The organism is Bacillus sp. OTU530 (assembly GCF_038440375.1).
Window position 1 is genome coordinate 115,344 of record NZ_JASATP010000005.1, and the last position, 115,343, is coordinate 230,686.

A 115,343-nucleotide genomic window follows, 5' to 3' on the forward strand; every position below is an offset into this window, starting at 1 on the left:
GACGCAAGGACGCATGGCGAGCTCATGAGCCGTTTGACGAATGATATTGATAATGTCAGCAGTACGATTTCACAATCAACGACTCAGCTCATGTCAGGTGCGATTGTAATTAGTGGTGCGTTTGTCATGATGCTTATACTAAGCCCGATTTTGACAGTTGCTAGTCTGATAACGATACCGCTCGTGCTTTTACTGACACGGACGATTGCGAAAAAAACAAGTGTATTATTTAAAAAGCAGCAAATGGAGCTTGGTAAGTTAAACGGCCATGTGGAAGAAACCATTTCTGGTCTTGAGGTGGTAAAAGCCTTTAATCATGAGGAAAAGGCTATTAAGGAATTTGAAGCTGTAAATGAACGACTACGGCAGGTTGGAACGAAGGCGCAGATTTGGTCTGGATTTTTAATGCCGATTATGAACGTCATTAATAACCTTGGCTTTGCTGTTATTGCAATTGTCGGTGGCGTGTTGGCAGTGAAAAGCATGATTACGGTCGGTGTCATCGCAAGCTTTATCAGCTATTCACGACAATTTGTTCGCCCGCTAAATGACTTGGCAAATATTTTTAATCTGCTGCAATCCGGAATGGCTGGGGCGGAGCGTGTTTTTGAGGTGCTAGATGAGCATGAGGAAACAGATGATTCTCCACAAGCCCTCTCGCTAGACCAGCCCAAGGGTCATGTTGTGTTTGAAAATGTTAGCTTCGGCTACCGATCAGATGTACAGATTGTCAAACAGCTCAGCTTTGAAGCGAAGCCGGGCAGCAGCATTGCGTTTGTCGGCCCGACCGGTGCAGGCAAAACGACAATTGTGAACTTGTTGACACGCTTTTACGATGTGACGGATGGCCGTGTTCTGATTGACGGCAGGGATATACGCGATTATACGAGAGACAGTTTACGCCAATGCTTTGGTATTGTACTGCAGGATACGTATTTATTTTCCGGGACGATTCGGGATAATATTAAATATGGAAAGCCAGCTGCAACGGATGAAGAAGTAGCATCCGCAGCAGCTTTAGCCAATGCGGATAGCTTTATTAAGAAGCTCCCGCACGGTTATGACACGGTACTTACTGAAAACGGAGGGAACCTGAGCCAAGGCCAACGTCAGCTTCTCGCGATTGCCCGTGTGATTCTTGCGAAGCCATCACTTCTTATTCTAGATGAAGCGACGAGCAGCATTGATACGCGAACGGAGCTGCAGATTCAGGACGCACTGTTGCATGTAATGAAGGGCAGAACAAGCTTCATCATTGCACATAGACTGAACACTATTCGCCATGCTGACATGATTATAGTTATTGATAAAGGTGAAATTGTGGAGATAGGCAGCCATAACGAGCTGATGAAGAAGAGGGGAACATATTATCAAATGTTCTCGAGGCAATTTCAGAATGAAAGGAAAGCAAATGTATAAAACTCATAGGTAATGTGATATTCACTATATAAAGCCCGACTCAAGCTGGTCGGGCTTTACTAATTGACTAAGCTTAGTTTGTTAACCTAGAAGCTACGAAAATCCCCACCTTCGACCAACAGAAGCCTCCTTGCACTTTAAGAAAGTATAAATTTCTAGCAGGAAGACAATTCGACGTAGTGAGAAATTTTAGGAACAAAGTATAAGGGCAACTACGCCCTGTCTTCGCCCAAGGGCAGGGCTCGCCAGTCGGCGAGTTTTCTTTATGGGAAAGAAGCGTTAGCGAGTAGGTGATGGGGAGTTCAATTAATAGGATATTTGTGATTTAGGCAGAAGGAGAATCAATTGAGCAATTTGCAATTTCCTCGCTCGTTAACGCAATATGTTTTTCTCCCCAACAGCACATGGCATCCAGGATCGGACGAAGGCTCCAACCATATTCAGTTAAGGAGTATATGACCTTCGGCGGTACCTGGTCATATACCGTTCGGTTCACAACACCGTCGGCCTCCAGCTCCCGCAACTGCTGAGTTAGCATTTTTTGCGTGATAACAGGCATAAGCTTTTTGAGTTCACTTGTTCTTTTTTCGCCTTTAATCAAATGACACATAATGACGACCTTCCACTTTCCGCCGATGACATCCAGCGTAGCCTCTACGGGAATGTTATAAGCCATTTCCGTTCCTGGTTCACAAAACTTACCAAAAGCTACAATTAAGCATTGAACTTACAAGTTTTGCATTTCCTTTTGGAAACGTGTGCCTCACAGGATTCTCACACTAGAGGACGGCTCTCGCTCAGTCAATAAGGGATATTCATGTTCCCTATTACAGGTGTTACCTGTCTCTATCAAGATGACCGTAACCTTCTTCACGATGTTCCAGTTAAACGGTAATCTTATTATAAATCCTGTTCCCGTAGTATAACAATACTTATTTGTATAATTTATCCATTTTCAGTAATGTTTCGTAACCAGGATTCACCTCCTTTTAATGAATATATTCAAAATAATATGTGGTAATTTTCAGTTGATTTTAGTATCTTTTCCGTAACTATTGTTACCTCTTTTCCTACGTCCGCTTCTTGTACGTTTCAAGTTGTATCACGAACCCAATCATAACATACACGAGCAGATCGCAAAAGCTTGAAAATGATGATAGGAACTTTAAAGTGCCTACGGTACTTTAAAGTACGTACTTCTCATGGGGGCTTATATATTTCATAATAACGTCCATAGGAACAGCTAAGAAAAGATTTGCAAGGCGCGCCAGTCATGCTGTCCATACATTATAAAGTCTAAGAGTATAAGGAGGATGTTTCTATGAGTTCTATTGCTACAAATATTCAAGAAAGAAAAGGGGGAACGCCGGCGTTAATGGCGCTTGCCATTAGCGCATTTGGAATTGGTACAACTGAATTCGTTCCTGTGGGCTTACTTTCTTCATTAGCTAACGATTTAAATATTTCAATCACTTTAGCAGGCTTATTAATTTCCGGTTATGCAATGGGTGTTGCTGTTGGAGCGCCAATTCTTACCGCTGCGACCAATAAAATGAGCAGGAAATCATTATTAATGATGCTAATGCTTATCTTTATTGTTGGTAATTCAGTTGCTGCATTATCGGCGAATTTTGCGTTATTGTTAGTGGCAAGATTTATCACTGCATTCTCTCATGGGGTATTTTTCTCGATTGGATCAACAATTGCAGCAGATGTAGTTCCTGAAAACAAGCGAGCCAGCGCGATCGCATTTATGTTTACGGGATTAACAGTCGCAACAGTAACGGGTGTTCCGCTAGGTACATTTGTTGGTCAAACATTTGGATGGAGAGCAACGTTTTGGGGTGTTGCGTTTCTAGGCATCATTGCTATTATCGCAAGTGCTATACTAATTCCTGCAACTCTTAAGCAGGCACCGCCATCTAAATTTAGCGATAACTTTAAAATCTTAACAAACGGTCCATTGCTTCTGGCATTTGCTATTACAGCATTAGGGTATGGGGGCACGTTTGTAGCATTCACTTATCTTGCACCAATGTTAGAGACTATTACCGGTTTTGAACCAAGTGCAGTAAGTATCATCCTGCTCGTATATGGCATTGCCGTCGCATTAGGGAATACGATGGGGGGGAAGTTGGCTAATAAAGCGCCTTTAAAAGCTTTATTATGGATGTTTTTTATTCAAGCCGTGGTACTTGTTGTTTTAACATTTACGGCACCATTTAAAGTGCTAGGAATTGTTACAATCTTCTTTTTAGGTTTACTGTCATTTATGAACGTGCCGGGATTACAAATTTATGTCGTTCAATTAGCTGAAAAATATGTGCCTTCAGCAGTGAATGTTGCATCAGCCTTGAATATTGCTGCATTTAATGTGGGAATTGCAATTGGAGCCTTTATTGGGGGACTAATCGTCGATTCAATTGGAATTATTCATACCCCTTGGATTGGCGGTGTAATGGTAATGGGAGCTGTTCTTCTTACGCTTTGGAGCTTTATTTTGGAAAAGAGAGGAAGAATATAAATAAGCTAAGAAAAGAACAAAACCACAAGCTTTTCTGATATTCATTGTATTGCAGTCCACTAAGTATCGTTGAGCTGCCTCAGTTTATCAAAAAACGCACTTCCTTTTGGTTATGGAGTGCGTTTTTTTATTTTAAGAAAGCATAAATTTCTAGCTGGATGCCAATGCGACGTAGCGAGACCTTTTAGGAATACAGTATCAGGGCAGCTACGCCTTTGTCTTCGCCTAAGGGCGGGGGCTTGCCAATTGGCGGATTTTATGTGTTAGAAATTTGCAATGTATGCATAACTTTGACCTATTGAAGAACTTTAATATTATCAGAGACAACCTGTTATATGCTCCTAAGCTCTCTTTCGGCAAAAAGTTATAAAAAGATTGGAGACCAATATGAAGAAGAATCTTTTTCACAGGGGAGAGTTTGATAAAGGTAAATTGTATAAATATTTCTCTCTTAATGTTCTAGTAATTCTGCTTTTGATAGTTAGTTCAATCTTTAACATGAAAGGACGCGTAGTGATTTACGTTTTGTTGGTCATTCTGATATTGCTTTTAATCCTTTGTATATACCTGTTCATTGAATTTGTTATTTTAATTCCGAACACTACAGCACGCTTAACGAATGTCTGCATTGGATCGGGCTTGCTGTTGAGCTTGATTTTAACCACCTATGCCAATTTATATCTCCAAATTTATCAACTAAGGGGGGACAAAGCTTTTGCATTTACAGGAAAACATCTTTCTGGAGACGACTTCCTTTATTACAGCATTACGACTTTTACTACGACAGGCTTTGGAGATATTACTTCGATCGGTTTAATTTCTAATGCTCTAGCAGCATCAGAAATGTTAATGGGTATGATAAGTAATACAATATTGATGGCTATTTTGACGTCAAAGCTCCTTAAAGATCTAAAGAATTAATGCAATGCACGCTGACTTCTCATAGTTCATCCAAGGAAACGCTCTTATGCAAACAGTTGTATGAACGGAAGAGGGATATTTTAGGACTCAATGGATTCTTTTTGTTTTTATACAGTATCAACACCAATGTTTTAATGGGCTTTGTATAAAGGCAAAAGAAGCAGCCCAGTGAGCGGCTTCTTTATAACACTGTAAGAAGGTATAACTTTTCGGGACGATGTCTAACTTCCAAGACCCGCCTTTTATGGAGAGGGCTGTTTTTCTACTTAATACTTGTATCGGAAAACCAACTAAAAAACGTCTCATTTTACGAAACCATATGTCCAGTGATGCTGTCCCTCCGATTGCTTTTTGTAGAAAAGCAGACTTTACGAAGCTGCAAAAATGAGCGATGGCCAAATGGAATGGGAGAAGGACATTGTTTTGTTATACAATTTGTTTGATTTTAGAAACCATGCATAGTAGGATTCGAATAAAAAATTGTCATGCTGTATTCACAGATTTCATTGCTTAGATTTTGATAAACCTGGCTGACATCTGTGGAGAATGAAGTAGCATCCCCTTTCTGTAACGTATGTGTTTCACTGCCAATTTCAATAGTCAAGCATCCGGAATAAACTGTTAAAGATTTTATCGCCCCTATTTCAGCGGGTTCAGAGATGTGTCTGCATCCCGGCAATAACCGTATGCGGTAGATTTCAACCGGCAGACCGGGAACAGCAAATGTATTATAGGCTTCAAAAAGCCCATTATGTTCCTGAAGTGTTGCTTGCTCCTCTACGCGAAGAAGTTTGATAGAGGGATTTCTGACAAAAAATGAAGCGAATGGGATTTGTAATCCTGCTGCGATTTTCCATAGAACCGCTACAGTCGGATTAGAAGTACCTCGTTCAATTTGTCCTAGCATTGGTTTACTCACACTAGTGAGTTCGGAAAGAGCATCTAAGGATAATTGACGTTGCTGCCTGTAGTACCGTAAACGTTGACCAATTTCAACTGATAAAATATTTTTCTCCATCATAACTCTCCTTGTTTCCGATAAATCTTATGGTGAAAAAGTTTGATAATTAAGAATTTGTATGCTATACAATATATTAAGAATATTATAACATACAAACAGGAGGGGTAGATGGGTTTATATTTTCCCTTGTTCTGCTTGTTTTTTATTGAAATCCTCGTTACGATGTATAGATTAATATTCCATGCTTTTATTTTTAAGTGGAAGTAGCTGCTTCATGCTTTATATTACAAACTTAAGAGAGAAGGATGTTCAGATGAATTATTCATTTGCGGAACGAACAAAAAATTTTAAATCGTCAGCTGTAAGAGATATATTAAGCGTAATCCAACAGGGAAATGTTATTTCGTTTGCAGGAGGACTTCCTTCAGAGGAACATTTTCCTTTAGAGGCAGTGCAATCAGCATATGACAAGGTATTTGCGTCTGGAAAGTCATCATTACAATACGGTTTAACAGAAGGATATAAGCCGCTGCGAGAAGCAATCCAAACCAAAATGGAACAGAAAGGCATCCGTTCGACTCCAGACCGTATTCTTTTGACGACCGGATCGCAACAAACAATTGATCTATTTTCAAGGGTTATGCTTTCGTCAGGAGATGTGGTATTAACTGAAGATCCTACTTATTTGTCAGCTTTACAGGTATTTCGCTCATATGGAGCGTCTGTTGTAGCTGTAAGCGGGGATGAGTATGGAATGGATCCTGAAGAATTAGAAGAAAAGCTGAAAACATTACAGCCGAAGTTTGTTTATATTATTCCGACATTCTCTAACCCGAACGGAAAGGTTTGGAGCGTGGAACGCCGTCAAATCCTGCTAAATCTTTGCTATAAGTACAATGTACTTGTTTTGGAAGATGATCCATATGGGGATATTCAGTTTCATGAAGGAGAAGAATATCCGCCAGTAGCGTCTTTTGACCAATCTCACAGCCATGTACTGTATACAAGCACATTTTCTAAGTCTGTTGTTCCAGCTTTAAGAACAGGATGGGTTACGGGGCCTGCTGAGGTTCTTCAGATGATGACGCAAGCAAAGCAGATGGCGGATTTGCATTCCAGTTCTATCGATCAACAAGCACTTTATTATTTAATGCGCGATTTTGATTTGAATCAGCATATTCAAGTGTTGAGAAAAGAGTATTATAAACGAATGAGCATTATGAGAGATTATTTACATAAGCTAGAGCCTGGATTGTTCACTTGGAAAGAGCCAAAAGGCGGGATGTTTATTTGGGTAGAAGGGGCAAAGGATTTAAATACAACGCTATTATTAAATAAAGCAGTCGAAAATGGTGTTGCTTTTGTTCCTGGTGCGCCTTTCTATGTTGACAAACCAGAGCTCAATACATTCCGGTTAAACTTCAGTCATTCTACGCCTGAAAATATTGAGCTAGGAATGGATCGATTAATCTCAGTTTTATTAAACCCTGTAACGGTTTGAACATCCGTTTTTTCATAATGAATAAAAGACAGCGGGCTATTGAATAAGCTCGCTGTCTTTTTGACATTTTGTGCACCCAGCTAAGCTGTGGTCTGCTAGTTGGTGAAAATCCAGCCTAAGTAAAGCCTAAAAAGTAAGAACACATCACTTCTTGTAGTGTCTAGCTCCTCCGGTTTGCTCTTTTTCGCAAAATTATCTTCCTGTGTATAAAGAAACAAATTTAGCACTCGTTTGATTTTAGCACCTCTATCATCTAAGTCCCGGCTTCTGTAGAGAAGCGTTCTATGAGTTTCCGGTTTGGATGCCGTTGAACGATTCTTTATTGTGCAATCGGCTGCTGTGTTCTTTAGTATCCTTCTCAAACACACATCAATTTGGTTATATATCATAAAAAAATAAATGAAATTATTCAATTTAAATTAAAAAAATATTTACATTTATAGCGATTTGTATGTATATTTTTCCTTGTGTTGTAAAAAATATTCCATTTTAAAGGGTGTTAATGTTGAAGTATAATTCCTCTGTGCTGCTAGAAAAAATAGAAGAAAAACGCGTTTATATGATAGAAACTGCTTTGAAATATGGATTTACAGCAGTAGAGACTGTACGAGTCAGTCAAGAGCTAGATGCACTCATAGACGTGTACCAGATGCTATTACATACAAAGGAAAAGAAAGAGAAATACTGTTTACATCAATGAATATAAAAATAAGTGTCATTACGCAGAGTATATAGCTTACGGGCTAGCTTTATAAACTTCTCTAAGCTTTTTAACCGATCTTTAGAATTAGCAATACTTTTTGATTCGTTTACGAATGTAGTGGGTATGTACAAAAGAACAACAAGCTTATGTTTCTCGCTATTGGTGTGAAAGAATTTAATTTTGGATAAATAAAGAGGGTTGATTGATTAGAATGTGGCACGATTGGGAAGTTGCACAGAAAATTGCATTACGTATGGTTTTGATTTACCTCGTCATCAGCAGTTCATGGGTCGTGTTATCTGATTGGTTATTTAAAGATTATCTACATATAGTATGGCTAGGTACTATAAAAGGTTGGCTTTTTATATGTGTAAGCGGTTTGTTATATTACAAATTAATTCGGAAAGTAATAAAAGATACTACAGAAAATGAAGTGAAATATCGATTGATTGTCGAAAACGTATTCGATTTAATAGTTGTACTAGATACAATGGGGAAAGTAACTTATGTTACGCCCTCGTGTGGGCAAATTATTGGCTATTTGCCTCACGAATGCGAAGGAGAGTCAAGTTTTGAATTTATTGCGAAGGACGATATTTCTAAAGCCCAAGAAAAATTACATACGATCCTAAACGCCAAAAAATCAGAACAGGTTGAAATTCATTTGAAGCATAAAGAGGGTCATGTGGTTTTGGTTGATGGAAAAGGTGTACCGGTTATTGGAGGAGATGGAGAGGTTGAACAAGTCGTAGTCCTTGCTCGTGATATTACGGAACGGAAACAAACTGAAAGACAGTTAATTGAAAGTGAGGAACGTTATCGGAAACTTGTAGAATTTTCTCCTGAGGCAATATTGATTCATATTGATGGAGAAATTCTTTATGTGAATCAGGCAGGGGTAAAGTTAGCAGGAGCACATCATCTTGATGAAGTAATTAGCAGCAATATTTTTGAATTTATTATCTCAGATGAATTTGAGCATACCAAAGGTCGTATGAGAAAAGTCGAAGAAGAAGGGGAAATTGGGATAGAAGAAAGAACAATCGTTCGCCCTGATGGCACGCGCATCTTTGTTGAAGTTTTGTCATTTCAAACCACGTATCAAGGAGAAAAGGCAGTACAGTCCATTATAAGGGATATTACAGAACGTAAAAAATCAGAGGAGAAAATACATTACTTAGCATACTATGATGCCTTAACCGGCTTACCCAATCGCAATTTTCTAGGTGAGTATCTTAGAGAAGCGTTGGTGTGCAGCCAAGGCAGCAAACATATCTTAACTGTGATGTTTTTAGATTTAGACCGATTTAAACTAATCAATGACACGTTTGGACACAGCTTTGGTGATATCTTATTGCAGCAGGTATCTGTTAGGTTGAGGGAATGCTTGCGTGAAGATGATATGGTTTCTCGTTACGGTGGTGATGAGTATATTATTGTGCTGAAGCAACAAGATATTCAAGAAATATACGGATTGGCAGATCAAATCATTGATACGGTAGCTGCTCCTTTTATGATTTACGGCCGCGAGCTATTTATTTCACCTAGTATTGGAATTAGCATGTACCCAACAGATGGGGATGATGTAGAAGCTTTAATCAAAAATGCAGATGCTGCGATGTATCTTGCTAAAGAGAGTGGCAGAAATAATTATCAATTTTATACATCATCTTTACATGTGATGAACAACTGGAAATTTGAGTTAGAAAAAGGCATTAGGAATGCGCTGCAAAATAATGAATTTACACTGCATTATCAACCTCAAGTTGACTTGAAAACAAATACAATTATCGGTTTAGAAGCTTTAATTCGCTGGAAGCATCCCGAATATGGATTCATTTCTCCAGCGGAATTTATTCCCTTAGCAGAAGAGATAGGATTGATTGGTTCTATTGGTAGATGGGTTCTTGAAACAGCCTGTAAACAAAGGAAACAGTGGCAGGAAAATGGCTTACCTCCAGTGGATGTGTCCATTAATGTTTCAGCTGTGCAGTTTCGGGATAAACATTTTGTAGCAACTGTACAGCAAGTGTTGCAAGATACAAAGTTTGAACCATGCTGCCTAGAACTAGAAATTACTGAAGGCGCTATGCAATATGTAACGGAAGCCACGAGCATTATGGGGGCTTTAAAAGAACTTGGTGTTCGTCTTTCCATCGACGATTTTGGTACAGGTTATTCTTCATTAAGTTACTTAAGACATTTCCCTATCGATAAATTAAAAATTGATAAGTCCTTTGTTGATGAAATTAACCATCATTCCAGTGGTGAAATTATTGTAAAAACAATAATTGCCTTAGGAAATAGCTTAGGTTTTGAGGTAATTGCTGAAGGGATAGAAAATGAGGAGCAAGTCTCTTTTTTAGTACAAAACAATTGTCGTTTAGGACAAGGTTATTTCTTCTACAAGCCTTTGCCTGCAGAGGAAATAGAGGGGTTAATTCATTTACACTGTAAGTATTAATATGTGGTTCTTTTACGATTTGGAACTAGTACATCTTTTGTTCAGAAATAGAAGACAGGGAGCAGGGGTAGCATCTAATCTCCCTGTTTCATTGTTTTTATTACACTGTAGGAAAATATAAGCTTCCAGCTAGAAGCTCCTTCGACGTAGTCGGAAATTTTAGGAATACAGTGTAAGTGCAACTACGCTTCTGTCTGCGCCTAACGGCTCGCCAATCAGCGAGTTTTCTTTAAAAACCGTCTTCGACAGGAGAAAATGGAACACCTAATCTGTTTTCGACGGCACGCAGACGTTGATTTAAACGGTTTAAACGACGGCTATGACGTTCGACTGTTTCTTGAAGCTGATTCACTTCTCTATTTAGGCGGTTTACTGTTCGGGTCAATTCGTTGTTTCGCTGCTCCAATTCAGTTACTCGACGCTCCAAAGCACGCAGCTGCTGTGGCGGCTGTCTGTGATCAAATTGCTGTGTATAATCAAATTGCTGTGTATAATCAAATTGCTGCTGTGTATACGGCTGGTGGTAGGGTTGCACAAATGGATAAAAGTTAACATATGAATTCATGGTGTTTCACTCTCCTACATAGGGTATTTACCATACAGACTATGTAGGAGAAGAACAAGGCGACACAATTAAAAATAAAGAGGCACCGGGCATCTGAGGGTTTACAGAATGCTCATGCATGCTATGGTTTCCTGAATGATAAAAATTCAACTATGTTAATTGGTCGGATTTTTGCTTAATTCATATCAATTATCACTTGAGCTCACTTATGTTTACATTAAATACAGTTAAAAAGAAAATAATAACAATAATGGATAAGCCCCATGCTACTAATGGCCGTTTATGATGAATAGGCAACATCGTGAACAAAATGATGTCAAACAAAGCTGACCACCACATGTTCCAGCCATTAAAGTGATTTATAAGTCCGAAAACATGAAGGCCTAGAAGTTCACCGAAAATATATATTATTGTCCATAATAAAATATAGGGAAGCTGCTTGACTTTCTCTTTTGGAAAACGGGATAAGTATGTAAGGGTAGTAGCAGGATATATCGTTATCATAATCCAGATATTAATTAAGGTATGATTGGGAAAGAGGCGGTCTTTATTATAGCTCCATGTTGGATTGTTATACGTTAACACGTTATACAATAAATCTCCAATGATAAAAAAGAGGATAGTTGGATAATATTTTTTCCAATTTTTCCAATCTCCAAATCTCCAGCCAATGAATAAAAATGTTGCTCCAGCAATAATATGCATCATATGAAAAGCTCCCCCTAAACCTTTATATACATTGTTATCTAAATGCATTTTCTTTTCTGAAAATTATAACAGAAGGAAAACGGTTTCAATAAATTTACTGAATTGTAAAATATTTCAGGGTGCTTTATAATGATTTTCTATGTAAAAAACCTCTTCATATAGTTGATGAGGTTTTTTTATTAGGTTTTATTGCTTTAAATAATTATGCTTTTGTTATAATTAGGTAATATATAATAAAATTACAAATGGCTTAGCCTATAAGGTTGACTATAGTTGAACAGTGCGACCTGCGCACTTAAGCCTAAAGGAATATCTATAAAAATGAATTAAATGAAGCTGCTTGTTTAGAGTGTATACCGTTTCTTTTTGAGAGTTCCTTTGCAAATTTCCCATGTTAAAGTTGGTTCGTTCTTTCTGTAGAAAATGCTTTTTGTCAAATCCTTACCGTCTATATAGGGCTCTATACAAATTAAGAAAAGTTATTTTTGAGATAGTGAATCTAGAGATAAAGTGGAGGGGTGTTAAAATGATTGAAGCAAAAATATTAACTTCGGGTAATAGGGAATTGATAAATTTTATTACGAGAGAATATTCCGCTGAGAAAATGAAGAGTAAGGAAGGACTATTACTAAAAATTGAACGGTTAGAGGAAATGGATGAGCAGACTTTAAAGTTATGTATAAACAGAATAAGAAGCTTGGAGGAATTTTATGATCCTGTCAAATCCTTATCTGCCGTTATAGGAGTATTTACAGCGTTTTTTATAGTCTTAGGAGTGTTTTTTGAGGAGATTGGGCTCCCCTGGTATCTAGATCGTATATTAGCTTTGGGTTCGCTTGCATTGGCATTCATCGTGTCGGCAAGGGATGTTATTGAAATGAGATTGAAAAAAAGTAATGCTGTGTATTTTAAAGGTTTATTGGAGTATGTGTTGGAGAGGAAAAAGGAAAACAAATAAATCTGAAGCATCCCTCATGAGGGGATAAAAACAGTTTGAATACATCTAACCAAATCTACTCATTTTACCTTTTGGTGAGTAGATTTTTTGCTGGTTGAAAATTTGATGAATTTATCATAAAACCGATACAGGAACAATAGTTCGATTTTGAAGAGATGGGAAATGAGTTTCACGTATAACAAGAAGGTTCCCATGTTGTTTACAAATGAAAGATTTGGGCAAGTACTTTTCGACAACTTGTCTCCAAAATAGCAGGTTGTACATAAAATATTGCGTATATGACTTTAAAGGAGATGTTTTCTTGAACGAAAGAAATTATGATAGTAACCATCATTCATTTGCTCCCTTTATCAGCCCCAACCCGATTACCTCATTTAATCCGATTCAACGTTATCCAAAAATTGATGAAACAGCCTTCATAAGTCCGTTTTCTAGTGTGATAGGCGATGTGAGAATTACGGATAATGTATATGTAGCTCCTAATGTGAGCATTCGTGCGGATGAAGGAACCCCGTTTTACATCGGCTCAAACACAAATCTGCAAGACGGGGTTATTTTACATGGTTTATTGAACAAATTCGTTTCTGTTGGCGGTAAGAGTTATTCAATCTATATCGGGAACGAAGTAAGTATTGCTCATGGCGCTCTCATTCATGGTCCTTGTTATATAGGAAAGAATACTTTTGTCGGTTTTAAGTCAATTGTATACAATGCAATTATTGAAGAAGGGACATTTATTGCATATAATGCAGTAGTAACAAATGGCGTGCGTATTCCGGCAAATAGATTCGTGCCGCCAGGGGCCCACATAGACACGCAGGAAAAAGCAAACTCGCTTCCTCGAGTGTCAGGAGATGAAGAAGAATTTGCCCGGGAAGTACAACGTGTAAATCAAGAATTTCCTGCTGCTTATAACAACTTATTATTTGGCTCACATTGCTGTTCTTGCGGAATGCCCTATAGTCATTGAAAATTAGGAGTTTTTTGAGAGGAAGAAGCTGTATAAAGAGAATGTACAGCTTCTTTAATATATTACTTACGAATTTCTTTTTTAGCTTGCTGGCTCAACAAACACCACAATTAATTAGTCAAACCAATGTTTTCTTGGGAAATTCAATCGGTTCATTCACTGCCCTTGCGTTAGCAAGTGGAAGATCCCCTAAGGAGATACTCCAGTTTTTTAAGGATAAAATCTTACCGGCATACAGCAGTTCCCGACCAGGTGGACCTGTTTTTAATCAACAATTACCATACTCTGGCTTTATCGAAGCGGTACGAACATTTTTTCCATTGAATCTTCGTCTTAAAAATTTAAAAAAACGAATTGTTGTTCCTTCATTTCAATTATTCTCACCGAAGCTGAATCGTTGGAATCCTGTGCTATTCCACAACTTTCCTGACTCTCCCTATTTAGATGAGAAAGCGAGTGATGTCATACTACGGAGCAGTGCTGCTCCCGCGACGCAACGGGCCTATCAAAACTACGTGGATGGGTTTGTAATAACAACTAATCCTAGTACAGCTAGTATTACGTTTGCAGTGGATAAAGCCAAACAGCTGTTGGATCAAATTGCGGTCTTATCCATTGGGACAGGTGAAGCCCCCATTCAGTTAAGAAGGGATACAAGAGGATGGGGGATGGTGAGTGCAAATAACATATGTCCCGAAAATCTGGAGAACCTTCCTCCAAATTGGGGAGTCCTTTTCGACCGATCGCCCAATGAACCCTTACTACCATTTCTTCAGCTTGTCAGTAATGGAACCAGTTACTATGAATCCATGGTCAGTTCTCATCTTCTAGGAGATCGTTTTTTTCGCTTGAATCCACGGATCCCTAACTTCTCCAAAACGGATCCTTCCGTGTTTCCCGCTCTCATTAAAATTGCTAACAAAACCAATTTACAACCTACAGTTAAATTTATAGAGAAAAACTGGAACTAATTTTAGGAATACAATATGGGCAACTACGCCTCAGTCTTCGCCCAAAAGCAAGGCTCGCCAATTGGCGAGTTTTCTTTATTATGCAGTAAATGCTTTATTTGAATAGTTGGTCAATCTGTTCTCGGGTATAACCTAATATTTCCTCCTGATAAATTATGGTTAATATTTTTAGCTCGTGAAGATGAGGAGATGTTTAAAGTGCCAAATCCTAGATTATTTACAGCTATACATATTCCGGAGAAATCTTTTGTCTTTAAAATACAAAAAATACGTCTCTATAATACAAATACACTTATTCTATACTGTCCTATAATTATAACCATAAACGACAAGTTCATTGTTGGGTTTCAGTTTTAATGACAACGGTTACATCGTGGAAAAATAATGAAATTCAGCCTGAAAGGGGTACTGCCGATGAAGATTGTGAATCAATTGAGTTTAATTATAAGTATGCAAAAGGTGAAAAATGTCTGCATGATATAAATGCGTCTATTATATATTGTCCTATAATTACAATTTTAAATGACAAATTTTAATTAACTTTGTTGGAAAATTTAATATCGGATATATAGATACCAGATAATCTAGGAAGGATGGGTGTTTTGTGATGGAAAGAAATGTTGTTGTCCAACTTCAACATGGTCTTCAGGCTCGACATGCTAATCAATTTGTACAAAAATCATCTTCCTTTAACAGTGAGATCAGCATTATTAAAAATGGGAGGATGGCAGCTGGGAAAGGGATTATTGGGGTGATGGCTTTAGTTATTAGGAAGGGAGAGGAAATTACTTTGCTTGCAAATGGCAGCGATGAAGAGGCTGCTATTGTAGCCCTAGAGAGTTTTCTTTCTGATAGGGAGCTGGATGTATTAGATTTACATTAGTAATATAATCTGGTTATTTTTAGTTTAATCAATAATGCAGTTGTGAAAGGACTTATAGGAAAGGAAGATAGAGCCCTATACATTATTATATTGTTCAATAGCCTGATAACGGTACTCAACCAGAGTCAGAGTCAGGTGATTTATTTTAGATGGAATCGCTTTCCTTATAAAAGAAAATAATCCTTCTAGTTCTAGGTGAATGTATGTTATAGAGGCTTTAATTCTGCATCTATCTAGAAGAAATGATATTAAAATTAAAGTGTAAAATGTTTTTTAACAGCCATTATTACAAATCACCGTTTGAAATATGTCCTTAAAAGACAAAAAATATGTCCTGAAAATTTAAATACTATCGCTGCAGATTTTTATACAATCATTTATGTAAGGGCGATCAATTAGCAAATATTAAGAAGGTGATTTTGTTTACAGTTAATAACTAATGCGGGTTTGGACGAGAGGCTTCAAAGATAAGTGTTAGTTTAAAAATATATCCTTAGAATGTACATTTGAAAATTCAAAGGAGTCTTTATACTGTAAAATCAATGTTTCAATAGTATAAAACCAGCCATCATATTGTCATTCATTTAATAAGGGGATGGAATAATTGTTTTTACCCTGGAAGGAAAGCGGTTACATGAAGGTAGTCTTCCCTTGTTGAATTGCATCATAAGGAAAAACCAGCGAAGTGCTGCGTATTCTCAAGAACTTAGAGAAATTCACATAGGTATTACTGAAGTTCCTGAATTGAAAAAAACAACCTTCCGTACACATAAATATCAAATCAGTCATAAACGGGAAATAAACCTGTTTCATGAAAGTAAGACAGTTGGCTTTTTAGAGTCAATATCTAACATCATTAAAACTTTATATTAGGTTGAATAGTTTAGGAGGAGTTTTTATGAAACTATCATATGTAACAGATAGCTTAGGTCATTTGCTATTTGAAGAGATAAAACAAACGCTTAGCTTTTAAATAAAGGAAATGAGCTGTTTGAGACACGATAGTAAAAAAACTATACAAATTCCAAATGAACAGAATTGAGGAGAGAGGGGTTTTATTATGTTAAACGGTGAAAAGAAAATTGCAAGACCATTACGCTGGGGTATGGTTGGCGGAGGTAGACTTGGACAGGTTGGCTATAAACACCGAATCGGGGCACTTCGAGACAATACAGCTTTCCAATTGGTAGCTGGGGCATTTGATATTGATGCTGCTCGAGGAAAAGACTTTGGTGTGAACCTTGGTGTTGCTGAAGATCGCTGCTATCCAGATTATAAAACGATGTTTGCAGAGGAAGCAAAGCGTGAAGATGGTCTTGAGGTTGTATCGATTGCGACTCCGAACGGTACGCATTACGAAATTTGTAAGGCTGCATTAAACGCTGGTTTACATGTTATTTGTGAAAAACCATTGTTTTTTACGAGTGAAGAGGTGCTAGAAATTAAAGCACTAGCTGAGGAAAAAGGCAAAATTCTAGGTGTAACATATGGCTTCTCTGGTAACCAGCTGCTGCTGCAAATGCGCGCAATGGTTGAAAAGGGAGAGATCGGTGATGTGCGATTAGTTGAATTACAGTATACGCATGGCTTTAATGCCACTGATGCTGGAGACAAATTTAATGATGCGCAAAAATGGCGCGTGGATCCTAAAATTGCAGGACCAAGCTATGTGTTAGGTGATCTATCTACACACACGTACTATATGTCAGAGCTAATTTTGCCGCATATGAAAATCAAAAAGCTATTATGTGATCGTCAGAGCTTTATCAGCAGCCGTGCGCCGCTAGAGGACAATGCTTACGTTCTAATGCACTATGATAATGGTGCTGTAGGAAGGCTTTGGACATCTTCTGTTGACGCAGGCTGCATGGATGGACATCGCATTCGCATCGTTGGTTCAAAGGCAAGCTTAGAGTGGTGGGACAGCAAGCCAAATGAATTACGATATGAAGTGCAAGGGCAGCCGATTCAAACGTTGATTCGCTCCATGCCTTACTTAGATGAAAGCTGTAACGAATATGAGCGTTTAGGTGCGTTACACCAAGAAGGGCTTTCAGAGTCATGGGCAAACATCTATTTGAAATTTGCGATTGCGATTGATGCGAAAATGCGTGGAGATCAAGAAACATTAGATAATCTTGTTTACCCAGATATTAATGCGGGACTAGAAGGCGTTCGCTGGATTGAAAATTGTGTACGCTCTGCAGATCAGGGAGCAGTTTGGGTGGATTTTGAGAATAACAAAGAAACTTTGTTAGTGTGAAAAAATTCTTGAATTGAGTTAGTATCAAAAATTTAGTTAGCATCAAAATGGATTGAAAAGGTACTCTTTTACAAAGAATAGTTTAAACTACACTTTAAGCTAGACTCTAAAAGGATCAAGAGGACCAATTATAAAACGAATGCTCTTTCAGAAACCTGTCAAATGGCTTTTGCTCTATATGGGTAAAAGCCATCTCCTTAATTATTTCTGAATATACAACTATTTTTGGTTTAAAAGGAAAAATCACAGAAGCATTGCATGTCCTCTAAATCCATGTAGCTTATTAGGAGGCTTCATTTAAAAGGGAAAACAATGTAAACGCTTTAAAGGACATGCTACTAAATAATAAGGAGGAAATTTAATATGGGGAATGCTAGAGTTTCTGATCATTACCCAGTTCAGCCAGAACCTGCTGGGAAAAAGGATCCGAAAAAGTTCTTGAAATTAGTTACTATTGTATCAACTTTTGGCGGGTTATTATTCGGGTATGATACAGGAGTTATTAATGGTGCACTTCCATTTATGGCCAGACCTGACCAATTAAATTTAAACCCCTTCACGGAAGGCTTAGTAGCAAGTTCTTTAGTATTAGGTGCTGCTTTTGGTTCCATATTTGGCGGGCGCTTATCGGATAGTCAAGGACGCAGGAAGGTTATTTTGTATCTTGCAATCTTGTTTTTCTTTTCTGCAGCAGGCTGCGTGATAGCACCAAATATGACAGTAATGGTTATGTTCCGTTTTCTGTTGGGACTTGCTGTCGGTGGTGCTTCTGTAGTGGTTCCATCCTATCTTGCTGAAATGTCTCCTGCAGACAGGCGTGGTGTTTTGGTTACGCAAAACGAATTGATGATTGTTACTGGACAGTTTCTTGCTTACGTATGTAATGCAGTGCTTGGAAATGTTTTTGGTGAGGCAGGACATGTATGGCGTTACATGTTAGTCATTGCAACATTACCGGCTGTGGCGCTTTGGATTGGCGTACTGATTCTGCCTGAAAGTCCTCGATGGTTAGCATCAAAAGGAAGAATGGCTGAAGCATTGAAAATCCTTCAAAAAATTCGCAGTGAAAGTATTGCTGAGCAGGAACTAAAAGAAATGAAAGAACATATTTCAGAGGATCAAAACATAGAAAAAATCAGTTTCAAAGATCTAGGAACACCTTGGATTCGTCGTATTGTGATTCTTGGAATTACGATTGGATCTATATCACAATTAGTCGGGATCAATTCGATTATGTACTATGGAACACAAATTCTTGAAAATTCCGGTTTTGGAACAAAAACAGCCTTAATTGCAAACGTAGCAAATGGATTAATTGCCGTTGTTGCCGTTATTGTTGGTATATCTCTACTGTATAAAGTGAATAGACGACCAATGCTACTTACAGGGTTAATAGGTGTAACCGTGGCGCTTATCACTATTGGTATTTCCGCTTCAGTACTTGAGGGATCCCCAATGCTGCCATATGTAGTATTAGCCATGACAGTAATCTATTTAGCCTTTTTCCAAGGAGCGATTGGTCCTATGGTATGGCTCATACTTGCTGAAATCTTCCCTGTTCGTTTACGTGGGATCGGTATGGGAATGGCTGTTTTGTTCTTATGGCTCTGCAACTTTTTAGTTGGATTATTCTTCCCAGTTCTTTTAGATGGAATCGGACTTTCAGCAACATTCTTCTTATTTGCTATATTCGGTATTGCGGGAATCATCTATGTAGCGAAAGCTTTACCAGAAACTAGAGGCCTATCATTAGAACAAATAGAGGCTAACTTTAGAAAGTAAGATAGCAGGACTGGCTGGAGTTGGCTAGGGAAAGTCCATACAAACGCATTTATAAGCGTGTGTATGGACTTTTAATTTGAATTAGATGACTTCATTAAAAGCAAAGGATTTAAAAATGAGAAAGTTGTATTGTCTGTTAATCAGAATTGAAGAGATGATAACCCACAGGAGGATGTATTAACGATTACTGAACGAATATATATGTTCAACCCAAGAAAAAGCTAAAACGATCAATGAAAAGATGGATCGAATATCCCTAATACACTTATCTAGATTGGTTAGGGGAAAGGGGGACCTAATACATGAAACCTACAATTTATAATGTTGCAGAAAAAGCAGGGGTTTCCATATCTACTGTGTCAAAGGTTATGAATAATCAGCCGGTTAGAAAGGAAACAAAACAAAAGGTTTTAGAAGCAGCCAAGGAACTGAACTATAAGCCGAGTATCCTTGCATCGGCATTAACAGGTAAGCGGACATCTACAATAGGTTTTTTAGCACCAGATATCTCTAATCCTTCAATTGCAGAAATGGCACGAGCAGTAGAGGACTTTGCACTTGAGCACGGCTTTAACCTTGTTATTTGTAGTACTGATTTTAAATCAGAGAAAGAAGACAGTTACGTATCATTATTAAGGCAGAAACGTGTGGATGGATTTATCTTGGCAGGAGGGTTCAGAAATAGAGGGATCATTTCTGAGTTAATAAAAGAAGCGGTTCCAGTCATACTCCTTTCTGAATATTATCCAGCTGCGAAGCTGAAATTAGACTTTCTGAGAGAATTGTTGAACTAAAATGTTATTATCAGAAGTTGTTAATAAAATAATTTATTATATATTATGGAAACGAAGTGTGTTGGATGAGAAAGAAGACAAACGCACCACATGTCCATCAAATTAAAGAAGGAAGATGCCTCCAGAACGAGAAATTGTATGTAAGTTGCTAATTTTTTCGTTTTGAGGGGTATTTTTTTACTATCAGCAGATAACATCATATCTTTTAGTTTAACACAATGGATCAATAACCCAGATAAAGATTTGTTCTCCGGTAATGGTTGCAAGAGTTGAACAATAAACCTCAAAGGACTTGATACTCTCCAAGTTCTTTTTGGTGTAGAAAAAAACCATCAGTGTTCTGACTATTAAACTAAAGCTGAACTATTGGTTCGTAACACGTTAAAAATCATTTAGAGTGAGTGAAGATGGACTCTCTATAGAAATAGGACGATACAAACCTTTTTCCTTTCAACTATTAAAATTGAAAAAATATCAAGTATTCCTATTTTATTATGTGAACAGTATAATCGAAAATGGGAGATGAGATAAATGAATAAAAAAGACCTTGCTAATATCCGAAAGCAATTTAAATTAGACAATCATCTTATGAAAATTCGAGAAATCCTAAATGTTTATGTAAAGAAAGAATCCGGTGAGATTTACCATCAAGTCAGTCAACCGTTTCAAATGCTAGAACAGGAAGCACAAGAATTATTTTTAGCAAACTTTAAAAAAGTTTTGACAGGTCATCTTGATGCCAAACTTTTTGAATTGAAATTTCAACGCGATGTGGAAGACAGCACACAAACTATTCTCTTCGAAGGATTACGAGCAGAATCAACAGAAGATTGGAAAGAAAATATGCTGAAAATCGTCGGGAAAATGTTTACGCATACTGTTTATGAATTTGATACAGTGGTGACGTTTATCCGCGGGGAGTATCAAAAGGCGACTAGGAAACGGGATTCAGAATCCGAAGAGGGAGGGGATGATGAGGTTTATTCCAGCGAGTTTGTCCTTTGCAGTCTCAATAAAACCGATCAGCCGAAAAAAGCATTGCTGTTTGATTATATTGAGAAAGAATTCAAATCGAATAACGCAGTTGATCCCATTATTAATTTGACTTCTCCGTTAACTGGTTTTCTGTTTCCTGCTTTTAATGATAATTCGGCAGATGTGAATCATATTATCTATTGTGGGGGGAAAGTGAATCAACCAGAGGGTTCATTTATAGCAGAAGTTCTCAACTGTGAAGATATTATTACCGCCGTGGAAGAGAAGGATAGCTTCGAACAAATCTTAAAAATAGTAATGGGAGACGAAGTGGATTCCAAGGTCATTTCTAATGTCTATGAGGAAATCGATAAGATGGTACAGGAGAATGAAGAAAATGAAGAAAGTGAATCTCCTATGTTGGATTATCGGGACATCGAACGCATCTTAGAGGTAAGCGGCGTCGAAAATGTGGATACCGCCAAAGTGGAACAAGCCTTCAAAAGTGTGGTAGATGACGAAAAACGTGAAATCAAAGCAAGCAGTTTAATACCTAAATCGATTAAGATTGAGACGAAGGTGGCAGATGTATCTGTCAGCCCGAAGGACCTGAAAAATGTCCAATATATTACTTACAATGGAAAACGGTGCCTATTAATAGAGATTGATGAAGATGTGGTCGTCGAAGGATTTCGACTGGAAACGAAGACACTTTAGTGGATTTTGGGGGACAGTTTTCTTGATCCCCTACAATATATAATATATTAATGAATTTTAGTTGGTTCTCTACAAGTGGTAGGTGCCAACTATTTTTGTTTTAGGACTGGTTCAGTACAATCCTGATCTTTTGATACAGATGGACTTCGATAAAATGGTACAAGTTTTTGTTAATTTAATAAACAATGCCATTCAAGCTATGGATAAAAATGGTGATATTACGATTCGATTGTTAAAAGTTGAGAATAAAGCGGTTGTTGAGGTTAGTGATATGGGTGTAGGTATAGAAGAGGCAGAGCTGAAAAAAATCTTTAGTCCATTCTATACGACGAAATCTGATGGAACGGGGCTAGGGCTTTCCCTTTGTCAGAAAATCATTCAGGATCATGGGGCAACCATTGAGGCGACTAGTATTCTGAATCAAGGAACTTCATTTACCATTTGTTTTACTTTGGATAGTGTATATCACCATAATATGTAAAAATAAGTTTGTGAAGAAATCTATTTAAAGCAATAGTACACAGGTTTTTCGCAGTGAATGACAAGTGCCTGCAAGCTGTCTGAGCAATTGCTTTTTTCATTAAAATCGAATTGACAGCATTGCAGGAAAATGGGATTCATTAGCATGGCAGTCAGCTCCTTTATAAGCATATTGTAACCGCATTTTGTACACCTATACATTTCCTTCCTTATGTACCGCTTCATCAAAAATGGGGAGCATGGGCAAACTTCATACATAAACATCTTTTTCGGAGCAGCAGTATGAAGGAGGAATTTGGTATGTCCTGTACACCTGGTAGTAATCAGGAGCAAAGTGGGAGAGATTTAAAGTGGTGGCAGCTGTCACTTATTGGGGTAGGCTGTACGATTGGGACCGGTTTTTTCCTAGGTTCGAGCGTAGGGATTAAAATTGGTGGTCCATCCATTATTATTGCATTTATTTTAGCTGGTCTCGGTACGTATATCGTATTTGAGGCGCTTGCAAAAATGACTGTTCAAGATCCGCAAAAAGGTTCTTTCCGGACATATGCAAGAAAAGCCTTTGGTCATTGGGCTGGCTTTAGCAATGGTTGGGTATATTGGTCCTCTGAGCTGTTGATTATGGGGAGTCAGCTTACAGCCCTTGGCATTTTTTCACGGTATTGGTTTCCGAAGATACCTCTTTGGATGTTTGCGGCTGGGTATGGTGTGTTAGGGCTGCTGGTGATTTTTATTGGCATGAAGGCGTTTGAGCGTTTGGAGAATATTTTTGCAGTCTTGAAGGTAATTGCGATACTTGGCTTTATCGTTATTGCGGTATTAGCTATTTTCGGTATTATTCATGGTGGAGAAGAGTATAAACCAAATGTTCCAAATAATATGACGGAGCTTTTTCCACTCGGGATGAAAGGGCTGTGGTCTTCCTTTATTTATGCGTTCTATGCTTTTGGCGGCATTGAAGTGATGGGTTTAATGTCCATGCAGCTAAAGGAGCAAAAGGATGCGCCGAAGTCTGGGAAAGTAATGCTTCTAATTTTGACGGTTATTTATGTGATATCGATGGGATTGGCATTAACAATGGTGTCGTGGAAGGAATTTAATACAAAAGAAAGTCCATTTGTTATCGCGCTGCATGATTACCATTTGCCGTATATTCCGTTTATTTTCAACTCGGTTTTAATTGCGGCCGGTTTTTCAACAATGGTTGCATCGCTTTTTGCGGTTACTAATGTGATGATGAACCTCGCGGAGGACGGGGATGCACCTGCTGTATTTGCGAAGAAAGGGAAGCGCGGGATTTCTTTTCCATCATTGGCACTCACAACTGGAGGGCTTGTCGCTTCCATTGTTGTTGCGCTGTTATTGCCGAAAGAGATTTATGAATATTTGACAACAGCAGCAGGTTTAATGCTTTTGTATACGTGGTTTTTGATTCTCCTTTCCTGCAGGCGGTTAGTGGATCAGAGCGGATTGGATAAGGTGAAAAATTTGATTGGCTTGCTGCTCATTTTAATTGCGATTAGCGGCACGCTTTGGAAACCAGAGACGAGACCAGGTTTTTTGGTGAGCCTTTTATTTCTTGTGATCATTGCGTTAGCTACTTTAAAAATGCGTTCGATTTGGAAGAAAAAAGGGGAGAAAGCTTCTCCCGAGTCAAAGCGTATGTAATTTTTTATTGGAAAAGCAGTATATATGCTTGAACTCCAAAGTATACTCCAAAGCCGATGAGGGAAAGACCTGATACAATCGAGATAAAGGAAAGAAGAGCAGTTGTTAAAAATCTTCGAAAGCTGCTGGCGATGGCGGCCATCGTTAAATCCCATAGTAAGATACCAATGATCATGGCGCAGCTATACAGCATAAGTTCATTGGTGCTATAGGAGGCAGCGGTTTTAGCAAGGATAGAGCCGTATATACCGAGCCAAAAGAGAATGGTTAACGGGTTAGACACTGACATAAAAAAGCCGGATATAAATGACTTAAAAACAGATTCATTAGCTTTTTTTTGGCTTGTTGTAAGTTTGCCAGCATTGAGAACACTTTCTATACCCGTATAGGTTAGAACAAAGCAACCGAATAGCCATAGGAACGTTTTCATAAAGGATGTATTTAAAAAATGAGCGACTCCTAGATAAACTAGCATCATATATAAAACATCTGCAAGCAAGGCTCCTACACCAAGAAGCCAGGCATGCAAAAAGCCGCTTTTAATTCCTTTATCTAATTGTGCTGCATTAATGGGACCGATTGGTGCCGACAGCGATAATCCTAAGAGGACATAACTAATTAATACACTCATATACGCAACACTCCCTATGTTCTCATTCGTTCTTGCTTATTTCTATGCTCGTACACATTGTATTCAGCAAGCTGCATTTGTACAACCTATAAAAGCATTTTTCGTTCTATGCTATACAATCGATAACTCATAAAAAAAGAAAGCCGCTATTTGGAGGCTTTCTTTTTTACACTTTAAGAAAATATAAATTTCCAGCTAGAAGCAAACTCGGCGTAGTAGGGAATTTTAGAAAAAAAGTGTAAGTGCAACTACGCCTCTATCTTTGCCCGAAAGCAGGACTCGCCAATCGACGGGTTTTCTTTACACTGTAGGAAAGCATAAATTTCCAGCTAGAAGTAAATTCGACGTAGTCGGAAATTTTAGGAATACAGTGTAAGTGCAACTACGCCTCTGTCTTCGCCCAAGGGCAAGGCTCGCCAGTCGGCGAGTTTTCTTTATAATCATGAATAAGATTTTCGATGAAGTGTTCTACTTTCACTGGTTTTTGCAGATCTACCTTGTTTTCATAGGAACGATAAGAGAACAGACTTTGACTAAGCGAGCGGATTTCTATTGCTAAAATTCGTTCTCCATTTACTGCTTTCTTCTCCGCTTGAGATGTAACCTTCGTTTCCATGTAGAGGCTCATATTTTCTACATTCAGGCGATAGGTGCGATATGTAATATATAGGAGAGTTTGTTCTAACATAACGGAATTAGGATGTGTCTGGATCATCTCAGCCATATCAGCTACTTTGACTGTATGCATTTTTAATATGTTTTCTAACTTTTCCTTGATTATTTGTGTCGTTTGTCCGACTGTAGCTCTCAGTTTTGTGTAGAACGAGTGCATGGTGCGTTCCATATAACTCCTCCCTGCTGTAAGCTTAAGCTCCTCGTTAGTATGCTACGGGAAAGAGAGGACTATCTCAGCGATGACTTTTTGTTTAAAAACTATATATAAAAATAAAAGGATTCATATAAATGCAGCGTTTAATTTTTCATTGTTTAGGAAAATTAATAAAGAACCGTTATATTAAGAAGAAGGGTGAGATAATTATGAGCAAGAACAGAGCAAGCGATAGCAATGACAGCATCCAGCAGCAAATCAATAAAAAACAGAATGAAAAAGATATGGAGAAAGCGCCTGGCTTTGGAGATAAGAAGTTAGAAGGACCAAATAAACCGTCTGTGTAAAAGATAGTGGAGAGCAATGAGTGTTCGTAAGCACTTATTACTCTCCTTGAAGTTGACGAAATTGTCTACGCCAAAAACTCCTTTCAGTGAGAAAGGAGTTTTGTTTCAATATAAGTATGTAGCATCCCGCTCTGCCGTAGCTCTAGTGTTTCAAAACCTGCTCTCGCAGGTGGGTGTCCGCATTTTTGCTTTCAAAGTCCCGGATCGAGCGGGCATGTTGTTGGCAAAAAGTTATTGAACTCCCGTAAAATCATTATAGGTTTGAAACATCAGGGAGCATACGCACATCGCAGGTATGTAAGCCTGTGTATACGGCAATTTATTTTGTTCGTCTTGATATAGATAATATACCGCTTTATTTATGAGGTATCAATAGTTAATTATTTCCAAATTATCCATTATCCCTAACTGATATGGAAGCCGTGCTGTTGAAGTGTAATAGCGATTCGTTCTTCTGATACCTTTGTTTCGTCGAATTGGATTTTAACTTCTCCATCTTCTACATCAATTAAGGCACGTTCAATACCGTCCATTTCTGTTAGCATTGCTTCTAGTGTTTGAACGGGACCAGCAGAGATTGCTTCTTTCACAAAAAACGTTGTTTCCGCCATTTCTCTCATCCTTTCCGATTTTTTCACACAGGGAATAGTATACCCAGCCATTTCTTGTTTCATTTCGCTATGTACGAGAAGAGCTGAAATGGGATTATAGAGAGTTTTATGATTGTAACGGAATAGATGTAAATATCACGGTTAGGATCGAAAAAGAGCATGGGAAGAGGATGCTCTTACTTTTTTGAGTGAGACAGAAAGTATGATCCGGTGTTGTGTAAGAGTTGCTGTATGTATACCAGTTAGCGCGCACAGACATATAAGGAACCATTTGCTACTAAATCGAGATGCCACCACCATTGTTCGAGCGGCTTTTGTACGTCCCGCCCTTGTATACACGGAGAGGAGGCTTGATGAAGCAGCAGTGAATCATACACGAACACCTCTTCTTTTTCTGCCTCTGTCAATTTATTATAGGCATGGAAAATACGTGTACGCAGCTGCTGCATAAGCGGGAGAATGTCAGGGCGTACAGACAGAACAAATACAAAATAGCCATACTGCTTCGTCAAAGCACTCATATTCAATACCTCTTTCTTAATACTTGGATAGGAACACTGTAGCAAAGAAAAGGGGATGACACAAAAGTAGAAAAGGGGGGAATATAGGAAGAAAAACGAAGGAGTCAGAAGGTGAATGGCTGAAATGTAGCAGGGGATATTTATGTTTATAGAAGTTAATATTCTTTTTTTCTGTTCCACTACATCTGAATTCATCTTCTATAATCGTCTTTCTCCTATTCTGTCTCCAGAGTGAAATCCGGTGTTACTTGAACATCTGTTTCAAGATGCTGTGTGCTTCCAAAGAATGTCCAGCTTTTTGAGGATAAAAACTCATTAAATGCTTGAAGAAACACAGCGTGATCAACAGCACCAGATTCATCATTTGCTATGATCATTCCTCGAAGCTCCACACTAGCTTGGCTTGATTTCATCATAATCCCGCTCCTTTTGGTTGTAGTATGGCTCGTGTAGGAGCTTTTATGTATGAATCTATAATTATTTTTAAAACTTCAATCACCAAAACTAAATTAAGACAATTAAAACAACATGTACATCTATTTATGATATTTTAATTTCATTTACCGTATTAATATAGAAAAAAGGTATATATCACCTTCAAAAAAGTGAATAGATAACTACGTTTTATCCGATTTATGCAAGTACTGCTCTGGCATACCGTAGTATACAACACGACTGAAGTCGGGATAGACAGATTCGAAATAAATATAAATAGGAGCAGTAAGCAAGGAAGGGAAATACGTATACAATTGCTTGTCTCCATTGACGATTGCCTTTAAAGCCGTAGTCATTTCCTTTTGAAATATATAAAAACGCTTGCCTGCAGTTTTTTCATCAAATTCTCCACCGCTGATATATACTTTTCCAAATAAAACAAGCTTTTCATGTTTGTTTGTCCATTGGGCGACGAGCTCATCTCTGAGATGTTGATCAATGGCATAGGTATCATAGATATATCCGATACTCAAAAATAGCTTTTCAGTCACATCTGAATGGGTTAATGTATATTTGCGATCTATAACAGGCTCATACAGATTTGCGGGAGGAAGGAATGTCACAAACAATTTTGTTGGATCAAAATTTGACAAGTTAAACAATCCTTTCTTTTCACATTCATTACAATAGTATATGTAAACAGAGGATGTATGTGATGAGATGTAAGAGTTCAATGAACTACAACATTTATGATGAGTATGGGATGATTTTCAAAAAGTACCAATATTAAATACTTGAATAGTCAGAATATTTTGAGTAAACTATAAAAAAGACAAGGAGTTGATTTCATATGAAACAGTTTTATCTCAATGCACCACAGCAGCTTGAACCATACGCTATCGATTCTTTACTTGCTGAATTGCTGTTAGAACAAGCAATTCGTAATTTTAGAAAAGAGCAGATTCATAAAGAAATCGACCAGTCATTACGAAATAGAGATAAAGCAGCATTTATGCGCTTAACTGAGGAATTGAAACATATATATTAATATAGAAGAAACAACTTGGCATGAAACAAGCTGGCAACGTGAGGGGATAAGAGGAATAGGTGTTGTTTACGGTTTTAGCGGCGTTGGTCTAATATTTGAGCATAAAGATGACGTGTATAGCTGTTCTATCTTTGAAGGCTCCAGCTATTCCTTTGCCAATCGATTAATTGAAGTAAACCCTTTTCCCTCGTGTAGGGGAGAGGGTTTTTTGGTACATAAAATTTTCGAACTTAAGCAAGCTATTACATGTAGGAGGTGTTTAGAATGGAGCCGAATCAGCCTGGAAATAAGGAAATGCCGGACTTTAAAGAATTAGAGGACCGCGTGATTGCGGAGCCTGCACATTCTCCATCTCTTGTCATCCAGACAAAGCTAGATCCGAAAAATGTGAAGGAAGATAACCCTTATTATCGGAATGAAGAGAAAACGGATGATAGGAAGTTTCAGGAGTATTTTGAAGGAAAATGACGGTGTGAATCCGTCGTTTTTTTTCTGTCTGTTTGTCGTCCGTTTTAGAAAAGGGTTTGTTTTATTTTTGAAAAAAATCGGACAAAATATGAATGCTATAAAGACAATAGTTATTTACAGAGAAAGAGGAAGCATATGCCCCATTGGATAGAAACGATTTTACGTACAATTGCTATTTTTATATTACTAATGGTGATAACCAATTTACAAGGAAAACAACTAAGCGCTCATACATTATACTACAACCTTGCGCTATGGATAACACTTGGCTCGATTGCGGGAAATGCTGCGTTTAATACAAATTTAGCTTTTTTCCCGATGGTTATCTCTGTGATGACAATTTGTTTGCTGGCTTATGTATTTTCTGTTGTTTCGCTTAAGAATAGAAGGCTTAGAAAATGGATATCTGGTTATCCGACTATGATTATTGAAAAGGGATTGCTTTTAGATGAGAATATGAAAAAAATGAAATATTCTTTAGATGATTTAAATGAGGGATTGCGACAAAAGGATATATTTAATATTGAAGAGGTGGAATATGCTTTATTGGAAAGCAATGGTGCGCTCTCTGTCTTAAAAAAAGAGCAGTATCGCCCCCTAACAAAGCAGGATGTATCTCTTCATACCTCTCAAGGGGCAGATATGCCTATTGAATTCATAATGGATGGAGAAATTGTACACAAAAATTTAAATTATCCATATACAATGGATTGGCTATTAGCAGAACTTAAAAAAAGAAACACAACTGTTGAAGATACTTACTATGTTGTAAAGGGCACGAACGGCAAGCTGTACATAGATTTATACAAGGACGGTACGGCTTCATTCGGCAATAGTGAGTAAGAGTACATATCATTGGAGGAGAAGCTATGGATTTTCCTATTGTTCATACAAATTTTTGGGATGCTGTACTTGCCGTGCCTGTTGTACTTGTACTGACGCAGATTGCAAAAGTAGTCTGTCCGATTCCGCGTCATTATGTTCCGATGCTCGCAGTTTTATTAGGATTGATAATTTCTATCTTTTATAGCCATCGCGGAAATCTTTGGGCAGGCGTTTTCATGGGGTATTTTTATGGTTATGCCGCAATCGGGAATTATTCATCTTTACGAACTGCTGTTAGACATTTGCGGAATGATAAAGAAAACTAGTCGTTAGGCGAAGACAGAGGTGTTGTTACATTTACACTTTTGTTCCTAAAACTTCCTGCTATATCAAATTCGTTTCTAGCTGAAAATTTCTATCTTCTTAAAGTGTGAAAAAACAAGACATCTCTTTTAGGACAACAATTATTCAACCGCGCAGCGGCTATTTGCACGGTTGAATAAGATGACAATGTTTTAAATTGTATATACAGACTTAAAGACCTACACATGCACATATCGATGAAATGACTTTAGGATATCCATGGTGATACGTTGGGAACTATCTTTTTTATATAAATTAGCTAAAGCAGTCCGCATCTGTTTCAACCGATTTGTTTGTTGTAGCAAGAGTAATGTTTCTTTTACAACGGCTCCTTTATCACGCAGAACAATAGAAGCCCCTCTTCCATTGAAGAAAGATGAATTTTCCTGTTCCTGTCCGGGCACTGGCTTGTACAATACGGTTGGCAACTTTTTGGCGATCGCTTCAGATAATGTAATGCCGCCTGGTTTCGTAATCATTACGTCAGCTAATTCGTATAGCTCGTGAATATGTTCTACATATTGGAAAAGCTTTAGCCTATCCCCATATATCGGTACTAGACTGGTTAGCTGCTGATAGAGACGCTTGTTTCGTCCGCAAACAACGAGTAATTGAACCGTAGAATCTTGAAGCAGCCGCTCTGTAATCCACCTTATATGCTTGACTACCCCTTGTGCACCTGCTACAACAAGTACCTTTTTGTATGCTGCTTGTAATCCATATTTATCAAGCATATAGTTAAGGTTGCGGGCAGTCTCAAATTCCTTGCGAATTGGAATGCCGCTGACATATACTTTCTCTGGTGAAATGCCGTTTACAACAAGTTTCTCTTTCACTTCGTCTGTAGCAACATAATAGCGGTCGATTTCTTCGTGAATCCATGTGCGATGGAGACAATAATCGGTCACAATTGTATAAAGCTGAAATGGGTATTTTTTTTTCTTACGTAGCTCAGGAACTGTACCAACAGGAAAAGTTGTAATGACAATATCGGGCTGCTTTGCGTTTAAAATGTCCTCTAGCTGTTTCTCTCCGAGCCGTACATACCATTTCGTGGCTTTTGTTCCATACCTTTGGTCCATGAAATAAAAAAATTGCTTATAAAGCGAAGGGGCTATTGTGAATGCTTGTTTATATAAAAATTTAGCTACTTCGTTCCAATATGGATACGCATGTGCATATAAGTCGTAAATCTGAACAGTGCCAATACCGAATTTCTCAAATGTATGCTTGATTACATTTGAGACCTGGTTATGGCCGTTCCCAAAACTTGCGGTAATAACTAATATTTTAGGTTCCTTCATCCCAAATTTGTATCCTTTCTGAAATTCATATTTCAAATGTTTAGGCTCAGTCGAAGCAATGTTCTTCAATGTGATTCGAAGTATATAATAAAAACCTTTATGAATGATGAAAATAATATGAGAATTTTTTCATATATCGGGGGATAGGAGCTGTTTCAACGATTAGAAGATGAGAAACTTTTCATGGGTTTTTCATTTCGATTCAACTTGCTGCACGTACAATAAAGCTAAAAGGAATTTGTGTAAAAAGATGTTTCGTCTCTTATTTTGGACAAGATGTCTTTTTTGAGAGCTGTACCTTTTTGTTATAATAAAGAATGCTATTACTTTTGTTAGATAGGGAGCAAAAATGGAACATATTTTGATTATTGAAGATGAAGAAAGATTAGCTGAATTTTTGGAACTCGAATTAAGATATGAAGGGTATGAGGTGCAGATTGCACATGATGGGCGTAAAGGCTTAGATATAGCAATTCAGCAGGATTACGACATTATCTTGCTAGACTTGATGCTGCCTGGATTAAATGGAATCGAAGTCTGTCGGCGTTTGCGGACCGTGAAGGATACACCTGTTATTATGCTGACTGCCCGCGATAGTGTGATGGATCGTGTAACAGGTTTAGATAGCGGTGCGGATGATTACTTACCAAAACCATTTGCCATTGAAGAGCTGCTAGCCCGTATGCGTGTTATTTTACGAAGAGAACAAAGACGCAATGATAGGAAAAAGCTTGTTCTCACTTTTAAAAATCTGGAATTAGATGTGGAGTCCCGTGTCTTGAAGCAGGATGAACAAATGATTGAGCTCACTAATAAAGAATTTGAACTGCTTGCTATGTTTATGAAAAATGTGAATCGGGTACTAACAAGAGATGTCTTATTAGAACAAATATGGGGATATGATTGTGCTGTTGAAACAAATGTGGTGGATGTATATGTTCGCTACTTACGTAATAAACTTAGCGATTCCGACAAAGAGACATATATTCAGACAGTCCGTGGCGTAGGGTATGTGATGAGATGATAAGGATACAAAAGGCTCTGCGGAATTTACCGATTAGATGGAAGCTGACTTTATGGTCGACTTTTCTAATTTTTATTTTGTTTGCGAGTTCTAATTTGCTGCAATATGTTGTGATTAACCGTTGGACAATGGGTTACGAAAAGCAGCAGCTAGATTTGTACATGACAGAGGTACGCACTTACCTAACAGATCCGAAAACCGCATTTTCCGTGAACAACGTAGCTGATAGTCAAGAGTTTCTAGCTAGTGTAAATGTAAAGCATCAGCTCATTCGCATTTTGGACGCGCACGGTCGTGTTTTGGCTTCAGTTTCTCGCGATATCCCAGAGAATTGGATGAAGCCAAAGTCTGTCTCTTCCGTCGAGTATGTAACAAAGCGGCACTGGGAGAACCAAATATTGATTGCGCGTGCTCCCGTAGCCACACAATCTTTTACAGGAACCATTGAAATCATTCGTAATACAGAAATCTTCGATAAATTTATTGACACTGTTTTTTTAGTAATGCTTGTTGCCGGTGTTGGTGGATTGATTCTTAGCTTCTTAGGCGGTACGATTATCGCAAAGCAATTGCTTACGAAGGTGCAGATTATTACCGATACGATGCATCGAATTCGTCAAAACGGCCTCATGGAACGCGTGCCGGTTTCAAAAAATAATGATGAACTAGCTAAGCTCGGGATATTATTTAATGAACTGATGGATGATATGGAGCAATCTTTTATGCAGCAGAAGCAATTTGTAGAAGATGCATCACATGAACTTCGAACGCCGCTAGCCATTATTCAAGGGCATTTATCTATGTTGAACCGCTGGGGGAAAAATGACTCTATCGTACTAGAGAAATCTCTTCAGGCTAGCTTAAAGGAAGTAGAGCGGCTCAACGGATTAGTAGCCGAATTGTTGGAGCTATCTCGTGCTGAATCAGATCAAACGAAAGTAGCTATTGAGCCAGCCAGCGTAGATGAAACTATAGAACGCGCGGCAAAGAATTTTCAAGTATTGCATCCAACCGTATCTTTTTCTAAGCAGCTGAAAGCCGAGGGTACAACTATCCACATGTCTGCCAGACATCTGGAACAGGTTATTGTTATTTTATTAGATAATGCAGTCAAATACTCGAGAGCAGGGCAGCAACTGGTTAGAATTGAAAGTCTTTTAAAAGAAGGAAATGTTCACATTCGCGTATCAGATAAAGGAATCGGTATTCCTGTAGCAGATTTACCCTTTGTATTGAATCGATTTTATCGAGTGGATAAAGCAAGAACGAGGAAGCAGGGAGGAAACGGTCTCGGCTTAGCGATTGCGAAAAGACTGGTGAATAAGTATGGAGGGCATATAGCACTCGATAGCGTAGAAGGAGAAGGAACGACGGTGTCGTTATCGTTCCCTATTTTGTAAAGCATCGAGGAGTGAGCGCTTGTTTGATGTGTTTTGTAAAAGAAGATGGTATTTGACTTGCACTTTAAGAAAGTATAAATTTCTAGCTAGAAGACAATTGAGAAAAAGATAAGAAAGCTCTCATTTGTTATATTATGAATTACAGCAGCATCTGCATATTGCATAGAGAGAGTTCAAAAAAAGGATAGATGCAGCATCCTGCGCTGCATCTATCCTTTTTTTGATTATTGCTTTATATCATTCAGTTTTATGCTGCTAATCTAAACGCTAGTGGATTAATGTAAAAATAACATGGGATCCACTGCATTAGATTTGTCGATGTTCCAGTCACCTTCATGAATTTCAAAGTGTAAATGCTGTCCTTGTGACGCTCCGGTGTTCCCCATAACACCAATTTGCTGTCCTTGCTGTACAACTTGTCCTTGTTCAACAGAGCGGCTGCGCATGTGAGCATAAACGGTCGTATATGTTTTTCCATCCTTTTGATGAGAAATAAAGACTACATTTCCATAGCTGTTTGAATAGTACGAGCGGATCACTGTTCCTGCTGCTGCGGCTACGATAGGAACTGCTCCAGAAGAAGCGATATCAACTCCTTTATGATTTTCATTTCCTCTCATGCCGAAGCCAGATGTAAATGCACCAGCTGCTGGCTTGATAAAGGTCGTCGAATCTGTTAGGAGCGGTTCTTGATTTGTCATTTCTGTCGGTGTTTCATTTAGTTTTTGCTCTAAAGCTGCTATGGCAGCAGTTTTCTCTGCTTGGTTTTTTTCTAATTCTTGCTGTTTTTCTTTGATGGAGGCCGCATATGTCTGCAATGCAACTTCCTTAGCTTCTAAGCTGTTTTTTTCTTGTTCCAATTGTTTCTGATCTAATTGCTGTTCATTGAGCATGTTTTCATCAGATTGGAAAATTAGGCTAAGTGAATATATGCTATCTAGTAAATCAGTCATACTGTTTGTTTGTACTAATGCATCCGTTACAAGTTGTTCTTGTGGTTGAGATTGTAGCGCTAGCAATCTTTCTTTTAGTATTTCTTTTCTTTGCTGGGTTTTTATTTCGAGTGTTTCAATTGACTGCTTTTTTAAAATAATTGATTCTGCGGTCTCTTGAGTTTGCTGCTCTGTAGCCGCTAACTCTGCTTGTGTGTTTGTAATCTCCTGATCGAGTTGCTGTAACTGTTGTTTTAGTTGTTCCAGCTGCTGTTGTTCAGGTGCATCTGTGTGCTCATTTGATATATGTTGAAAGGGGTCTCCGTCTTCTGTTGCTGTTTCGGCATATGCGGGAAGCGCAGCAGACCCCATTATCATGCTTATCAATAATACCATTCGTATTGCTTTTGTTCTCCTCATTTTGATAATCCTCCCCTGTATTCTCCACATAAATTTATAGCATGGCTGGGAAGGAACTCAGTCGATTGTAATAAAAATGTAAATGATCTTTAAAAAAGAAAAGGTATTTTGTCGTTATGTTTACAAATTTGTTGCAAGTTGAGGAATATAGAAATAATACTTGTCAAGTAAATTTCACCTTCCTAAAGTGCAATGAGAAAAAGGCTGTCCCCTATTTGTGTAGGAGGCAGCCGTTCTGTGAAATGCTCTTGTCTTAAGAAATGACTGAGAACGCTGCGGCGTTTATTTCAACAGTTGCTGCAATAGATCGAGATTTTCTTTAGATCCCGTTACTAATAATATATCTTTATGGTGTAATTTTGTATCCCCACGAGGAACGAGCGAATTCTTTCCTCGCATGATTTGCAGAATAAGTACATCTTCTACTGGTGGTAAATTTCGAATAGCAATTCCATCGTACTTATGTTTTGTTAATCGAATTTCCCGAATTGTATCATGGGATTTTTCGATGAGTCGCAGCAAGCTTGGGTTGTCAATTAACGCCTTGAGCAGAAACCGTGTAGAATTTAAAGTAGAAAATACATTAATGTGCTCATAGGTTGCTCTGCTTTGTAATGCTGGATCTTCTATTTTTGTAATAATATGCTCTAAGCCAAGATATTTGGCATGTAGTGCGAGTTCCAAATTTTGAGGATCTTCATCTGTCGCAAAAACAAGGTAGTCAGATGTAAACACCCCAGCCTGTGTTAGAGTAGAGATCGAAAAATCTTTTACAGAAAGCAATGGCAAAGCTGCCTCTTCTTCATTTTCCTTGAACATATGCTTGAAGTGCATAGTATTGTATAATGTAACATCGTATCTTTCATGAAGTAAGTCCAGTGATAGAGGAAGAGTAACACGATTCACCCCTACAATTGCTACTTTTTTACGATCAACCTCAACCTTTGGGAATACTTTCTTAAATAAAATCGGTCCGATAATACATGTGATGATGGCACTTAAAACGAACGCAGCAGAAAGGCTGGCCTCAATGATTCCAAGCCTTTCGCCAATTTGAGCAGCGGCAATGACAAGAGATAGGGTAGAGGTCAGCAGAATAGATGAACCAATTACGATATTCCACGAATACCACCTCCGCAGTATCAGTGATGGTACGAGCTTGGAAAGGAATAGTGCAGCTAGTAAAAGCGGGATAATTAGAATACTGGATGGATTTTTAACAATTGACCATAGCTCTAGGTTTATGCCAACCATCACAAAAAAAATAGGGATAAACAGGCCATAACCGATCGATTCGAGCTTTTCAGTAATTTCGGGATTGGGAGATAGAAGTGAAACAAGTACACCGGCCAAAAAAGCTCCTAAAATATTTTCAGCGCCTATGCGCTCTGACAGCCCAACGAGAATGAGAATGAGCGCAAACACAGCTCGTGTATCAATTTGTATGCTGCCTCTTCGAAGATGTTCCATGAAGTGCAGCTTCCGGAGCCAACGTGCTATTACATATAGAATAACTCCAGCGGCAAATAATAAAAGTAAAAGCCACATATTTTGTCCATCAGTTGAGTGCAGACCAACAAACACAGCAAGTAAAATCATAGTAACAAGGTCTGCAATAACGGCAGTTAATAAAATAGTCTGGCCGATGCTTGTTTTACTAACGTTGCCATCCTTTAAAACTGGCACAACTACTCCTAATGAAACAGTGGATATAATAAGTGTCATAAAAAAGGAGTTAGAAACAAATCCAAACTGTACGAATGTGAGCGATAAAAGGTAAGACAACCCGAATATCAATAGAAAGACAAAGCTGGCAGTACGAAAAGCATGTGGTTCTTTTGCGGACTTTGTATTTTGGCGAAATAAGGAAAAATCGATTTCTAAGCCGCTTAAGAACATGAGAAAGATAAATCCAAGTGAAGAAAGAACCTCAAGCCATATTTCTGTCTGAACAATATTTAAACCGCTTTTCCCAACGATAATTCCTGCCAATATCTCAGCGACGACAACAGGAAAGCTCCCCAGCCGAAAACGCTGCAGCAGGACTGGAATTAAAAAAGCAAGTGCAACTACAATCGTAAGTGATAATAATGAAGATTGATGCTCCACGGCTGCCCCCTCCTCATATCGGATCAAAAATCATTAAAGATTAAGAAGTCGTTAGCTGGACACTAGTAACAGTTTTTGTATCGTTAATAAGATAGAATATGAGCCCCTTTTTGAATACATATATATTCAAGTATCGACAAAAGCATTCGAACTCCCTCATTAAGATTATTGCCAAGCGATCGTTGTTAAGAACCAATAGTCCAAGGTTTTAATAAGTATGACCAAAATTCAATGTGAAAGGAAATGTAGTTAACCGATAGGTCGTAGGTTCGAATCCCTTTTTCTCTGCCATACATATTTGTAAAACTTGTACGTGAAGAATATATAAGAAACTTTCAAAAAATATAAAATAATTAAGAGAGAAACCGTTGACAAGACGTAAATGGAAGAATATAATTCAAATTGAAAACGATTCCGGAATGATAGAGTGTTCGGGTATTTATTTTTTGGCCAAAAAAGGAACCGGTTCCTTTTTTGTGAATGGACAAAAAGCTTTTCTGTATAAGAAAGCGATTCCCTGATTGACACAAATAAATAGCGACATTGTTGTAAGCTGCTAGCAGGATGGACTATTTGAACTAGTAAAGTATGAGTACTAGAGTTTCCAGTTTTGGAATCGGTTCAAAGTGAGTGTGGATAAGAAAGCGTTATCAGTTTAATCAAAATTACTTATATATAGGGGGAATTAAGATGTTTAAGAATTTATTTAAGAGTAAGAAGGTCGAAAAGGACACTGCTATTTTAGCGCCATTAGAAGGTGCACTGCTTCCGATAGATGCAGTTCCAGATCCTGTATTTTCTCAAAAAATGATGGGAGATGGCTTTGCGGTAAATCCAACAAACGGAACAGTTGTATCACCTATAGATGGAGAAGTGGTTAGTGTATTTCCTACGAAGCACGCGGTAAGCCTGCAGGATGTTAATGGGAGGGAAGTCCTAATTCATGTGGGACTGGAAACTGTTACCCTAAAAGGTGAAGGATTTACTGTGTTTGTAAAGGATGGACAAGCTGTCAAAAAAGGACAGAAGTTATTGGAAGTTGACTTTGCATCGATAAAAGATAAAGTGCCTTCTATCATTACACCAGTAGTGTTTACAAATTTGAAAGAAAATGAAAAGGTAGTTATAGAGGGACAAGAAATAAAAGTTATCTAATATACGCTAATGATTGGAAGAGCAATCAAGAAAAAGGAGATGGAACGAATGATGCCATCTCCTTTTTCCTTAGTCTCCGATGAGTTGAAACAGTGCATGGGGCAAACATAGCTTCCAAAGAAGAAGGGATGTTTTTATCATCAGGCCGATGCTTTTTGCACTCCTTTAACTTCCCTTTTGTTTTTGAAAATCAAATGTTGAATTCCTTTTTGTAGAGGTTACGTAGTTGCTGCTAGCAGCTCCCATCCCAAAAATAAAGAGAAGAATGGCTGCAGCAACCAAGATAAGTAAAGGAATAGTCCAATTGTGAGTCAGGTCATGTACAAATCCAAAAAGAATTGGCCCGGCTGCTGCTAGTAAGTAACCAACAGATTGAGCCATGCCTGATAATTCAGCTGCTTCATGTGCGTTACGAGTACGCAAGGTAAAAAACATAGTAGCTAAGCCAAAGCCTGACCCGGTGCCAATGCCAAGCAGTATAACATATAAGGGCACGAAGGCAGTTGCCCCACTAAGAAGTCCAATGTAGCCGAGAAGCAAGACAGCTACAATGAAACCAACGAGGCCGCGTTGACTTGAACTGCGGCTTGCTATGATCGGCACAATAAAGGTAGGCGGAAGGCTTGCAAGCTGCGCTAAAGACAGGAGCCATCCTGCTGCGGATTGGCTAACTCCCTGTTGGTGAAGAATAGCAGGAAGCCAAGTAACAACAGAATAGAAGACAACAGACTGTAATCCCATGAACATAGTTACGTTCCATGCTAGTTTGGAATGCCATAAAGATTCTTTTGTATGAACGGAACTGCTGCGGGGCTTATGGGTTCGCAATTGCGGGATCCAGACCGCAATGGATATGAGAGACAGCAGTATCCAACAAGCAAGAGAAATACGCCAACCAAAACCTAACCCTTGAGCAAGAGGAATGCTGATTCCGGATGCGATCGCTGCCCACATATTCATGGAAGCTGAGTATACACCTGTCATAAGTCCAACCTTATACGGAAATTCCTGTTTGATTAAACTTGGTAAAAGTACATTACATATGGCGATTGCAATACCAATCAAAGCTGTACCGATAAACAATGTACCCGTCACTGGTACAGAACGGAGGATAATCCCTACTGCGAGCAAAAGCAAGGCACCAAATAGTGTATACCCCATCCCTATATTGCGGGCAAGTTTAGGCGCAAGCGGTGAAAAAAAAGCAAATGCAAGCAACGGCAAAGTTGTCAGCATTCCTGCTAATGTATTGGACATCCCTGTATCCGACTGAATGAATTCCAAGATAGGTCCTACACCTGTAAGAGGAGATCTCAGATTAGCGGCAGCACAGATTATTCCTATAATAAGTATCCAGGTTCTTAAACGGGAAGAAGAGTGTGCTTTAGCCACAGTATGTTTTGAATGCATATGATTACTCTCCTTGACTTTCATGTTGTAGAGTAACATGAGATGTTTGAATAGCTGCTTTTAATGGCTTAGGCTTAGAATTTACAAGAGTGATACTGGCAACAATCAAAATAAGCCCTATGAGCAGGGAAATGGTGAATGCTTCATTAAAAAAGATGATACTTGCTAATAAGGAAATGAATGGAATGAAAAATGTGTACGATGCTACTTTACTTGCATCTCCTGAGTTGACGAGTTTGAAAAAAACTAACCAACCTGCCGCAATGACGAAGACCGAAATAAAAAGTAAATCCCAAATAAATGCCGCGTCCCAAATAATATTGGACCAGCTCTCAAATTTGGAGCCAACTCCTATCATGAAAAGGCCGCCGATGATAAGCTGAAGCGTAGTGAGCCAGATGGAATCTACAGCATGGCCTGCTTTTTTCACAAATACCGTTCCAATGGCCCAACTAAAAGCACAGCCTAGAGCGAGAACAATGCCTAGAACTGAGATATGACCAGATAATCCCTTGGCACCTACAGTTGCGACACCAGCAAATCCAAGGAATAAACCAAGAATTTTTAATCTGAACATGGATTCCCCAAGCCATGCCCAAGAAAAAATTCCGAGCAGCACAGGCTGGAGGAATACAATAATTGAAAACAGTCCAGCAGGCAGATAGCCTAATCCTACAGTTTGAAGCCCGTAAAATAAAATGATATTAAATGCAGAAGAAACCAGATATATATGCCATCTTTCTTTTAAACGCATCTGTTTATACCTTGGTATTGCAACAATTAATAATAGAAGTCCCCCTATTAATGTTCGTATACCTGCGAATAGCAGGGGCGGTGTATAGGAGAGAGCGAACTTGGATAAAGGCCAATTTACTCCCCAAACCAAAACTAAAAACACGATAAGCAAAGCGGTTCGTGTTCGGGAAAGCTGTTCCATCAGATATCACTCCTTGTTATATCTTGCTGCACTATGATAAGCTATTTGTTAGGATAAATAAAATGAATGTTTTTTATAAGGAGCATAAGTATTTAGTTATGACCATTACGCAGCTTCAAGTATTTGTAAAAACGGTTGAGATGGGGAGCTTTACAAAAGCAGGACAAGCACTTAATATGACACAACCAGCTGTTAGTCATGCAATACTCAGCATTGAATCTGAGTTAGGCGTCACACTTTTTATTCGTGATCGCCGTAAGGGATTAATTCTTACTGATGTAGGAAAACGTATCATTGTTCACATTCGGGAGATTTTAATAGGGATCGAAAAGATTGAACAAGAGGTAGCTGTTGAAAAAGGTCTCGAAGTAGGAACAATCCGCATCGGCAGTTTTCCGAGCGCCTCTGCTCATTTTCTGCCAAAAATCATCCGTGTCTTTCGGGAGAAATATCCTAAATTAGAGCTTGTTTTGCATGAAGGTACACTTGAGGAAGTGAATGAATGGTTATTGACCCGGGTGATAGATGTCGGGATTATCATCCTTCCAAGCGAAGAAATGGATACTCTTTCACTCGCTAAGGATAAGATGGTTGTTGTCCTGCGAGATGATCATCCGTTGTATATAAAGCCATCCATTAGTATAAAGGATTTAGAAAATGAGCCATTAATTGTATTTAAAGGGGGATATGAATCTCCAATTATCGATATGTTTCATCAGGCTAAAGCAAGGCTTCGAAAGGAATTTACTGTCTCGAATGTAAGCACAGCACTAAACATGGTACAAGAAGGATTAGGGCTGACGATCTTAGCTGAAATGTCGTTCTCAACTCTTCCGCCCAATGTTAAGGTCAGGAATCTAAATCCGCAGGTTTGGAGGGAAATTGCTTTGGCGGTTCCTTCATTAAAGGAAACTTCGTTTGCTGTACAGGTATTTATTCAAATGGTACGCGAAGTATTTCATTGAAAAAAGTTCACGGATAACGTGAACTTTTTTCAATGTCGGAAATTTTAGGAGAAGAAACGGATTACTTGCAGGCTGGCGTTAGTGATCTTAAAGAAGTTTGTTGAAAATAGCATGCTCTCATAATAGGTGGGATGATAAAAAGTTTATAATTTTTTATCATTTTTAAAAATTAACTATTGAAAAAGCGTTTTCATAGACTTATAATCTAACTAAACCGTTTTACTAAATCGGTTTATCAAAAGGAAGGAGGGTGTAACTTGAAACAAGTTATAGTTCCATTAAATGCTTACAAAGCAGAAAGAATGACAGAGCTAGAACAGGAGGAGCTGATTTCCGCTATTGCGAAAGCAGGTGCAGATGGAGTAGAAATTCGTCGTGAGCTATTGCCGCTCGAGACACTTTCTTTTTCTAAGTTAGGAAGGCATATTCGCTTCCAAAACTTATTTTCCATCTATTCTGCACCAATTGAATTGTGGAAGGAGGCTGGACAGTTTAATCATCACCTTGTAACGCTGGCATTGCATGAAGCAAAGGAACTCGGTGCAAATATGATTAAATTTCCACTGGGGCATTTTCAAAGTGGAATCTCTTGTCTGCAGGAGTTAAGCGAGGCATGGGAAGAAGAATATGCTGCATGCGTGCTGCTTGTGGAAAATGACCAGACAGAGCATGGCGGGAATATGAAACGCTTGAAAGCCTTTTTTGAAAACGCTGCTGCTTCTCATGTACCTGTAAAAATGACATTTGATGTTGGAAATTGGGCGTACACAGGGGAAGACGTATACGAAGCATTAGAACAATTACGTCCTTACACAGTGTATGTGCATTTGAAGCACGTGGAGAAAAAGGACGGATCATTCATAACGTTGCCTTTGCCATTTGATATGGATGCAGCGTGGAGAACAGTCTTAGCTCAGTTTCCTAACAACGTTTTGACAGCGTTGGAATTTCCGCTTGCATCTGGGGAGATGACGAAGTGCTATGTAAATACGATAAAAGAACAAGAGAGTAAGGTGAAGCAATATGACAAAGCTTGATGTAGTAACATTTGGCGAAGCAATGGCAATGTTTATTGCTAATGAAGTAGGGTCATTGCATAATGTGCAGCAGTATACTAGGTCACTGGCTGGAGCTGAGACGAATACAGCAATTGGATTTTCCAGATTAGGGCTGCAAGCTGGCTGGGTTAGTAAGGTAGGGGATGACGCTTTTGGAAAATACATCGCGCAAGCTTTGCAGAAGGAATGTGTTAATATTGAACAAGTTTTAGTTGATTCCCGCTTCCCAACTGGTTTTCAGCTAAAATCAAAGGTAACAGCGGGAGACCCGGAGGTACAGTATTTTAGAAAGGGCTCCGCAGCGAGTTACTTAAGTGTTGATGATTTTAATGAAGAGTATTTCTTGTCAGCAAGACATTTGCATATGTCAGGTATTCCGTTAGCGATTTCGGCCCACACGAGGGAATTTGCCAATCATGCACTTCGTTTTATGAAGAAGGCAGGAAAAACGGTTTCCTTTGATCCGAATTTGCGACCGTCTTTATGGAATTCAAAAGAAGAGATGATTCAGGTTACGAACGAAATTGCTTTCCAAAGCGATTATGTGCTTCCAGGCATTGCGGAGGGAAGGATTTTAACAGGACATGAGAAGCCAGAAGATATTGCGGCATTTTATTTGGAGCAGGGGATAAAGCTGGTCGTGATTAAGCTTGGTGAGAAGGGAGCATTTTATCAAACAGCGCAGAAAAAAGGTATGGTAGCTGGTTATAAAGTAGAGCATGTTATTGATACAGTCGGTGCCGGTGATGGCTTTGCTGTAGGAGTTGTTAGCGCTTTATTGGAAGGGCTTTCGGCAGAGGAATCTGTTGTGCGCGGGAACGCGATTGGCGCACTTGCAGTTCAGTCGGCGGGGGACAGTGACGGTTATCCGAATCGGGAGAGATTAGAGGGATTTATAAACCAAATTTTAACAGGGGTGAGATAATATGCAAAATACAATTGCAAAATCACGTTGGTATCGTTTGATTCCAGTCGTTTTTATCACATACAGCTTAGCCTATCTAGACCGTGCAAATTACGGCTTTGGAGCTGCGGCTGGTTTGGCGAAGGATTTGCATATTACGGCTTCTATGTCCTCGCTCCTTGGATCGTTATTTTTCTTAGGTTACTTCTTTTTCCAAATTCCCGGCGCTCATTATGCAGAAAATAAAAGCACAAAAAAGCTGGTTTTCTGGTCTTTACTTCTTTGGGGTGGTTTGGCTACTGCAACTGGCATGATCAGTGACGTGAAATGGCTTATGGTTATCCGTTTTGCATTAGGTGTTGTGGAAAGTGCTGTTATGCCTTCAATGCTTGTATTCCTAAGCCATTGGTTTACGAAAGCAGAGCGATCTCGCGCAAATACATTTTTAATTTTGGGAAATCCGGTAACAGTATTATGGATGTCTATTGTATCAGGCTATTTAGTTGAGTCTGTAGGATGGAGATGGATGTTTATCCTTGAGGGACTGCCAGCTGTGCTTTGGGCATTCATTTGGTGGAAAGTTGTAAATGATAAGCCGAAGGAAGCGAAATGGTTAACAGATAGAGAAAAACAACAGCTGCAGGAGCAAATGGAGCAAGAACAACAAGGCTTAAAACCTGTAAAAAACTATATGGAAGCATTTAAGTCAAAAACAGTTATTTTGCTCAGTTTGCAATATGCGTTATGGAGCATCGGTGTATATGGATTCGTGATGTGGCTGCCTTCTATTATTAAAGCAGCACCTGATATGGATATTGTGAAAACCGGCTGGCTCTCATCAGTTCCGTACCTATTAGCAGTTATTTTAATGTTAGTAAGCTCTCATTTTTCTGATAAAACATTAAATCGTTCCGGTTTTGTTTGGACATTCCTTTTCATTGGTGCTTTGGCATTTTCGGCATCGTATCTTGTTGGAACAAGCAACTTCTGGCTGTCTTTCATTCTTCTTGTTATTGCAGGCGGAGCTATGTATGCGCCATACGGACCATTCTTTGCGATTATTCCAGAGATTCTGCCGCGTAATGTAGCAGGTGGAGCGATGGCTTTAATTAATAGTATGGGAGCTTTAGGATCGTTTGCAGGATCATATATTGTAGGATATTTAAATGGAGCAACAGGCGGATTTGGTGCCTCTTATATGTTTATGGCAGCTTCCTTATTCCTTTCATCCCTCTTAACCATTATTGCAGTAAAAGGATCTGGTGCAGCAAAAGCGAAAAAAACAACAGAAAAAAGTGCTTGATGAACCGGCATTCACCAAGCACCAAAATAAATAACACACTACCTAACTAGTATTATACTACAAAGTATTGACTATGGCATAGAAGTATCTTCACATCTTTGAGCATCTATGGCAGATGCTCAAAGATGTGTCTAGTCTATATGATTGCTCTACACCCAAGTAACACCGCAAGTAAATAGAAATTTAGCTAAGGGGGAGAATCGATGCCTATCCATGAAATAAAGAAGCGGAAAATTGTTGCGGTAATTCGGAACACGACAATCGATACGATTATTCCCATTGCACAGGCATTACGCTTAGGAGGGGTAACGGCGCTTGAAATTACAATGGAAACACCAAACGCGCCACAAATCATTCAAAGGCTTCGGGCGGAGTGTGAGTCTGATGTTTTAATAGGGGCAGGTACTGTGTTAGATGCAGAAACAGCGAGAACGGCTATTTTATCAGGTGCACAATTTATTTTTTCTCCAACTGTAAATAAAGAAACTATTAGAATGGCAAAACGATATGGGGTGATAAGTGTTCCAGGTGCCATGACGCCAACTGAGATTCTCCAGGCTTATGAGGCAGGGGCGGATCTTATAAAGGTATTTCCTGCGCATGTTCTTGGACCAGGGTATTTCAAAACAGTGGCTGGGCCGCTTCCGCATATTCCGCTGATGCCGACAGGAGGTCTTCATCTAGGGAATGCTAAGGAGTATATGGAAGCTGGTGCTGTTGCAATTGGAGTAGGGAGTACTTTAGTGGCTGCGAAGCAGGAGGTAGATTCAGCGTCCTTGTTTCAGTTGACAGAAAGGGCTCGATGTTTTGTGGAACAAGTGGATGTTGCTAAACAAATGGTACAACGTTAAACCTGCTTCTCGTCCTAGGTAACTAGATAATGCCATATGTAACTGCTACAATGGTTATAGACAATATTTCAGTTAAGAGGAAGAGGTATATATGAAGACAGTAACAATGGCTGACGTAGCCAAGGAGGCAGGGGTTTCTAAAAGTACAGTGTCTCAATTTTTAAATGAGCGTTATGAATATATGGGTGAGGAAACGAAAGAGAAAATCAAACGCGCGATAGAGCAATTAGGCTATCGTCCGAATTATGTGGCGAGAAGCTTAAAGCAAAAGCGGACATATATGATGGGGATTATTGTCGCTAATATTATGCATCGTGTATCTACTGAAATAAGCAGAGCTATTGAGGATTATTGCCATGAGCACGATATGCATGCGATTGTTTGTAATGCCGATGATGATCCTCACAAGGAAAAGAAATACATTGAAATGCTGCGGGCAAGGCAAGTGGACGGACTTATTATTTTTCCGACCGGTGGAAATACAAAGCTGTATACAGAGATGGAGCAAGAACGCTATCCGGTTGTATTTGTGGATCGGAAAATAGAGGGTGTTCATATTGACACGGTTGTAGTGAATAATAGGGAGGCAACCTGCGAGGCAGTCTCACATTTGCTTGAAAATGGACATCGGAATATAGCAATTGTCACTCCGCCATTAACAACCCATCCTCGTAAAGAGCGCTTAGCGGGTTACAAGCAAGCTTTGGAGCAGCACGGTATTGCTTTAAACGAAAACTACATGAAGTCCGTGGAAATTTCAGCTATTTCTTATGAGCTGGAAAATATGTTTTCTCTTTCAGAAAAGCCCACAGCTTTAGTGGCAGCAAATGATTTATCGTTTTTTGAGGTAATGTCATTCATTAAAAGGAAACAAATTCGCATTCCTGAGGAGCTGGCAGTCATTGTATTTGACAATATCCCATTTGCCGATATTTCTACACCGACAATTACAACGATTGCTCAACCGGCATATGAAATTGGGAAACGAGCCTCAGAATTGCTTACTCGGCAAATTAAGCAAGAAGCAATGGAGTCTGAACTCTATACATTTCCGTGCGAGTTAATTATACGTGAATCTTCTGCAGGCAGGCCGTAGCCGACCTGACAGAAGGGACGTATTTCTTTTTCAGACTTTACTAAATCGGTTTATTAAGGGGGATTAGCATGAAAATACAATTGGCACTTGACCGGATGACAGTAGAAGAAGCAATTGAAATGACAAGACAAGTAGAAGATTATGTGGATTGGGTTGAAGTAGGAACATCGTTAATTAAAGAATTTGGTACTAGCAGCATTCGAGCTTTGAAGGAAGCTTTCCCAAATAAAATAATAGTTGCAGATATCAAAACCATTGATAATGCGAAATACGAGTTTCAATTATGCTTTGAAGCAGGAGCGGATCTGGCAACGGTTATGGGGGTTGCGCCGCCTGTTACGATTGAAACATGCTTACACATGGCTGCCCAGTATGATAAAAGAGTAATGGTTGATTTATTGAATACAAATGAGGAACATATACAACAATTACGGCAGTACGATGCAGCAATTTTCTGCGCACATGTTAGCAAGGATCAGCAAGAAATCGCGGGAAAGCAAACAAGCGCGCATGCAGGCATCCCAAAAAGCCTATCTGCAGAATGGGCTGTTGCCGGCGGTATTTCACTCGAATCACTTGATATACTGGCAAAATTGTCACCAACAGTGGTTATTATTGGATCTGCTATTACGAAGGCTGCCAATCCGAAAGCAGCAGCAAAGCAAATAAAAGAATATATTTTATCGATAGAGGAGAGAGCACATGCATAATGATATCAAAAGCATTTTAGGAGAAATTCAAGAGGTTCTAGGTTTAGTAGACACGAATGCGATTGAAGAGGTAAGCCGAGCGCTGCAGACACCAACACGTATTTTTGTTATAGGGGAAGGACGTTCCGGGTTGATGGCTAAATCCTTTGCAATGCGTCTTATGCATTTGGGAGCACATGTCTTTGTGATGGGAGAAACCATTACTCCTGCCATTAGAGAGGGAGATATCCTGATTGCTGTATCAGGGTCGGGGAAAACAAAAAATGTGTCTTGGGCCGCGGAAAAAGCAAAGGAATGCGGCTGTCGTGTAATTGCATTTACAACAAATTTGGAGTCAGAGCTAGCTTCTTATGCATCCCTATCTGTCCACGTACCGGCTGCTACGAAATATCGTCGTCAGGATGAAATGAAAAGTGTTCAGCCGCTAGGGTCATTATTTGATCAATGCATGCATCTTATCTTTGATACAATCTGCCTGCGCTATGCTGCGCTACAGCAGATTGGGCATAGTGATGCTTTTCGTATGCATAGTAATGTAGAATAGTGGTGTCCATACTAAGCTGTACATGAATTGCGGTTAGGTTACGACCTAACCGCTTTTGTGTGTTCTTGCTATGGATGGGGAGCTATATGTTAACCGGTATATATAAGCCACAAGAGACACTTACTAATATAATTTTTGTATTCATGAATGCAAATAGTTGCTTTCCTCTTCAGCAAGTGGCAAACTTAAGAAAATAAAGGAATTCATAGAAAAGGACATACAGGTGACTAATATGATTGAGATAAAGACTTCTGAACTTAGCGATGGGGATTTTAATAGAGGAGTATTTGCGACGCGCGATATAAAAAAAGGTGAGCTTCTCCATGAAGCACCCGTTATTGCTTATCCGAATAAAGAGCATGTTTTTATAGAGAAAACCATCCTTGCCGATTATGCATTTGAATACGGTAAAAACCATACGGCGATCCTTTTAGGATATGGCATGCTGTTTAATCATTCATACACGCCTAATGCTGTGTATGATATTAACTTTGATAATCATACATTTGATTTCTATGCCTATACAGATATAAAAGCAGGGGAAGAGATACTCATTAACTACAATGGTGAGGTCGATAATGACGATCCGCTATGGTTTAATAGTGAAGAGAAGGATGGTGGCGAAGAAGAGAGGAATTGACAGTTTGAAAATTGATCAATGACTTTCTTGTAGCTCCCTTTGCCTGTTAAAAAATTTATACGGTAGTCTACATAAATCTAAGCCTTGAATAAAGTAATTCAAGGCTTAGATTTTATCAGGTAAATGTAGATTAGCCCCTACAGCCAAATCCTATGGAATTTTCATTCATAGATACATAATTCTGTCAAACTTATCACATAATACAAGCGTTGCAAAAGAAAAGGAGGTTTTTTTATATGGAACAGCGTACAAATCCAGACAATCGTGCCGATAATGCGGCTCATCTTGCGCAGCATATTCAGAACACAGAAGGGAATATTGAAAAAGCAAAAGAAACAATGAGCAACACTGAAAGCCCAACGATCAAAGCGCAAATCCAAGCGAAGAACGAGCGCAGGGAAGCAGCGATTGAAGGCATGAAACATGAATTGGAAGATGAAAGACAACATTAAGACTCCTTTACCAGGAGTCTTTTTTTGCACTGTAAGAAAGTATAAATTTCTAACTGGAAAACAATTCGACGTAGCGAGAAATTTTAGGAATACAGTATAAGTGCAACTACGTCTCTGTCTTCGCCCAAAGGCAGGGCTCGCCAATCGACGAGTTTTCTTTAAAGGTTATTTATGCCCTGGATCCACCGAGCTGACGAACTCCTTCTTATTGTGACAGGAAAAACAAAGGAGTTCTCCTTGCTTTAGAATGACTCCATTTAAAAAACCAGCCATACAGTAAATATTCTTTTTGCAGCATTTGCATGTCCCGACAAGCTCTTTCATTCTCTGCCCTCCTTTGAATACAAATTAAAAGGATGCTGCGTCTTTTTGGGTTACATCTAAAATTTCGTCCATTTAACTTAAGGAGTGTATCAATTGCATATTTTTTCGGTGTTGATGGCAATATAAAATGGAATGAATTCTTGGAGGTATAAATGATGTCTGATAATAATCAACGCTTAAACAATAGTGTAGAAAACAAAACGAAGATTTTTAAAAATGGAGTACAATCGGGAACCAATTATGTCCAAACCGCTATTGAAAATGCGGTTGAACCAACTCGAGATGCAACGCAAAATTTGGTAAATAACGTAATGAAGGAACACCAAAATGAGGATGAGCAGTGACTGCATTGAAGCAAATCACTAGCTGACTCAACATGGTCAAAGTCCGCCAAATGAGAGGTGGGCTTTTTTCTTTACACTGTAAGAAAGTATAAATTTCTAGCTAGAAGCGAATTCGACGTAGTCGGAAATTTTAGGAACACAGTATAAGTAGGGCTACGCCACTGTCTTCGCCCAAGGGCAGGGCTCGCCAACCGGCGAAGGGATCCACGCTGTTCCTTTATTATGTGTGTTTATAAAATTCTATTAATTTCTGAATAGAACTAATTACTTCTCCGACTTGAAATGTAAATAATGAAAATGCTGATAAGGAAAAGAAAATAACGGGGATCAGTCGAAACTAATTCATTATATTCCCTCCGTTTCAAAGAATTTAACAAGAATAATACTACTAATTAAGAAGTTTATCAAACTTAAAGCTTCCCCGAACAGAACAAAGGCTTACTTAATGAAGGAAATGAGATGGATTACATCGAAAAAATAAAATAACAGATTAAAGTGGTTTGGTTTGAGAAACATGTTGCTGAAATAGCTGAAGAAGCAGGATCGCAGGTCATTAATTGGGTGGAGTTGCCCATGATTGGGTAGAGATAGCCAGGAGGAGGGACTTATACATGTATAATTTAGCACTGGAGGCTGCAGGGTTTCTTATTTTAGGGGGAATTGTTTACAACCTGTCTAAGAATAATTCGGCAAAACAGAAAAATAAAGAAGTGGAACGTATTAAAACTGCAGCAGCCAATTACTCTAGTGGCACAGCTAAGAATAGCTCAACTCACCAAGAGAGAATGGGTGTTCTTTTGTTTCATCCTTCTCTGTACACAGTAGACGATTATGACAGCGATGATTGTCATCATAAACAGCATTAACGTAATTTCTCATGTCTGATAAACCACGTTATATCAAGGTTTTACAAGGTTCACTACTTATTGGCTTTTACTCTAATTCACGCTATTTCATAGTAGTGTGTGGTCAAAAATGTGGTCAAAGCCTACCAGTTAGGGGTGGGCTTTTTTCTGTTTCATTGTTTTCTCAAAGTGTTTAATCGTTCTTTGCTGCATATCCAGAAGCGCGCGACTGTAGGTAGCGCACCCTTTCTTTAATGGTACTTAGTTTACTTTTTCCATAATAATGAAACTTTATTCAACGTTAGATGTCTTCTACAGGCAGGTTGATAGAGCATGCAGTGAGTGTGTAGCATAAAAAATGGCAAACTGCTCGGTAATCCCGAATAGTTCGCCAAGGCAAAATAGGTGCGGGTTTCCTGGCTGTTAAAGAAGAGGACTGGTAGTTGGTAAGTAATGTGCACACAATACCAGATCAGTATGCACAGGTACGAAAAAAACGTTTTGGAGTAAAGGAGAGCCAATGACCCTCTCTGGAAATGACGTAACGAGTCAAATAAATAAGTTAGTAATATGTGAGATGGATAGAAGGGTCAGGAAAATGATGTACAGGGGGATAATAATGTATGAGCTGTGGTAATGGCTGGAGCGGTATAGGATGATGAAGCAATGGTAGCTGGTGAAGTCCATGAAGTGTCTGCTGTATAGAAGTATAGGTGAGGACTCCGCCGATTCCGATGGGTCCGCTTCCAACGGGTCCGATGGGTGTGATGGGTCCGACGATTCCGACGGGTCCAACGGGTCCAACGATAGAGAATTGTCGATGGATTGTCATAATAACTTGTTTCTCTCCCTTTTTAGAGTGGTTAGTTTTCTCTTACATGTTATGTCTCTATACGCAACTGAGAGCTTATCTTATTTGCTCAGATTATTAATGGCTATATTTAATCAAGGCTTCATTTTACAAGTAATAAACAATTAGAAAAAATCAGTAGCAATACAACGTGGACTTTGCGTATTATCATTGGTGCTATCGTGGTTGGACTAATCGGCTTACTTATGAAAGGGGGGATAAAGATATTAGACATCTTATGACACCTTCTATCACTACTTAGGCTTTCCTTACATATAATAATAGGACAAACTGATAGTGTTAGGAGGAGAGTGATATATGGAAGAAAATCAATGTACAAAAGAAGAGCTGAAACAGTTTAAGGAAGAACAACGGGACCTATACCGAGATGTCCGTGCTTTAGAAACAAGAATACTTCTTGATGAAAAAGACATCAATGAAATTAAGGAAGATTTGCAAGGAATCAAAAGTAATACTACTTGGATTCTGCGTGTTATCATAGGAGCCGTTATTACGTATATCTTATCAGTTTTATTTCGAGGAGGGCTGTAAGGTTACTTCATATTAGATAGACGAGCCTATATGGTCGATTGATTCATGTTTGCAATAGAAAATAGTGAGCTAAATAAGGAATTTTACTATGAAGCTCACAAAAGAGAATATTGGAAAACGCTTGAGCAACTGGAAAACATGGGTTGCTCTTTTTACGTTGGTTGGATTGGTGCTGTAGATGTTTGGACTTGTTGGGTGCGAAGGTACTCTCGGCAAAATTCAAGAGATTGTATATACAGCGGACGTGTTACTGGGTGTTTGGTCAGACCATGAGGTGAATGTTTTAGGTGGTAAGTATAGAGGCACTGAGCAAATTATTGGAATGTAGTAGTGAAAGTGAAGGTTTAACAAAGCCTGAATTCAGAAGTGAAAGGGCCCGTCAAAGCGTTTGTAATCAAAAATGTTGAAACAGGACTATTTGTAATAGCATATAGGTAAAGTGAAGGAATATTTCACTAGGCAGATAGAGGATGCTCTACAATACAAAACGTTTATGCAGGCAAATGAAGTTGCTTTCTGAAATTTGGACTATACAGAAAAGTAGCTCATCGTTAATGTTGAAATCGGTGTAAGGTTTGCAAAATATATCATCAACAAGGACGGGAGTCGATTTGAGGAGAAACAGGTTTCTCCTTACTGATCTGTCGTTTTTGTTAGGGCATAAACTGATTGTCCTATCTGCGCGAATAATGGGGTATCACGATAAAGCAGCAGAATTAAAGGAAGCTCAAGCACATTGGCTAAAAAATGATGGTTTTATTTAAAAACATCATTTGGAAAGGAGTTGTAATGGATGTTTAGTTTAGAAACGATGAATAAAATCAGAGCACTTGCAGAGAGCGGAGATAGAGAAGCGATTGAACAGTTTTTGCAATCTGAAGAAGCTGTAGAATTTCAGAGAGCGGTTGGAAACGCATGGAACGCCATCGAAGGAATGTTTTCTGTATATGCTGACTTTGCATCTTCTTTTTTTCGTGAAAATGAGAATTTTCGAAAATTCATTGCAGAATTGAATAAAAAGGCAGACTGAAATACAACCAAAAAGTTATTTGCTCATAATTGCTAATCTAATATAGTCCAAGATTGAGAGCGTGAGGGCACTGATTCAGGGAGCATATTTGCTCTTTGTTTCGGTGTCCTCTTTTGTTTTAGAAAGGGGATGGAATAAACTTCGTGCAGTTAATTCGTGATCCAGAGCAAATCCAACAACTCAATGCTATGCGGAAGTTTATTCAGTCTAGCGTGATTTCTTTCCTCACAAAACGTTGCTGTGACGAGAATGTATAAAATGCTGTATAGAAGATAAAAAAACAGCGAGAAAGAAGTTCTTTGCTGTTGTGTACTTTATTTAGGAATTGAAGTATTAGGGAGAACAGCAGAGGTGTTTGTCGTTATTTTGCTCCTGTTTGGGATAGCAGGAAACTTTTTAATTTTCGTTTCAGGTAATGTTGGTCTTCATAATTTGCAGCCATTTTTAGAAAATGGATGGAAACCCATACTGACGACAGCTTTTCCAATTATTAGTTCTTATCCTTTTGGTCAAATGCTTACTTTTATGATGCTGCTCCCTTATTTAAATCGTCCTGGAGCAGTAAAAAAAGTATGGTTGTCCACCTTGATTTCAAGTGGCCTTATCTTATGTTGGACAGCAAGTTTAAATATCACCGTTCTTGGTGTTGAACAAGTAGAAAGATCCGTGTTTCCTACATCATCAACACTTAGGACAGTTAATCTTTTCGAATTTCTCCAACGACTTGATGCCATTATTGTTCTTACCTTGTTGATTACAGTGTTTTTCAAAGTATCTATCCTGCTGTATTGTACCGTAATTGGAATAGCCGAGTTGTTTAAGTTAAACAACTATCGCCACATTCTTGTACTATTCGGAGTAATCCTTATCTTTTTTTCAATGATCATTGGTTCCAGTTATACAGAAGTTAGAGAAGAAGGCGGAGACATTTTATATTATTACCTTAATATTCCTCTTCTGATGATTATTCCATTGCTAATGTTACTCGTTTCCCTAATACGTAATCGTTTCAAAAGGGCAAAGGATAAGAAAATCAAGTCTGAATCCAATGCAACATAGTCTGATTTCCTATCTCGATCTATTTTTTTTGCGGATAGTTATGCTGCCCATATGGAGCAAAGCGACTTTGTTCTTAAAAATATTTATCCGATATTTGGAGCTTACATCCCGGTTTTATTATGCGTAGTATTATATATCCGTCGGAGATTTGGGGTATATTAAGTATGGTGCCTATGGAAAGCTAATGAAAGATTATTTTTTGAAAATAAACTGGAGGTAAAGCGCCTAAGGGCAGACTTTACAATGTCATTGCAAATATCAACGATTGGCATAGAATTGTGGTCAAAGGTCTCTTCTAGACTAAAAACGCAATTACTCATGTCTAAAAATCCGCGTTATATCAAGGCTTTTCTATTGAAAAATAGTAAGGAATGCTTTAAAATGTATACAACTAAATTGTATAACCTCATAGATATGGTATGAGGGTCTCTACCAGGAACCGTAAAATCCTGATTACAAATAAGTGTATTTTTTACATTTATTTGTAATCAGGATTTTTTTGTACTTTAAGAAAGGGAAAATTTCCATCTAGAAGCGAATTCGACGTAGCAGGAAATTTTAGGGGCAAAATGTAATTGAAACTACACTTCTGTCTTCGGCTAATGGATCACTAATCAGCAAGTTTTCCTTATTAATTAGGCTGGTAGAACAATTTGAAAAAAATTAGTAAAGGAGTAATTTCATAATGGTGGATTTTTCAATATTAGAAAGAAGAATTTTGGTAGCGGGTAAAAAGATCCCTGCAGATTTGGTTATCAAGCAGGGTAAGATTTTAAATGTGTTCACAGGAGAATTTATGGAAGGCGATATTGCTATAGTTGATGGAATGATTGCAGGAATCGGTTCATATGCAGGCAATGAAGTCATTGATGCGAAAGATAAGATCATCGTTCCTGGATTTATTGATGGCCACGTTCATATTGAAAGCTCGATGCTGCTTCCTCGGGAATTTGCAAAAGTTGTTCTTCAGCACGGGGTAACTACAGTCGTTACTGATCCTCATGAAATTGCGAATGTAGCGGGAACGGAGGGAATTCAATACATGCTTGATGATTCTAAAGATTTACCTTTAGATATCTTTGTAATGTTGCCTTCCTGTGTTCCAGCAACTCCCTTCGAAACTAATGGTGCAAGGCTCGATGCTGAACAGTTACTCCCTTTCATGACTCATCCGCAAGTTCTAGGACTTGCTGAAGTTATGGATTTTCCTTCTGTAGCGTCTGCGAATAAGAGCATGGTAGATAAATTAGCTGCGACTCAATCGTATGGCGGTGTAATCGATGGGCATGCAGCCGGGATTGGCAGAGAAGATTTGAACATTTACATGTCGGCAGGAATTAGAACGGATCATGAAAGTGTAAATAGCAAAGAAGCAAAAGACCGTTTAGATCTAGGGATGTATCTTATGATTAGAGAGGGGACTGTAGCAAAAGACTTAGAAGAGCTAATGCCCGTGATTACAGTTCAAAATTCTAGAAGGTGCTTGTTTGTTACAGATGATAAACTTTTAGATGATTTAATTGAAGAAGGAAGCGTAGATCACATCGTAAGACTTGCCATTCAGAAGGGATTAAATCCTATTCTTGCAATACAAATGGTGACTTTGAATACAGCAGAGTGTTTCGGTCTTCGTAATTTAGGGGCAGTTGCACCTGGGTATCAGGCGGATTTTCTGCTTCTTGATGATTTAGAAAGTGTAGCTATTCATCAAGTTTATAAAAAAGGAAAATGCATTGTTGATAAGGGTCAGATAAACCATGCAGAATTTCCAAAGGTTCAAAATCCAAGCGCTTCACTTCCCAAGCTACATTCAAAAAAAGTGACATTGAAAGATATAGAAATTCCGTTATGTTCAAGCACTTGTAATATCATTGAAATTATTCCTAATAGTTTGAGGACCCATCATCGAAGAGAATCCGTAAAAGTACAGGATGGAGTTTTTTGTCCTTCTACTGAAAACGACCTGCTAAAATTAGCAGTAATTGAAAGACATAAAGCTACAGGAAATGTTGGTTTAGGGATTGTAAAAGGATTTCAGCTGCAAAAAGGTGCAATTGCCAGTACAGTAGCCCATGATTCACATAATATTGTGGTGGTCGGTGCATCTGATCAAGAAATGCTTGTAGCGGTTGAACATGTAATTAAAACAAATGGGGGATTAGTTGTTGTTGATGGAAAAGAGGTTTTGGCTGCCCTTGACCTTCCAGTCGCGGGATTAATGTCGGAGGATACATCCGAGGCTGTTTATCAAGCGTTAAAAACATTGAATAGCGCTCTTACTAATATTGGTTCGCCAAAAACCTTTAATCCTTTTTTGATGCTATCATTTTTGACACTTACAGTAATACCGGAATTGAAATTAACAGATAAAGGGTTGTTTGCATTCAATTCCTTTTCGCATATTGATGTCTCTGTAAAAGAGTAATGCAACAAGAATCCCATTTCTCAATTTTAATGCTGAGAAATGGGACTTTTATTACATTTTAAGAAGGATACATTTCCCACTAGAAGCAAACTCGAAGCAGCGGGAAATTTTAACAAAGCTAAACAAGTATTGGTGAAGAAGTCCGATAACAATAGATAATGGGTATGTATCGTTTTGTTTTGATGCTGTCTCATTACATTTCCTCTCGTAAAATGGGGAGTGTACAACAACGGAACGAGCCTCCAGATTTAATGATCTCTGTAATGTCTACCTCAATCACTTGATATCCACGGTTTTGAAGCTGCTTGTTCACCTTTTCGTTAATGGGCAGGCTCAACACTTTTTGATTGCCGATTGACAGCACATTTGTACCTAATGTGAATTGTTCTTCTTCAGTTACTTCAATTAAGTCATAACGGGATGCTAATAAATCTGCTTCTTTTTTATTAATGACCCCAGGGAAAATTAATGCTTCAGTTGGTGATAAAATATTGAATACACAATCTAAATGTAAATATTTCTCAGTGAAAGGGATAGGAATTACCTCGTATTCAGGTAACAATGTTTGCAAATGATGGATAGCCTTTTTATTGGTTCGGTTACTTACTCCCGCATAGATAGTATTACGATCGATGAGGACATCACCACCCTCGATATGATCCCTTTTTAAGTTATCAAAGACGATTTGTTCTTTTTCCAGCCATTGTTTCAAGAATTGTTCTTCACCTTGTCTAATATTGCTTGCCATTTCAGCGACAAATACCTTTTGTCCAATTGTAAATCCGATATCGCGAGTAAATACCTGTTCTGGATATCTTTTGTGGGAAGGGAGAAGAATAACCTCAACTCCATGATCACGCAATGTTTGAACAAATTGTTTATGTTGCTTCATAGCAAGCTCGATATGAATGTTCTCATTTTTAAAATGTTTCTGGGTTTCATTTATCACTTCCCGTATTGTCATATATTGAGGCTGACATAAAATTACTTTGATCAGTCTGTCATACTCGCTAGAGCAAGACACTTTGAAAGCTGATTCTGGAATTACCGGCATAATAAGTCCTCCTGAAAATGCTTTTACTCATACTATTCCCAACGATATATACAGAATAACCATAGGTGATTTTGAAATTTATGCCTGTTCAATAATATTGAAATAATGTAATGTGTATAGGAAACAAATATAATAAACGAGGAGTTCCTAGACTTTAAAGGCATGAACTGCCTAACGTTTAATGAAGTACCAAAAGAAGGCGAGCATAAATGATATACTCGCCTTCTTTTTATAGCACGACAATGCGTATTAGATAGTACTTATCGAATATTCAGGGCTTAAGTCAAAGCAGGCATTCTTAGCAACCATCTTAGCTTAGAGGTCGCTTTATCGATAAAAAATGCGGCTTTAATCACAGTAATAGTTAAAGTTGAGAATAAGCTGAAAAGAATATTCAAAGTATATCCCCCCACATTGAAGTATAGTGTTACAGAATAACACTATACTTATTGTTTGTCTAAAAAGCATATTTATGTAGTGGTAAATTTTAATAAAGAAAACTCGCCGATTGGCGAGCTCTGCTCTTGGGCGAAGACAGAGGCGTAGTTGCCCTTATACTGTATTCCTAAAATTTTCAACTACGTCGAATTCACCTTCTAGCTGGAAATTTATACTTTCCTACAGTGTAAAAATCCATAGAAAGTCACTATACCTATTACAAACAACATGCTACAAGTCGACTGTAACGTATCTAATGAGAAATATTCTAAGTTACGAATGGGCAAATCGCCACGTTTTCTGTTGCTCGTTACCGTATCATTCGCATACGAGTAAAAGACAAAGGTTCAATTCCTGATAGAGCTTCTGATGGCGGTGTTTGAAGAGAAGACTAGAAAATATTTTTAGAAAATGGATAGCTCTCATTTTATACAATTATTGGTCCCCTGTAGGCTGTAACTTTAATGCTTGATCAGCCATATCCGTATCTACTTGCACCTGCTTAGACGTATCAAGAGGAAAATAATACCCTTTATTCACCATATAATCGGAAATTTGCTTATGAAAGTTAATGCAATCCTCTAAATGCTGAGTTAATGTACTCCGTATCTCAGGAGTAGCTGTTTCCGTAATAGCTAAGGCATACTGTTTAATTGCAGACTTTGCCGCAATTAGCATATCCGTTGCAATGACTTGCTCTGTTAATGAACTCATTCCAGATAGCTTTCCAATAAAAGGATTCATTGTACAAGTCTCCCATTTGTTAAGTGGTTTTTTAGATCCGTAGCATGCCGGGCAGACATATCAACATCATCTTGCATCATTTTCTTTAGCTGTTCGTCTGCTACTAATTTTTGCATAGCAGATGACTTTGTTACACATAAACTTTTAAATACTAGCAGTTCATGTAGCTCTAATAATTCGTGTACACCCAACTGTTCACGCATTTATTTCACCTCAAACTTCTTTTGTTTACATAATATTATTGCTGTAAAGCTTCAGCGGCATATGAAATATCCTTTTGCAGCTGCTGGGGGATATTGTAAGCATCATAAATCCCTCTATTCTGAAGAAAGCCATAAATTTGCTCATGCTGCGTAATCGCTTTTTGTAACTCTTTATGATAAAACGTATGTATCTCGGGTGATGAAGCTTCTGTAATCGCAGCAGCAAAATCCTTAATCGCAGCCTTTGTTTCAAACAGCATATCCGTTGCAATGACATGGTCTATAAAGCTTAATTGTTTTTTATTCATTATCGTACGTTCTCCTTATTGCTTCATTTGCGTAGCTGCAGCACTAAGAAATGTTTTCATCTCGCTAATTGTTTCTGTTCCTTGGCGAATTCCTTGCTCAATAAGCATCTTTAGCTCTACATTTTCTGTTTGCTGTAATCGTGATTTTGCTTCTACTAAACAAGCCACCTTAAAATTAAGAATCTCACGCATATCTGTAATCTCGTGCACACCGAAATGTTGGCTCTCCATTATTATCTCTCCTTTACTTGCCGCACAGCATGGAGGTAGTTTTTGTTAAGGGAAAGGGAAATATTCTCACACTTTAAGAAAGCATAACTTTTCGAGCCTTGTCCGCTTTTCTTAATCGAGATGGTTTTTTGGCTTGGCTAGCTTAGTGTTCACAATTCAGTAGTATTGACGAGACAGAACAGAGAAAATGGTTTACAATATAAAGAAGGATTACGGATAGAGGAAGCATTTGCTTTTATAGAGCAGCAAGCTTCCTTGTATCTATACAACATTCGTTTGTTTCGTATAGTGATGAAGTAGATGTCAGAAGTCAATGGTTACAGCAAGAAAGCTGTGTTTAGTATTAAACAAATAACTGAATCGGCAATATTTGAGCATGTATTTATCGGGACGCCTTTAATCTATTTAAGTATGGGAAGGATTTCAATTCTAGTACGATATATGCGCTTTGTTATATTAAAATATCGCTTTCTAGGAAGTATGTTTTAATTTTCAATAAAAATACCATACAAAATATTTTCTGAATTTTGTATAATATGTAACATAGAAAATTCGAAGTAAGGCAGGTACGAAACAATGAAAAATGTAAAGGAAGCCATCAAGATCGAGGATATCCTCGTCGCTCACAGCACGTTAAAGGATGTTGTTTATAATACGCAGCTGCAGCGAGACCCGATTTTATCTGAGCAATATGATTGTAACGTGTATTTAAAGAGAGAGGATCAGCAGACAGTACGTTCTTTCAAAATTCGCGGGGCGTATAACTGTATTAACAATCTACAGCCCGATCAGCTTGAAAACGGTGTAGTGTGTGCTAGCGCAGGTAACCATGCGCAAGGTGTGGCTTATACATGCCGAAAACTAAACATACCTGCCAAAATCTTTATGCCAAGCCCGACACCAAATCAAAAAGTATCGCAAGTGCGATTTTTTGGCGGGGCAAATGTAGAAATTATTTTAACAGGAGATACGTTTGATAGTGCTTATGCTGAGGCTGTTCAATATGCAAAAGCGCATGGTATGACATTTATTCATCCGTTCGACAATCCAGATGTAATTGCTGGGCAAGGAACAATAGGTGTAGAAGTTTTACACGATATTGATCGACCAATTGATTATATGTTTATGTCAATTGGCGGTGGCGGTTTGATTTCTGGAGTTGGGACGTATGTGAAAGGTGTTTCGCCATCTACGAAGATTATTGGAGTGGAGCCAGCCGGCGCAGCTTCCATGAATGCCTCCATGAGGGAAGAAAAAGTCGTAACGCTTCCGCAGATTGATCCGTTTGTGGATGGAGCAGCTGTCAAGCAGGTAGGGCATTTAACATATGAAATCTGTAAGGAAGTTCTTGATGATATCGTGACTGTACCTGAAGGCAAGGTATGTACAACACTTTTGGAATTGTACAGCAAAAACGCCATTGTTGCAGAGCCAGCCGGCGCATTGCCAATCGCTGCCCTTGATTTTTATCGGGATGAAATCCGCGGCAAAACAGTTGTATGCATCGTGAGCGGCGGTAACAATGATATTGGCCGCATGCAGGAGATTAAAGAGCGTTCTCTTATGTATGAAGGATTAAAGCATTACTTTATCGTCAACTTTCCACAGCGTCCGCGTGCTTTGCGCGAGTTTCTTGATGATGTACTTGGACCAAATGATGACATTACTCGTTTTGAATATACGAAAAAGAGCAATAAGGATAACGGACCAGCTCTCGTTGGTATTGAGTTAACATGTAAAGAAGATTATGAGCCGCTAGTGCAGCGCATGAATGCACATGGTATTAAATATATGGAGATTAATCACGATCCAACGTTGTTTAATTTATTGGTTTAACTAACATAAAAGGGTGTTCCGAATCAGGAGCACCCTTTTTGATATCATTACTATGTTTGCGGAGTTGTTTTTTCATTGTAAGTAACGGAAATAAATATAAAAATGTGAAATCAACAAAGAAACAATTGTAAGCGGCAACCCGATTTTTAGAAAGGTCATGTAGCTGAATCCATGTCCTTCACGGCTTGCAATTCCTGCAACTACTACGTTGGCTGATGCGCCAATTAAAGTGCCGTTTCCACCAAGACACGCTCCGAGAGCCAATGCCCACCATAGCACCTCAACTTGTGATGCATCGGGAGAGAGACCAAGGCCAGCAGCTAAATCTTTAATGAGCGGGATCATTGTAGCGACAAATGGGATATTGTCAATTGTTGCCGAAGCGGCTCCAGATACCCATAAAATGAGCAGAGCTGCAGATGAGATGTTACCGTCTGTGATTTGTAGAACATGCTGAGCTAAAGAACCGATCAAACCAATGTCAATGAGTGCGCCGACAAGTACGAATAAGCCTGCGAAAAAGAAAATGGTTACCCATTCAACCCCAGCAAACACTTCTTCTAACTCATGCTGCTTTACGCCAATCAGCATCAGCACTGTTGCGCCTGTTAAGGCGATTACAGCGGCATCTACATGGATAACGGAGTGAAGAATGAAGCCGAGAATAGTGAGAGCCAATACAGATAGTGATTTCTTTAAGAGAGTTGCATCGCGTATATAGTCCTTTTCATGTAAGGATAGAAGTACTTGAATTTGTTCTGATGTTGTCTGTAACTGTTTTCTGTACAAGAGGTACAAGATAGCAAGCAGGGTGATAGTAATCACTAAAACAACTGGTGTTAAATTCAAGAGAAACGCATTAAAATCCAAGCGCTTGTTAGCAGAGCCAATCATGATGTTAGGAGGGTCACCGATTAAGGTTGCTGTTCCTCCCACATTTGAAAAGATGACCTCCGAGATAAGATATGGTATGGGATTCACCTGCAGGATACGTGTAATAGATAACGTTACAGGAACTACAAGCAGCACCGTTGTAACATTATCTAAAAAAGCAGAGCCGACTGCCGTTAAAAGGGATAATAACAGTAAAATACGAATGGGTTGTCCTTTTGCTGCTTTTGCCGCTTTAATGGCGACAAATTCAAATACTCCTGATTTGCTTGTAATGTTTACAAGCATCATCATGCCGATTAGAAGGGTAATGGTTTCCCATTGAATATGGGTGGTAAAGGCAGAGTGAGTGTCTACGACTCCGATCATTACCATAATCGCTGCTCCGAGCAGAGCAATAACGGCCCGGTTTATTTTTTCTGAGATAATAAGCGCGTATGTAACTATAAATAGTGAAATAGCGGTGTAATATTGCCATACGGCAACTTCATGAGTGATAGAATCCAATGCTGTTTCCCCTTTCGTTCCTGATCGTAAATATATTGCAGCAAGTCAAGTATACGGGATAAATGAAAAGAGGGAAAGAATGAGGACAGAAAAATTGCATAAAGATCAAAAATATGTCAAGCTAAGTATTATGTTGCTATTATTTGTATATCTATGATGGATAGAAAAGGAGGGCTTGCAGGTGGAACGTATTCAGGATAAAACTGCCATTCAGACTGAAATTGATAGCTTTGCAAATCAGGATGTATATGTTCATTTGGAAACAACGAATGGTGCATATGCCACTCACACAAACGAGAAGGTAATGACAGTGGGGGCATTTATGCGAAACGCTCGTATTTCGTTCGAACGCGGAACGATAGCTGGAACAAATCCCTATCGTATTGGTTTGAAAATGGAGCATGGCTGGGTGTATGCAGAAGGAATTACCCATTGGCTTAAGGATGAAAAAGGCCGTTTGCTGTTGTCTGGCCATGATAATCTGGGGAGATTGGCTGTAGCGCTTCAGTTAAGTAAAGAGCCATTTTAAAAGGAGGAAACAAGATGGAACGTCATGTACTTGTTGTACTTCCGCATCCAGATGATGAATCGTTTGGAGCAGGGGGAACGATTGCTTTGTATACAAAGGCTGGTGTGTCTGTTACATACGCTTGCGGTACGCTAGGGCAAATGGGGCGGAATATGGGGAAAAATGTATTTGCCAATCGGGAAACGATACCGCAAATTCGCAAAAAGGAATTAGAGGATGCTTGTAAGGAGCTAGGTGTCCAAGATTTACGTTTGTTAGGATTTCATGATAAAACGATGGAATTTGAGGATATTGATGTGGTTGCTGATGCGATTGAACAGGTCATTCAGGAGACGAACCCCTCTTTAATCATTACCTTTTATCCTGATCAGGCAGTGCATCCGGATCACGATGCTTGCGGACGTGCAGTTATTCATGCTCTTTCCCGCATGCCTCTTGAGCAGCGGCCGGTTGTATATGCATTAGCTATTACAAAAAATCGAGTGGAAGTTCTTGGAGAGCCGGATGTTGTTATCGATATAAACGATGTACTCGATGTGAAGCTTGCTGCTTTACGTGCGCACCGTTCCCAAACGGAGGCTATGCTGCAGGATATGCAGCAGAAAATAGACAAGCAGGATGAAACGACGCTAAACTGGCTTCGTTACGAACAGTTTTGGATTTATAAATGGTAAGCAATCGGTGAGTTTTCTTTATGAGATGGATCGTCCTCGAAGGCGATCCGTTTTTGGTATATTTCGTTTTTTAGATTGGGAGGATATATATGAACATACAAATTAGAATTTCTATGGAAAAAGATATCCCGCAGCTATCTAACCTAATGATACAATATATTGTTGATTTCTATCAAAGACCGCGTCCAGATGAAGAGGCGTTAAGGCAGCTGATTCAGCATATTCAATGTAATCCTTCGAGCGGTCTGCAGTTTGTAGCAGAGCAAAACGGTAAATTGATTGGATTTGCGACATTATATTTTGCCTTTAGTACACTGCAGCTTAAACGAACAGCTATTTTAAATGATTTGTTTGTTGTACCTGATGCAAGAGGAAAGAAAGCAGGAGAGCAACTGTTTAGGGCATGCTTATCATACATAAGAGAAAAGGGATTTGGGTACATGACCTGGGAAACTGCGAAGGATAATCATGCAGCGCAGTCCTTATACAGTAAAATGGGCGGTGCGGTCTCCGATTGGCTTGTGTATGAAATGGTGTGAGTTCTATCTATGCTCCCTCCCAATCGTTGGTAGGCGCCTTATGTGATCTCCGCAAAGTAATAGAAGTATTGTTGTCGTCAGAATTAACTTGAAAATCTGACACTAATGTAGTACGATGTTTTAAACACTTAAAATACGATGAAGAGGAATAGTAGGATTTTTTAAGCGATCAGAGAGCTGTTGGTTGGTGCGAAACAGCCGCAATGAAAATTCGAACTCGCCTTGAAGTAGCTCGCTGAAATGATAAAAGAGTAGGTGGAGACGGATCCTAACCGTTATAGTAGGAGGATATAAGGTTGCTACAACCTGTATCTGTTAAGGTGCATGCCGTTTTGGTATGAATTAGAGTGGTACCGCGCAAGATGTCAACAGTCTTTCGTCTCTATATAAATAGAGATGGAGGGCTTTTTTTATTGCGAATTAAGAATGATAACAGTAAGTATTACCGCTGAAAGGATGATCATCACATGAAAAATTTTGAAAAGTATTCCAGAGGTTACTTTATGCCTCCAGTAAAAAGCATGAAATGGGCTGAGAAGGAGTATATTACGGAAGCTCCAATGTGGTGTAGCGTGGATCTGCGGGATGGAAACCAGGCTTTGGTTATCCCTATGAGCTTGGAAGAAAAGCTAGAATTTTTTCAGGTTTTGGTAAAAATAGGATTTAAGGAAATAGAAGTAGGTTTTCCTGCTGCATCTGAAACAGAATATGCTTTTTTGCGTACCTTAATTGAACAGGATCTAATTCCAGATGATGTGACAATTCAAGTGTTGACACAATCAAGAGAGCATATTATCAAAAAAACATTTGAATCGCTGCAAGGTGCGAAAAAAGCAGTCGTCCATTTGTATAATTCAACTTCCGTAGCTCAACGTGAACAAGTATTCAAAAAATCTAAAGAAGAAATTATTGATATTGCTGTAACTGGTGCAAAACTGTTGAAGAAATATGCAGCGGAAACAGAAGGGAACTTCCAATTCCAGTACTCGCCAGAAAGCTTTACAGGTACAGAAATTGAGTTTGCGCTTGATATTTGTAATAGCGTACTCGATGTATGGCAGCCAACTGCTGATAACAAGGTAATTATCAATTTGCCGGCTACAGTATCCATGTCTATGTCGCATGTGTATGCGAGCCAGATTGAATACATGAGTGATCGTCTAAGTCACCGGGAGAATGTCATCCTGTCGCTTCATCCGCATAATGATAGAGGAAGCGGTGTTGCAGATGCCGAGCTAGGATTGCTGGCTGGAGGACAGAGAATCGAGGGGACTCTATTTGGAAATGGAGAAAGAACAGGGAACGTCGATATTGTTACACTTGCCTTGAACTTGTATTCGCATGGGGTGAATCCAGAGCTGAATTTTGAAAATCTTCCTGAAATTGCAGCTATATATGAGCGTTTAACAAGAATGAAGGTCGATGAGAGACAGCCGTATGCTGGTAAGCTTGTATTTGCGGCGTTTTCGGGATCACATCAGGATGCGATTGCTAAGGGAATGAAGTGGCGTGAGGAAAAGGATTGCGAACATTGGACGGTTCCTTATTTGTTGATTGATCCTAAGGATATCGGCAGAGAGTATGAAGGTGATATTATCCGTATTAACAGCCAGTCAGGTAAAGGCGGAATTGGTTATCTTCTTGAGCAGCAATACGGTCTTGATCTTCCTGCTCAAATGCGTGAAAATTTCGGATATACTGTTAAAAATGTATCTGACCGCCTTCATAAGGAGCTTATGCCTAAAGAGATTTATGACATTTTTGTAGAGGAATATGTGAATATCCAAGCTCCAGTTGAGTTTATTAAATATCGCTCTACTGAGAATGACGATTTCCAAACCGTTGTATCTGTTCGGATAAAAGATGAGGTGCAGGAAATTACGGGAGCAGGAAACGGAAGGCTTGATGCTATTAGCAATGCTCTTCAAACGGGCTTAAATATTGATTATACAAATTTACTTTATAAAGAGCATGCACTAGCAATCGGTTCTGGCTCACAGGCTGTATCCTATGTAGGAATCACTGCTGCTGATGGTACTGTGTATTGGGGCTGCGGGATTGACGTAGATATTATGACATCCTCTGTAAAAGCTCTATTTAGTGCGATAAACAAAATGATGAGCAGTGCAGATGCTTCTAATTGAAAAGGACTTCTTGCTTGGGAGCTAGCATAACTTAGCTTGTATACACTCTGGCTGTCCCAAAGTCCGGGGTTAAGAGAACGATTGAACATATCAAAAGCTAACCATGTTATATTGGTTAGCTTTTGTGCTTTATTCTGATAGGGACCAGTTATAGTATGCTTGCCAAATGAGAGATTGCATCATTTATTCCAGCAGTTAACTGGGTCGCATGAAAGTAGGATTTATTCGATGAGGAATAAATCCTATGCAGTGGAGTATGACGGAAAGAGGATCTATTATATACATGCTTCGTCAGTGTGCTTATGAAAACAGCATAATGCGTTCGTTGCGATCACCATTGAAGTATTGTCGCGCGGTTAAAGCGATGCCAGTCGCAATCGCGCGTGCCATTTCATACACAACATGCAGATTGGTGTATGGAAGAGTGTTGGAGATGACATCGCCTTCTTCTAGTACAACTCCCATGATACTTACATCGCCTACAGCAGGAAATTGCTTTCCTAACGCGGACCCGGGGCGCAGGTTGCCCTGACGAACAACGATATGATGGACATAGTCTGCTTTGCCAACAATACTGTCCACAGCAAGCAGCCAAGTGTGAGGAGGAAGAGAAAGGCTTTGTACAGTAGCCTCTAAGTTGGTTGCATCTATCGGTTGTTTTAAATTTCCGATTATTCGCAAATGATCTGGGTATAGCCCATTTAACAGCGTACCAACAAATGGTCCAAGACTGTCACCGTTAATCCGGTTACTGCCGATGCATAAGACAGCGATTTGCTCTATATGTTTGGGCAAGCAAGAGAATAATCCGTTTCGAACGAGGAGAGGAGCAATGGGTCGGTCATATGGAATAGTTTGCATGTATAATCACCCTTTTTCCGAATTATACAATTGTATTCGTTCTGCAGGCTGAATATTCCTCTTTTCGAAAACGCAAAAAACCGTCCCATATGTTGGAACGGTTTTTCAGCAACGGATGGACTTGGCGGGATTCGAACCCGCAAGAGGCGAAGTTATGGAGAGTTCCACAACATGCTGCTCTGCCAATTGAGCTACAAGTCCGTGATATTGTAATATCTTTAGCATATCCAATTTGTTACCTTTTATCCTATAGCCAAGGAAAAAAATGATATATATTGTGGTCGTTTTGTTCACAAATGGATAAGCGGGAACAAGTTATAAATTGAATAGTTTTAAGTTTTAGTGAGCATTTCTTTGTAATGAGGAATGCTCTTTTATCTTTTTTTAAAAGAAAAGGATATTTTTGCAACAATAATAATATAATAAAACACAATAATGTTTTATTGTAAAACGATAAAATGTATGTTAAAGTCAAATTGACAATAAATAAGTGGGGTGCTTTTTATGAAACAAGTTACGACGTTCTTTTTAAGGATGGCTGTTATTTTTATTGGAATTCCAGTTCTTGCTTTGTGCATATTTTTGGTGCCTGAGATAGGGAATGTTGCAGCAAAATTGTTACCAAAGTTTGCTTTTATAAAATATCTCGTTTTCATCGTTTTTGATGCATCGGCGATACCTTTTTACTTTGCTCTGTATCAGGCTTTTAAGCTTTTAAGCTATATTGACAAGAATACAGCTTTCTCCGAATTATCTGTAAAGGCTTTACAGAAAATCAAATACTGTGCCATCACAATCAGTGGCTTGCATGTGCTAGCCTTACCACTCTTCTATCTATTTGCGGATAAAGACGACGCCCCAGGTGTTATCTTTGTCGGATTGGTTGTTCCTTTTGCTTCAATGGTTATCGCAGTCTTTGCTGCTGTTCTCCAAAGACTTTTACAAGAAGCTATTAATATAAAATCAGAAAATGATTTAACGGTCTGAGGTGAATAATATGGCGATTATAATCAATATTGATGTGATGCTGGCTAAAAGGAAAATGAGCGTAACAGAACTTTCGGAGAGGGTAGGCATTACGATGGCTAATCTTTCTATATTGAAAAACGGAAAGGCAAAAGCGATACGATTATCAACTTTAGAAGCAATTTGTAAGGCTTTAGAATGCCAACCTGGAGATATTTTAGAATACAAAAGTGATGAAGACACCCAAGCATAATGGACAACATATTTCTTGCACGAACGGGAGCTTTAATTCAATAAGACTGTTAATGTAAAACGCTTGGATTATATTTTTAATCCAAGCGTTTTTGTGTTGGCACTTGTGACAAAACAGATCACTCAACTACAATACTGAGTGGCAAAAAAGAAAAGCACCTTGAGTTGGGGTAATTTCATTATAGGTCTAGCTTAACCTCTCAACAAACCTAGTGTGAGATAATCTCACAATGTTTTTGTAGAAAGAAAAATTACTTCTTTTGGGACGATTTTTACATTTGTAAAAGGATCACAAATTTTGTTGGGTTAACATATCATTCTTGTTAATGTTTGTTTAAATACAGGAAAGTAAATAAGAAAGTATGTATACTCACTCATATACTTTTACTTATTTACTTCGAATTGGTGGTGAAAATGAAAATGCTAACTATGTACCTAAAGCCAGTCTGGACACCATTAAAATGGTTTGGAATTTCTATTTTTAGGGGCAAGAGTGATGGAAGGTATTATTATAAGATAGGGACGAAACCGTTTAAACGGATAGGAAAAGCCATATAGAATAAGATTTCACATACAAACTATGAAGTAAAAAGAGCTAGTTTCTGTAAGAACTGGCTTTTTTATATTGAAAGTATAAATTTCCATCCAGAAGCCGATACACTATACAACAGGTATTTCTTCTATGTTGAGCTATATTGATAAATTAAACTGTATAATACAGGGAACACCGTATAATGTTCTTTTTTTCTTTTTTAGCACCAATTCTATATTCGTTATGTTCATCCCATTATTGCTACAGGTTATTTCTGGATGTATAGCATTTAGGACGTTGAGAAACAAGGAAAATTCTAATGATATTTATTAATTAAATGAATATCATACAGTGATTGTATCTTTGGGACTGTGGGCGCAGAGATAATTAAGAGGGATTATTTGATGCAACAGAGAAAGAAGCAGTAAATTTCCTTTGGCATCATAGAGCTGCATTTCGGAAAAGCGTTAAGGAACTGAAGAGAGTAATAAACAATGATAAACCTGTATGGTAATGAGTCATAGAGAATTTGAGAAACAATCATTTAGAAGTAGGTGCTTTTTGCCGGGAATGATACAATCATGCTCCACAACCTTCTCATATAAAAAGGAGATGCTCAAAAGGGTATATTGCGTGCCTTTTAGAGTATCTCCTTTTTTATGTGCAATGTAATTTTCATAATCAATATTAGTCATACATTTCCTGAAAGATTAGGTAACTCCTGCTTACACCTTACTAACAAAAGGAAACATTTAGCACAATAGGGGCAAGGAAAATGGGTTCTTCTATACCATCAATCTTTTACTTGTCCCAGAAAATAAAAAAGAGAGCCATTACCTCATTTCATGATTCTCTGCAAAGTCTTTGTATTCTTAGTTGCCTTTTTCCTCTTTGTATACCTTACTAGAAGCAATCAACTTTTCTAGTTCACTTCTGTAATGTAGCAAATGCTTTCGTAATTCCTTCTTCTTACTTGGAGTTATATCCTTTCCATTGAGGTTCTTACCTGTCTGTAAAGTTTGCTTGACCTCATTTCTCATAGTTACTAGCTTGTATCCCGTTTCTTTCAGGGTCTTAGTCTGATACGTCCGCATCATTTTAATTAGTATCGTTCTAGCTTCATGAGCTTTCTTATTCAACTGCCCACCTCCAAGTTTTGCAGTCGTAATTTAACTGCTATATTATCATAACATGAATTGTAAAATATTTCAAATCAACTGTGTCTTTACAACGTATACATCACTTTCATGATGCTCACCTAGACATATATAGATAAGAACAAATAACAACAAATAGCATATAGTAAGGAATAGCCACATAGGGTAATTTTGTACAGAAATATTGTTTGGTTAATTTAATCGTGATAATAGCTTCAAAACTGCTTTTTATTACATCCCAACTTTATCCTGCCCTATATCTTTCACAAGTAACATAAATTATATGGTATGAAATTTTACTACGCCAAAAACACTTTCCTTGAAGGTTTTTTCGACATTGATTTAAGTGCTTAGCTATAAGTGTTAGAAGAGATTTGAAAAAAGATGCTGTCTTATCTTAAACAGGAGCAGTGATACTTATGAATGTTACTCATATTCAAGTTCATGTATTGGGGAACTATCAATTCGAAGATGCACATGCAACAATAGAAATTGATGGTGACAAGAAATACACTGTGTATGCTAAGTATACGAGGAAGCGTGAAGTGAAAATAATTCATGATAATGAGTTACCTGCTGAATTAGAACCTTTATATAATAAAATGGAAAAAGAGTTGAACAGACGTATCAGGGGATTACATTCGGCAAGGCTGATATTTGGTGAAGAATAAGAAAATATCAATTACTAAAACAGAATGAGCAATTAGTCTCTTTAAAAAATTAATCAGTCTGTATGAATTTAACAAGTATCCCCATTGTTATTTGTTTTGTTCCCTGTTATTCTAAAAGAGAATTATTTTTGTTCGGTGTATGAAGGGATAATGAGTGTAAAAACAGTTTGTGTCTTAATATGTCTAGACAAGAATAGTATTACAAGTGTGTGTGAATACGCACTAGGGGGCAACAATATGTTACAAGGTACAGTTAAATGGTTTAATGCAGAAAAAGGATTTGGATTTATCGAGCGCGAAGGTGGAGATGATGTATTTGTTCACTTCTCAGCTATTCAAGGTGAGGGATTCAAATCTCTAGAAGAAGGTCAAAAAGTTACATTTGAAATTACTCAAGGTAACCGTGGAGATCAAGCTGCTAACGTACAAAAAGCTTAATTAAATATATAGACAAAAAAAGTCTGACCCAGAAGGTGCACATGTATCTTGTAGGGTCAGACTTTTTTATTCTCCAGAAAATAAAAGAACTGTTCTTTTTAGTAGTGTTATTCATATCAGTCTTCTCCAATGAGCATACTGCCAAAAACTACATAAGATAAACATCATAAACACAACCATTCAGGAGTAGCGTTCATCAATCATCAGGGGCGCGGACGTTCTTGTTTACAATGAATCAGGAAATTTAGAACTTGCAGAACTAAATGCTGAATTTGTTTCTGATCGAGTGCCTAAACAATTTGTGTTAGCTAATGCTTTTGGAACAACGCTAAGACAGTTGAGCACATTTGAACTCTAAGAATCCTGTCATCTTTACCGTCTTGCTTCTAGGATATTACGTAAAGTATACGAATTCCTTATTACTATGGAAGGAATTGGATATAAAAACTCGAATCTATTAGCGTACTCTAATTTCGAGCCTAGGAAGGTGACGAAACATGATGATAAAAACAGCAGATTTATGTGATGTATATAGCGAATACATAGACATATGTGAACCGCTATTCCGCTCTTATGGAAAGAAGCAATGTTTTTATGGACCAATGGCAACGCTGAAGGTGTTAGATGATAACGTGCTTGTAAAGAAGGCTTTGGAAACTTTACCGGCAGGCACAGTTCTTGTTGTAGATGGTGGGGGCTCCACACGCTGTGCGCTTCTCGGTGATAATTTAGCAGCCATTGCAGCAGCACGACAACTTGCTGGTATTATTATAAATGGCTGTGTAAGAGATGTTGCTGAGCTAAAGGAAATTGAGCTTGGCATTTTCGCACTTGCAAGTATGCCCCAAAAAAGTAAAAAGGAAGGAAAGGGGGAGGAAAATAGACTGCTCTCATTTGGGGGGATTGAATGGTATCCTAATCATTATGTGTATGCCGATGAAGATGGTGTAATCGTTTCTGATCGCCTTCTTGTTGAAGAATAAATGAATAGAAGACAGAAGTGAATACGAGAGCGCTGCCGTGGCAGTGTTCTTTTCTTTATAGTAAGGAAGCACCCTAGTAGTCTTATAGCCCACTTCCGTTTTTTAAAAATATAAATCGACAAATATAAGAAAAGATAGTAAAATGAAGAGCGGAATTTCGGATATTGTGACGAGTTCAGGTCGTAATGGCTCTGCCATTGCGTTAAATGGGAAAGATTTGGTGAAAATCCAACACGGTCCCGCCACTGTAAGTGAAGAGGCTTTTTGTTGCGCGCCACACCGTTTTTTGGGAAAGCGCAAAAACGGTTAGCGATACACGAGTCAGGAGACCTGCCTAAGCTTGAACGCCAATAAACCTACGAGGCATAGGGAGGTGTTGTGCACAGCAAAGTCTAACATTTGGTATTCTGTTGAACATTGCTTACGCATGCCCTGTATAGAGGGCCTTTTTTTATGACTTTTTTTAAAAGAGGGAGACAAGGTACATGAGACAGTTGAAAAAATGGATGATCGTATCTCTTACAGCGATACTGCTAGTTGCTGTATCTTTTGTAAATACGGTACATACGGTATTTGCAGAAACGGCAAATACGATTACGCTTGCGGTAGTTGGGGATGCGGAGCGAAAAGTGATTTTATGCCCGAAAGAAGTGGCAGTGCAGCCAGATGAAACCGCATTGGATGTATTAAAGAGAGAATTTCCGAATGGTATCGTTACGGAGCAGTCGTCTTTTGGAGAGTATTTAACTGGAGTTGATGGTCTTCTTTCAGGGGGAGAGAAGCCAAACAGCTACTGGTCATTTGAAGTAAATGGAGCAGCTGCGAATGTTGGAGCTGATGCATACAAGGTACATAGTGGTGACACTGTCGCATTTCGTTATGTAACAGATTGGAACGTAGGATTAGGGAATAAAACACTTGAGGAGAGCATTGCAGAGCTTGGTGGATGTGAAGAGCAAAGCGAACCAGCTCCTACAACCCCGGATCAACCAGGACAATCAGGTCCAACGGATGGTAATTCCGAGCAACCAGGACAATCAGGTCCAACGGATGGTAATTCCGAGCAACCAGGACAATCAGGTCCAACGGATGGTAATTCCGAGCAACCAGGACAATCAGATCCGACGGACGGTGAATCTGGGCAACCAGGGAAAACCGATGAGGATTCTGCACCTGTTTTAATGGAAAGTGTGAATAAGACAATTGATAATGCAGTGCAATTTATGCTAAGCAGAGAGCTACAAAGTGATTGGGAAGTAATTGGAGTATTGCAGTCCGCAGCGGCTGTTTCTGATGAAGCGAAAGCAACTTATTTAAAATCTTTAGAAGATCGTGTAAATACGAGTGCGCGACTTAACAATATGGCACTTGCTAGAACGATTTTAGCAATTAATGCGCTTGGAGCAGATCCAACGAATTTTGCAGGACAAAACCTAGTTTCTAAGCTTTATAATGATGAGACAGTGGGCAGTATTAATTCATATATATATGCGCTGCTTGCGTTAGATAGCAGAGATTACGAGATTCCGAGCGATGCAAAGTGGACACGTGATAGCTTAATCTCAGAGATTTTGAAAGAGCAGCATGCTGATGGCGGTTGGTCTTTCAGTAGTGAAACAGGTGATCCAGATATGACAGGCATGGCATTAACAGCACTGGCTCCTTATAAGAGCCGCGCAGAAGTAAAACCAGCAATTGACAATGCAGTAAGTCTATTAAAAACATTACAAACGTCAAATGGCGGATATGAGTCTGACGGAGTAGAAAATGCTAACAGTGCAGCGCAAGTGGTAACAGGTTTAGCTGCAATTGGAGTGGATCCAGCAGGAAGTGAATTTACAAAGGATGGACATACTCTTATTCAAAATCTACAATCCTTCCAATTATCAGATGGAAGCTTTAAATGGTTAAGTACAGATTCAGAAAGCAGTTCTCTTGCGTCAGAGCAAGCTTTATATGCTCTTGTTCAATATAAGTTCTATACAGAAGGAAAAGGTTCTATCTTCCACTGGACAGGCAATCCGGTTTCTGTCGATAATGGAAGCGCTGAAGAGACAGCTAGTGAAGATAGTGAGTCTTCTAATGAAGTAGTCACAGTAGTCACTGAAAGTCCAACTGCGTCAGCTGAAGCACCATCTACAGAAAATAATACGGATACAGAGGAAATTGTTACGGTGTCGTCATCGAAAGAAACAACAACAACTCCTGCATCAGCTGCGTCAGCTTCCAAAAAGCAAAAGCTGCCAGATACAGCTATGTTTGGAACGGAAACAATTGTGATGACTGCAGCAGGTGCAGTCCTTATGACTGCAGGGGCTATTCTTTGGAGAAGAAAGAAGGCCGCATAATTTTATAACCAACATGATTAGGAGCAAGCACTTGCTCCTAATTGCTTTTAGAAAGGTATGTGAAGATATGAGACATATAAAATATTTTTTTTCTATTATGGCTGTACTCGTTCTTTTGACAGGCTGTTCTGCAAAGTCTGAAACGAGCGGAAACAAGAACAAAGAGGACAAAGAGACAACTGTTGATGCTACGGATGCTACAGAACAAGCGCAAACAGAGGAAACGCAACAAGCAGCGCAAACACCTACAGAGACAACAGAACAGTCGGCTGATCCGTCTGAAGAAAGCAGGACAGCAGAGGATACTAATAAAGCGGCTCCTGCAAACACAGTTGCTTCTGCAAATACAGTTGCTCCTGCAAATCAGACGCCTTCCTCAAATGCAAATGCAGCCACTTCTGCAAATCAGGCGCAGGAGGGCAGCAGTAAACCAGCAGCGTCTACACAAACGCCGGCTTCCCAACCTTCCCAAGGATCGGCAGCATCCCAGTCTTCTCAAGTAGCAGTGGCGCCAGCGCCAGCTCCTGCCCCAGCTCAAGCTGTATCCGAAGCGCAGCAGGAGCAAAAGAAGGAAACAGCTATGGTTACTCTTTCAATACAAGATAACCAAACGACAGTTCTTTCAAAAACAACGGTTGAATTGCAGGAGGGAGATACAGTATTTGCTGTACTGGCGCGTACTGTGAAGCAAAAGGGAATTCAAATGGAATATACAGGGGCAGGTCAGAGTGTTTATGTGCAGGGAATTAATAACTTGTACGAAATGGATCGCGGTCCGAATAGCGGCTGGAGATATTATGTAAATGGGGTAATCGGTAATAGAAGTGCGGGTGCTATTAAATTGTCTAAGGGTGATCAAGTAGAGTGGCGATATACAAATGATTACAAAAAGGATGGTCAGTGATCAAGATGAAGTCAGCTTTTTCTTCTGTGCATCCAATCGTCAGCCTTCTATATTTTATAGGCGTTGCTGTGATGAGCATGATGCTTCTTCATCCGGTGTTTTTAGCTACATCAGTTTGTCTGCTGCTGCTCCTAAACATATTGCAGGGCAGTGGTGCACTCATGAAGAAGATGATGATGGCATCAATTGGCATGGCAGTCATTGTTGCAATTGCTAATCCGCTATTTACACATCGAGGAAGCACCATGCTGTTTTATCTGTTTGATAATCCAGTGACACTTGAGGCGACTCTGTATGGTATTACGATGGCGTTGTCATTTTTAACGATTTCCTTCGCGTTTATTTCATACAATGCGACGATTTCAAGTCATAAGTTTCTCTATTTATTCTCACGTATTTCCCCGAAGGCAGCGCTTTTAACGATGATTGCGATTCGATTTGTTCCTTTGTTTTTGAGGAGATTGTCCTATATTACGCTTGTTCAAAAAACAAAAGGGGTACAACTTGAAGCGGGTTCGCTTCGAAGCAGAGCGCAAAATGGAATGAAGCTGTTGTCCGTATTGCTCGTTTGTTCGTTAGAGGAAGCATTGCAAACTGCTGATTCTATGCAGGCACGCGGTTTTGGAACAACCAAACGAAGTGCATACATTCGATATCGTATGGCTCGAAGAGATTGGTTCTTGCTTTCTATCTTTATCATTCTTCTGTTTTTCTGTGTTGTAGGTCCGATATTCGGGGCGGGAGTTTTAGCAATTTATCCAAAAGTAGAGCCGCTTGCTTTACAAACAAAAGACGGTGTGTTATACACCGCCTTTTGTTTGTATATAAGTGTTCCTATTATAATAGAAGGAAGGGAGTGGGCATGGTGGCATATGCAGAAATAAAACAGCTTTCTTTTCAATACGCAAATGAGGAACGCCCAGCCTTATCTTCTGTCTCATTATCCGTTGAGCAAGGAGAGTTTGTTGTATTGGCTGGTAGATCCGGCTGTGGTAAAACGACCTTGTTGAAGCATTTCAAAAAGGAATTGCAGCCTATCGGCATGCGAACTGGAGAACTGTTTTACAATCAAATGCAGCTAAAGGATGTACCGAGTATAACATCCGCGCAGGAAATTGGAATGGTGTTCCAAAATCCTGAAAATCAACTTGTAATGGATACGGTTATACAAGAGCTCGCCTTTTCACTTGAAAACATAGGTTGTAGTACAACTGTGATTCAAAAACGAATTGCGGAGCTTATTAGCTTTCTTGGCTTTCAAGATTTACTGCATCAATCTGTCCATACGTTGTCAGGAGGGCAAAAACAGCTCGTGAATTTGGCAGCTGTTCTTATTTTGCAGCCGAAGCTGCTTTTGTTGGATGAACCGACAGCTCAGCTCGATCCAATTGCAGCGAAGGAATTTTTAACATTGCTGAAACGTATTCACGAAGAGCTTGGTATGACAATTATTGTCAGTGAGCACCGTTTGGATGACATCCTTCCATTAGCAGATCGTCTCGTATTTATGGACGGAGGAAGTATCATTTGCGAGGGGACTCCAAAGGAAGTAGTGGAACAGCTATGGGTACAAGAACCATTCCGTTCGTATATTCCGCAAATCCCCCGTTTGTTTTTGGAATGGGGGAGCGAAGATGTTCCATTTACCGTACGCGATGGTCAAAAAACTCTTCCAGTTCTAGCGAAGACCCTGCACCCGCTTGAGAAAACTAATCCTCGCCAAGGAAAGGAATTGCTTCGGGCACAAGCGATAACGTTTCAGTATGAAAAAAATGGAGTATGCATTTTAGATGATTTATCTTTTTCGGTTCAGCAAGGTGAATGGGTTGCTCTTGTGGGGAAAAATGGAACAGGAAAGTCGACGCTTTTAACAGTATTAGCAGGATTGCAAAAATCCAGAAGAGGAAAGGTGTTCCTTGATGGAGAGCGTCTTGATAAGATTCCTCCGGCGAAACGCTATAAGCAAATCGGCTACGTGTCGCAGCAACCTTACTATCATTTTACACATGATACTGTTTGGGAGGAATTATACAATCGTGCTCAAGAATTAGGTTATGAATATTCGGAACAAGCAGCTAGAGAAATGATGGAACGTTTTTCCCTCTCATTTTTAAGTGGACGTCATCCGCATGATTGCAGCGGCGGAGAGCAGCAGCTAATTGCTATTTGTACAGTGCTTCTTTCCAATCCGCGCATCCTCCTTTTAGATGAACCGACTAAAGGACTCGATCCTGAAAAAAAGGAGAAACTGGGGGGATTGTTCCAACAGCTGCAGCAGGATGGTACAACCATTTTGATGGCAACCCATGATGTGGAGTTTGCGGCTAGGTTTGTCAATCGATGTGTACTTCTATTTGACGGGCAAATTATCGCTGAAGACACACCTCGCCGCTTTTTCAGTGAAAACTTTTTTTATACAACAGCCGTAAATCGCCTTGTTCGCAAACAGCTTCCAGAGGCATTAATATGGGAGGATGTGGTACAATCGTGTCCAAGTGGTCTTCTCTCTTCATTATAGCTGTGATTGCTGTTTTTGTAGGGGTTCTTGCCTTTTCCGCTTTTGTTACGGATCGTTATTTCTTGTGGCTAAGCTTATTGCTTCTTATCCTGGTGATGCTGCCATTTTACGTTCGGTTTGAAAGAAAGGCCTTTTCCTCAAGAGAGATTGTTCTTATTGCCGTTCTTGCTGCGATTGCCGCTATTAGCCGCGTACCGTTTGCGCCGCTTCCAAGTGTACAGCCAACTTCCTTCGTTATTATTGTATCAGCCATTGTGCTTGGAAAGGAGGCTGGATTTCTTATTGGAGCAACAGCTGCTCTTGTGTCTAATTTGTTTTTGGGGCAAGGACCGTGGACATTGTGGCAGATGTTTTCCTGGGGATTAATGGGACTGACAGCGGGGTTGCTCGGTCGAACGTTTATTCTGCAAAACAAGTGGGGGCGTATACTGTTTGGGTTTATATGGGGATTTTTATTTGGCTGGATTATGAACCTCTCTTTTTTACTCACGTTTTTGCAAGAAATTACATGGGTTACTTTTCTCGGTGCTTATGCGGCCAGTGTGTATTTTGATTTGGCACATGCACTTTCGAATGTTTTTTTTCTTGGCTTGTTTAGTACACAATGGATTAAGGTACTAACGCGTTTTAAAGGAAAGTATGGTTTATTAGATGAAGGGAAGGAGCAGGTTAGATGATCTCGATAAAGTTACCACGTGAGCAGAAGGAAGAGCTTATTCAAGGAATACAAGAATATTTCGAAAAGGAAGGACTTGAAGCAATCGGGAATTTGCAGGCTGAAAGTTTGTTAGAGTTTTTTCTTCAGGAGGCAGGACCATATGTGTACAATCGTGCAGTTGAGGATGCCAGAAGGGCAGTGTTAGAGCGGATGCAGGCTATTGAGGATGATTTATACACGTTGCAGCGGCCTGTGCATCGTTAGCAGATGGAGACTTTCTCCATCTTTTTTTATACTTTCTTTTGTCAAAATATTATGATCCGTTAGCTGGTAGAACTGTGTTTTTTTGTATTGTAAGGAGCATAGGGGAATATGAGGTTAAACTATAAATACAGCTTTGCTCTCTCAAGCCTAAGTTTTTTTGATAAATAAAAAAGACCACTCAGCCATGAAAACTAAGCGGCAAAAATGATTAGGGATTCAAAGGAACGCGTTCCTTACAAAATGATTATATATGTATATTATCGAAATTACACATGTGTTGTCAGGAAATCTGACAATGTTTTTGAAAGGAGCTAAGATACATTTTGGATTCTTTCTACAATTGAAGATGTTTGTATGTTAAAAAAACAGTGATAGTATATTTTGCTAATTTTTGAATTGTTGGATTAAAATCCCAAATAGGAAAAGACCGCTTAACAAGGCGAGTTAAGCGGAAAGAAAATATGGTCATGGTCATAGATTATGAAGAAAAATACCTTCTTTGCTATTATAGGATAGGATAGCTTTTTGACGGGATTTGTTGTCAGAAAATCTAACGGTTTTTTTAGAAGAGAAAGGACTGTTGGATTGTTTTGTCAAAATCTCTACCGAGGAAGTAAGGAAAAGGAGCTGTAAGATGAATTATATAAATAAGATTGTTATGATAACAGGAGCTGCAAATGGGATTGGTAGAGCTATCAGTGAGATGTACGCTGAAGCGGGTGCTATTGTAATCCTAGTGGATAAAGATAAAGAAGCGGGAGAACGGACGGCTGCTTTCTATCGGGAGCAAGGATACCAAGCTTATTTTTATGAGGTTGATTTGCGAGGGATTGCTAATATTACCGAGTTGTTTGCTTCCGTTCAGAGTGAATATGGAAAAGTGGATGTATTGATTAATAATGCTGGTCTGAGTAAATTTAAACCGTTTTTGGACCTGACGGAAGAGGATTGGGATGAGGTGCTTCATGTGAATTTGCGTGCATTGGTATTTGCATCTCAGGAGTTTGCAAAGCAAAACAGAGGGTGCTCCTATGGACGAATTATTAATATTGCATCGACACGTGCGTTTATGTCTGAACCTCATTCGGAGGCATATGCTGCTTCAAAAGGGGGGATCGTAGCGGTCACACATGCGCTTGCCTTATCTTTGGCAAAAGAAAATATCACAGTTAACTGTATTAGTCCTGGTTGGATTCAAACGACAGGTTATGAGGAGTTGCGGGAGCAGGATCATAGACAGCATCCATCACGTCGTGTTGGCAAACCTGCTGATGTTGCGCGTGCTTGTTTATTTTTAACAGAAGAACAAAATGATTTTATCAATGGAGAGACTATTATACTGGATGGAGGGATGACGAAGAAAATGATTTATGAGGAATAGATTCTTCAGTCCATGAATATGGATATATCGTGTAGAGTCGCGACTACATACTTTTAGTTTGCCTCCATTGCACTTCTTATAAAAGAAGTGCTTTTTTCGTTGGATGTTGCTTACGCGCTGACATAAAATCTTCATTTTCTGGAGGATGGAACATTATGGTTGGGTGATATAATGAACATATATAAAACGAAATGACTTGAGGTGGCAGTTTACATGAAACCGATTATCCCGACCCAACACGGAGCTTGGGCTATGTTGTTTATCCCGTTTATTATCGGCATCGCTGCTGGAAGTCCTACATTATATCACCTTCCTTTACTGCTCGCATGGTTGTTTGTTTATTTAGGTACATATCCGCTTCTTATGTATATCAAACAGAGACGTAAGAAGCATCTGCTGCAATGGGCTCTTACTTATTTTGTGGCGGCCCTTATTTTTGGTAGTATTTCACTTATGCATGAATGGCGAATTGTATATGCAGCAGTTATAATGCTTCCATTGTTTCTTGTGAATGTATGTTTTGCAATAACTAAGAATGAGCGAGCGCTGCTAAATGATATCGCTGCTATTATTACATTTTCATCTGGCGGTATGATGAGTTATTATTTTGGAACGGGCATCCTTAACCAAACAGCATGGTGGATTTTCACTTTATGCTTCTGTTATTTTGTTGGAAGTACATTTTATGTGAAAACGATGCTCCGTGAGAAGCATAACCCAATCTATCGAATCGTTTCGTGGGGCTATCATGCGCTGTTAATCATCGGGATGATTATGCTTTCTCCTGCACTAGCTATTGCATTCGTACCAAGTCTTGTGCGGGCCATCCTGTTTTATGGCAAGAATATGCCGGTCTTAAAGGTCGGTACTTTAGAAATTGCGAACTCTGTTTACTTCTTCTTTGTCATTTTGCTTATGGTAAACAAGCTGTGAATAGATACCATACCTTCTTGCTGAAATAAGTGAGAAGGCAGTTTTATGTTAGGCTTCAGGAGGGTCTGATTTGTTGGAGCTTTATGGCCGTTCATAGCCAAACTATCTTCTTTACACTGTAGGAAAGCATAAATTTCCAGCTAGAAGGTCATTCGACGTAGTCGGAAATTTTAGGAACACAGTGTAAGTGCAACTACGCCTCTGTCTTCGTCCAAAGGCAGGGCTCGCCAGTCGGCGAGGTTTCTTTACACTTTAAGAAAGTATAAATTTCTAGCAGGGAGCCCATTCGACGTAGCGAGAAATTTTAGGAATACAGTATAAGTGCAACTACGCTTCTGTCTTCGCCCAAGGGCAGGGCTCACCAATCAGCGAATTTTCTTTAAAGTCACAAATTCCTAGGCCTTTTCATATGATGGGCACAGGAGGATGACAACGCATGAGGAAACGTAAGAATAATGCAAGCATTGCGTGTTATATTGCGATGTGCGAGTATAGAAAAAAAAGAAGAGGGCATCTTTCGCGGGAAGCAGCCAGAGTATTGAAAATGCTTAAACGCCCCTATTCATAAAAAACACCCGATCCTGTTTGGGGATCGGGCGTTTTTTATATTGTAGGAAAGTATAAACTTCTAGCTACAAGTCATTCGACGTAGTCAGAAATTTAGCGAGTTTTCTTCAAAAAGGATAATTTGTGCTGCCTGTCTTATTTTTGTGATAAAATTTGGGCTGTACTGTCACATTGTTGAAGTGCGCTCTCAACAGAGTGAAGAGATTGTTCAATGCGCTGACGGTTGTCGGCTTCTTCTACTGTTTGTAGTGCATTCTGTAGGCAGCTTCTTGCTTGTTCTAGCGCGCTGCATGAATCTTGAACGTGACCTCTTGCATTCTTTTGCATATTCTATGCCTCCCTTGTATGAGATACATATGTAGTATGGGCTAAACTGTAAGGGCATATAACCTAAGTGTTTGGGAATATCAGAGGGGAAAGTGAGTATTTGAAACGGCATGATAAGAGAAAAAAGAAAAGACTGCATAAAGCAGTCTAACAAAATGGTGCTGAGTGTGTAGTGTTTTATTCAAATAAAAAGACACCTTCGCCAAAAGGTGCCGGCTGTTTCTGTCATAAAAGACTCGCTTTTTGACAAGGTATAGATTATCATGGTTGAATTTACTTGTCAAAAGGGAATATGTGGAGCTATTTTTTGTGCTGAAGATTATACGGATTTTGTTTGGGTACGCTCTTGCATATCAGCGAAGGCCTTATGGGCTTATCAATACATAGAGCTTTGAGAGCAGCCGTTAACGGACAGGATGGCAGCGGCTGTTATAGATGCTGGAAATAAGCTCTGGCTCATCCCTTTTCTAAATGTATGGATTAGTATGAGCCGTTTCCCGTATCCAATTATTCATAAGCGGGAGAACTTTTAAGTGGTATCTCTTCTTAATGGAATGAAGAAGGGGAAGGATAAAGAAAGGGGGTGAATGATTTGCAAGTAATGCCAAAAAAGAAAAAATTTGAAGTGCAGCCGGATGAATCGATATCAAGCTGCATTGAAAGAATGGAAAGAGAAGGATATATCCCAGCACGACGCACGGAGGAGCCGGTTTTTCAGGAAGTGGAACGAGATGGGGAGCTGGTCATAGAGCCGTGCGGGAGACGAATTACATTTGAAGGAAAGTTAAAAAGCTAGGGGACCCCTAGCTTTTTATTACACCTATGCCTTATTTCTTCATTATATATTCTGTCTCTTAGGAAGCGAATCTTGTGTAGAAACTCTAGGGTAGTTTGCCTTGAGAGAAACTACCTTTACATTATATTGGGTACGAAACACAAGCAAAAATAGATTTTTAGGGAAAGGGCCTTGAATTTCTACAGGATGCTAGTGCAGCTATAATTAAATAATGATACAATGATTGTAAACGTTTTTTAGTTATCTATTCAGATGTATAACCTACAAACAGGGGGAACGATATGTCCGAAACTTTTCAATCGAACAATTTGCTCACAGAAGAAGACAATCAAGCATTGATGGAGGCTATCGGAGATGCTGTGATGCAGGCAATTAAAACCGGAGATTCTGTTTTTGTTTCCTTTCCTAGATACAATTTAATATTGATGGTTGTGCAGGAGGACTTTTCGATTCAAAGCTCGTTATTTCTGTTGTCAGATTGTGTGAAGAACGAGGAGGGACAACTGCAACTGCCAATGCCGCCTTTATACGCAGGTCGCCGTCACATTATGAATATTGAGGATTTTGAAGGTTATTATAATGAAGAGGCAGTAAAACAGTTAGAGCCCAAGATTGGACAAGCATTATTTTTAATTATGAACCTTTTGCGAACAATTCAATTAGGATCCGGTGTATATTAGAAAAGCCAGCTGTTCACAGTAGGCTTTTCTAGCATAATTTATTGCAAAATGGATAGGTGGAAAAAAGTATACATAGATAGTAATGTATTATGGGAATTTATAAAAGGTGAAACTTAGGATAATGTCCTGCTGTTTTTATAGTGAATAACAAGAAGAGAGGTAGGTATAGTAAGATAATGAAATGGAATCATTTGTTAACTATTTCGTATAGCATAACTGTAATTGCAAACGATTCCATTGCGTGTTGACAAAAAAGTTCGGAATTCATTGACCAAGGCGGCTTTTGTAGGGTATAATTCAGAAAGTTTAAACATTACGAAAACTTGACAGTTTCTAGATGAAGGGGGAGGGAATGGTATGGAAAGAGTGTATAACTTTTCTGCCGGTCCATCAATGCTACCACTTCCTGTATTGGAAAAAGCGCAAAAAGAGCTAGTTTCACTTGGAAGTACTGGTATGTCCGTGATGGAAATGAGCCATCGTTCTGGTGTATACCAAAATATTGTAACAGAAGCGGAGACTCTTTTAAGAGAGTTGATGAATATTCCAGAAAATTATAAGGTGCTGTTTTTGCAAGGTGGCGCTTCTCTACAATTTTCTATGATTCCGCTAAACTTATTCCGTAACAAGAAGGCTGACTATGTAAACACAGGTTCTTGGTCGAAAAAAGCAGCTTCTGAAGCAAAGAAGTATGGAGAGGCGCGCGTTGTAGCATCTTCTGAACAAGATCGTTTTACAACTATTCCAGAGCTGCACCGTTCTATGTTTGATCCTGAGGCGGACTATGTTCATATTACGACGAACAATACGATTGAAGGAACCTGCTATGCAGAAATTCCAGATACAGGCCATGTACCGCTCATTGCGGATATGTCTTCTAATATTTTGTCTGAAGTGTATGATGTTTCCAAGTTTGGTTTGATTTACGCAGGTGCGCAAAAGAATATTGGTCCTGCAGGTGTAACAGTCGTAATCATCCGTGAAGATTTAATTGGTCATGCTCCGGCATTCTGTCCGACAATGCTTGACTATAAAATACATGCTGATAACGAATCAATGTATAACACACCTCCAACGTTTGCAATTTATATGGCGAAGCTTGTATTTGAATGGTTAAAGGATCTTGGCGGTATTCCAGCAATGGAGAAAATCAATCGTGAAAAAGCGAAGCTGTTGTATGACTTTTTAGATGAATCTGAAATGTTCCAATCACCTGTCGCACCAAAATATCGTTCTCTCATGAATATTCCATTTACAAGTCCTTCAGCTGAGCTGGATAAAAAGTTTGTTCAAGAAGCAAAGGCTGCTGGCTTAGAGACGTTGAAGGGCCACCGCTCCGTTGGCGGTATGCGTGCGAGTATCTATAATGCGATGCCTGTAGAAGGAGTACAAAAGCTAGTGGCATTTATGAAGGAATTCGAACGGAACAATCGATAGGGGGATTTGCTCGTGTTTAAGATTCAAACGTTAAACAATATCGCTTCCTGCGGTCTTGATATATTTTCGAATGAACGTTATACAATTGAAAAAGAGTGCGAGTCACCAGATGGCATCCTGCTTCGCAGCTATTATATGCATGACATGGAGTTGCCAGAAAACCTAAAGGCGATTGCGCGCGCGGGCGCGGGCGTTAATAACATTCCAGTAGATACATGTACGGAAAAAGGAATTGTCGTATTTAATACTCCTGGCGCAAATGCAAATGCGGTGAAGGAAATGGTACTAGCAAGTATGCTTTTATCATCCCGTAATTTGTTAGAGGGCGTATCTTGGGCAAAATCATTGCAAGGACAAGGTGATGTTGTACCAAAGCTTGTAGAAGCCGGCAAAAAAGAATACGTAGGTAGAGAAATCAAAGGCAAAAAGCTTGGAATTATCGGTCTTGGTGCAATAGGTGCATTGGTTGCAAATGATGCATTGTCATTAGATATGGAAGTAATCGGCTATGATCCATATGTGTCCGTAGAAACAGCATGGAGATTATCTCGCCAAGTGCAGCGTGCTCTTAGCATTGAGCAAATTTTCTCTACATGTGACTTTATTACAATTCACGTTCCGCTTACAGAGCAAACGAAGGAAAGCATTAATGCACAAGCATTTGGCTTAATGAAAAAAGGTGTTTGCCTTATGAACTTCTCACGCGGTGAGCTTGTGAATGAAGAGGACTTAAGAGTGGCATTAGAAGAAGGAATTCTTGGTTCTTATATAACAGATTTCCCGAACGAGAATGTTCTTGGTATGAAAAATGTTATTCCAATTCCTCACCTTGGCGCATCCACGCTTGAGTCTGAGGAGAACTGTGCAATTATGGCTGCAAGACAAATGCGTGATTATTTAGAAACAGGAAATATCAAAAACTCTGTAAACTATCCGAATGTTGAGCTTCCTTACTTTGGACAAAAGCGTATTACAGTTGCGCATAAAAATGTTCCAAACATGGTTGGACAAATGACGGCTGCTTTGGCTGAGCACGGTATTAATATTGCCGATATGATTAATCGCAGCAAAGGCGGTTATGCTTACACAGTTATTGATATTGATAATAGTTTTGATGCGACAATTAAAGATGATATCGCAACTAGAATTCGCAGCATTGAAGGTGTAGCTGCAGTTCGTATTTTCCAATAAGACTTCCAAGATAAAGTCCGCATATGCGGACTTTATCTTGTTCCTCTGTGTAAAAATAAGCTGATTGAACAGGCGAATTATGAGCCGTTCAGTCAGCTTATTTTTACTTTTTTGCACTGTAAGAAAGTAAAAATTCCCAGCTAGAAGTGAATTCGACGTAGCGGGTAATTTTAGGAATACAGTATAAGTGCAACTACGCCTCTGTCTTCGCCCAAGAGCAGGGCTCGCCAATCAGCGCGAGTTTTCTTTATTTTACAATGCCTGTAAGTATCTTTCTTGGAGGATTGTTGCATGATGGAGCGCATGTCCAGCAATAATGTAAGCAAGTGCACGCGCAGTCACAGGACCGCCATTTGCTGTTCCGCTTCTCGTCCACGCGTCTTCAGGAAGTATACGAATAAGTGAAATAGTCGCATGCCGCACCGCAGAAAAATCATTTAGGAGCTGCTGCATAGAGAGTCGTTCATAAGAAGCGTGCTGTACATATACATTTTCATCAAAGCCAGCCAGATCTGTTGTATCACCACGCCCAATCCGTAAAAGGCGATAGCTCATAATACGTTCGGTATCTGTTATATGACCAAGTACTTCCTTTATGCTCCATTTCCCTTGAGCATAGCGATAGCCGCTTTGTTCTTCTGAAATTGTCCCAAGCAATGTTATGATTTCCTCAGCTTGACGTGTTAGTAGGGAACATAAATCTCCTTCTAAAATAGCATCTACATATTTTTGATAATAAGTTATATATTCTTCTCTTTCTGGCTTTTGGATGATCATCATTCTTTTCTCCTCTCTTTCTGTAAATTTCCACCATTTCTAATCATACTACGCTTTTGTCCATTTGTCGAAATTTTCGCATCTCAAAATAGCTGCTCCCCAACCAAGTGTTGCTTATTAAACGTAATCTTGTAAGCAAACCTGCACGAAAAGTACAAATTGACAGGATAGAAGTGGATATGATATCTTTAAGGTGTTTTTAATGCACTTTACAGGTTGTTGGGTTGTTTCGGAATGAGACAAACAGCATACCATTTCTCGTTTGATTTGAAATTTTCCTATAAGCGATTGAGTTCTTGAGGTACATGTCCTGATGGCATGTACTTTTTCTTTTGAATAAGAACAGCATTATATACAATGCAGCATGGAAAGTGCATTATAATAGAAACTATCTGTATTGATATTCCAACCTACTGTAAACCATACTAAGGAAAAACAAGGAGATGAACTCATGTATCATGTATACTCTCATAACGATCTAGACGGTATCGGATGCGGCATTGTAGCAAAGCTGGCATTTGGAAACGAGATTGAGGTTCGCTATAACTCGATTGCGGGCTTGAACGATCGAGTGGGCCGTTTTTTAGACACAGCTCGGTTAGAAGACCAGTTATTTATTACGGATTTATCTGTGAATGAGGAGAATGAAGCGAGAATAAGTGAATTTGTACATAGAGGAGGGAAAGCAAGACTGTTAGATCATCATAAAACAGCCTTGCATTTAAATAAACATGAGTGGGCATCTGTACAGGTGAAGTACGAGGATGACAGATTGGCATGTGCAACTTCATTGTTTTATGAGTTTCTAGTAAATCAAGGCTTTTTGGAGCCATCAACTGCTGCTGCTGAATTTGTGGAACTCGTACGTCAATATGATACTTGGGAATGGGAAAAGCATCAGAATCTAAAGGCAAAAATGCTGAACGATCTTCTTTATTTGCTCTCGATAGAGGAATTCGAAGAAAAGATGGTTGAGCGTCTAAAGGCTGCTGAATCATTTCAGTTTGATGACTTTGAAGAAAAGCTGTTAGAGATGGAACAGGAAAAAATTAAAAGATATGTGCGCAAGAAAAAGCGCGAACTGATACAAACCACGATTAATGATCTTTGTGTTGGGGTTGTACACGCTGAATCGTATCATTCAGAGCTTGGTAATGAGTTAGGAAAGGAATACGAGCATTTGGATTACATTGCCATTGTAAACATGGGAGGGAAGAAAGTAGGATTTCGGACCATTCATGATAGTGTAGATGTTTCGGAAATCGCCGGCCTTTTTGGCGGTGGCGGTCATGTGAAGGCATCTGGCTGTCCTCTTACTGAAGAGGCATTTAGTGTGTATGTGACAAATATATTCCATCTTCCTGCTGTAAAGGAAGATGCACCTAAAAATACACGTAACCTAAAACAGTCTGAGCATGGTTCACTGTATCAAAATCATGAAAAAGAATTGATTTTCATTCATCCTCTAAATGAAAAATGGGGAATTATTCACCAAGAAAATAAATTGGAGAAGGAATTTCCTTCATTTGAAGAAGCAGAACGCTTTATAAAGCGACACTACACTTGTTGGCTAGCGGATGATGAGAAATTCGTGAATTATATTCCGGTAAGCAAATAGTGTAAAGTAAACATAGAAAAGGCATTGCCTCGCCGATTTGAGACGGTATACAGTAGCTAAAACAATACCCCCTGTTTCAGTAGGAAAGGGGGCATTGTTTTTTAGAAATGGATATACTACCTTTTTGCTTATATGCAGCCGTATAGAAACTCATTTCTTTGCGTTCATTTTCACTTTACTTACGTTTTACAGATAAACCATAGGCAAGTGTTTCGTTTGGTGTAGTAAGTCGAAAGGCAGCTACATGATCTAGCTTTACTTTGCTTCCAAGATAGTCCCTTGCAAAGGAATTCGCCAAGATGGTGAGTCCGTTTTTTTCAAAAATAACATCATCATGTTGTCGCTCATCTAGAGTTAGGTCGATATCGACGACAGCGCTGCATGTACCTACCGGCTGAATATCAATACGCAGGCAAAGTGGCACTATATTAAGCTTTTTAAGTTGTTCCTCTGCGCTTTCAGTAATAATAAATTCCATAAAAAGTCCCCCTTTTTTGATTTGCTCACATTGAGATTATTCACAGTGCGAAATATGATTGTAGCTTGGCTTTTTCATTGTACACGTTTAAATAGCAAATCTTCAAACTTTTGTGCAGCTTCATCCTGCAATGCGGGACTACATGGCTATATGTGTTTTAACATAACATTTGATACAGGAAGTCAAGGGTTTAGATTTTTTTGCGATCGGACTAGTCTCAAGTGACTTACGAATACTTATAGAGTAAATGTTTGGTTTTCATCAGATTTATTAGCATTTCCTATATTTGTTTTACTAACACCATTAAATGTGTTTACAGAATATCCAGTATTTGATGATCCAGCTCCATGATAGCCCTTTTCAGTTGATATTGGTGTTACCTCATAAGTATCTCCTATGTTAAAAGCACCAGTGACGTCAATGTTGCTTATTACAATTCCTTTAACAATTGAAGGCATTGTTTCGCCTACTTTCCCAATATTTTTATTCCACTAACAAAAGGTAAGGACCCTTTATATATTGAAAGTTACAATCTTAATGTATAAACTCTGTGAAGTTTGGTAATACCTTTTTCAGTATATGATAAATGTTTTAGGAGTGGTGTTTTGTTCTTTTATTAATATGTTTTACATTCTGTGCTTTCTAAGTTATTCATTTGTATATTGCATACATGTCAAGTTTGACATAATCCCACATTACCGTCCAATTCACAATGTGCTTCTCTCTCTTCATTCTGGATAGAGAAAGCGCGGGTATGGATGTGTAAGGAAGATACAACAAATGACGCGCTGGAAATGGGAGGCGACGATGAAGAGAAAGGAGTAATCTTTTCGAGCGGATGAATGCGGAGATTATATTCTGTGTACCTCATGCTGGCGGAAAAGACTCGCAGGCTATGGACATTTGATAATGGACGGTTAATAAATAGAATTCAGGGCAAGTTAAATATGCCTTGGATTATCAGTGTATTTGCAACTAGTTATGTTAGGCATTACTTTCACAAGGATGTGAAATATGTTGGTCGTAAGATAAGTTTGTTGCTACAAGTGAAAAATAGAATTACAGCACGATTCATTGGAGGAATTGAAGTTGATAGAAGGGTTGTTTGTAGACTTAGTTAAAATCATTTTTATTAATATCATTCTAAGCGGTGACAATGCAGTTGTGATTGCATTAGCTTGTCGAAATCTTCCTGAAAATAAGAAGAAAAAAGCAATTTTTTGGGGGAGTTTTGGTGCTATTGCTTTACGGATAGTCCTTACTTTTGTGACGGTTTGGTTATTGCAGATCCCTTACTTTCAAATCGTAGGAGGAATTTTATTACTGTGGATCGCGGTTAAGCTAATAGATGGTGAAGACGAGGGAGAAGATCTTGAAGGTAGCAGCAGTATGGTTCAGGCGATTAGAACCATCATTATGGCGGACTTAGTAATGAGTCTTGATAATGTCATAGCGATTGCAGGAGTAGCAGAAGGAAACCTTTTGCTCATTATAATCGGATTAGCTGTTAGTATCCCGTTAATCATTTGGTGTAGTCAACTATTAATGAATTTAATGAATCGTTTTCCCATCCTTATTGTATTAGGTGCAGCTCTACTTGGATATACGGCCGGAGAAATGATGTTAAACGATAAAGTGATTGCCCGTTTTGTGGAGAGCAAATTTCCTTTAGGGCATATTATTATTCCAGTTACATTAGCAATTTTGGTTATTATAACTGGCAAGTTAAAAAATAAAGAGCTGGAAAAAACGGACAAGGCTTCGTTGGAGAGGGGCTAATGCCCTTCTCTGCAACATATGACTGATTTTCAAAAAAAAATCTGTGTGAGGGGATTTGAGTTATTTTTTATTGCTGTTGTTTATAAAATCCAATTAATTCCTGAATGGAATGGATTATTTCGCCAAATTGAAATGTAAATAATGACAATGCTGATAAAGAAAAGAAAATAACAGGGACTAGACGAAACCAATGCATTGTATTCCCTCCGTTTCAAAATAATTTAACAAAAATAATATAAAAGTATTTAATAAAGATAATAATACCAATCATAAATTTTATCAAGTGTAAATTTTTATCGGATTAATAATTAATAAGGTTAAGTTTGTGGAGGAAGTGCCGGCGGTAAAATATTTATTCAAGTTTAGTCACATAAAAAATATTTTGTTATTTCTATAATAATACAAGACTTGGTTAACATAGTGTTTTATAACGGACTAAAATATATAATGGTGATTGCTATAATACTTACAATTTTCTACTCTAATTTCTAATAATCTTTATGATTTAATTTCTTATTCCTTAATGTATAAATAACCTTCTGTGAAGGGATTGTTTGGTTTGAATAGAAATAAAAATATGCCTATCATCATTTTCTTGTGTATCTTCTTGTCAATAGTTCTTGTTGTGAATGCTATCCTCCATATTAAGATATATATTGTGTATAGCTCAGGTATCGGTTCTTTATTATTGATAGGAGTAATAGTTCTAACTATTATTATTCTTTATCTCAAGGGTTATAAGTAACGAAAATTTTATCAGGGTGCTCTTTGTAACTGTATACTTTGTCTAGACCGTATCCTTGTTTAATCGGTTCTTTCATTGGTTTTACCTATACATTTCAACTTAACTTCATTATAATAATACGAAGTATTCATATAGTGAATGCTTTTTTCTTTTGGAGAAAACGAAAAAAATATTAAGATAAATATATAGAATGTGTAAAGTTCCGTGTTAATTGCTATTTTTTTAGAACCAGTTATAAAAATTTTGTAATATTTTTCTCTGTACTAAAACTCGACAAAAAATTATAATTATTAAGGGCAAACCTTGTGAAAACTTGGGACGCAAAGCTTTAGGGGCTAAAATAGCGAATGCTATCAAGCTAGCCAGCTGCCGTTCACGGGAAAGAAAAATTAGAGGAGTGAATGTATATGCAAATTGAAAGATTTAATGATGGGGCAGAAGTCTTAAAAGTATTAGCCCACCCTACGCGAATCGCGCTTGTGAATTTTATGATTGAAAAAGGTCCGGTAAATGTAACTACCCTTTATGAGGCGTTCGGAATGCCGCAAAGCACCATTAGCCAGCATTTATCAAGATTAAAATCTGTTAAGATTGTTTCGGGAACACGTAGGGGTTTGGAGATTTATTATGAGGTAAAGGACAAACGGGTAGAAAATATCCTTAATGCGGTAGTTAGTGCTTAAGGGTTATATTACCAAACCGAATTATTTTGAAGCATCTGGTGGAAATCAGGTGCTTTTTTGCATTGTAAGAAAGTATAAGATTAGAGGTTGAATAAAAAAGTTATTAGGAAAATTTCATACTTTCTTCATAAATTTCGAATATTATTGCATTATAGTCGATAAATAAAGTTAGGAGAGTAGTAGAATGAACATTGAAAAGTTTAATGACAGTGCGGAAATTTTAAAGGTATTAGCCCATCCTGCACGAATTGCGCTTGTGAAATTTATGATTGAAAAAGGACCAACAAATGTAACCTCTCTTTACGAAGAGCTTGAAGCGCCGCAAAGTACAGTTAGTCAACATCTATCAAAATTAAAGACTGCCAAGATTATTTCAGGAACGCGCAAAGGTTTAGAGATTTATTATGAGATAAAGGACGAGAGAGTAAAACCTATCCTGAATGCAATGATCAACGCTTAAGTACGATTTGGGTCATGGGTCCTGCACGACTGAGCACACGAAGTAGCTGAATGAAGCAAAAGCTTTATCCACTTTTATGTATGCCGCTTGCCAATGGGTGAGCGGTTTTTATTTTGAATAAATCTATATATTGCTAATTAGACATAAAAAGCGTACACTTACAAGGGAGTTATTTACATTTATTCCAATGCACAATTTAACATAAATGTATTCTCTAAAGAATTATTAAGAATGAAAAGCTATATAAGGAGATTTCAGTATATGTATGCTAAGGCTAAATATGTAGTAGTTAGACAGCAGAATATCCAACAGACAATGTGTTTTGCAAGCGTAGGAAAGCGATTCTCTGCAATCGTCATAGATGTGTTTTGTGTAACAGCAGTATTAGTCACTATATCCTTTTTTCTTACGGCAAATCACTCTGATACATTTTATAAAGGCTGGAAATCCCTATGGATTGATGGGATTTATTTCGCATTAATACCTTTAATTTTAAAAGGTGGCACAATTGGTAGGCTTGTATTAGGGTTAAAATTGATTAAGATAGACGGAAAACAGCTGAATTTTCGTACAATGCTAGTTCGAGAATTTATTGGAAAAGTAGGATTAGGTATGCTTACATTAGGAACTACATATGTGATCAGTATTTTTATGGTGATATTTCGAAAAGATAGACGCGCTATCCATGACTTTGTTGCCAAAACTGCTGTTGTCTATAAGAGAATAGATGAAAACTTAATAAGAGGCGAAAAGTTAAAAAGGTATTCATAAAATTGAACTGAGGTTAGTGTCATAGGAGGATTTAACATGAATTACATTCAAGAATTAAGATCTGCTGTAGGAACTCGTCCATTAATATTAACTGCTGCAGGTGTGATCTTACTCGATACTGAAGGCAGAATTCTGTTGCAGCATAGAACAGATACAAACGACTGGGGGTTACCGGGTGGTTTTATGGAAATTGGTGAAACGATTGAGGATACAGCGAGAAGAGAGATTTTTGAAGAAACAGGGTTAACGGTGGGGGAATTAAAGCTTTTTCATATTTTTTCAGGGGACCAAATGTATTATGAATACCCTAATGGTGATCAAGTATATAATGTTATTATTTGTTACTATTCTTCTGATATCACTGGAGAGATTAGACTTGATGAAGAGAGTAAAGAACTTAGATATTTTGATATTCAATCCTTCCCAGAAAACATAATGACAACAAGTAAAGTAATGTTGGATAAATATGTAAGTGGGAAAACCGAATAGTGAAGCGGATGTTCTGTAGTGAAAGGAGCGGGCAGGGTTAACAGGGAGGGTAAGCGATGGGGACTCAAGAGAAACGAATTAAAATTATATCGTTGGTTTGGTTAATTATTACCCAGATTGTGGCGGTATTATCAACATTGTTTTGGTTTATGGGTTGGGCCATGGCATTTGCTGAGGATGCATTTGCATCAGTAGCAACTATCTTTGTAACAAGTTACCCGCTATTTGTTATTGTTTCAATTATTATGGGATGGATCATCTTCATGAAGAAGAAATATTTACAATTGGTTTTGTGGAGTGTATTGCCGGTTATATGGTGGTTAATATTTTTCACACTAGGCAAGATCTAATAAATAGGCTTTTGTAAATAAAGAGCGGCTCTGGCTGCTCTTTTATGTTTAAATCTGGGCTCGGATAAGATGGGGGTGTTGTTTTAAGAAAAGTGTGGGTTTAAAAGATCTGTAAAAGGTCTATACAAAGAAAGCGTTTTTATTTGTAATTAATGTACAAAGTTGAATTTGTGAAAGTAAGTGATATTTAGGTTTTTTACCAAATTTTCATGTAAGAAAGGTAATCTATAGACAGTTACGATGAGAATAGTGCTAGGAAAGGAAGGCGAAGTCAAATGATTATACTTGAGCAAATGCAAAATGGACAGGGAGTTATCAACGCCCAATCAACAGTCTATCAAACTCCTCTAGAACAGGAAGGAAGTGTGTTTAAAGGAGTTCTGTGGGGATCGTTATTGAGCGTACCTCTTTGGGGTATAATCATTGCTGGTTTTCATTTCTTCTCTTAAGAAATGTGAATTTTTTTAACGTAAAATTATTATAGACATTTAACCATTTACCAGGGGGAGCTAGCTGCATAGCTCTCTTTTTATTTATTCTAGACCGCTTTTTGTTGTTTAAATTACCAAAATAGGGAAAATGTGTTATAATGAACTTACCCCTAATATGTTATGGCGCGCTTTGGCTATTTGCCGAGGCGTTTTCTTTATACACAAAAAATCACTCAACAGTACTGCTGAGTGGCAAAAAGGAGAAGTCATAACGTGTTCCCATAATTCTTCAGCAGCTTCCCATTTATCTTTTGTAGAAGCTGCAAATGATTCACTATGATCAACATCAACGCACCTATAGTTGCTACATCTATGCTCACGATAGATATGGCCAATCTTTCCTTCCCGACAATAGACATTGTACATATCGGCCGCTGTTTGGGAGACAAGTTCGAATTTCGCTCTTAATGCTCTTTGTGCCAACAATTTAGCAGCTTGATTCAAATTCGACACACCTCACTTTTAGATATCATCATACCTATTTATCAGTTTTATCAGAATATTGATAAATTAAACATCTCTCTTTAACATGGTACTACTCTTAAAAACAGGGGAAAAACGTACTAGGCTATTGTGAGAACATAAAATGTATAGTTATTCCTTAATGTGCCGTTACTAAAGCCTGACAAGATTTGTTTAAGTGGGGAACGAGTTGAATCGAATCAAAACATCATTGTTAGTAATTTACGGGCCGCTCTTAGCCGTCCTTTTTATTTGCAATTGGTTTTATTTCCTCTAAACCTGACTATCTTAATAATAAGTCAAAAAAGAGAGGTCGATATTATGGAGAGAGAAGGGAATTTTGCGAGAGGATGCCTTTGGGGATTGGTAATCTCTATTCCATTATGGATTGCACTTATCTGGTTGGTTAAGAGCGTTATTGAATAGCTTTATAACTGGAAGAGTCCTATTTCCGGTCTTTTTTCTTTTGCCTTGAAATTGAAAGGCGGTGAGAAGAATGTGTGAACAGATCAGAACCGACTGCCCTTTTTATGGTCATATCTTAACTTGGATGATATAAGCTTGTTATTTCACACTGCAAAAGGGTGTAAATTTCCATCTGGAAGTGAATGCGACGTAGCCGGAAATTTTAGGAATACAGTATAAGTAGAGCTACACCTCTGTCTTCGCCCGAGAGCAGGGCTTGCCATTCGGCGAGTTTTCTTTACAGGATAAGAAAGGATAGCTTTTCGGGGTGATGTCTAGCTCCCAAGGCCCAACACAGGCAGACTCCAGGCTGAATCTCCGCAAAAGGCAAAAAGCGCCTTTTACTCCGGCCCACCCCTACGTTGCCATAAAAGGCGGGCCTTGTCCGCTTTTCTTAATTAGTAAACGTAAAGTTTGTAAAAAGTATATACAAAGAAAGCGTTTTCATTTATAATGAGTATACAAAGTTAAAGATAGCTAAATCTTAATTTAATAGCAGTTAGAATGATGGAGAGAACATGGTGAAGCTCTGTTTCATAGTTATTTAAGGATGCTTTTGGAATCGATTCATATTTAGATTTTTCACCAAGTTTTCATTTAATAAAGGTAATCTGTAAACTGTTATGATGAGAATAGTGATGGAAAGGAAGGCGAAGCCAAATGATTATACTTGAGCAAAGTCAAAATGGACAAGGAGTTATCAATATTCAATCAACAATCTATCAAACTCCTCTGGAACAGGAAGGAAATATGTTTAAAGGGCTTCTATGGGGATCCCTGTTGAGCGTACCTCTTTGGGGTATAATTATTACTGGCTTTCATTTCTTCGCTTGAGAAATGTGAATTTTTTTAAAACGTAAAATTGTTATAGAAATTTAAACATTTACCACAAGGGAGCTGCATAGCTCTCTTTTTTCACTGTAAGAAGTATAAATTTCCAGACAGGAGTCAATTCGACGTAGTCGGAAATTTTAGGAATACAGTATAAAATTCACGGAACAACTGCTAAAACAACTCCTAACCATCACTGCCAAGTGAAAACGACATTTCCACTCCAAAATTTTACTTTTTCGCTATGTGCAGCAGCGATTTGGTCATACAATTCATTAGCCCTTTTGGGATATTGTTCTTGATTTGTCATTTGTCTAACCTCATTCTCTTTATGAAACGAGTAGAGAAAGCAACTTCTCAAGTTTTGTGAAATACTGCACATTAGCTTCAAAAGTAAATTAATATCAGACCTTGAACTTTTGTACGAAAACAAAAATATTCCTTGAATGAAGTTCATATGCTGCTAATCTTTCTTGTAATGTATGAGTAGGGAGGGATTAGGACCTCCCTATATTCTGTTTTTTGTAGCATTCCTTTAATAGTGTCATGGCCAATACTTTTGAATAAAAAGGTTTTTTCCTGGTTGCCATTCTGCATAACTGATTTCTGCAGGTTGACTTATCCCATGAGTATTTAGCTGCTGATACAGCCAGTCTTTATTTAAACCTGCTTTCTGGAGGTTTTTGAGGATAACCTCGCCATCACTAATAATAGTAAGGGGGAGAGTTTTCTTTTGTTCACCAGCATTTGCTTTTTGTAAAACACTAATACTTCCATCATTTTCCAATATGGCATATTCTACACCCTGAAGTGAGAAAATATCTTTGGAGCGCAATAATTGCTGTAATTGGTTAATATCCAAGTGGTTCTTTTTCATTTCGTTCCAATCTAATCTTCCTTGGTTAATAATGATGGCAGGTTTTCCTTCTAGTATATAGCGCAGTTTTCGAAATTTCTGTGTAACAATCTCGGTAATAAAAATAAGGAGACCCCATAATCCGATTGCTAAGAGGAGTTTTAAAAGGCCGACATCTCCATCAAATATAGCCCCACCAACTATATCTCCCAATACCAGGGCAGATATAAAATCGAAAGTAGTGATCTGACTAATTTGTGTTTTTCCTAGCCATTTCACAAGCATGAAAAGAGCTAAGTATCCAACTGTGAGTTCAATTAGAACCTGTAAGTAACTCATGTTTTATCTAACCCCTAACCATCTTCCTTATAACTCTGTTATGGACATATTCTTTTTACTTTAAACTAGTGTGTATAGTAGCACATGCTTACTTTAATAATTGCTCCCTTATTTTTTCAGAAGGGTGATACTGCTTTTCGGATAAGAGGAAAGATATGAAAAAGGGGGTGTTGGTATTAATGCAATGGATCAAATTTTAAGAGCAATTTATGAAGAGTTCAATAAAGAAACAGCTAATCTCAGTAACATTAATAGCGCTACAACTGAATTGGAGGGTAGGATCTTTAAGGAAGCAGTTCTTCAACTTGAGAAAGATGGCTATTTACTGGGTGTGAAAAAAGCAACAGGGGGGCAGGACAATAAAGTTTTAACAGTTTGGTTTGACTCTAATACTAGTGTAACCCGTAAAGGCGCAAGCCGCCTTACTGAAATACTTTAAGTGAATTTGAGCATTCCCTCGGGAGTGCTTTTATTTCACCTTAAGATATAAATTTCTAGCTGGAGGAGAATGTAACGTAGAGAGAAATTTTAGCAATAAAGTATAAGGACCACTATGCCCTTGGCTTCGTCCAAGAGCAGGGCTCGCCAATCAGCGAGTTTTCTTTAGTAAACCAAGTCATCTTAAAAAAGGGTATAGTGAATCGGCTGAATTAAGCTATAGTATAGAAAGCGGTATAATGCGCACAATAATTGTCGGAAGTTTAAGTATCAAAATAATAATTATTTGGAGGCTTTTGCTTTATGACACAAAAAAATCCACAGGAGCAATTAAAACAAGCTATTCAAGATGTCCAACAAGCGGAACAGGAACTAAAAAGTATCCAAGCTACTAACTCTCATCCAAATCAACGATTACAACAAGCACAGCAGGATGTCCAGGAGGCATATCAACAACTGCAATTAGAGAATCAACAATTACTGCAAGCACAACAACAGGTGGAAATAGAAACGCAACAATTACTGCAAGCGCAGCAAAAAGTTAAGCAAGAACAACAGGAGGTTAGAATGGCACAAGCAAAAGTTCAGCAGGCACAAGCTACTGCAACTTCTGCAATGACGGCTTCAAGCGACTCTATACAATAAAATAGTATAGTTTTTATTGTATTACAGAAATTTTTTTCTTAAATACAAGCTTGATATAAATGAACGAAGTCCTCTCCTGCACGGAGGGACTTTTTCTATACGGCTCTCATTCTTTTTATCATCTTGAAAAAAGCAGTCATCGGAGTCGTTACCCTTATAGAAGTCCGTTCTTAAAAGACTCAGGATAAAATGGCGAAAGCTAAACTTAGACAGTGGAAAGTAAATTTACGGGGTATTCAAAAGAAAAGAAGGTTTAAAATGTTTCATGAGTATAAAAGTGTAATAAATTTAAAAATAATGGATAATATAAGATGTTTTAAGGGTGCCATAGGAGGAAAATCCTATTCATAAGAAGAATACAATTATTTAAACAGGGGGTGCTGTAATGTTACAAAAAGTTAAAACCAAGGTAATTATGGATAGCGGAAAGGAATACATAGTTAGCATGCATCCTGAATTGTTCGCGATACACATTACAGATGAGTTTGGAAACATTCTGAGGGGAATGCTTCAGTTTGATAATATATTTATTAATCCTCAACATATTTCATCGCTTGAGGCAGTAAATTTCGAGATTTTTACCCTTGAAGATATTGAAAATGCAGTGGGCTAATTTAAATTTAGCATTCCTTCGGGGGATGCTTTTTATTTTATAAAAGCGATTAACGCCGGAAGCTGAGGTGAGTATAATACGAGAGTGTAAGAGGAAAAGAAGTGTTTTAAGTTAGAATGTTATAAAAACTAATACGATTGTGCTTGATATAAAAGTCATGGTTGGTTTCTATCAAAATACGCAAGGAGCACTTCTTCCTCAAGAGTATGGCTTGAGATGGAGGCGATGAATTTGCGTCAGACAAAGTGTGGTTTATTGCATACTAATTTGTCTGATTTTTTGTTTCCTCAAAGTAGCAATATCCCCATATAGCAGCCCTGTCAAGTCAAAGACTAAGGAACGAAGCGATTAGCAATAAATGGTGAAATATACAAAAAGCAGGAATATATTGTATTATTATCTAAATGATTTCTTTATTAATGAAATTGTTTACTGAATTTATAAAATTTATTTCAGGGAGTTGGTAAGAGGATGAGAACAAAGAAAGATATTATAGCTACAATTTCTAACTTTACTCAGTTTGCTTCGTTTGATGAGATGTTACAAAAGCATTACATTGTGTTTGAGGACCGTAAACGAAAAGGGGTGTGGACACTCATGTTGAAAGAAGGGCAGTGGAGTGTGCACGGTAAAGGGGCCGAGTACTGCGACGAGGGAGAAACTTTCTTAACTGAAAAAGAGGCTGTGGATTTTATCTGGAGCAATCGAGCAACATTTAGACAGAGTATGCTAGTACTTCAAAAGTAAACTTGGTAAATAAAAGAGTGTTAGTTTTTCCTAGTGTTAGTTATGAGAAAGTGGAAAAGCATAGTTTCTTAGAGGATTAGGGATCTGTCTAGAATTGTATTTTCAATTGACAGCTTCTTAATGGTATAACCAGCGCTTCATTTGAACGCAAAATCAATTAAGAAAGTTCCTGCTTCATCAGCCAGGGACTTTCTTTTTTACATTAATAAAAAGTTTTTTTGTGTCCGTACGTGAGGGCTTTTTGATGTGGTTATGATGTATGTCCATTCTTACATAATCCTATTTTATAAAAAATTTTTTTATGTTCTATCATATTTGGTAACCTGTCCAATCTTTTTGATGAATTTTACATATAGTATAACGAATACAGATTACAAGGGGGGGGGATAAATACAATGTGGAACAGATTTGAGAATGAGCAAGAAACAAATGTCCGCTCTGATAACGATAACACAAATAGAATTGTTGATCGCAATACTAATACAGCTTCTGTACAGAATAGTGGCAATTCTACTGTTAATGTAAGAGTAAATGTTGAAGAAGAAGAAGAATAAGTACAGAAAAGGGCGCCTAATCAAGTTTTATAGTAATGCCAATAGAAGGGGAAACGATATAAAGATAATATCCTTTCCCTTTTTATACCATGTGTATAGGAAAAGAAGGAATGAATGATTATGTTCGGATATCTTAATACAACAAATGATGAGGAATCAACCCAAGTACAAGCGAACATTGGTCATAGTGGAAATTCAGATGTTGATGTTTTTACTCATATCGAAGTGGATACGAAGCCAATTGCTTATGCGATGTTATGCTCATTGTATGCACAGGGGAAACTATCTAAAAATGAGTTCAACCTAGCTGTTAGAAAATTAGAAGCATTAATGAACAGAAACAAGAAGCAGTCTAATTAAACGTCTAAAAATATTAATATAAAGACCTTAATAGGATAATATTTAATTGATTGACGTGTAACGAGAGTGTTGAGAAAGTACCTACTTTGAGTAAGTATGAGGGTTTGATTAATATACAAAAAAAGAAAAGAAGTGAATTGTTTACAATCCAGTAAGTGATTTGCTTCTTTTCTTTTTACACTGTAGGAATGTATAAATTTCCAGCTGGAAGTAAATTCGACGTAGTCGGAAATGTTAGGAATACAGTATAAGTAGGGCTCAAAGGGCAAGGCTCGCCAGTCGGTGAGTTTTCTTTACGCGAACTTCTTGTACCCTCAGCCCGATTCCTTCATGTATTTCCAATAGCCAAAAAGTGTGAAGATCTATAGTGAATGAATAGAACTGCTGCTTACTGAATATTCTTGTAACTGGTCTTCTTTTTATAGTTTCAGATTATTGTCTAAAGCGTGGGGGAGGAAGGTAAGGACGGGGGAAGGGTCCATTCCTTAAAGGAAGTGAGACAGTATTCAGGCAAGGAGGAATAGTAGTTGAATCAGTATGGAAAAGAAATAGCGGTTGTCGGACTTGGTTGTGTTTTGCCCGATGCGTTTACGCCGCAGCAGTTTTGGGAGAATAATAGGGAGGGACATACATCGTTACGGTCCCTAAACGTTCACCATAGATGGAATTGGGAGGTTTTTCACGACTCAGATTCTGATGCAGTAGATAAAACATACTCGATTACAGCTGGAGCAATTGAAAATTATGAGTTTAATTGGAAAAAATTTCGCATTCCGCCATCTGAGGTGCAAGCAAGCAGTCCGATGCAATTTATGATTTTAGATGCAGGTGCACAGGCGTTAGAGAGTGTTCGGCTGCTGCCAACGGATCGGACCGGAATTTACATTGGGTCTATTGGATCAGGATGGCAAAAGGATACTGGTTTACAAATTCATAGAGATGTAATGCTTGAGGCTCTCAAGGTGAGTTCAAGCTTTTTATCCTTACCTAATAACATCCAGGAAAGAGTTATAGGTTCTATAAAGCATAGTATAGGCAAGTCTCTAAACTCAACGGGGGTTGAAAATTTAATTGTTCATTCACTCGCAAGCGTTGCGTGTGGCCGAATTGCGCAGTATTTCGATATAAAAGGTCCTCACATTGCTGTTGATGCTGGATACGCTTCCTCTCTTGCTGCGCTGGAGATAGGAATTCGCTCGCTGCAGGAAGGAAGTGTGGATCTTTCACTTGTCGGAGGGGCAAGCGAAATTTTGACCCCGCTGAACATGATTGCTTTTTCTAAGCTAGGCGGCTTGTCGAAGTCTATTATCCGACCGCTTGATGGGGAGGCGGATGGAACACTTCTAGGGGAAGGAACAGCCATGTTTGCCTTAAAGAGGCTGGAGGACGCAGTACGGGATGAAGAGCATATTTATGCTGTCATTAAAGGGATCGGCAGCTCTTCTGATGGGAGTGGAAGGTCTCTGCTTGCGCCGGATCATCAAGGCCAGGCTCTTGCGATGAAACGCGCTTATGAAGACGCTCATGTAGATCCGAAAACAATTAGCTATATTGAATGTCATGCTACAGGCACACAGTTAGGAGATGTGAGTGAAGTGAAAGCTCTCTCTAGCTTTCATGAAGAAGCCTCGTATCGCATTATCCTTGGATCAGTGAAAGCAAATATTGGTCACTTAGGGGCGGCTGCAGGAGCTGCGGGACTGTTGCGAACGATATTGACGCTGTACCATGGACTCATTCCTCCCCAAGTTAGCTTTCATACGTCAAACCCACAAATGCAGCTTGCATCCACTCCATTTACCGTTCCTTTACAACCGATTGCATTGCAGCCACAAGAAGGAACATTCTTACCACGGGCAGGCATTAGCTCTTTTGCCTTTGGAGGAATTAATTATCATGCTGTGCTGGAGGCATATTCTTCCCAATATACAGCATGTAAAACAGGAGTATATTCCGATTTAGAGGAGGAGCCAATCGCGATTATTGGGATGTCAGGGATATTTCCTGATGCTGCTGATAAGGAAACATTTTGGTCAAACTTGCTGCAAGGAAAGGATTCGGTTACAGAAATCCCCCATGAACGATTTGACAGTGAATTCTTTTATGATAGTTCCCGGGCAGTTCCAGAAAAATCTTATACAAAGTTAGGCGGGTTTCTTTCCCAGACAGAGCGGGACCCTTTAAAGTGGCGAATCCCCCCATCCTCTGTCCCATATATTGATGAAGCTCATCACCTTGCTTTAACTTGTGTTGAACAAGCCCTTCAAAATGCCGGTTATGATCCGAACATACGGGATGGAGATAAAGTGTCTGTTATGCTGGGATTTTTACCTTACCAAACTAAAAAGCTTCTTGCTGATGTTCGTGTAAACTATCAGGAAATCCGCAATATTTTTGCGAGAGTTCTAGAAGAGCAGGAAGACATCATTTCTCCTGCCCTACAGCGCTGTATTTTGGATGAGGCAGAACAATGTTTTATGGATCAGCGTCCAAAGATTACAGAAGATACGCTGGCGGGCTATTTAGGCAGTCTTGCAGCCGGCCGTGTTGCAAAGCATTTTAATTTTAAGGGAACGCAGCTGGCCATCGATGGTGCCTGTTGTTCAACCCACCTTGCTTTTTTAGCTGCTGTGCAATCTCTTCGTCATAAAAAAAGTGATGTTGTGTTAGTAGGAGGCATTAATGCTGATATGACCCCAGAATTTTATGTGGGGGGATGCGGAATTCAAGCATTATCAGCTGATGGGATTCGGCCGTTTGATGCACGGGCAGATGGCTTTGTTCCCGGAGAAGGAGCAGGATTCTTTGTTTTGCGACGTTTATCGGATGCAAAACGTGATGGACAGAATATACTTGCTCTTATTCGCTCGGTTGCAGCTACATCTGATGGGAAAAGCGGTTCTATTCTCTCGCCGTCGCTCGAAGGTGAAGCAAGTGCAATGGTGCAGGCGCTTAGGCAGGCCAGGGTGTCTCCGGAACAAGTTGATTACGTGGAGTGCCATGGTACAGGAACGGTCATGGGAGATGCAACTGAGATTGAGGCGCTTTTGAAGGCGTATGGTACGGATAGAACAAAACCACTGCAAATCGGATCAGTAAAATCGAATATAGGTCATCTATTGGCCGCTGCTGCTGTTCCGGCGGTAATGAAAACCGTGTTTGCTTTGCGTGAGGGAGTAATCCCGCCGTCTATTAATATAGAAGTTGTAAATCCAAAGCTGAACAGTACTAGGGAAATAATCCAAGTTGTGACATCCTGTGAGCGATGGGAGACGGAATATCATGAACCGCGGAGGGCTGGAGTAAGCGGATTTGGATTAGGCGGAGCTAACAGTCATATGATACTCGAAGAATATAAAGTGACCGAGCAGCAGTTTGATTCTTTCCTTTCCCATGAAACTTCGCAGTGCAGCAATGTTCTGCCGATTGCAGTCACACAGGGGGCGAGCCTCTCAGATTGTGCCTTGAGCTTGCTTCAGGCTGCGCAAACTCTAGAAAAACAGCCTGATGAGAAGTACTTGTTAGTGATACGCAGGATGCAGCAGGCCGTTCCTCCCATGCATCCCGGTCTGTATCGCGTGGCCATCGTTGCCAACAATTCACGGGAGCTGTTAAGAAAGACCAGACTACTTGTAACAGCTATTTCTAAAGGAATTAATCTTAACTTTTTACGGCAACAAGGGATATTCACAGCTGAAATCGATCCGAACTTGAAAGTTGCGGTTGTCTTTCCTGGTCAAGGGAGCCAATACCCAAACATGCTGAGAGAAGCGCTCGAGCACTTCCCTTTGGCAGCTGAGTTTATGGCGCAGGTAGACGAAGAATATCAGGTGCTATGCGGGAGAACCTTGAGCAGTACTTTTTTCACGGAGCGTTCAAAGGATTTTCAACAAACGGATGAGGATATTCATTGTGCGGTGTTCGCTATAAATTGTGCCATGTTTACGTTACTGCGGGCGTACGGATTAGAATTTGATGCAGCAATTGGACAGAGCGCAGGGGAGTTGGCCGCATTTGTCGCCGCTGAAGCTCTGTCACTTCGAGATGCCCTCAGGGTGGTAAGAGAAAGAACGTTGTCAGTCCTCTCCTTATCAACAGAGGATGCAGGAAAAATGCTGACAGTTTACTGCAGTGCCATGGAAGCGAGGGAGTACTTTAAGGAAGTGAGCGGCTATTGTGATATTTCTGCCGACAACAGTCCACGGATGTGTATTGTGTCAGGGGAAACCGAAGCAATTCGGGCTTTGCGTGGTATCTATGAAAAGGCGGGTATCCAGACAGAGTTGCTTCCTGTATCGCATGGCTATCATTCTTTGCTGATTTCACATGCAAGAAATCCGTATCGGAGTGCATTAGATACGTGTACATTCTATCAACCAGTGTACGATATCATCTCAACGATTACGGGAAGCAGTCTTCGTTATCTGCGTGTTGATGATTATCCGGCATTGCTCGAAAGTCAATTTGTTGAACCTGTCCGCCTGCAGCAGGCAGTTGAGAATGCCCATGAGGCGGGGATGCAATTGTTTATAGAATGTGGCCCTAAGTGGGCAATTAGTACGTTTATTTCAGAAATATTGGAAGGGAAAGACTTTTATGTGCAAGCCTCTTTGCATCCTAAGATTGGCGAAGTTGAACAAATTCACCGCGCACTGGCTTGTATGTTTGTACATGGAAAAGGCCGATTAACACCTGTATCTGCTAATAAAGAAAGGACGGTTAAGAGCATGGAATATAAAAACCAAACAAGTGAAGAGACAACTGCCGCAGCCGGTTTACTGCAAGGGGTATCCAAAGTTGTTTCGGGAAAGGGAGAAGATGATGCGACCCTTTTATTCCTCAAGTCGTTACGAGACATGATTGATGCATTTGTACAATTGAAATCCGGCAGCAAAGAGGTGAAGGTACCCGTGTCGGACAGCTTAAGAGTGGTAGAGGAGCCGACAGCACTGCAAGACGCAATGCAGCCGCAATTGGAGCAACAGGCGACGGTATGGAAGGAGCCAGAGAAGTTTTCAAAACGAACAGAGGCGGTATATGCCGCAAGAAAGTCTTTTGTAAACGAAGAACCGCCGCAGCCGGCAACTGAAAGCAACGTCAAAAAATCTACACTCTTCGCAGAGCAGGACGTACGCCAGGTTATCGTAGATCGTATTGTAGAACGCACAGGATACCCAGCAGACATGCTGGAACTTGACCTGGATTTAGAAGCCGACCTTGGCATTGACACAGTCAAGCAAGTCGCTATTTTAGCAGATGTCCGGCAACAATTTGGCTTGGAACAAGAATCAGGTTTTCGCGTCCGTGATTATCATACCCTCCGAAAAATTATAACGTATTTCCAGACTCGATTAACAGAAGGAGAGAAACCGTCTTTTTTCGAATAATGCCCTCTAATCCCGAGCTCGAGTCAAAAAAGTGGATTGCAGCCTATAAGCCAACGACTCATAGGCTGCGATCTGATTTTACAGAAACAATCCGAGCTATGAACCAACGCGCAGCAAGTCAATTGCAGTATGCTGGGGTACAGGAGGAAAGCAGGGCGTTTTTAGGAGCAGGTATGGTTATTGAATGGCTGCAGCATGATGGAAGTTGGGGTATGATTGCGAAAGTGAACATGAAACAGATGGATAAAACTCTTGCTGAACGATTCCAGTCTTTGACCGAGGTCGCATGCTTCGTCGCTGTTTACACCTGGTGGTATCAGTATGGACGGAAAGTCAGGATAAGCGATATAGGGGATATGATATGCTGCAGTGATGATATACATCAGCGAGAAAAGTATTTAATTGTGGAGCTGTTGTCCATGCGATATACAGAGTATCGGGCTGATCTCACCCTCATTGATAGGCACGGACGCGTACTGGCTTATTGGAAAGAGATGTCTGGAAGCAGATAGAAGGGAACGGATGCTGCAGTGAAGCTAGATCAGTCACTGACAATTGGTGAAACAGACAGGGGGAAGGGAGAGGAATGAGCGTGAAAACACGAATTGCCATCGTCGGCATGTCATGTAGAGTGCCTGGTGCCCATACATTGCAAGGGTTCTGGGAACTAGTGTCAGAGGGTAAGCTGGTGACGGGAAGTATTCCACTAGAGCGCTTTGATAGAAATATGTATGAAGTCTGCTGGGGGTTGGGAGGAAAAGGGGAGAATGTTGGGGTGCTTGTCGAAATTCCTGAGATTGATTACCGTGATTTCCCGATTCCGCCAGAACAAATTCGCCATATGCATCCAATGGAGAAGGTAGGACTTTCTGTTATGCATGAGGCGCTGCGCGATGGAGGAATCAAGCAGGGAACGGAGCTTGCAGCAAAAGGGAGAGTGTACGTTGCATCTAGTACATTTGGTCCTTCACCGGAAACAGATCACGGTCCGCGTATTCGTCAAGGAGAGTTCACCCACATATTAGAATTGGCATTACAGGATGTCTCTCCCCGCTTGGCAAGTATACGCGATGAAGTGTTAGCGCTGCATAAGCAAACAGTACCCCCGATCCGTCCTGATACGATGACAACATCTGCTAGTATCGTTGCTGGGAGAATCGCGAACTTGTACAATATGCACGGCGGTCATACCGCAATTGATGCTGGAACTTGCAGTTCCTTGGCCGCGGTCGAGGAGGCGGTTCTTGCACTTCGTGAAAATGTGTGCGAGTTTGCTGTAGTTGCTGGAATTTCCCCGCTTATTACAGCATCCAGCATTGTAGAATATATGGAAGACCCATCCTTCTCTTTTACGCCGGTTTTAGGCGAGGGGGGAGCGGCAATCGTTCTGATGCGTGAGAATGATATTGGAGAGAGAAAGGTATACGGATATATAGAAGGAATTGCATCTTCCGTCATACACAATCGTACGAACGAACGAGACGTCGCGCTTGCTGTAGAAAAAGCTGCCCGACAGGCTTTACAACGCGCAGGACTCTCCCCTGGCAGTGTGACGAGGATTGAGAGTCGGAATCGTGGTCTTAGCTTTTGGGAAAAGGCTGAGTTAAAAGGACTCTCCTCTGTATACGAGGTTCAACAGCGGGGAGGGAATGTGTCAGTCACATCCTGTGTGCCTCATATTGGATTCCTGCAGGCTGCATCTGGGATGATAGCAATCGTAAGGGAAGCACTGACATTATTTTATAATGAAAATACGTCTGGTTTCAGCGCAGTAAGTGATACAGGAATTGCTCCAGCTGCTTATCATGCTATTTTAAGCGCTCGGGCTATATCGTTAAAACACCAAGTTGGGGATTTGTGCATGTCGACAGAGCCAATTGCTATTGTCGGCATGGGGGCAATTGTTCCTGGTTCAGGGAACCTTGAGCTGTTTTGGAAGCATACAAAGCTCGGCTACCGAAGTTTTGGCAATTTACCGGAGCGAAAATGGAGCTTTGACAAAATCATTGCCAAGAATGAAGAATTGAATACGTACGCTCCGTCACGTCTGGCAGGAGTCGTACAAATACCGGAGCTTAACACAGAGGAATGGGGACTTTCCGCAGAGGAGCTGAGCTGTCTGGACGGGGGCGTTACCCTTTCCCTGCTAGCTGCTATGGAGGCGGCCGGGCAAGCAGGACTAACGAATCTAGAAGCGGATAAAAGCAGAATTGATGTTGTATTTGGCCAATTACCGATTCGAGAATCGGAAAATGCTAAAAATAAGCTAGTGTTTTTTACAGACTACATGAAGCGTGTCCGTACAGTTTTTCAAAAAAAGGGTGTATCCTTGGATATAAGTTCAAAGGTGCTCCAGAGCATGATCTCTCATTATAAGCAAGAGAATGTGCAAACATATGATTTTTACGCAGCAAGCACAGGCATAACAAATGCCTATTATGTGGCAAAGGTTCTAGGGGCGGGCGGAAGTATTCTATCAGTCGATGCTACTTGTGCTTCGTCTCTGGCTGCTGTGGAAGCTGCTGTTCATCACCTGCGCGCCAATCTTGCGGATGTTGTTATTGCTGGGGGTGTCGCGCATCATTTGGTTCCTGAATATAACTTGACGCTGCACGTTATAGGTGCCCTGTCTACAAAAGGCATACCGCCATTTCATCAAGATTCTGATGGATTTGTGCCAGCGGAAGGAGCAGGAGCTATCGTGCTAAAAAGGTTGTCTGATGCCATTCGTGACAACAATCATATTTATGCTGTTGTTGGTGGCATTGGTGCTTCCAGTGATGGAAGAGGGACTTCAGTGCTTGCGCCGAGCAGTCAAGGGCAAAAACGCTCCATTGAGAGAGCGATACAAGCAGCGCATCTGAAAGCTGCGGATCTTTCGCATATAGAAGCACACGGCACCGGAACTCGCCTAGGTGATGAAACTGAAATGAGCACATATCAAATGGTATTTGGGGACTATCATAACTATAAACCATATTCCATCGGTGCTATCAAGTCACAAATCGGACATCTCAGCTCCGCAGCAGGCATAATTGGTCTTATTAAAACAGTACTAGCCTTACATGAAAAGGTTATTCCGCCCAGCTATACGGATCGTCGCTCTTCTCTATTGCTGCCTAATCTTGCTACGGAGGCCAGGATATGGGGAAGCAGGGAAGAAGGCACTCGACGCGCAGGGGTAAGCGCGTTTGGACTTGGGGGCATTAACTATTTTCTTGTTTTGGAAGAGTGGAAGGAATTTAATAAGGAAACTATGCCAGCTCTATTCTCACAGCCTATCCACCGACCCCTTCATCCCCTTCAGTCTGACCGTTTTACTGTAGAACTTGTACCCGTATCACTCCCTCAAAGGACAGCATTGTTTCCGCTTCAAGGAAAACGAATCGTCCTTGTACAGGATGGGGGTGATAAATGGCGTGTATACCAAAAATCACTTGAGCAACGCGGTGCTACGGTTCTTTCCCTCTTTCCTGCAGAAGTGATAACAGAGGAGATGTTTCATACAAAGCTTGCTTTATGGGAGAAGAGGTACGGCGAGTTGAATGGCATTCTTGATCTTCGCGCCCTGCAGGAGAGACCGGAATTGCTCAGAATGCCAGCTGATAAATTATCTGAAGAGATAGGGAGAATGAGTGATTTTACGTTTATGCTGCTGCGATACTTTTATGACCGCTTTGAACAGGCAAAGCCGCTTACTTCCTGTTATATCGCTGTTACATGTTTAGGAGGGAATCTTGGTCTCACAGATTGTGACTATGGTAATGTGCTAGGTGCTTTTTTGCAGGGGGTGCTAAAATCTATTAAACAAGAGTTGCCAGCCGTTCTGGCAAAAACGATTGACTTTCCTGCTCATGCATTAATGGAGACTATGATTTCGAGCGTAATACAGGAAGTAGAAGACGGAAATGATCGAATGGAAGTGGCATATGGGGATAGACGTTATGTTGTTCATCATAAACAAGCCAATTTTTCTGACCAGACACCGTTGGCACGTTTTATCCGCGAAGGCGACGTATATGTATTTTCCGGCGGCGGTCGCGGTATTGTGTTTGAGTGTGCTGTTGCACTTGCGTTATTAGGAGTGACAGTTATTGTTTGCGGTCGGACAAAAATAGAGGATGAATCTGCTCCATGGTTAGAGATGGATGATGAAGAATTTGCTGCCTACGAACGGGAGCAGCTTATCAAGCAGCATCAAACAGTATCCTCGTTTACTCCTGCCAGTTTTAAAAAGGCGTTTGCCCGCTTAGTAAAGGAACGAGAACTCTATCAAAATATGAAAAAAGCAAAGCGGTTGGGCATTGTATATGAAGTATGCGATATCAATGATAGTAATCAGGTTCATAATATGGTTCAGGACATTCTGAAGCGATATGGCAGACTTGATGGGGTTATTCACGGGGCGATGGTCGAGTGGTCAATGATTATTCCGAAAAAGACAAAAGAAATTATTCAGCGTACAATTGAAACAAAGGTTATCGGAATGTGTCATCTTTTGGAAGCGACGAAGAACATTCCACTGCAATCTTTTCTTTGCTTTGGTTCTGGAGCAGGACGATTTGGCAACAAGGGTCAGGCTGATTATAGTGCGGCAAATTCCTTAATGTCAGCTCTGCTTGTTGCGAAATGCCGTCAACGGGCAGGGTTACACCACGCTACACTTAACTGGACAGCATGGCGATCTGTCGGTGCAGCTGTTTCTGACCCATCTGTGACGGAAGCATTGAAAAGCAGCGGTGTCCCGTTTACTTCTACAGAAGAGGGTATTTACTGGTTTATCAGTGAATTGACGCTAGGGAGAGATAAGGAAGTTTTAAATGTTGGAGAAAAGTTTTTGAGAAAATGGCCCTTTAGCGGCGCTGAGGCAGATGGACAAGGGAAACGTTTGTTGGTATTCCAGGATCGCCATATTCCTATTAACTCTGGGGATTGGCCATTTATTGATTCTCTCAAGGAGAGCACATCACAAACAACAGTCATTGAGCGGACGATTACAAGAGAGAAAGATTTGTATTTGGAGCAGCATTGCTTGGATGGAATTCCTATTTTTCCGATGGTTTGCCATTTAGAAATGCTTGCTGAGGCTGCCGCTGTTAGCTCACTTGGATGGACTGTTCAATCTGTTCAACAATTTCAAGTAGTCCACCCTGTAAAATTATTTTCAGATCAGCCTGTCATCATACGAGCAGAAGCTTCTCTGGTAGAAGAGAAGAACGGACAGCGAATTATAGCGGTGAGAGGATTAACGGATTTACTCGTAAAAGGGCGAATTTTGCAAAAGGATCGTGTAACAGCCTTTGCTCTGTTTACTTTTACAAAGCAGGGAACGGATATAGTAAAGAGGTTCATTCCTGCTGTTAAGGGTACTGCTTACGCAAGTGTATACGATAACTTACGTTATGACGCTCTACAAATCGGTCCGCTGTTTTGTCGGGCCGGAGAATACATGGTGAATAGGAGAGAGGGGACGGCAGAAGCGGCACCTCCCATTCAACGGAAGCTGTTTTCCTTCACAAGTGCGCCGACGTTTCAGATTGATCCGTTCTTAGTCGATATTGCGATGCAAATTGCCGTAAATGTTGATTCCTTCCATTCCTCTGAAGTTAGCCTGCCGGTTTCTATGGAAACGATTTTGTTCGGCAGAAGAAGAAGAGATGATGAGCGAGTCAAGGTATACAGCCGGATCTGTGAGAGAAGCGATATGGACATTACCTCCAATATATATGTTATTGGCGAAAATGGAGATACGATTATGGAAATTGACAAGTTCCTTGCAAGGAGGATTATACGATGACAGAGGGTTTTTCGTTTGCTTTCTGTCCAGTAAGCCCACCGCTTCAAGCTTTGTCGTGCATTACGGTGAGCGAGAGGAAGCTATTAAGTGAAAAAGCAACGCCAAAACGTATTGGAGATTTTATTGCGGGAAGAGTGGCTGCTAAACTGGCCATTCGCTCGCATCTCTCTCTCCCGGATTCCCTTCCACTTTCTATTTTGCGGACGGAACATGGAAATGAAGCTGGGAAGCCCTGCGCTGTGATTGATGATGCCGGAACAATATTGCCAGAGATACATCTCTCGATTACACATGCTGACAAAAAAGCGTATGCAGCAGCCTCGCATACCCGAATAGGAATTGATAACGTTACTATAGAGACGTACAATGACGCTTTTGTTCAGGATGTGTTTCAACCAGAGGAACTACAAGCATGGGCAGATTGGCTCAGGAGCGACTGCAACCATCCGCTTGCAGTGTGTACTGGTTTTGCTGCAAAGGAGGCTTTTCTAAAATGGCTGGGGATCGGACTGCGCGGTACATTGCCGATGACACAAATTATTCCTCTTTCCCAAACAGTCTCTCAAAGCTTGTTTTTCCAGAAGCAGTTTCATGCTGCATGCTATGTGCATCATGAAACGGGGGACGCGCCAGAACTAAGGATACTTGATGGATACTTCTCCATTCAAGACCGGCAGGTTATTGTACTGTTGACAGGGGAATAGCCAGATGAAACAAATAAAACTACGGTGAGTATCAGACATGCTGCATAGGATGGGGAAAGAGCTAAATTTCTTCTTCCTTATATTTTTTATATGATAAATTGGCATGTAGTTCTTTGTACAGTTTTAGAATCCATCTTTTTTACACTGTAGGAAAGTATAAATTTCTAGCTAGAAGGTCATTCGACGTAGAGAGAAATTTTAGGAATACAGTATAAGGGCAACTACGCCTCTGTCTCTTCGCCCAAGAGCAGGGCTCGCCAATCGGCGAGTTTTCTTTATGTTATAGAAACCATCCCTTCTTACAGCTAATTTCGTTATCGGTAAGAAGGGATGGTATTATAATATGTATTTTCAGGTAGATTTTTTGTAAATGCTTCTATCGAGCAGACCACTCTGAATCACTTGGCCATTTTGTGTTACTGTTTTGTAAGTTACGGCCACTATGCTGTTATTCGTTTCACTTACTACTTTGGAGGAAATATCGACGCTTTTTCCTGTGCTTGTTCCAAAAATACGAACAACAACCTGATTACCTTCAATTCCAGCCTGAAGATAGATATAATGTTCGGTATTGTTTTTAAACTTGAAATCTGGTCCGTAATCTGCGACAGTAGCGTCTTGTCCGAGCGGCACGTAATGAACAGGCATAGAGTGATTGCTTCGCTCTTCAATAGAAAGGTCTGCACGTAAGACAGCACCATATAATGTAGTGCTCACTTGGCAAACGCCACCGCCTGCACTTTGTTGCACTTTTCCATTCACGTATGCAGCTGCTAGCTTATACCCATTAGCAGCATCGGTTACTCCGACTCGGCCATTAAAGCTGAAGACTTCATTTGGCGCGACAAGCGTATTGCTTAACGCCGCAGCCGCTCGACTTTCATTAAATAGTTGATTGCTATTTCTGCCGCTCGTAGGTGTACGATATTCTGCAATAATTTCCTTGACCCCCATATTTTGTATATCCTCTGTTGTCCGCTCCGGTTTTACTGCAGCAATAGGTACTTGAATATCCGTATTTATGGATTTCACTGCTTGTTCTGTTAAAGATTTCATCTTCCCTTTATCTACTTTTTCTCCATCCTTGCTTGGGATAATAGTGATATTTGGTCCTGTAGCAGAAAGAGAAGCATTTTGTGGGGATGAGACAATTTCGTTATATTTATCTTTGATAAATACGTCATATTTTGAAGAGTCTAAGTAAGCATTGAGATGATAGTTTTGCTGTGTTTTTCCGTTCTCTGCCTGTTTGCGCAGTTTGTAGCGTTCTAGAATTGTCCCTTTTTGATTTTTAAAGATTTGATCCGCAATATTCGTACCCTTGTACTGAACTCCTATCTCCTGCCATGTATAGGTGCTTATAGTATTTTGTAGGGAATACCTCATAGATTGTTGATTCATCTGATCTATTCTTTTTTGGACAATTTCTTCAACTTCCTGCTTTGTTTTTCCGCCTAGGGGGGTATCTTCAAAAGTCGTATGGGGCAAAACGTAGGTATCTAACTGTTTGTTCATGGCAGAAACATATTGATAGGCTACCCCCCCTGTAATACAAAGACCAATTCCACTAGCCACTACAGATCCGATAATCCAC

General features: G+C 39.3%; 113 protein-coding genes, 1 tRNA gene, 1 other RNA gene, 2 pseudogenes, 3 riboswitches and 1 other annotated feature (2 of these 121 cut by a window edge). Of the genes and pseudogenes, 82 read left to right on the top strand and 35 right to left on the bottom strand.

From position 1 onward, the window contains the following. On the top strand, positions 1-1,419 hold the 3' portion of the coding sequence (locus tag AAHB12_RS05255; protein ID WP_342044557.1) for an ABC transporter ATP-binding protein. Its footprint begins 420 nt before the window's first position; the window shows 1,419 of its 1,839 coding nt (coding positions 421-1,839); its start codon lies off the left edge, out of view; its stop codon occupies positions 1,417-1,419. Between the two features lie 325 nt (positions 1,420-1,744). On the opposite strand, the gene AAHB12_RS05260 is transcribed toward AAHB12_RS05255, so the two are convergent. Then, positions 1,745-2,095 carry a winged helix-turn-helix transcriptional regulator gene (locus AAHB12_RS05260; RefSeq protein WP_342044558.1) on the bottom strand — a complete coding sequence of 117 codons (351 nt, stop codon included), beginning with the start codon at positions 2,093-2,095 and terminating at the stop codon, positions 1,745-1,747. 645 nt (positions 2,096-2,740) lie between these two features. On the opposite strand from AAHB12_RS05260, the gene AAHB12_RS05265 reads away from it, so the two are divergent. Both AAHB12_RS05265 and AAHB12_RS05270 read left to right on the top strand, forming a co-directional pair. Then, positions 2,741-3,943 (top strand): MFS transporter, encoded by a 1,203-nt coding sequence (locus AAHB12_RS05265; RefSeq protein ID WP_342044559.1) that lies wholly within the window; start codon positions 2,741-2,743, stop codon positions 3,941-3,943. 387 nt (positions 3,944-4,330) lie between these two features. Further along, a complete protein-coding gene (locus AAHB12_RS05270) occupies positions 4,331-4,864 on the top strand; it encodes an ion channel (RefSeq protein ID WP_342044560.1) in 534 nt (177 codons plus the stop codon). 445 nt (positions 4,865-5,309) lie between these two features. Here AAHB12_RS05270 and AAHB12_RS05275 read toward each other — a convergent pair whose 3' ends face one another. Then, complete coding sequence (locus tag AAHB12_RS05275; RefSeq protein ID WP_342044561.1) at positions 5,310-5,885, bottom strand: helix-turn-helix domain-containing protein; 576 nt, start codon at positions 5,883-5,885, stop codon at positions 5,310-5,312. A gap of 253 nt (positions 5,886-6,138) precedes the next feature. Between AAHB12_RS05275 and AAHB12_RS05280 the strand changes: the two genes are divergently transcribed. From AAHB12_RS05280 to AAHB12_RS05290, 3 genes are all read left to right on the top strand, one after another. Next, on the top strand, positions 6,139-7,326 hold the full coding sequence (locus AAHB12_RS05280; protein WP_129726087.1) for an aminotransferase-like domain-containing protein: 1,188 nt from the start codon (positions 6,139-6,141) through the stop codon (positions 7,324-7,326). 502 nt (positions 7,327-7,828) lie between these two features. Next, positions 7,829-8,026 (top strand): Spo0E family sporulation regulatory protein-aspartic acid phosphatase, encoded by a 198-nt coding sequence (locus AAHB12_RS05285; protein ID WP_129726088.1) that lies wholly within the window; start codon positions 7,829-7,831, stop codon positions 8,024-8,026. A 295-nt stretch (positions 8,027-8,321) separates the two neighbouring features. Then, positions 8,322-10,493, top strand: coding sequence for an EAL domain-containing protein (locus AAHB12_RS05290; protein ID WP_342044562.1), 2,172 nt, complete (start codon positions 8,322-8,324; stop codon positions 10,491-10,493). Positions 10,494-10,722: 229 nt separating this feature from the next. Here the strand turns inward: AAHB12_RS05290 and AAHB12_RS05295 are convergent, their stop codons facing one another. Together AAHB12_RS05295 and AAHB12_RS05300 are read right to left on the bottom strand one after the other, a co-directional pair. After that, positions 10,723-11,058: a SlyX family protein gene (locus tag AAHB12_RS05295; RefSeq protein WP_165350644.1), complete on the bottom strand. Its 336-nt coding sequence runs from the start codon at positions 11,056-11,058 to the stop codon at positions 10,723-10,725. Positions 11,059-11,250: 192 nt separating this feature from the next. Continuing rightward, positions 11,251-11,766: a CBO0543 family protein gene (locus AAHB12_RS05300; RefSeq protein ID WP_342044563.1), complete on the bottom strand. Its 516-nt coding sequence runs from the start codon at positions 11,764-11,766 to the stop codon at positions 11,251-11,253. Between the two features lie 526 nt (positions 11,767-12,292). Here AAHB12_RS05300 and AAHB12_RS05305 point away from each other — a divergent pair. The 10 genes and pseudogenes from AAHB12_RS05305 (at position 12,293) to AAHB12_RS05350 (ending at position 24,227) form a co-directional block, all read left to right on the top strand. Further along, the gene (locus tag AAHB12_RS05305) at positions 12,293-12,724 is read left to right on the top strand and encodes a hypothetical protein (protein WP_129726091.1); all 432 of its coding nucleotides are present in this window, start codon (positions 12,293-12,295) and stop codon (positions 12,722-12,724) included. A 301-nt stretch (positions 12,725-13,025) separates the two neighbouring features. Further along, positions 13,026-13,694 carry a carbonate dehydratase gene (locus AAHB12_RS05310; protein WP_129726092.1) on the top strand — a complete coding sequence of 223 codons (669 nt, stop codon included), beginning with the start codon at positions 13,026-13,028 and terminating at the stop codon, positions 13,692-13,694. Positions 13,695-13,783: 89 nt separating this feature from the next. Further along, positions 13,784-14,665, top strand: a pseudogene (locus AAHB12_RS05315) (patatin-like phospholipase family protein); the annotation flags it as partial. Between the two features lie 607 nt (positions 14,666-15,272). Continuing rightward, the gene (locus tag AAHB12_RS05320) at positions 15,273-15,548 is read left to right on the top strand and encodes an HPr family phosphocarrier protein (protein WP_342044624.1); all 276 of its coding nucleotides are present in this window, start codon (positions 15,273-15,275) and stop codon (positions 15,546-15,548) included. A gap of 1,057 nt (positions 15,549-16,605) precedes the next feature. Next, complete coding sequence (locus AAHB12_RS05325) at positions 16,606-17,811, top strand: Gfo/Idh/MocA family protein (RefSeq protein WP_342044625.1); 1,206 nt, start codon at positions 16,606-16,608, stop codon at positions 17,809-17,811. A gap of 363 nt (positions 17,812-18,174) precedes the next feature. After that, the gene (locus tag AAHB12_RS05330; protein ID WP_342044564.1) at positions 18,175-19,593 is read left to right on the top strand and encodes a sugar porter family MFS transporter; all 1,419 of its coding nucleotides are present in this window, start codon (positions 18,175-18,177) and stop codon (positions 19,591-19,593) included. A gap of 302 nt (positions 19,594-19,895) precedes the next feature. After that, entirely contained in the window at positions 19,896-20,387 is a 492-nt protein-coding gene (locus AAHB12_RS05335) for a LacI family DNA-binding transcriptional regulator (protein ID WP_342044565.1), read from the top strand. A 531-nt stretch (positions 20,388-20,918) separates the two neighbouring features. Beyond that, positions 20,919-22,079: a DUF4317 domain-containing protein gene (locus tag AAHB12_RS05340; RefSeq protein WP_342044566.1), complete on the top strand. Its 1,161-nt coding sequence runs from the start codon at positions 20,919-20,921 to the stop codon at positions 22,077-22,079. A 154-nt stretch (positions 22,080-22,233) separates the two neighbouring features. Then, a complete protein-coding gene (locus tag AAHB12_RS05345) occupies positions 22,234-22,560 on the top strand; it encodes a sensor histidine kinase (protein WP_342044567.1) in 327 nt (108 codons plus the stop codon). A gap of 299 nt (positions 22,561-22,859) precedes the next feature. Further along, positions 22,860-24,227 carry an amino acid permease gene (locus tag AAHB12_RS05350; protein ID WP_342044568.1) on the top strand — a complete coding sequence of 456 codons (1,368 nt, stop codon included), beginning with the start codon at positions 22,860-22,862 and terminating at the stop codon, positions 24,225-24,227. A 4-nt stretch (positions 24,228-24,231) separates the two neighbouring features. Here the strand turns inward: AAHB12_RS05350 and AAHB12_RS05355 are convergent, their stop codons facing one another. Both AAHB12_RS05355 and AAHB12_RS05360 read right to left on the bottom strand, forming a co-directional pair. Then, positions 24,232-24,858: a LysE family transporter gene (locus tag AAHB12_RS05355; protein WP_342044569.1), complete on the bottom strand. Its 627-nt coding sequence runs from the start codon at positions 24,856-24,858 to the stop codon at positions 24,232-24,234. Between the two features lie 382 nt (positions 24,859-25,240). Continuing rightward, on the bottom strand, positions 25,241-25,702 hold the full coding sequence (locus tag AAHB12_RS05360) for a hypothetical protein (RefSeq protein WP_342044570.1): 462 nt from the start codon (positions 25,700-25,702) through the stop codon (positions 25,241-25,243). Between the two features lie 194 nt (positions 25,703-25,896). Between AAHB12_RS05360 and AAHB12_RS05365 the strand changes: the two genes are divergently transcribed. Then, positions 25,897-26,034: a hypothetical protein gene (locus AAHB12_RS05365; protein WP_165350646.1), complete on the top strand. Its 138-nt coding sequence runs from the start codon at positions 25,897-25,899 to the stop codon at positions 26,032-26,034. Between the two features lie 120 nt (positions 26,035-26,154). Here the strand turns inward: AAHB12_RS05365 and ssrS are convergent. The 5 genes from ssrS to AAHB12_RS05390 form a co-directional block, all read right to left on the bottom strand. Continuing rightward, a non-coding RNA gene (gene ssrS, locus AAHB12_RS05370) (6S RNA) lies at positions 26,155-26,333 on the bottom strand. Between the two features lie 105 nt (positions 26,334-26,438). After that, entirely contained in the window at positions 26,439-26,645 is a 207-nt protein-coding gene (locus AAHB12_RS05375; protein ID WP_129726103.1) for a heavy-metal-associated domain-containing protein, read from the bottom strand. A gap of 242 nt (positions 26,646-26,887) precedes the next feature. Further along, complete coding sequence (locus tag AAHB12_RS05380; protein WP_129726104.1) at positions 26,888-27,166, bottom strand: hypothetical protein; 279 nt, start codon at positions 27,164-27,166, stop codon at positions 26,888-26,890. A gap of 215 nt (positions 27,167-27,381) precedes the next feature. Next, positions 27,382-27,582, bottom strand: a complete 201-nt coding sequence (locus tag AAHB12_RS05385; protein ID WP_342044571.1) for a hypothetical protein — start codon at positions 27,580-27,582, stop codon at positions 27,382-27,384. 201 nt (positions 27,583-27,783) lie between these two features. After that, a complete protein-coding gene (locus tag AAHB12_RS05390; protein ID WP_342044572.1) occupies positions 27,784-28,254 on the bottom strand; it encodes a staygreen family protein in 471 nt (156 codons plus the stop codon). Between the two features lie 197 nt (positions 28,255-28,451). On the opposite strand from AAHB12_RS05390, the gene AAHB12_RS05395 reads away from it, so the two are divergent. From AAHB12_RS05395 to AAHB12_RS05410, 4 genes are all read left to right on the top strand, one after another. Continuing rightward, entirely contained in the window at positions 28,452-28,649 is a 198-nt protein-coding gene (locus AAHB12_RS05395; protein ID WP_342044573.1) for an IDEAL domain-containing protein, read from the top strand. Between the two features lie 264 nt (positions 28,650-28,913). Next, positions 28,914-29,117, top strand: a complete 204-nt coding sequence (locus tag AAHB12_RS05400) for a hypothetical protein (RefSeq protein WP_129726108.1) — start codon at positions 28,914-28,916, stop codon at positions 29,115-29,117. A gap of 135 nt (positions 29,118-29,252) precedes the next feature. Then, on the top strand, positions 29,253-29,960 hold the full coding sequence (locus AAHB12_RS05405) for a DUF421 domain-containing protein (RefSeq protein WP_342044574.1): 708 nt from the start codon (positions 29,253-29,255) through the stop codon (positions 29,958-29,960). Positions 29,961-29,986: 26 nt separating this feature from the next. Beyond that, on the top strand, positions 29,987-30,268 hold the full coding sequence (locus AAHB12_RS05410; RefSeq protein WP_129726110.1) for a hypothetical protein: 282 nt from the start codon (positions 29,987-29,989) through the stop codon (positions 30,266-30,268). Positions 30,269-30,484: 216 nt separating this feature from the next. Here AAHB12_RS05410 and AAHB12_RS05415 read toward each other — a convergent pair whose 3' ends face one another. Then, positions 30,485-31,609: an MGDG synthase family glycosyltransferase gene (locus AAHB12_RS05415; protein ID WP_342044575.1), complete on the bottom strand. Its 1,125-nt coding sequence runs from the start codon at positions 31,607-31,609 to the stop codon at positions 30,485-30,487. Between the two features lie 349 nt (positions 31,610-31,958). Here AAHB12_RS05415 and AAHB12_RS05420 point away from each other — a divergent pair, with 349 nt between their 5' ends. Both AAHB12_RS05420 and AAHB12_RS05425 read left to right on the top strand, forming a co-directional pair. Continuing rightward, the gene (locus tag AAHB12_RS05420; protein WP_129726112.1) at positions 31,959-32,633 is read left to right on the top strand and encodes a response regulator transcription factor; all 675 of its coding nucleotides are present in this window, start codon (positions 31,959-31,961) and stop codon (positions 32,631-32,633) included. After that, the gene (locus AAHB12_RS05425; RefSeq protein ID WP_342044576.1) at positions 32,630-34,033 is read left to right on the top strand and encodes a HAMP domain-containing sensor histidine kinase; all 1,404 of its coding nucleotides are present in this window, start codon (positions 32,630-32,632) and stop codon (positions 34,031-34,033) included. The genes AAHB12_RS05420 and AAHB12_RS05425 overlap by 4 nt, the downstream gene beginning before the upstream one ends. Positions 34,034-34,308: 275 nt before the next feature. Here AAHB12_RS05425 and AAHB12_RS05430 read toward each other — a convergent pair whose 3' ends face one another. Continuing rightward, positions 34,309-35,385: a murein hydrolase activator EnvC family protein gene (locus tag AAHB12_RS05430; protein ID WP_342044577.1), complete on the bottom strand. Its 1,077-nt coding sequence runs from the start codon at positions 35,383-35,385 to the stop codon at positions 34,309-34,311. A gap of 282 nt (positions 35,386-35,667) precedes the next feature. Beyond that, positions 35,668-37,494, bottom strand: coding sequence for a cation:proton antiporter domain-containing protein (locus tag AAHB12_RS05435; RefSeq protein ID WP_342044578.1), 1,827 nt, complete (start codon positions 37,492-37,494; stop codon positions 35,668-35,670). Between the two features lie 690 nt (positions 37,495-38,184). On the opposite strand from AAHB12_RS05435, the gene AAHB12_RS05440 reads away from it, so the two are divergent. Continuing rightward, complete coding sequence (locus AAHB12_RS05440; protein WP_129726116.1) at positions 38,185-38,649, top strand: PTS sugar transporter subunit IIA; 465 nt, start codon at positions 38,185-38,187, stop codon at positions 38,647-38,649. A 165-nt stretch (positions 38,650-38,814) separates the two neighbouring features. Here AAHB12_RS05440 and AAHB12_RS05445 read toward each other — a convergent pair whose 3' ends face one another. Together AAHB12_RS05445 and AAHB12_RS05450 are read right to left on the bottom strand one after the other, a co-directional pair. Further along, positions 38,815-40,083, bottom strand: coding sequence for a CynX/NimT family MFS transporter (locus tag AAHB12_RS05445; RefSeq protein WP_342044579.1), 1,269 nt, complete (start codon positions 40,081-40,083; stop codon positions 38,815-38,817). Beyond that, the gene (locus AAHB12_RS05450) at positions 40,064-40,996 is read right to left on the bottom strand and encodes a DMT family transporter (protein ID WP_342044580.1); all 933 of its coding nucleotides are present in this window, start codon (positions 40,994-40,996) and stop codon (positions 40,064-40,066) included. The genes AAHB12_RS05445 and AAHB12_RS05450 overlap by 20 nt, the downstream gene beginning before the upstream one ends. A 98-nt stretch (positions 40,997-41,094) precedes the next feature. On the opposite strand from AAHB12_RS05450, the gene AAHB12_RS05455 reads away from it, so the two are divergent. The 10 genes from AAHB12_RS05455 to AAHB12_RS05500 all read left to right on the top strand — a co-directional run bounded on the left by AAHB12_RS05455 (position 41,095) and on the right by AAHB12_RS05500 (position 49,519). Continuing rightward, on the top strand, positions 41,095-41,961 hold the full coding sequence (locus AAHB12_RS05455; RefSeq protein ID WP_342044626.1) for a LysR family transcriptional regulator: 867 nt from the start codon (positions 41,095-41,097) through the stop codon (positions 41,959-41,961). A gap of 257 nt (positions 41,962-42,218) precedes the next feature. Next, positions 42,219-42,998: a sugar phosphate isomerase/epimerase family protein gene (locus tag AAHB12_RS05460; protein WP_129726119.1), complete on the top strand. Its 780-nt coding sequence runs from the start codon at positions 42,219-42,221 to the stop codon at positions 42,996-42,998. Beyond that, entirely contained in the window at positions 42,985-43,944 is a 960-nt protein-coding gene (locus AAHB12_RS05465) for a sugar kinase (RefSeq protein WP_342044581.1), read from the top strand. The genes AAHB12_RS05460 and AAHB12_RS05465 overlap by 14 nt, the downstream gene beginning before the upstream one ends. A 1-nt stretch (position 43,945) precedes the next feature. Beyond that, positions 43,946-45,226 carry an MFS transporter gene (locus tag AAHB12_RS05470; protein ID WP_342044582.1) on the top strand — a complete coding sequence of 427 codons (1,281 nt, stop codon included), beginning with the start codon at positions 43,946-43,948 and terminating at the stop codon, positions 45,224-45,226. A gap of 203 nt (positions 45,227-45,429) precedes the next feature. After that, on the top strand, positions 45,430-46,077 hold the full coding sequence (locus AAHB12_RS05475) for a bifunctional 4-hydroxy-2-oxoglutarate aldolase/2-dehydro-3-deoxy-phosphogluconate aldolase (RefSeq protein ID WP_129726122.1): 648 nt from the start codon (positions 45,430-45,432) through the stop codon (positions 46,075-46,077). A gap of 91 nt (positions 46,078-46,168) precedes the next feature. Continuing rightward, positions 46,169-47,173, top strand: a complete 1,005-nt coding sequence (locus AAHB12_RS05480; RefSeq protein WP_342044583.1) for a LacI family DNA-binding transcriptional regulator — start codon at positions 46,169-46,171, stop codon at positions 47,171-47,173. Positions 47,174-47,241: 68 nt separating this feature from the next. Further along, a complete protein-coding gene (gene hxlA / locus AAHB12_RS05485) occupies positions 47,242-47,883 on the top strand; it encodes a 3-hexulose-6-phosphate synthase (RefSeq protein ID WP_342044584.1) in 642 nt (213 codons plus the stop codon). Beyond that, positions 47,876-48,427, top strand: a complete 552-nt coding sequence (gene hxlB / locus AAHB12_RS05490; RefSeq protein ID WP_342044585.1) for a 6-phospho-3-hexuloisomerase — start codon at positions 47,876-47,878, stop codon at positions 48,425-48,427. Before hxlA ends, hxlB begins: the two co-directional genes overlap by 8 nt. A 232-nt stretch (positions 48,428-48,659) precedes the next feature. Beyond that, a complete protein-coding gene (locus AAHB12_RS05495; RefSeq protein WP_129726126.1) occupies positions 48,660-49,067 on the top strand; it encodes an SET domain-containing protein in 408 nt (135 codons plus the stop codon). Between the two features lie 236 nt (positions 49,068-49,303). Beyond that, a complete protein-coding gene (locus AAHB12_RS05500) occupies positions 49,304-49,519 on the top strand; it encodes a small acid-soluble spore protein Tlp (RefSeq protein WP_129726127.1) in 216 nt (71 codons plus the stop codon). 165 nt (positions 49,520-49,684) lie between these two features. Here AAHB12_RS05500 and AAHB12_RS05505 read toward each other — a convergent pair whose 3' ends face one another. Next, positions 49,685-49,843, bottom strand: a complete 159-nt coding sequence (locus AAHB12_RS05505; RefSeq protein WP_165350648.1) for a hypothetical protein — start codon at positions 49,841-49,843, stop codon at positions 49,685-49,687. A 152-nt stretch (positions 49,844-49,995) separates the two neighbouring features. On the opposite strand from AAHB12_RS05505, the gene AAHB12_RS05510 reads away from it, so the two are divergent. Beyond that, entirely contained in the window at positions 49,996-50,187 is a 192-nt protein-coding gene (locus AAHB12_RS05510) for a hypothetical protein (RefSeq protein ID WP_165350649.1), read from the top strand. Between the two features lie 611 nt (positions 50,188-50,798). After that, on the top strand, positions 50,799-51,053 hold the full coding sequence (locus AAHB12_RS05515) for a hypothetical protein (RefSeq protein ID WP_342044586.1): 255 nt from the start codon (positions 50,799-50,801) through the stop codon (positions 51,051-51,053). 541 nt (positions 51,054-51,594) lie between these two features. Here the strand turns inward: AAHB12_RS05515 and AAHB12_RS05520 are convergent. Next, positions 51,595-51,864, bottom strand: coding sequence for a hypothetical protein (locus AAHB12_RS05520; protein WP_342044587.1), 270 nt, complete (start codon positions 51,862-51,864; stop codon positions 51,595-51,597). A gap of 336 nt (positions 51,865-52,200) precedes the next feature. Here AAHB12_RS05520 and AAHB12_RS05525 point away from each other — a divergent pair, with 336 nt between their 5' ends. From AAHB12_RS05525 to ade, 5 genes and pseudogenes are all read left to right on the top strand, one after another. Further along, a complete protein-coding gene (locus tag AAHB12_RS05525) occupies positions 52,201-52,434 on the top strand; it encodes a hemolysin XhlA family protein (protein WP_129726130.1) in 234 nt (77 codons plus the stop codon). A 178-nt stretch (positions 52,435-52,612) separates the two neighbouring features. Beyond that, entirely contained in the window at positions 52,613-52,762 is a 150-nt protein-coding gene (locus tag AAHB12_RS05530; protein ID WP_246040135.1) for a hypothetical protein, read from the top strand. Positions 52,763-53,227: 465 nt separating this feature from the next. After that, positions 53,228-53,464 carry a hypothetical protein gene (locus tag AAHB12_RS05535; RefSeq protein WP_129726131.1) on the top strand — a complete coding sequence of 79 codons (237 nt, stop codon included), beginning with the start codon at positions 53,228-53,230 and terminating at the stop codon, positions 53,462-53,464. 309 nt (positions 53,465-53,773) lie between these two features. Further along, positions 53,774-54,523 (top strand): annotated as a pseudogene (locus AAHB12_RS05540) (GerAB/ArcD/ProY family transporter); the annotation flags it as partial. Between the two features lie 376 nt (positions 54,524-54,899). Further along, positions 54,900-54,999, top strand: a riboswitch (purine riboswitch). A 209-nt stretch (positions 55,000-55,208) separates the two neighbouring features. Beyond that, a complete protein-coding gene (gene ade / locus AAHB12_RS05545; protein WP_342044588.1) occupies positions 55,209-56,948 on the top strand; it encodes an adenine deaminase in 1,740 nt (579 codons plus the stop codon). A gap of 193 nt (positions 56,949-57,141) precedes the next feature. Here the strand turns inward: ade and AAHB12_RS05550 are convergent, their stop codons facing one another. The 5 genes from AAHB12_RS05550 to AAHB12_RS05570 all read right to left on the bottom strand — a co-directional run bounded on the left by AAHB12_RS05550 (position 57,142) and on the right by AAHB12_RS05570 (position 59,926). Continuing rightward, entirely contained in the window at positions 57,142-58,002 is an 861-nt protein-coding gene (locus AAHB12_RS05550) for a dimethylarginine dimethylaminohydrolase family protein (protein WP_342044589.1), read from the bottom strand. Between the two features lie 873 nt (positions 58,003-58,875). Continuing rightward, positions 58,876-59,184 (bottom strand): spore coat protein, encoded by a 309-nt coding sequence (locus AAHB12_RS05555; RefSeq protein ID WP_342044590.1) that lies wholly within the window; start codon positions 59,182-59,184, stop codon positions 58,876-58,878. Beyond that, positions 59,181-59,387 (bottom strand): hypothetical protein, encoded by a 207-nt coding sequence (locus AAHB12_RS05560; protein ID WP_342044591.1) that lies wholly within the window; start codon positions 59,385-59,387, stop codon positions 59,181-59,183. Before AAHB12_RS05560 ends, AAHB12_RS05555 begins: the two co-directional genes overlap by 4 nt. 35 nt (positions 59,388-59,422) lie before the next feature. Continuing rightward, entirely contained in the window at positions 59,423-59,695 is a 273-nt protein-coding gene (locus tag AAHB12_RS05565; protein WP_129726136.1) for a spore coat protein, read from the bottom strand. A 15-nt stretch (positions 59,696-59,710) separates the two neighbouring features. Beyond that, positions 59,711-59,926, bottom strand: a complete 216-nt coding sequence (locus tag AAHB12_RS05570; RefSeq protein ID WP_342044592.1) for a hypothetical protein — start codon at positions 59,924-59,926, stop codon at positions 59,711-59,713. A 576-nt stretch (positions 59,927-60,502) separates the two neighbouring features. Here AAHB12_RS05570 and ilvA point away from each other — a divergent pair. Continuing rightward, positions 60,503-61,762 (top strand): threonine ammonia-lyase IlvA, encoded by a 1,260-nt coding sequence (gene ilvA / locus AAHB12_RS05575; RefSeq protein WP_129726138.1) that lies wholly within the window; start codon positions 60,503-60,505, stop codon positions 61,760-61,762. 72 nt (positions 61,763-61,834) lie between these two features. On the opposite strand, the gene AAHB12_RS05580 is transcribed toward ilvA, so the two are convergent. Then, entirely contained in the window at positions 61,835-63,160 is a 1,326-nt protein-coding gene (locus AAHB12_RS05580; protein WP_342044593.1) for an ArsB/NhaD family transporter, read from the bottom strand. Between the two features lie 181 nt (positions 63,161-63,341). Here AAHB12_RS05580 and AAHB12_RS05585 point away from each other — a divergent pair, with 181 nt between their 5' ends. The 4 genes from AAHB12_RS05585 (at position 63,342) to AAHB12_RS05600 (ending at position 67,046) form a co-directional block, all read left to right on the top strand. Continuing rightward, positions 63,342-63,689, top strand: a complete 348-nt coding sequence (locus tag AAHB12_RS05585; RefSeq protein ID WP_129726140.1) for a YojF family protein — start codon at positions 63,342-63,344, stop codon at positions 63,687-63,689. Positions 63,690-63,703: 14 nt separating this feature from the next. Next, entirely contained in the window at positions 63,704-64,363 is a 660-nt protein-coding gene (bshB2, locus tag AAHB12_RS05590) for a bacillithiol biosynthesis deacetylase BshB2 (protein ID WP_342044594.1), read from the top strand. Between the two features lie 89 nt (positions 64,364-64,452). Next, a complete protein-coding gene (locus AAHB12_RS05595; RefSeq protein ID WP_129726142.1) occupies positions 64,453-64,902 on the top strand; it encodes a GNAT family N-acetyltransferase in 450 nt (149 codons plus the stop codon). A 129-nt stretch (positions 64,903-65,031) separates the two neighbouring features. Further along, positions 65,032-65,289 (top strand) — a binding site (T-box leader). A gap of 80 nt (positions 65,290-65,369) precedes the next feature. Further along, positions 65,370-67,046, top strand: a complete 1,677-nt coding sequence (locus AAHB12_RS05600; RefSeq protein ID WP_342044595.1) for a 2-isopropylmalate synthase — start codon at positions 65,370-65,372, stop codon at positions 67,044-67,046. Between the two features lie 300 nt (positions 67,047-67,346). Here the strand turns inward: AAHB12_RS05600 and yyaC are convergent, their stop codons facing one another. Together yyaC and AAHB12_RS05610 are read right to left on the bottom strand one after the other, a co-directional pair. After that, on the bottom strand, positions 67,347-67,907 hold the full coding sequence (yyaC, locus tag AAHB12_RS05605) for a spore protease YyaC (protein WP_342044596.1): 561 nt from the start codon (positions 67,905-67,907) through the stop codon (positions 67,347-67,349). 116 nt (positions 67,908-68,023) lie between these two features. Then, positions 68,024-68,108: transfer RNA gene (locus tag AAHB12_RS05610), tRNA-OTHER, on the bottom strand. Between the two features lie 303 nt (positions 68,109-68,411). Here AAHB12_RS05610 and AAHB12_RS05615 point away from each other — a divergent pair. Both AAHB12_RS05615 and AAHB12_RS05620 read left to right on the top strand, forming a co-directional pair. Continuing rightward, on the top strand, positions 68,412-68,894 hold the full coding sequence (locus AAHB12_RS05615) for a DUF2975 domain-containing protein (RefSeq protein WP_129726145.1): 483 nt from the start codon (positions 68,412-68,414) through the stop codon (positions 68,892-68,894). 10 nt (positions 68,895-68,904) lie between these two features. Beyond that, the gene (locus tag AAHB12_RS05620) at positions 68,905-69,126 is read left to right on the top strand and encodes a helix-turn-helix domain-containing protein (RefSeq protein ID WP_129726146.1); all 222 of its coding nucleotides are present in this window, start codon (positions 68,905-68,907) and stop codon (positions 69,124-69,126) included. Positions 69,127-70,529: 1,403 nt separating this feature from the next. Here AAHB12_RS05620 and AAHB12_RS05625 read toward each other — a convergent pair. After that, entirely contained in the window at positions 70,530-70,796 is a 267-nt protein-coding gene (locus AAHB12_RS05625; protein ID WP_342044597.1) for a hypothetical protein, read from the bottom strand. A gap of 437 nt (positions 70,797-71,233) precedes the next feature. Here AAHB12_RS05625 and AAHB12_RS05630 point away from each other — a divergent pair, with 437 nt between their 5' ends. The 11 genes from AAHB12_RS05630 to AAHB12_RS05680 all read left to right on the top strand — a co-directional run bounded on the left by AAHB12_RS05630 (position 71,234) and on the right by AAHB12_RS05680 (position 81,912). After that, entirely contained in the window at positions 71,234-71,485 is a 252-nt protein-coding gene (locus tag AAHB12_RS05630) for a hypothetical protein (RefSeq protein ID WP_129726149.1), read from the top strand. Positions 71,486-71,722: 237 nt separating this feature from the next. Continuing rightward, on the top strand, positions 71,723-71,923 hold the full coding sequence (locus tag AAHB12_RS05635; protein ID WP_129726150.1) for a cold-shock protein: 201 nt from the start codon (positions 71,723-71,725) through the stop codon (positions 71,921-71,923). Positions 71,924-72,423: 500 nt separating this feature from the next. Then, the gene (gene rraA / locus AAHB12_RS05640; RefSeq protein WP_342044627.1) at positions 72,424-72,906 is read left to right on the top strand and encodes a ribonuclease E activity regulator RraA; all 483 of its coding nucleotides are present in this window, start codon (positions 72,424-72,426) and stop codon (positions 72,904-72,906) included. Positions 72,907-73,066: 160 nt separating this feature from the next. Continuing rightward, positions 73,067-73,258, top strand: a riboswitch (cobalamin riboswitch). 133 nt (positions 73,259-73,391) lie between these two features. Continuing rightward, positions 73,392-75,254, top strand: coding sequence for a DUF4430 domain-containing protein (locus AAHB12_RS05645; protein WP_342044598.1), 1,863 nt, complete (start codon positions 73,392-73,394; stop codon positions 75,252-75,254). 67 nt (positions 75,255-75,321) lie between these two features. Beyond that, the gene (locus tag AAHB12_RS05650; protein ID WP_342044599.1) at positions 75,322-76,158 is read left to right on the top strand and encodes a DUF4430 domain-containing protein; all 837 of its coding nucleotides are present in this window, start codon (positions 75,322-75,324) and stop codon (positions 76,156-76,158) included. A 5-nt stretch (positions 76,159-76,163) separates the two neighbouring features. Beyond that, positions 76,164-77,042, top strand: a complete 879-nt coding sequence (locus tag AAHB12_RS05655; RefSeq protein WP_342044628.1) for an energy-coupling factor transporter transmembrane component T — start codon at positions 76,164-76,166, stop codon at positions 77,040-77,042. After that, complete coding sequence (locus AAHB12_RS05660; protein WP_342044600.1) at positions 77,021-78,676, top strand: ABC transporter ATP-binding protein; 1,656 nt, start codon at positions 77,021-77,023, stop codon at positions 78,674-78,676. Before AAHB12_RS05655 ends, AAHB12_RS05660 begins: the two co-directional genes overlap by 22 nt. After that, positions 78,646-79,353, top strand: coding sequence for an ECF transporter S component (locus tag AAHB12_RS05665; RefSeq protein WP_446715518.1), 708 nt, complete (start codon positions 78,646-78,648; stop codon positions 79,351-79,353). Before AAHB12_RS05660 ends, AAHB12_RS05665 begins: the two co-directional genes overlap by 31 nt. Beyond that, on the top strand, positions 79,350-79,598 hold the full coding sequence (locus AAHB12_RS05670) for a DUF2164 domain-containing protein (RefSeq protein WP_129726170.1): 249 nt from the start codon (positions 79,350-79,352) through the stop codon (positions 79,596-79,598). Before AAHB12_RS05665 ends, AAHB12_RS05670 begins: the two co-directional genes overlap by 4 nt. Positions 79,599-80,232: 634 nt before the next feature. Next, complete coding sequence (locus AAHB12_RS05675; RefSeq protein WP_342044602.1) at positions 80,233-80,979, top strand: SDR family NAD(P)-dependent oxidoreductase; 747 nt, start codon at positions 80,233-80,235, stop codon at positions 80,977-80,979. Positions 80,980-81,192: 213 nt separating this feature from the next. Continuing rightward, the gene (locus tag AAHB12_RS05680) at positions 81,193-81,912 is read left to right on the top strand and encodes a YwiC-like family protein (RefSeq protein ID WP_342044603.1); all 720 of its coding nucleotides are present in this window, start codon (positions 81,193-81,195) and stop codon (positions 81,910-81,912) included. 702 nt (positions 81,913-82,614) lie between these two features. Here the strand turns inward: AAHB12_RS05680 and AAHB12_RS05685 are convergent. Beyond that, positions 82,615-82,806, bottom strand: coding sequence for a hypothetical protein (locus AAHB12_RS05685; RefSeq protein ID WP_129726173.1), 192 nt, complete (start codon positions 82,804-82,806; stop codon positions 82,615-82,617). Positions 82,807-83,407: 601 nt separating this feature from the next. Between AAHB12_RS05685 and AAHB12_RS05690 the strand changes: the two genes are divergently transcribed. From AAHB12_RS05690 to AAHB12_RS05705, 4 genes are all read left to right on the top strand, one after another. Then, entirely contained in the window at positions 83,408-83,602 is a 195-nt protein-coding gene (locus AAHB12_RS05690) for an NETI motif-containing protein (protein ID WP_446715519.1), read from the top strand. Between the two features lie 281 nt (positions 83,603-83,883). After that, the gene (locus AAHB12_RS05695) at positions 83,884-84,282 is read left to right on the top strand and encodes a hypothetical protein (RefSeq protein ID WP_129726174.1); all 399 of its coding nucleotides are present in this window, start codon (positions 83,884-83,886) and stop codon (positions 84,280-84,282) included. 357 nt (positions 84,283-84,639) lie between these two features. After that, on the top strand, positions 84,640-85,719 hold the full coding sequence (serC, locus tag AAHB12_RS05700) for a 3-phosphoserine/phosphohydroxythreonine transaminase (protein ID WP_129726175.1): 1,080 nt from the start codon (positions 84,640-84,642) through the stop codon (positions 85,717-85,719). A gap of 12 nt (positions 85,720-85,731) precedes the next feature. Next, positions 85,732-86,910, top strand: a complete 1,179-nt coding sequence (locus tag AAHB12_RS05705) for a phosphoglycerate dehydrogenase (RefSeq protein ID WP_129726176.1) — start codon at positions 85,732-85,734, stop codon at positions 86,908-86,910. A gap of 252 nt (positions 86,911-87,162) precedes the next feature. On the opposite strand, the gene AAHB12_RS05710 is transcribed toward AAHB12_RS05705, so the two are convergent. Next, the gene (locus AAHB12_RS05710; protein ID WP_342044605.1) at positions 87,163-87,690 is read right to left on the bottom strand and encodes a DinB family protein; all 528 of its coding nucleotides are present in this window, start codon (positions 87,688-87,690) and stop codon (positions 87,163-87,165) included. Positions 87,691-88,138: 448 nt separating this feature from the next. Between AAHB12_RS05710 and AAHB12_RS05715 the strand changes: the two genes are divergently transcribed. Then, a complete protein-coding gene (locus AAHB12_RS05715; RefSeq protein ID WP_342044606.1) occupies positions 88,139-89,305 on the top strand; it encodes a DHH family phosphoesterase in 1,167 nt (388 codons plus the stop codon). Positions 89,306-89,480: 175 nt separating this feature from the next. Here the strand turns inward: AAHB12_RS05715 and AAHB12_RS05720 are convergent, their stop codons facing one another. Then, a complete protein-coding gene (locus AAHB12_RS05720) occupies positions 89,481-89,783 on the bottom strand; it encodes an iron-sulfur cluster biosynthesis family protein (protein WP_165350656.1) in 303 nt (100 codons plus the stop codon). A gap of 236 nt (positions 89,784-90,019) precedes the next feature. Beyond that, on the bottom strand, positions 90,020-90,241 hold the full coding sequence (locus tag AAHB12_RS05725; RefSeq protein ID WP_342044607.1) for a spore germination protein: 222 nt from the start codon (positions 90,239-90,241) through the stop codon (positions 90,020-90,022). A 634-nt stretch (positions 90,242-90,875) separates the two neighbouring features. Between AAHB12_RS05725 and AAHB12_RS05730 the strand changes: the two genes are divergently transcribed. Then, positions 90,876-91,562 (top strand): TerC family protein, encoded by a 687-nt coding sequence (locus tag AAHB12_RS05730; RefSeq protein ID WP_342044629.1) that lies wholly within the window; start codon positions 90,876-90,878, stop codon positions 91,560-91,562. A gap of 67 nt (positions 91,563-91,629) precedes the next feature. Here the strand turns inward: AAHB12_RS05730 and AAHB12_RS05735 are convergent, their stop codons facing one another. Continuing rightward, entirely contained in the window at positions 91,630-91,758 is a 129-nt protein-coding gene (locus AAHB12_RS05735) for a hypothetical protein (protein WP_281278866.1), read from the bottom strand. An 834-nt stretch (positions 91,759-92,592) separates the two neighbouring features. Further along, a riboswitch (cyclic di-GMP riboswitch) is annotated at positions 92,593-92,681 on the top strand. Between the two features lie 27 nt (positions 92,682-92,708). On the opposite strand from AAHB12_RS05735, the gene AAHB12_RS05740 reads away from it, so the two are divergent. From AAHB12_RS05740 to AAHB12_RS05765, 6 genes are all read left to right on the top strand, one after another. After that, positions 92,709-92,990 (top strand): ArsR/SmtB family transcription factor, encoded by a 282-nt coding sequence (locus tag AAHB12_RS05740; RefSeq protein WP_129726180.1) that lies wholly within the window; start codon positions 92,709-92,711, stop codon positions 92,988-92,990. Positions 92,991-93,174: 184 nt separating this feature from the next. Further along, the gene (locus tag AAHB12_RS05745; RefSeq protein WP_129726181.1) at positions 93,175-93,450 is read left to right on the top strand and encodes an ArsR/SmtB family transcription factor; all 276 of its coding nucleotides are present in this window, start codon (positions 93,175-93,177) and stop codon (positions 93,448-93,450) included. A 261-nt stretch (positions 93,451-93,711) separates the two neighbouring features. Continuing rightward, the gene (locus tag AAHB12_RS05750; protein WP_165350657.1) at positions 93,712-94,221 is read left to right on the top strand and encodes an RDD family protein; all 510 of its coding nucleotides are present in this window, start codon (positions 93,712-93,714) and stop codon (positions 94,219-94,221) included. A 36-nt stretch (positions 94,222-94,257) separates the two neighbouring features. Further along, positions 94,258-94,710 (top strand): NUDIX hydrolase, encoded by a 453-nt coding sequence (locus tag AAHB12_RS05755; protein WP_342044608.1) that lies wholly within the window; start codon positions 94,258-94,260, stop codon positions 94,708-94,710. Positions 94,711-94,766: 56 nt separating this feature from the next. Then, the gene (locus tag AAHB12_RS05760) at positions 94,767-95,060 is read left to right on the top strand and encodes a hypothetical protein (RefSeq protein WP_342044609.1); all 294 of its coding nucleotides are present in this window, start codon (positions 94,767-94,769) and stop codon (positions 95,058-95,060) included. Between the two features lie 275 nt (positions 95,061-95,335). Continuing rightward, positions 95,336-95,509 carry a hypothetical protein gene (locus AAHB12_RS05765; RefSeq protein ID WP_165350653.1) on the top strand — a complete coding sequence of 58 codons (174 nt, stop codon included), beginning with the start codon at positions 95,336-95,338 and terminating at the stop codon, positions 95,507-95,509. 135 nt (positions 95,510-95,644) lie between these two features. Here AAHB12_RS05765 and AAHB12_RS05770 read toward each other — a convergent pair whose 3' ends face one another. Further along, the gene (locus tag AAHB12_RS05770; protein ID WP_342044610.1) at positions 95,645-95,995 is read right to left on the bottom strand and encodes a hypothetical protein; all 351 of its coding nucleotides are present in this window, start codon (positions 95,993-95,995) and stop codon (positions 95,645-95,647) included. A gap of 1,143 nt (positions 95,996-97,138) precedes the next feature. Between AAHB12_RS05770 and AAHB12_RS05775 the strand changes: the two genes are divergently transcribed. Then, positions 97,139-97,312, top strand: a complete 174-nt coding sequence (locus tag AAHB12_RS05775) for a hypothetical protein (RefSeq protein ID WP_342044611.1) — start codon at positions 97,139-97,141, stop codon at positions 97,310-97,312. 541 nt (positions 97,313-97,853) lie between these two features. Here AAHB12_RS05775 and AAHB12_RS05780 read toward each other — a convergent pair. Then, a complete protein-coding gene (locus AAHB12_RS05780) occupies positions 97,854-98,504 on the bottom strand; it encodes a DUF421 domain-containing protein (RefSeq protein WP_129726186.1) in 651 nt (216 codons plus the stop codon). A gap of 184 nt (positions 98,505-98,688) precedes the next feature. Here AAHB12_RS05780 and AAHB12_RS05785 point away from each other — a divergent pair, with 184 nt between their 5' ends. From AAHB12_RS05785 to AAHB12_RS05830, 10 genes are all read left to right on the top strand, one after another. Then, positions 98,689-98,943 carry a YjcQ family protein gene (locus AAHB12_RS05785; RefSeq protein ID WP_342044612.1) on the top strand — a complete coding sequence of 85 codons (255 nt, stop codon included), beginning with the start codon at positions 98,689-98,691 and terminating at the stop codon, positions 98,941-98,943. Between the two features lie 302 nt (positions 98,944-99,245). Next, entirely contained in the window at positions 99,246-99,587 is a 342-nt protein-coding gene (locus AAHB12_RS05790; RefSeq protein ID WP_342044613.1) for a hypothetical protein, read from the top strand. Positions 99,588-99,972: 385 nt separating this feature from the next. Continuing rightward, positions 99,973-100,200: a hypothetical protein gene (locus tag AAHB12_RS05795; protein ID WP_129726189.1), complete on the top strand. Its 228-nt coding sequence runs from the start codon at positions 99,973-99,975 to the stop codon at positions 100,198-100,200. A gap of 471 nt (positions 100,201-100,671) precedes the next feature. Then, on the top strand, positions 100,672-100,947 hold the full coding sequence (locus tag AAHB12_RS05800) for a hypothetical protein (protein WP_129726190.1): 276 nt from the start codon (positions 100,672-100,674) through the stop codon (positions 100,945-100,947). Between the two features lie 395 nt (positions 100,948-101,342). Beyond that, entirely contained in the window at positions 101,343-101,501 is a 159-nt protein-coding gene (locus tag AAHB12_RS05805; RefSeq protein WP_342044614.1) for a hypothetical protein, read from the top strand. Positions 101,502-101,615: 114 nt separating this feature from the next. Continuing rightward, positions 101,616-101,861, top strand: a complete 246-nt coding sequence (locus tag AAHB12_RS05810) for a hypothetical protein (RefSeq protein ID WP_129726191.1) — start codon at positions 101,616-101,618, stop codon at positions 101,859-101,861. Between the two features lie 527 nt (positions 101,862-102,388). Next, positions 102,389-107,248, top strand: coding sequence for a beta-ketoacyl synthase N-terminal-like domain-containing protein (locus tag AAHB12_RS05815; protein WP_342044615.1), 4,860 nt, complete (start codon positions 102,389-102,391; stop codon positions 107,246-107,248). A gap of 98 nt (positions 107,249-107,346) precedes the next feature. After that, complete coding sequence (locus AAHB12_RS05820) at positions 107,347-107,760, top strand: hypothetical protein (RefSeq protein ID WP_342044616.1); 414 nt, start codon at positions 107,347-107,349, stop codon at positions 107,758-107,760. Between the two features lie 74 nt (positions 107,761-107,834). Beyond that, entirely contained in the window at positions 107,835-113,045 is a 5,211-nt protein-coding gene (locus AAHB12_RS05825; protein ID WP_342044617.1) for an SDR family NAD(P)-dependent oxidoreductase, read from the top strand. Then, the gene (locus AAHB12_RS05830) at positions 113,042-113,749 is read left to right on the top strand and encodes a 4'-phosphopantetheinyl transferase superfamily protein (RefSeq protein WP_342044618.1); all 708 of its coding nucleotides are present in this window, start codon (positions 113,042-113,044) and stop codon (positions 113,747-113,749) included. The genes AAHB12_RS05825 and AAHB12_RS05830 overlap by 4 nt, the downstream gene beginning before the upstream one ends. Before the next feature lie 351 nt (positions 113,750-114,100). Here the strand turns inward: AAHB12_RS05830 and AAHB12_RS05835 are convergent, their stop codons facing one another. Continuing rightward, positions 114,101-115,343, bottom strand: the 3' portion of a protein-coding gene (locus tag AAHB12_RS05835) for a VanW family protein (RefSeq protein WP_129726196.1). It continues 14 nt past the right edge of the window; 1,243 of the gene's 1,257 nt are visible here — the last part of the coding sequence; the start codon falls outside the window, past its right edge; it ends in the stop codon at positions 114,101-114,103.

What these genes read in the sequence shown, in the direction of transcription:
- AAHB12_RS05375 (WP_129726103.1), bottom strand. Translation starts at nt 26,645, where the DNA reads ATGGCGGAAACAACGTTTTTTGTGAAAGAAGCAATCTCTGCTGGTCCC.
- AAHB12_RS05480 (WP_342044583.1), top strand. Translation starts at nt 46,169, where the DNA reads ATGAAGACAGTAACAATGGCTGACGTAGCCAAGGAGGCAGGGGTTTCT.
- AAHB12_RS05780 (WP_129726186.1), bottom strand. Translation starts at nt 98,504, where the DNA reads ATGAGTTACTTACAGGTTCTAATTGAACTCACAGTTGGATACTTAGCT.
- AAHB12_RS05785 (WP_342044612.1), top strand. Translation starts at nt 98,689, where the DNA reads ATGGATCAAATTTTAAGAGCAATTTATGAAGAGTTCAATAAAGAAACA.
- AAHB12_RS05430 (WP_342044577.1), bottom strand. Translation starts at nt 35,385, where the DNA reads ATGAGGAGAACAAAAGCAATACGAATGGTATTATTGATAAGCATGATA.
- AAHB12_RS05495 (WP_129726126.1), top strand. Translation starts at nt 48,660, where the DNA reads ATGATTGAGATAAAGACTTCTGAACTTAGCGATGGGGATTTTAATAGA.
- AAHB12_RS05810 (WP_129726191.1), top strand. Translation starts at nt 101,616, where the DNA reads ATGATTATGTTCGGATATCTTAATACAACAAATGATGAGGAATCAACC.
- ade (WP_342044588.1), top strand. Translation starts at nt 55,209, where the DNA reads ATGGTGGATTTTTCAATATTAGAAAGAAGAATTTTGGTAGCGGGTAAA.
- AAHB12_RS05500 (WP_129726127.1), top strand. Translation starts at nt 49,304, where the DNA reads ATGGAACAGCGTACAAATCCAGACAATCGTGCCGATAATGCGGCTCAT.
- AAHB12_RS05450 (WP_342044580.1), bottom strand. Translation starts at nt 40,996, where the DNA reads ATGGAACAGCTTTCCCGAACACGAACCGCTTTGCTTATCGTGTTTTTA.
- AAHB12_RS05525 (WP_129726130.1), top strand. Translation starts at nt 52,201, where the DNA reads ATGGAAGAAAATCAATGTACAAAAGAAGAGCTGAAACAGTTTAAGGAA.
- AAHB12_RS05395 (WP_342044573.1), top strand. Translation starts at nt 28,452, where the DNA reads ATGAAACAGTTTTATCTCAATGCACCACAGCAGCTTGAACCATACGCT.
- AAHB12_RS05740 (WP_129726180.1), top strand. Translation starts at nt 92,709, where the DNA reads ATGTATATGCAAATTGAAAGATTTAATGATGGGGCAGAAGTCTTAAAA.
- AAHB12_RS05410 (WP_129726110.1), top strand. Translation starts at nt 29,987, where the DNA reads ATGGATTTTCCTATTGTTCATACAAATTTTTGGGATGCTGTACTTGCC.
- AAHB12_RS05655 (WP_342044628.1), top strand. Translation starts at nt 76,164, where the DNA reads ATGAAGTCAGCTTTTTCTTCTGTGCATCCAATCGTCAGCCTTCTATAT.
- AAHB12_RS05765 (WP_165350653.1), top strand. Translation starts at nt 95,336, where the DNA reads ATGATTATACTTGAGCAAATGCAAAATGGACAGGGAGTTATCAACGCC.
- AAHB12_RS05775 (WP_342044611.1), top strand. Translation starts at nt 97,139, where the DNA reads ATGATTATACTTGAGCAAAGTCAAAATGGACAAGGAGTTATCAATATT.
- AAHB12_RS05475 (WP_129726122.1), top strand. Translation starts at nt 45,430, where the DNA reads ATGCCTATCCATGAAATAAAGAAGCGGAAAATTGTTGCGGTAATTCGG.
- AAHB12_RS05465 (WP_342044581.1), top strand. Translation starts at nt 42,985, where the DNA reads ATGACAAAGCTTGATGTAGTAACATTTGGCGAAGCAATGGCAATGTTT.
- AAHB12_RS05760 (WP_342044609.1), top strand. Translation starts at nt 94,767, where the DNA reads ATGGGGACTCAAGAGAAACGAATTAAAATTATATCGTTGGTTTGGTTA.
- ilvA (WP_129726138.1), top strand. Translation starts at nt 60,503, where the DNA reads ATGAAAAATGTAAAGGAAGCCATCAAGATCGAGGATATCCTCGTCGCT.
- AAHB12_RS05715 (WP_342044606.1), top strand. Translation starts at nt 88,139, where the DNA reads ATGTATCATGTATACTCTCATAACGATCTAGACGGTATCGGATGCGGC.
- hxlA (WP_342044584.1), top strand. Translation starts at nt 47,242, where the DNA reads ATGAAAATACAATTGGCACTTGACCGGATGACAGTAGAAGAAGCAATT.
- AAHB12_RS05755 (WP_342044608.1), top strand. Translation starts at nt 94,258, where the DNA reads ATGAATTACATTCAAGAATTAAGATCTGCTGTAGGAACTCGTCCATTA.
- AAHB12_RS05440 (WP_129726116.1), top strand. Translation starts at nt 38,185, where the DNA reads ATGTTTAAGAATTTATTTAAGAGTAAGAAGGTCGAAAAGGACACTGCT.
- AAHB12_RS05805 (WP_342044614.1), top strand. Translation starts at nt 101,343, where the DNA reads ATGTGGAACAGATTTGAGAATGAGCAAGAAACAAATGTCCGCTCTGAT.
- AAHB12_RS05355 (WP_342044569.1), bottom strand. Translation starts at nt 24,858, where the DNA reads ATGAGTGTATTAATTAGTTATGTCCTCTTAGGATTATCGCTGTCGGCA.
- AAHB12_RS05360 (WP_342044570.1), bottom strand. Translation starts at nt 25,702, where the DNA reads ATGGAACGCACCATGCACTCGTTCTACACAAAACTGAGAGCTACAGTC.
- AAHB12_RS05275 (WP_342044561.1), bottom strand. Translation starts at nt 5,885, where the DNA reads ATGATGGAGAAAAATATTTTATCAGTTGAAATTGGTCAACGTTTACGG.
- AAHB12_RS05505 (WP_165350648.1), bottom strand. Translation starts at nt 49,843, where the DNA reads ATGAAAGAGCTTGTCGGGACATGCAAATGCTGCAAAAAGAATATTTAC.
- AAHB12_RS05565 (WP_129726136.1), bottom strand. Translation starts at nt 59,695, where the DNA reads ATGAATAAAAAACAATTAAGCTTTATAGACCATGTCATTGCAACGGAT.
- AAHB12_RS05445 (WP_342044579.1), bottom strand. Translation starts at nt 40,083, where the DNA reads ATGAAAGTCAAGGAGAGTAATCATATGCATTCAAAACATACTGTGGCT.
- AAHB12_RS05695 (WP_129726174.1), top strand. Translation starts at nt 83,884, where the DNA reads ATGTCCGAAACTTTTCAATCGAACAATTTGCTCACAGAAGAAGACAAT.
- AAHB12_RS05515 (WP_342044586.1), top strand. Translation starts at nt 50,799, where the DNA reads ATGTATAATTTAGCACTGGAGGCTGCAGGGTTTCTTATTTTAGGGGGA.
- AAHB12_RS05365 (WP_165350646.1), top strand. Translation starts at nt 25,897, where the DNA reads ATGAGCAAGAACAGAGCAAGCGATAGCAATGACAGCATCCAGCAGCAA.
- AAHB12_RS05455 (WP_342044626.1), top strand. Translation starts at nt 41,095, where the DNA reads ATGACCATTACGCAGCTTCAAGTATTTGTAAAAACGGTTGAGATGGGG.
- AAHB12_RS05510 (WP_165350649.1), top strand. Translation starts at nt 49,996, where the DNA reads ATGATGTCTGATAATAATCAACGCTTAAACAATAGTGTAGAAAACAAA.
- AAHB12_RS05645 (WP_342044598.1), top strand. Translation starts at nt 73,392, where the DNA reads ATGAGACAGTTGAAAAAATGGATGATCGTATCTCTTACAGCGATACTG.
- bshB2 (WP_342044594.1), top strand. Translation starts at nt 63,704, where the DNA reads ATGGAACGTCATGTACTTGTTGTACTTCCGCATCCAGATGATGAATCG.
- AAHB12_RS05300 (WP_342044563.1), bottom strand. Translation starts at nt 11,766, where the DNA reads ATGATGCATATTATTGCTGGAGCAACATTTTTATTCATTGGCTGGAGA.
- AAHB12_RS05420 (WP_129726112.1), top strand. Translation starts at nt 31,959, where the DNA reads ATGGAACATATTTTGATTATTGAAGATGAAGAAAGATTAGCTGAATTT.
- AAHB12_RS05820 (WP_342044616.1), top strand. Translation starts at nt 107,347, where the DNA reads ATGAACCAACGCGCAGCAAGTCAATTGCAGTATGCTGGGGTACAGGAG.
- AAHB12_RS05550 (WP_342044589.1), bottom strand. Translation starts at nt 58,002, where the DNA reads ATGCCGGTAATTCCAGAATCAGCTTTCAAAGTGTCTTGCTCTAGCGAG.
- AAHB12_RS05800 (WP_129726190.1), top strand. Translation starts at nt 100,672, where the DNA reads ATGAGAACAAAGAAAGATATTATAGCTACAATTTCTAACTTTACTCAG.
- AAHB12_RS05675 (WP_342044602.1), top strand. Translation starts at nt 80,233, where the DNA reads ATGAATTATATAAATAAGATTGTTATGATAACAGGAGCTGCAAATGGG.
- AAHB12_RS05790 (WP_342044613.1), top strand. Translation starts at nt 99,246, where the DNA reads ATGACACAAAAAAATCCACAGGAGCAATTAAAACAAGCTATTCAAGAT.
- AAHB12_RS05380 (WP_129726104.1), bottom strand. Translation starts at nt 27,166, where the DNA reads ATGAGTGCTTTGACGAAGCAGTATGGCTATTTTGTATTTGTTCTGTCT.
- AAHB12_RS05560 (WP_342044591.1), bottom strand. Translation starts at nt 59,387, where the DNA reads ATGCGTGAACAGTTGGGTGTACACGAATTATTAGAGCTACATGAACTG.
- AAHB12_RS05595 (WP_129726142.1), top strand. Translation starts at nt 64,453, where the DNA reads ATGAACATACAAATTAGAATTTCTATGGAAAAAGATATCCCGCAGCTA.
- AAHB12_RS05330 (WP_342044564.1), top strand. Translation starts at nt 18,175, where the DNA reads ATGGGGAATGCTAGAGTTTCTGATCATTACCCAGTTCAGCCAGAACCT.
- yyaC (WP_342044596.1), bottom strand. Translation starts at nt 67,907, where the DNA reads ATGCAAACTATTCCATATGACCGACCCATTGCTCCTCTCCTCGTTCGA.
- AAHB12_RS05670 (WP_129726170.1), top strand. Translation starts at nt 79,350, where the DNA reads ATGATCTCGATAAAGTTACCACGTGAGCAGAAGGAAGAGCTTATTCAA.
- AAHB12_RS05735 (WP_281278866.1), bottom strand. Translation starts at nt 91,758, where the DNA reads ATGCATTGGTTTCGTCTAGTCCCTGTTATTTTCTTTTCTTTATCAGCA.
- AAHB12_RS05285 (WP_129726088.1), top strand. Translation starts at nt 7,829, where the DNA reads ATGTTGAAGTATAATTCCTCTGTGCTGCTAGAAAAAATAGAAGAAAAA.
- AAHB12_RS05660 (WP_342044600.1), top strand. Translation starts at nt 77,021, where the DNA reads ATGGTGGCATATGCAGAAATAAAACAGCTTTCTTTTCAATACGCAAAT.
- AAHB12_RS05385 (WP_342044571.1), bottom strand. Translation starts at nt 27,582, where the DNA reads ATGATGAAATCAAGCCAAGCTAGTGTGGAGCTTCGAGGAATGATCATA.
- AAHB12_RS05335 (WP_342044565.1), top strand. Translation starts at nt 19,896, where the DNA reads ATGAAACCTACAATTTATAATGTTGCAGAAAAAGCAGGGGTTTCCATA.
- AAHB12_RS05340 (WP_342044566.1), top strand. Translation starts at nt 20,919, where the DNA reads ATGAATAAAAAAGACCTTGCTAATATCCGAAAGCAATTTAAATTAGAC.
- AAHB12_RS05745 (WP_129726181.1), top strand. Translation starts at nt 93,175, where the DNA reads ATGAACATTGAAAAGTTTAATGACAGTGCGGAAATTTTAAAGGTATTA.
- AAHB12_RS05470 (WP_342044582.1), top strand. Translation starts at nt 43,946, where the DNA reads ATGCAAAATACAATTGCAAAATCACGTTGGTATCGTTTGATTCCAGTC.
- AAHB12_RS05270 (WP_342044560.1), top strand. Translation starts at nt 4,331, where the DNA reads ATGAAGAAGAATCTTTTTCACAGGGGAGAGTTTGATAAAGGTAAATTG.
- AAHB12_RS05725 (WP_342044607.1), bottom strand. Translation starts at nt 90,241, where the DNA reads ATGCCTTCAATTGTTAAAGGAATTGTAATAAGCAACATTGACGTCACT.
- AAHB12_RS05520 (WP_342044587.1), bottom strand. Translation starts at nt 51,864, where the DNA reads ATGACAATCCATCGACAATTCTCTATCGTTGGACCCGTTGGACCCGTC.
- AAHB12_RS05265 (WP_342044559.1), top strand. Translation starts at nt 2,741, where the DNA reads ATGAGTTCTATTGCTACAAATATTCAAGAAAGAAAAGGGGGAACGCCG.
- AAHB12_RS05600 (WP_342044595.1), top strand. Translation starts at nt 65,370, where the DNA reads ATGAAAAATTTTGAAAAGTATTCCAGAGGTTACTTTATGCCTCCAGTA.
- AAHB12_RS05630 (WP_129726149.1), top strand. Translation starts at nt 71,234, where the DNA reads ATGAATGTTACTCATATTCAAGTTCATGTATTGGGGAACTATCAATTC.
- AAHB12_RS05685 (WP_129726173.1), bottom strand. Translation starts at nt 82,806, where the DNA reads ATGCAAAAGAATGCAAGAGGTCACGTTCAAGATTCATGCAGCGCGCTA.
- AAHB12_RS05570 (WP_342044592.1), bottom strand. Translation starts at nt 59,926, where the DNA reads ATGGAGAGCCAACATTTCGGTGTGCACGAGATTACAGATATGCGTGAG.
- AAHB12_RS05825 (WP_342044617.1), top strand. Translation starts at nt 107,835, where the DNA reads ATGAGCGTGAAAACACGAATTGCCATCGTCGGCATGTCATGTAGAGTG.
- serC (WP_129726175.1), top strand. Translation starts at nt 84,640, where the DNA reads ATGGAAAGAGTGTATAACTTTTCTGCCGGTCCATCAATGCTACCACTT.
- AAHB12_RS05320 (WP_342044624.1), top strand. Translation starts at nt 15,273, where the DNA reads ATGGAAAGAAATGTTGTTGTCCAACTTCAACATGGTCTTCAGGCTCGA.
- AAHB12_RS05720 (WP_165350656.1), bottom strand. Translation starts at nt 89,783, where the DNA reads ATGGAATTTATTATTACTGAAAGCGCAGAGGAACAACTTAAAAAGCTT.
- AAHB12_RS05345 (WP_342044567.1), top strand. Translation starts at nt 22,234, where the DNA reads ATGGTACAAGTTTTTGTTAATTTAATAAACAATGCCATTCAAGCTATG.
- AAHB12_RS05260 (WP_342044558.1), bottom strand. Translation starts at nt 2,095, where the DNA reads ATGGCTTATAACATTCCCGTAGAGGCTACGCTGGATGTCATCGGCGGA.
- AAHB12_RS05405 (WP_342044574.1), top strand. Translation starts at nt 29,253, where the DNA reads ATGCCCCATTGGATAGAAACGATTTTACGTACAATTGCTATTTTTATA.
- AAHB12_RS05530 (WP_246040135.1), top strand. Translation starts at nt 52,613, where the DNA reads ATGTTTGGACTTGTTGGGTGCGAAGGTACTCTCGGCAAAATTCAAGAG.
- AAHB12_RS05690 (WP_446715519.1), top strand. Translation starts at nt 83,408, where the DNA reads ATGCCAAAAAAGAAAAAATTTGAAGTGCAGCCGGATGAATCGATATCA.
- AAHB12_RS05555 (WP_342044590.1), bottom strand. Translation starts at nt 59,184, where the DNA reads ATGAATCCTTTTATTGGAAAGCTATCTGGAATGAGTTCATTAACAGAG.
- AAHB12_RS05415 (WP_342044575.1), bottom strand. Translation starts at nt 31,609, where the DNA reads ATGAAGGAACCTAAAATATTAGTTATTACCGCAAGTTTTGGGAACGGC.
- AAHB12_RS05710 (WP_342044605.1), bottom strand. Translation starts at nt 87,690, where the DNA reads ATGATGATCATCCAAAAGCCAGAAAGAGAAGAATATATAACTTATTAT.
- AAHB12_RS05795 (WP_129726189.1), top strand. Translation starts at nt 99,973, where the DNA reads ATGTTACAAAAAGTTAAAACCAAGGTAATTATGGATAGCGGAAAGGAA.
- AAHB12_RS05280 (WP_129726087.1), top strand. Translation starts at nt 6,139, where the DNA reads ATGAATTATTCATTTGCGGAACGAACAAAAAATTTTAAATCGTCAGCT.
- AAHB12_RS05305 (WP_129726091.1), top strand. Translation starts at nt 12,293, where the DNA reads ATGATTGAAGCAAAAATATTAACTTCGGGTAATAGGGAATTGATAAAT.
- rraA (WP_342044627.1), top strand. Translation starts at nt 72,424, where the DNA reads ATGATAAAAACAGCAGATTTATGTGATGTATATAGCGAATACATAGAC.
- AAHB12_RS05635 (WP_129726150.1), top strand. Translation starts at nt 71,723, where the DNA reads ATGTTACAAGGTACAGTTAAATGGTTTAATGCAGAAAAAGGATTTGGA.
- AAHB12_RS05650 (WP_342044599.1), top strand. Translation starts at nt 75,322, where the DNA reads ATGAGACATATAAAATATTTTTTTTCTATTATGGCTGTACTCGTTCTT.
- hxlB (WP_342044585.1), top strand. Translation starts at nt 47,876, where the DNA reads ATGCATAATGATATCAAAAGCATTTTAGGAGAAATTCAAGAGGTTCTA.
- AAHB12_RS05425 (WP_342044576.1), top strand. Translation starts at nt 32,630, where the DNA reads ATGATAAGGATACAAAAGGCTCTGCGGAATTTACCGATTAGATGGAAG.
- AAHB12_RS05535 (WP_129726131.1), top strand. Translation starts at nt 53,228, where the DNA reads ATGTTTAGTTTAGAAACGATGAATAAAATCAGAGCACTTGCAGAGAGC.
- AAHB12_RS05615 (WP_129726145.1), top strand. Translation starts at nt 68,412, where the DNA reads ATGAAACAAGTTACGACGTTCTTTTTAAGGATGGCTGTTATTTTTATT.
- AAHB12_RS05400 (WP_129726108.1), top strand. Translation starts at nt 28,914, where the DNA reads ATGGAGCCGAATCAGCCTGGAAATAAGGAAATGCCGGACTTTAAAGAA.
- AAHB12_RS05295 (WP_165350644.1), bottom strand. Translation starts at nt 11,058, where the DNA reads ATGAATTCATATGTTAACTTTTATCCATTTGTGCAACCCTACCACCAG.
- AAHB12_RS05620 (WP_129726146.1), top strand. Translation starts at nt 68,905, where the DNA reads ATGGCGATTATAATCAATATTGATGTGATGCTGGCTAAAAGGAAAATG.
- AAHB12_RS05750 (WP_165350657.1), top strand. Translation starts at nt 93,712, where the DNA reads ATGTATGCTAAGGCTAAATATGTAGTAGTTAGACAGCAGAATATCCAA.
- AAHB12_RS05350 (WP_342044568.1), top strand. Translation starts at nt 22,860, where the DNA reads ATGTCCTGTACACCTGGTAGTAATCAGGAGCAAAGTGGGAGAGATTTA.
- AAHB12_RS05680 (WP_342044603.1), top strand. Translation starts at nt 81,193, where the DNA reads ATGAAACCGATTATCCCGACCCAACACGGAGCTTGGGCTATGTTGTTT.
- AAHB12_RS05830 (WP_342044618.1), top strand. Translation starts at nt 113,042, where the DNA reads ATGACAGAGGGTTTTTCGTTTGCTTTCTGTCCAGTAAGCCCACCGCTT.